85 protein-coding genes, 4 tRNA genes and 1 riboswitch (1 of these 90 cut by a window edge) are annotated in these 90,067 nt (G+C 71.2%); of the genes, 48 read left to right on the top strand and 41 right to left on the bottom strand.

What is annotated here, in order from left to right:
• Window positions 1–323 precede the first annotated feature (323 nt).
• The 3 genes from treZ to glgX are packed head-to-tail and all read right to left on the bottom strand — an operon-like array spanning window position 324 to window position 6,771.
• Entirely contained in the window at window positions 324–2,078 is a 1,755-nt protein-coding gene (gene treZ / locus BIV01_RS01940) for a malto-oligosyltrehalose trehalohydrolase (RefSeq protein WP_071301742.1), read from the bottom strand.
• On the bottom strand, window positions 2,075–4,537 hold the full coding sequence (gene treY, locus BIV01_RS01935; protein ID WP_071301741.1) for a malto-oligosyltrehalose synthase: 2,463 nt from the start codon (window positions 4,535–4,537) through the stop codon (window positions 2,075–2,077). Before treY ends, treZ begins: the two co-directional genes overlap by 4 nt.
• Complete coding sequence (glgX, locus tag BIV01_RS01930; protein WP_071301740.1) at window positions 4,534–6,771, bottom strand: glycogen debranching protein GlgX; 2,238 nt, start codon at window positions 6,769–6,771, stop codon at window positions 4,534–4,536. The genes treY and glgX overlap by 4 nt, the downstream gene beginning before the upstream one ends.
• A 129-nt stretch (window positions 6,772–6,900) precedes the next feature.
• On the opposite strand from glgX, the gene BIV01_RS01925 reads away from it, so the two are divergent.
• The 5 genes from BIV01_RS01925 (at window position 6,901) to BIV01_RS01905 (ending at window position 11,159) form a co-directional block, all read left to right on the top strand.
• A complete protein-coding gene (locus BIV01_RS01925; protein WP_070416624.1) occupies window positions 6,901–7,224 on the top strand; it encodes a hypothetical protein in 324 nt (107 codons plus the stop codon).
• Window positions 7,225–7,325: 101 nt separating this feature from the next.
• A riboswitch (TPP riboswitch) is annotated at window positions 7,326–7,435 on the top strand.
• Window positions 7,432–8,073, top strand: coding sequence for an ECF transporter S component (locus BIV01_RS01920; RefSeq protein ID WP_070416623.1), 642 nt, complete (start codon window positions 7,432–7,434; stop codon window positions 8,071–8,073). It overlaps the preceding riboswitch by 4 nt.
• Window positions 8,070–9,764 (top strand): ABC transporter ATP-binding protein, encoded by a 1,695-nt coding sequence (locus BIV01_RS01915; RefSeq protein WP_071301739.1) that lies wholly within the window; start codon window positions 8,070–8,072, stop codon window positions 9,762–9,764. Before BIV01_RS01920 ends, BIV01_RS01915 begins: the two co-directional genes overlap by 4 nt.
• Window positions 9,761–10,582, top strand: a complete 822-nt coding sequence (locus BIV01_RS01910; protein WP_254791759.1) for an energy-coupling factor transporter transmembrane component T family protein — start codon at window positions 9,761–9,763, stop codon at window positions 10,580–10,582. The genes BIV01_RS01915 and BIV01_RS01910 overlap by 4 nt, the downstream gene beginning before the upstream one ends.
• The gene (locus tag BIV01_RS01905; protein WP_254791758.1) at window positions 10,575–11,159 is read left to right on the top strand and encodes an AAA family ATPase; all 585 of its coding nucleotides are present in this window, start codon (window positions 10,575–10,577) and stop codon (window positions 11,157–11,159) included. The genes BIV01_RS01910 and BIV01_RS01905 overlap by 8 nt, the downstream gene beginning before the upstream one ends.
• 150 nt (window positions 11,160–11,309) lie before the next feature.
• Here the strand turns inward: BIV01_RS01905 and BIV01_RS01900 are convergent, their stop codons facing one another.
• Window positions 11,310–12,698, bottom strand: a complete 1,389-nt coding sequence (locus tag BIV01_RS01900) for an MFS transporter (protein ID WP_139199167.1) — start codon at window positions 12,696–12,698, stop codon at window positions 11,310–11,312.
• 89 nt (window positions 12,699–12,787) lie between these two features.
• Between BIV01_RS01900 and BIV01_RS01895 the strand changes: the two genes are divergently transcribed.
• On the top strand, window positions 12,788–14,215 hold the full coding sequence (locus BIV01_RS01895; protein ID WP_071301763.1) for an LLM class flavin-dependent oxidoreductase: 1,428 nt from the start codon (window positions 12,788–12,790) through the stop codon (window positions 14,213–14,215).
• Window positions 14,212–15,492, top strand: coding sequence for an acyl-CoA dehydrogenase family protein (locus tag BIV01_RS01890; protein WP_071301738.1), 1,281 nt, complete (start codon window positions 14,212–14,214; stop codon window positions 15,490–15,492). Before BIV01_RS01895 ends, BIV01_RS01890 begins: the two co-directional genes overlap by 4 nt.
• A 54-nt stretch (window positions 15,493–15,546) precedes the next feature.
• Here BIV01_RS01890 and BIV01_RS01885 read toward each other — a convergent pair whose 3' ends face one another.
• The 5 genes from BIV01_RS01885 to BIV01_RS01865 form a co-directional block, all read right to left on the bottom strand.
• Window positions 15,547–15,891 (bottom strand): metallopeptidase family protein, encoded by a 345-nt coding sequence (locus BIV01_RS01885; RefSeq protein WP_070416619.1) that lies wholly within the window; start codon window positions 15,889–15,891, stop codon window positions 15,547–15,549.
• Window positions 15,892–15,980: 89 nt separating this feature from the next.
• Window positions 15,981–16,056, bottom strand: a tRNA-His gene (locus BIV01_RS01880).
• 111 nt (window positions 16,057–16,167) lie between these two features.
• Window positions 16,168–16,794 (bottom strand): oligoribonuclease, encoded by a 627-nt coding sequence (orn, locus tag BIV01_RS01875; protein ID WP_071301737.1) that lies wholly within the window; start codon window positions 16,792–16,794, stop codon window positions 16,168–16,170.
• Window positions 16,795–17,538: 744 nt separating this feature from the next.
• Window positions 17,539–18,780 (bottom strand): MFS transporter, encoded by a 1,242-nt coding sequence (locus tag BIV01_RS01870; RefSeq protein WP_071301736.1) that lies wholly within the window; start codon window positions 18,778–18,780, stop codon window positions 17,539–17,541.
• Window positions 18,777–19,223 (bottom strand): MarR family winged helix-turn-helix transcriptional regulator, encoded by a 447-nt coding sequence (locus BIV01_RS01865; RefSeq protein ID WP_070416616.1) that lies wholly within the window; start codon window positions 19,221–19,223, stop codon window positions 18,777–18,779. Before BIV01_RS01865 ends, BIV01_RS01870 begins: the two co-directional genes overlap by 4 nt.
• Window positions 19,224–19,284: 61 nt before the next feature.
• On the opposite strand from BIV01_RS01865, the gene BIV01_RS01860 reads away from it, so the two are divergent.
• Window positions 19,285–19,575, top strand: coding sequence for a hypothetical protein (locus tag BIV01_RS01860; protein ID WP_071295918.1), 291 nt, complete (start codon window positions 19,285–19,287; stop codon window positions 19,573–19,575).
• Window positions 19,576–19,637: 62 nt separating this feature from the next.
• Entirely contained in the window at window positions 19,638–19,898 is a 261-nt protein-coding gene (locus BIV01_RS01855) for a thioredoxin family protein (RefSeq protein WP_022907438.1), read from the top strand.
• Here the strand turns inward: BIV01_RS01855 and BIV01_RS01850 are convergent.
• From BIV01_RS01850 to BIV01_RS01840, 3 genes are read right to left on the bottom strand one after another with little or no spacing between them, the layout of a single operon-like run.
• The gene (locus tag BIV01_RS01850; protein ID WP_071301735.1) at window positions 19,842–21,299 is read right to left on the bottom strand and encodes a DUF6716 putative glycosyltransferase; all 1,458 of its coding nucleotides are present in this window, start codon (window positions 21,297–21,299) and stop codon (window positions 19,842–19,844) included. The genes BIV01_RS01855 and BIV01_RS01850 overlap by 57 nt on opposite strands.
• Complete coding sequence (locus BIV01_RS01845) at window positions 21,296–22,168, bottom strand: N-acetylneuraminate synthase family protein (RefSeq protein ID WP_071295915.1); 873 nt, start codon at window positions 22,166–22,168, stop codon at window positions 21,296–21,298. The genes BIV01_RS01850 and BIV01_RS01845 overlap by 4 nt, the downstream gene beginning before the upstream one ends.
• A complete protein-coding gene (locus BIV01_RS01840) occupies window positions 22,165–22,938 on the bottom strand; it encodes an acylneuraminate cytidylyltransferase family protein (protein ID WP_071301734.1) in 774 nt (257 codons plus the stop codon). Before BIV01_RS01840 ends, BIV01_RS01845 begins: the two co-directional genes overlap by 4 nt.
• 160 nt (window positions 22,939–23,098) lie before the next feature.
• Here BIV01_RS01840 and BIV01_RS01835 point away from each other — a divergent pair, with 160 nt between their 5' ends.
• From BIV01_RS01835 to BIV01_RS01825, 3 genes are all read left to right on the top strand, one after another.
• Window positions 23,099–25,210: an ArnT family glycosyltransferase gene (locus BIV01_RS01835; protein WP_071301733.1), complete on the top strand. Its 2,112-nt coding sequence runs from the start codon at window positions 23,099–23,101 to the stop codon at window positions 25,208–25,210.
• 9 nt (window positions 25,211–25,219) lie between these two features.
• On the top strand, window positions 25,220–25,780 hold the full coding sequence (locus tag BIV01_RS01830) for an AAA family ATPase (protein ID WP_071301732.1): 561 nt from the start codon (window positions 25,220–25,222) through the stop codon (window positions 25,778–25,780).
• A gap of 14 nt (window positions 25,781–25,794) precedes the next feature.
• A tRNA-Arg gene (locus BIV01_RS01825) sits at window positions 25,795–25,867 on the top strand.
• Between the two features lie 58 nt (window positions 25,868–25,925).
• Here the strand turns inward: BIV01_RS01825 and BIV01_RS01820 are convergent.
• Complete coding sequence (locus BIV01_RS01820) at window positions 25,926–27,299, bottom strand: hypothetical protein (protein WP_071301731.1); 1,374 nt, start codon at window positions 27,297–27,299, stop codon at window positions 25,926–25,928.
• 112 nt (window positions 27,300–27,411) lie between these two features.
• A complete protein-coding gene (locus tag BIV01_RS01815; protein WP_070416608.1) occupies window positions 27,412–27,678 on the bottom strand; it encodes a hypothetical protein in 267 nt (88 codons plus the stop codon).
• Window positions 27,679–27,842: 164 nt separating this feature from the next.
• Here BIV01_RS01815 and msrA point away from each other — a divergent pair, with 164 nt between their 5' ends.
• The 3 genes from msrA to BIV01_RS01800 all read left to right on the top strand — a co-directional run bounded on the left by msrA (window position 27,843) and on the right by BIV01_RS01800 (window position 29,367).
• Window positions 27,843–28,370 carry a peptide-methionine (S)-S-oxide reductase MsrA gene (msrA, locus tag BIV01_RS01810; RefSeq protein ID WP_070416607.1) on the top strand — a complete coding sequence of 176 codons (528 nt, stop codon included), beginning with the start codon at window positions 27,843–27,845 and terminating at the stop codon, window positions 28,368–28,370.
• A 38-nt stretch (window positions 28,371–28,408) separates the two neighbouring features.
• Entirely contained in the window at window positions 28,409–28,612 is a 204-nt protein-coding gene (locus BIV01_RS01805) for a hypothetical protein (RefSeq protein WP_070416606.1), read from the top strand.
• Between the two features lie 131 nt (window positions 28,613–28,743).
• A complete protein-coding gene (locus BIV01_RS01800) occupies window positions 28,744–29,367 on the top strand; it encodes a single-stranded DNA-binding protein (RefSeq protein ID WP_071301730.1) in 624 nt (207 codons plus the stop codon).
• A gap of 28 nt (window positions 29,368–29,395) precedes the next feature.
• On the opposite strand, the gene BIV01_RS01795 is transcribed toward BIV01_RS01800, so the two are convergent.
• Window positions 29,396–30,118, bottom strand: coding sequence for a hypothetical protein (locus BIV01_RS01795; protein WP_070416604.1), 723 nt, complete (start codon window positions 30,116–30,118; stop codon window positions 29,396–29,398).
• Window positions 30,119–30,275: 157 nt separating this feature from the next.
• Here BIV01_RS01795 and ettA point away from each other — a divergent pair, with 157 nt between their 5' ends.
• Window positions 30,276–31,961: an energy-dependent translational throttle protein EttA gene (ettA, locus tag BIV01_RS01790; RefSeq protein WP_070416603.1), complete on the top strand. Its 1,686-nt coding sequence runs from the start codon at window positions 30,276–30,278 to the stop codon at window positions 31,959–31,961.
• A 29-nt stretch (window positions 31,962–31,990) separates the two neighbouring features.
• A complete protein-coding gene (locus BIV01_RS01785; protein ID WP_071301762.1) occupies window positions 31,991–32,446 on the top strand; it encodes an acyl-CoA thioesterase in 456 nt (151 codons plus the stop codon).
• A gap of 26 nt (window positions 32,447–32,472) precedes the next feature.
• Here the strand turns inward: BIV01_RS01785 and BIV01_RS01780 are convergent, their stop codons facing one another.
• Entirely contained in the window at window positions 32,473–33,330 is an 858-nt protein-coding gene (locus BIV01_RS01780) for an acyl-CoA thioesterase (protein WP_071295908.1), read from the bottom strand.
• A gap of 58 nt (window positions 33,331–33,388) precedes the next feature.
• On the opposite strand from BIV01_RS01780, the gene BIV01_RS01775 reads away from it, so the two are divergent.
• Together BIV01_RS01775 and BIV01_RS01770 are read left to right on the top strand one after the other, a co-directional pair.
• On the top strand, window positions 33,389–34,090 hold the full coding sequence (locus BIV01_RS01775) for a hypothetical protein (protein ID WP_071301729.1): 702 nt from the start codon (window positions 33,389–33,391) through the stop codon (window positions 34,088–34,090).
• Window positions 34,091–34,128: 38 nt separating this feature from the next.
• Window positions 34,129–34,971 carry an NAD(P)H-binding protein gene (locus BIV01_RS01770; protein ID WP_071301728.1) on the top strand — a complete coding sequence of 281 codons (843 nt, stop codon included), beginning with the start codon at window positions 34,129–34,131 and terminating at the stop codon, window positions 34,969–34,971.
• Between the two features lie 73 nt (window positions 34,972–35,044).
• Here the strand turns inward: BIV01_RS01770 and BIV01_RS01765 are convergent, their stop codons facing one another.
• From BIV01_RS01765 to pepN, 3 genes are all read right to left on the bottom strand, one after another.
• The gene (locus BIV01_RS01765; RefSeq protein WP_229085056.1) at window positions 35,045–35,485 is read right to left on the bottom strand and encodes a globin; all 441 of its coding nucleotides are present in this window, start codon (window positions 35,483–35,485) and stop codon (window positions 35,045–35,047) included.
• Window positions 35,482–36,558, bottom strand: a complete 1,077-nt coding sequence (locus BIV01_RS01760) for a mechanosensitive ion channel family protein (protein ID WP_071301727.1) — start codon at window positions 36,556–36,558, stop codon at window positions 35,482–35,484. Before BIV01_RS01760 ends, BIV01_RS01765 begins: the two co-directional genes overlap by 4 nt.
• Window positions 36,559–36,635: 77 nt before the next feature.
• On the bottom strand, window positions 36,636–39,215 hold the full coding sequence (gene pepN / locus BIV01_RS01755) for an aminopeptidase N (RefSeq protein WP_071301726.1): 2,580 nt from the start codon (window positions 39,213–39,215) through the stop codon (window positions 36,636–36,638).
• A 207-nt stretch (window positions 39,216–39,422) separates the two neighbouring features.
• Here pepN and BIV01_RS01750 point away from each other — a divergent pair, with 207 nt between their 5' ends.
• Window positions 39,423–39,983 (top strand): mycothiol-dependent nitroreductase Rv2466c family protein, encoded by a 561-nt coding sequence (locus BIV01_RS01750; RefSeq protein WP_217637385.1) that lies wholly within the window; start codon window positions 39,423–39,425, stop codon window positions 39,981–39,983.
• A gap of 265 nt (window positions 39,984–40,248) precedes the next feature.
• On the opposite strand, the gene BIV01_RS01745 is transcribed toward BIV01_RS01750, so the two are convergent.
• A complete protein-coding gene (locus BIV01_RS01745; RefSeq protein ID WP_071301725.1) occupies window positions 40,249–40,776 on the bottom strand; it encodes a GNAT family N-acetyltransferase in 528 nt (175 codons plus the stop codon).
• Here BIV01_RS01745 and BIV01_RS01740 point away from each other — a divergent pair.
• Genes BIV01_RS01740 through BIV01_RS01730 form a run of 3 tightly spaced genes read left to right on the top strand, consistent with a single transcriptional unit; the run spans window position 40,775 to window position 42,861 of the window.
• Complete coding sequence (locus BIV01_RS01740) at window positions 40,775–41,404, top strand: helix-turn-helix domain-containing protein (protein WP_083413707.1); 630 nt, start codon at window positions 40,775–40,777, stop codon at window positions 41,402–41,404. The genes BIV01_RS01745 and BIV01_RS01740 overlap by 2 nt on opposite strands.
• A gap of 22 nt (window positions 41,405–41,426) precedes the next feature.
• The gene (locus BIV01_RS01735) at window positions 41,427–41,915 is read left to right on the top strand and encodes a ribose-5-phosphate isomerase (RefSeq protein ID WP_070416594.1); all 489 of its coding nucleotides are present in this window, start codon (window positions 41,427–41,429) and stop codon (window positions 41,913–41,915) included.
• A 19-nt stretch (window positions 41,916–41,934) separates the two neighbouring features.
• Entirely contained in the window at window positions 41,935–42,861 is a 927-nt protein-coding gene (locus tag BIV01_RS01730) for an Fpg/Nei family DNA glycosylase (protein WP_070416593.1), read from the top strand.
• Window positions 42,862–42,867: 6 nt separating this feature from the next.
• On the opposite strand, the gene BIV01_RS01725 is transcribed toward BIV01_RS01730, so the two are convergent.
• Window positions 42,868–44,343, bottom strand: coding sequence for an amidohydrolase (locus BIV01_RS01725; RefSeq protein WP_071301724.1), 1,476 nt, complete (start codon window positions 44,341–44,343; stop codon window positions 42,868–42,870).
• Window positions 44,340–44,999, bottom strand: coding sequence for an FMN-binding negative transcriptional regulator (locus tag BIV01_RS01720; protein ID WP_071301723.1), 660 nt, complete (start codon window positions 44,997–44,999; stop codon window positions 44,340–44,342). The genes BIV01_RS01725 and BIV01_RS01720 overlap by 4 nt, the downstream gene beginning before the upstream one ends.
• A gap of 34 nt (window positions 45,000–45,033) precedes the next feature.
• On the opposite strand from BIV01_RS01720, the gene BIV01_RS01715 reads away from it, so the two are divergent.
• Window positions 45,034–46,437: a serine hydrolase domain-containing protein gene (locus BIV01_RS01715; RefSeq protein ID WP_071295900.1), complete on the top strand. Its 1,404-nt coding sequence runs from the start codon at window positions 45,034–45,036 to the stop codon at window positions 46,435–46,437.
• 18 nt (window positions 46,438–46,455) lie between these two features.
• Here the strand turns inward: BIV01_RS01715 and BIV01_RS01710 are convergent, their stop codons facing one another.
• Entirely contained in the window at window positions 46,456–47,034 is a 579-nt protein-coding gene (locus BIV01_RS01710; protein ID WP_071301722.1) for a hypothetical protein, read from the bottom strand.
• A 95-nt stretch (window positions 47,035–47,129) separates the two neighbouring features.
• Between BIV01_RS01710 and BIV01_RS01705 the strand changes: the two genes are divergently transcribed.
• The 3 genes from BIV01_RS01705 to BIV01_RS01695 are packed head-to-tail and all read left to right on the top strand — an operon-like array spanning window position 47,130 to window position 50,229.
• A complete protein-coding gene (locus BIV01_RS01705) occupies window positions 47,130–48,641 on the top strand; it encodes a sensor histidine kinase (protein WP_071301721.1) in 1,512 nt (503 codons plus the stop codon).
• Window positions 48,642–48,680: 39 nt separating this feature from the next.
• Window positions 48,681–49,343, top strand: coding sequence for a response regulator transcription factor (locus BIV01_RS01700; RefSeq protein ID WP_071301720.1), 663 nt, complete (start codon window positions 48,681–48,683; stop codon window positions 49,341–49,343).
• Window positions 49,344–49,353: 10 nt separating this feature from the next.
• Window positions 49,354–50,229: an EamA family transporter gene (locus BIV01_RS01695; protein WP_083413706.1), complete on the top strand. Its 876-nt coding sequence runs from the start codon at window positions 49,354–49,356 to the stop codon at window positions 50,227–50,229.
• A 35-nt stretch (window positions 50,230–50,264) separates the two neighbouring features.
• On the opposite strand, the gene BIV01_RS19595 is transcribed toward BIV01_RS01695, so the two are convergent.
• The 3 genes from BIV01_RS19595 to BIV01_RS01685 form a co-directional block, all read right to left on the bottom strand.
• Complete coding sequence (locus BIV01_RS19595; protein ID WP_156794738.1) at window positions 50,265–50,417, bottom strand: hypothetical protein; 153 nt, start codon at window positions 50,415–50,417, stop codon at window positions 50,265–50,267.
• A gap of 101 nt (window positions 50,418–50,518) precedes the next feature.
• Window positions 50,519–50,845, bottom strand: coding sequence for a hypothetical protein (locus BIV01_RS01690; protein ID WP_071301719.1), 327 nt, complete (start codon window positions 50,843–50,845; stop codon window positions 50,519–50,521).
• A 105-nt stretch (window positions 50,846–50,950) separates the two neighbouring features.
• Window positions 50,951–51,982: a LacI family DNA-binding transcriptional regulator gene (locus BIV01_RS01685; protein ID WP_083413705.1), complete on the bottom strand. Its 1,032-nt coding sequence runs from the start codon at window positions 51,980–51,982 to the stop codon at window positions 50,951–50,953.
• Window positions 51,983–52,093: 111 nt separating this feature from the next.
• Here BIV01_RS01685 and BIV01_RS01680 point away from each other — a divergent pair, with 111 nt between their 5' ends.
• The 9 genes from BIV01_RS01680 (at window position 52,094) to BIV01_RS01640 (ending at window position 62,465) form a co-directional block, all read left to right on the top strand.
• Window positions 52,094–53,389: an ABC transporter substrate-binding protein gene (locus tag BIV01_RS01680; protein WP_071301758.1), complete on the top strand. Its 1,296-nt coding sequence runs from the start codon at window positions 52,094–52,096 to the stop codon at window positions 53,387–53,389.
• Entirely contained in the window at window positions 53,389–54,267 is an 879-nt protein-coding gene (locus BIV01_RS01675; RefSeq protein ID WP_071295894.1) for a carbohydrate ABC transporter permease, read from the top strand. Before BIV01_RS01680 ends, BIV01_RS01675 begins: the two co-directional genes overlap by 1 nt.
• Complete coding sequence (locus BIV01_RS01670; RefSeq protein ID WP_139199164.1) at window positions 54,264–55,250, top strand: carbohydrate ABC transporter permease; 987 nt, start codon at window positions 54,264–54,266, stop codon at window positions 55,248–55,250. Before BIV01_RS01675 ends, BIV01_RS01670 begins: the two co-directional genes overlap by 4 nt.
• On the top strand, window positions 55,250–56,635 hold the full coding sequence (locus tag BIV01_RS01665; RefSeq protein ID WP_071301717.1) for a glycoside hydrolase 5 family protein: 1,386 nt from the start codon (window positions 55,250–55,252) through the stop codon (window positions 56,633–56,635). Before BIV01_RS01670 ends, BIV01_RS01665 begins: the two co-directional genes overlap by 1 nt.
• Window positions 56,636–56,701: 66 nt before the next feature.
• The gene (locus BIV01_RS01660) at window positions 56,702–59,710 is read left to right on the top strand and encodes an alpha-mannosidase (protein ID WP_071301716.1); all 3,009 of its coding nucleotides are present in this window, start codon (window positions 56,702–56,704) and stop codon (window positions 59,708–59,710) included.
• Window positions 59,711–59,738: 28 nt separating this feature from the next.
• Entirely contained in the window at window positions 59,739–60,653 is a 915-nt protein-coding gene (locus BIV01_RS01655) for an endo-beta-N-acetylglucosaminidase H (RefSeq protein WP_070416581.1), read from the top strand.
• Between the two features lie 209 nt (window positions 60,654–60,862).
• Window positions 60,863–61,342: a hypothetical protein gene (locus BIV01_RS01650; protein ID WP_071301715.1), complete on the top strand. Its 480-nt coding sequence runs from the start codon at window positions 60,863–60,865 to the stop codon at window positions 61,340–61,342.
• A 168-nt stretch (window positions 61,343–61,510) separates the two neighbouring features.
• Window positions 61,511–61,801 (top strand): DUF1905 domain-containing protein, encoded by a 291-nt coding sequence (locus tag BIV01_RS01645; RefSeq protein WP_070416579.1) that lies wholly within the window; start codon window positions 61,511–61,513, stop codon window positions 61,799–61,801.
• A gap of 331 nt (window positions 61,802–62,132) precedes the next feature.
• A complete protein-coding gene (locus tag BIV01_RS01640) occupies window positions 62,133–62,465 on the top strand; it encodes a hypothetical protein (RefSeq protein WP_083413703.1) in 333 nt (110 codons plus the stop codon).
• Between the two features lie 40 nt (window positions 62,466–62,505).
• On the opposite strand, the gene BIV01_RS20150 is transcribed toward BIV01_RS01640, so the two are convergent.
• A complete protein-coding gene (locus BIV01_RS20150) occupies window positions 62,506–62,892 on the bottom strand; it encodes a DUF3761 domain-containing protein (protein ID WP_254791760.1) in 387 nt (128 codons plus the stop codon).
• Here BIV01_RS20150 and BIV01_RS20145 point away from each other — a divergent pair.
• A complete protein-coding gene (locus BIV01_RS20145; protein WP_254791761.1) occupies window positions 62,807–63,205 on the top strand; it encodes a hypothetical protein in 399 nt (132 codons plus the stop codon). The genes BIV01_RS20150 and BIV01_RS20145 overlap by 86 nt on opposite strands.
• A gap of 270 nt (window positions 63,206–63,475) precedes the next feature.
• Here BIV01_RS20145 and BIV01_RS01630 read toward each other — a convergent pair whose 3' ends face one another.
• From BIV01_RS01630 to BIV01_RS01620, 3 genes are all read right to left on the bottom strand, one after another.
• Window positions 63,476–63,712, bottom strand: coding sequence for a hypothetical protein (locus BIV01_RS01630; protein WP_070416577.1), 237 nt, complete (start codon window positions 63,710–63,712; stop codon window positions 63,476–63,478).
• Window positions 63,709–64,299, bottom strand: coding sequence for an ArsR/SmtB family transcription factor (locus tag BIV01_RS01625; protein ID WP_071301712.1), 591 nt, complete (start codon window positions 64,297–64,299; stop codon window positions 63,709–63,711). The genes BIV01_RS01630 and BIV01_RS01625 overlap by 4 nt, the downstream gene beginning before the upstream one ends.
• 112 nt (window positions 64,300–64,411) lie before the next feature.
• Window positions 64,412–64,485: transfer RNA gene (locus BIV01_RS01620), tRNA-Gly, on the bottom strand.
• A gap of 54 nt (window positions 64,486–64,539) precedes the next feature.
• Between BIV01_RS01620 and BIV01_RS01615 the strand changes: the two genes are divergently transcribed.
• The 5 genes from BIV01_RS01615 (at window position 64,540) to BIV01_RS01595 (ending at window position 67,832) form a co-directional block, all read left to right on the top strand.
• Complete coding sequence (locus BIV01_RS01615; RefSeq protein WP_139199163.1) at window positions 64,540–64,866, top strand: hypothetical protein; 327 nt, start codon at window positions 64,540–64,542, stop codon at window positions 64,864–64,866.
• Between the two features lie 58 nt (window positions 64,867–64,924).
• Window positions 64,925–65,001: transfer RNA gene (locus BIV01_RS01610), tRNA-Pro, on the top strand.
• A 36-nt stretch (window positions 65,002–65,037) separates the two neighbouring features.
• Entirely contained in the window at window positions 65,038–66,345 is a 1,308-nt protein-coding gene (gene tig, locus BIV01_RS01605) for a trigger factor (RefSeq protein ID WP_071301710.1), read from the top strand.
• 168 nt (window positions 66,346–66,513) lie between these two features.
• Window positions 66,514–67,143: an ATP-dependent Clp protease proteolytic subunit gene (locus BIV01_RS01600; protein WP_070416573.1), complete on the top strand. Its 630-nt coding sequence runs from the start codon at window positions 66,514–66,516 to the stop codon at window positions 67,141–67,143.
• A 29-nt stretch (window positions 67,144–67,172) separates the two neighbouring features.
• Window positions 67,173–67,832 (top strand): ATP-dependent Clp protease proteolytic subunit, encoded by a 660-nt coding sequence (locus BIV01_RS01595; protein WP_070416572.1) that lies wholly within the window; start codon window positions 67,173–67,175, stop codon window positions 67,830–67,832.
• 76 nt (window positions 67,833–67,908) lie between these two features.
• Here BIV01_RS01595 and BIV01_RS01590 read toward each other — a convergent pair whose 3' ends face one another.
• Window positions 67,909–68,619, bottom strand: coding sequence for a copper resistance CopC family protein (locus BIV01_RS01590; protein ID WP_083413702.1), 711 nt, complete (start codon window positions 68,617–68,619; stop codon window positions 67,909–67,911).
• Window positions 68,616–69,341 carry a YcnI family copper-binding membrane protein gene (locus BIV01_RS01585; protein ID WP_071301709.1) on the bottom strand — a complete coding sequence of 242 codons (726 nt, stop codon included), beginning with the start codon at window positions 69,339–69,341 and terminating at the stop codon, window positions 68,616–68,618. The genes BIV01_RS01590 and BIV01_RS01585 overlap by 4 nt, the downstream gene beginning before the upstream one ends.
• Window positions 69,342–69,556: 215 nt before the next feature.
• Between BIV01_RS01585 and clpX the strand changes: the two genes are divergently transcribed.
• On the top strand, window positions 69,557–70,837 hold the full coding sequence (gene clpX, locus BIV01_RS01580; protein ID WP_022907244.1) for an ATP-dependent Clp protease ATP-binding subunit ClpX: 1,281 nt from the start codon (window positions 69,557–69,559) through the stop codon (window positions 70,835–70,837).
• A 287-nt stretch (window positions 70,838–71,124) separates the two neighbouring features.
• Here clpX and BIV01_RS01575 read toward each other — a convergent pair whose 3' ends face one another.
• A complete protein-coding gene (locus BIV01_RS01575) occupies window positions 71,125–73,152 on the bottom strand; it encodes a M3 family metallopeptidase (RefSeq protein WP_071301708.1) in 2,028 nt (675 codons plus the stop codon).
• An 88-nt stretch (window positions 73,153–73,240) separates the two neighbouring features.
• Window positions 73,241–73,834, bottom strand: a complete 594-nt coding sequence (locus BIV01_RS01570; RefSeq protein WP_070416569.1) for a TetR/AcrR family transcriptional regulator — start codon at window positions 73,832–73,834, stop codon at window positions 73,241–73,243.
• Window positions 73,835–73,955: 121 nt separating this feature from the next.
• Here BIV01_RS01570 and BIV01_RS01565 point away from each other — a divergent pair, with 121 nt between their 5' ends.
• Complete coding sequence (locus BIV01_RS01565; protein ID WP_071301707.1) at window positions 73,956–74,792, top strand: alpha/beta fold hydrolase; 837 nt, start codon at window positions 73,956–73,958, stop codon at window positions 74,790–74,792.
• Window positions 74,793–74,881: 89 nt separating this feature from the next.
• Here the strand turns inward: BIV01_RS01565 and BIV01_RS01560 are convergent, their stop codons facing one another.
• Together BIV01_RS01560 and valS are read right to left on the bottom strand one after the other, a co-directional pair.
• Complete coding sequence (locus BIV01_RS01560) at window positions 74,882–75,133, bottom strand: hypothetical protein (RefSeq protein WP_071301756.1); 252 nt, start codon at window positions 75,131–75,133, stop codon at window positions 74,882–74,884.
• Window positions 75,134–75,198: 65 nt separating this feature from the next.
• A complete protein-coding gene (gene valS, locus BIV01_RS01555; RefSeq protein WP_071301706.1) occupies window positions 75,199–77,793 on the bottom strand; it encodes a valine--tRNA ligase in 2,595 nt (864 codons plus the stop codon).
• Between the two features lie 274 nt (window positions 77,794–78,067).
• Between valS and proP the strand changes: the two genes are divergently transcribed.
• Window positions 78,068–79,648, top strand: coding sequence for a glycine betaine/L-proline transporter ProP (gene proP / locus BIV01_RS01550; protein ID WP_254790819.1), 1,581 nt, complete (start codon window positions 78,068–78,070; stop codon window positions 79,646–79,648).
• Between the two features lie 205 nt (window positions 79,649–79,853).
• Here proP and BIV01_RS01545 read toward each other — a convergent pair whose 3' ends face one another.
• Genes BIV01_RS01545 through BIV01_RS01530 form a run of 4 tightly spaced genes read right to left on the bottom strand, consistent with a single transcriptional unit; the run spans window position 79,854 to window position 85,064 of the window.
• A complete protein-coding gene (locus BIV01_RS01545; RefSeq protein ID WP_071301705.1) occupies window positions 79,854–81,494 on the bottom strand; it encodes an ATP-binding cassette domain-containing protein in 1,641 nt (546 codons plus the stop codon).
• Window positions 81,491–82,372 (bottom strand): ABC transporter permease, encoded by an 882-nt coding sequence (locus BIV01_RS01540; RefSeq protein ID WP_083413701.1) that lies wholly within the window; start codon window positions 82,370–82,372, stop codon window positions 81,491–81,493. The genes BIV01_RS01545 and BIV01_RS01540 overlap by 4 nt, the downstream gene beginning before the upstream one ends.
• Window positions 82,369–83,400 (bottom strand): ABC transporter permease, encoded by a 1,032-nt coding sequence (locus tag BIV01_RS01535; RefSeq protein WP_254791757.1) that lies wholly within the window; start codon window positions 83,398–83,400, stop codon window positions 82,369–82,371. Before BIV01_RS01535 ends, BIV01_RS01540 begins: the two co-directional genes overlap by 4 nt.
• Window positions 83,401–83,435: 35 nt before the next feature.
• Complete coding sequence (locus BIV01_RS01530; RefSeq protein ID WP_071301704.1) at window positions 83,436–85,064, bottom strand: ABC transporter substrate-binding protein; 1,629 nt, start codon at window positions 85,062–85,064, stop codon at window positions 83,436–83,438.
• 32 nt (window positions 85,065–85,096) lie between these two features.
• Between BIV01_RS01530 and BIV01_RS19590 the strand changes: the two genes are divergently transcribed.
• Together BIV01_RS19590 and BIV01_RS01520 are read left to right on the top strand one after the other, a co-directional pair.
• Entirely contained in the window at window positions 85,097–85,696 is a 600-nt protein-coding gene (locus tag BIV01_RS19590; protein ID WP_070416563.1) for a TetR/AcrR family transcriptional regulator, read from the top strand.
• A 26-nt stretch (window positions 85,697–85,722) separates the two neighbouring features.
• Complete coding sequence (locus BIV01_RS01520) at window positions 85,723–87,219, top strand: hypothetical protein (protein ID WP_139199162.1); 1,497 nt, start codon at window positions 85,723–85,725, stop codon at window positions 87,217–87,219.
• A 27-nt stretch (window positions 87,220–87,246) separates the two neighbouring features.
• Here BIV01_RS01520 and BIV01_RS01515 read toward each other — a convergent pair whose 3' ends face one another.
• On the bottom strand, window positions 87,247–88,290 hold the full coding sequence (locus BIV01_RS01515; RefSeq protein WP_071301702.1) for a cation diffusion facilitator family transporter: 1,044 nt from the start codon (window positions 88,288–88,290) through the stop codon (window positions 87,247–87,249).
• Between the two features lie 249 nt (window positions 88,291–88,539).
• Here BIV01_RS01515 and ileS point away from each other — a divergent pair, with 249 nt between their 5' ends.
• Window positions 88,540–90,067, top strand: the start of a protein-coding gene (gene ileS, locus BIV01_RS01510) for an isoleucine--tRNA ligase (RefSeq protein WP_071301701.1). The gene runs 1,724 nt beyond the window's last position; 1,528 of the gene's 3,252 nt are visible here — the first part of the coding sequence; it begins with the start codon at window positions 88,540–88,542; the stop codon falls past the right edge of the window.

Genomic DNA, 90,067 nt, shown 5'->3' with positions numbered 1-90,067 from the left:
GGAGGCGCGGTGCCGGCTGGCACCGCGCCTCCGGTCCGTCCGTGGTCGCGTCGCGTCCGTGGTCGCGGTCGCGTCGCGTCCGCGTGGCGCGTCCGCGTGGCGCGAAAGCGACTCCGTGCGGATCCGTCCGCGGTCCGTGGCGGCACAGCGACAGGTTCCCGGATGGCGACGGCGGGTGTCTGTCGCTTTCGCGGAGGCGCCCGTCGAGGGGCGAGGCGGGCCCGGGGAGGAGTGCGGGCGGGCAGACGAACGGCCCGTGGCGGAGTCGCCACGGGCCGTTCGGTTCGCGCTGGTCGGCTTCGGGCTGGTCTGCTTCGCGCTGGTCAGCGCAGGACGACGACACCCCGCCCCGTGAAGCGGACGCAGTCCGTCGCGACGTCGGCCTCGCCGAAGCGGTAGAGCTCCTCGCCGGTGGCGCCGGGGACGGGCACCTCGGCCGCGTCGTCGAGGAAGTTCACCACGACGTGCACCGGCCGGGCGTCCGGGCCGAGCAACCCGCGCGTGAGCACGAGCCAGCGCCGGTCCTCGCTGCAGCGCACGGCGTTCGCCTCGTACCGCTGGTCGACGAAGGCCTGGTCGGTCCGCCGCAGGGCGACGAGCACGCGGTAGGCCCGGAGGATCGCCGCACCCCGCTCGGAATCGACGTCCGACCAGTCGAGCTTCGAGTTCGTGAACGTCGTCGGGTCCTGTGGGTCCGGCACGGCCGACTCGTCCCAGCCGTGCTCGGCGAACTCCTTGATGCGACCCTCGGCCGTGGCCTTGCCGAGCTCCGGTTCGGGGTGCGACGTGAAGAACTGCCACGGGGTCGAGGCGGCGAACTCCTCGCCCATGAAGAGCATCGGCGTGAACGGGCCGAGCAGCGTCAGGGCCGCGGCGATCACGAGACCCTCGTCGCTCACGGTCGCCGCGAGACGGTCGCCCGCGGCACGGTTGCCGATCTGGTCGTGGTTCTGGTTCGCGACGACGAGGGCCGTCGTCGGCGAGGTCCCGCGGTCGATCGGTCGCCCGTGCCGCTTCCCCCGGAACGACGACCACGTGCCGTCGTGGAAGAACCCGTACTCGAGGACCTTCGCCAGCGCCGAGAGCGGTGCGAAGTCGGCGTAGTAGCCGTTCGTCTCACCCGTCAGCGCGACGTGGACCGCGTGGTGGAAGTCGTCCGACCACTGCCCGGCGAGGCCGTAGCCCGAGGCCTCCTGCGGGCGGAACATGATCGGGTCGTTGAGGTCGGACTCCGCGATGAGCGAGAGCGGCCGCCCGACGAATGCGGAGTAAGCGTCCGTCTCGGAGGCCATCGCCTGCAGCACGTGCGGGCGGGTGGTGTCCCGCAGGGCGTGCACGGCGTCGAGCCGGAGCCCGTCGACGTGGTGGTCGCGGAACCACATCCGGACGTTGTCGAGCACGTACCGACGGACCTCGGGGTGTTCGACGTTCACCGAGTCGCCCCAGGTGTTGCCGAGCCCCTGCAGCAGGTACGGCCCGTACAGCGGCAGGTAGTTGCCGCTCGGCCCGAGGTGGTTGTACACGACGTCCTGGATGACCCCGAGGCCGAGTGCGTGCGCACGGTCGACGAAGCGGTCGTACGCGTCCGGGCCGCCGTAGGGAGCGTGCACCGCGAACCAGCCGACGCCGTCGTAGCCCCAGTTCCACTCGCCGTTCACCGCGTTGACGGGCAGGAGCTCGACGAACTCCACGCCGAGCTCGACGAGGTGGTCGAGCTTCGCCGCCGCGGCGTCGAGCGTGCCCTCGGGCGTGTAAGTGCCGACGTGCATCTCGTAGATCACGCCGCCGCGTGCCGGACGCCCGGTCCACGCGTCGTCCGTCCACGAGAACCGTGCGGGGTCGACGACCTCGGACGGGCCGTGCACCCCCTCGGGCTGGAAGCGGCTGCGCGGATCGGGCCGCACCGCGTCGTCGTCGCCGATGCGGAAGCCGTAGCGGGCTCCGACGACGGGGACGATCGCGTCGGTCGTCCACCAGTCGTCGGTGCCGCGGGTCAGCGGGTACTCGGTGCCGTCGACCACGAGGCGCACGCGCTCCGGTGTCGGCGCCCAGACGGCGTAGCGGTCGGGTGCGGTCATGCGTGACCCTCCAGGATGTCGATCTCGGCCTGCGCATCGGACTCACCGGCAGAGCCGGAGCCGCTGTCGGCGGGCGCCCCGCTGTCGGCGTGGGTCTCCGTGCCGTGGTCCGTCGCCTCGGCCACGTGCGCCGGCACGAGCAGTGCGACGGGGTAGTCGGTGAGCAGTTCGGCGAGGGCGATGCCCCGGCCGGCCGGCACGCTGCGGCCGGTGAGCAGGTCGACGCGGTCCTGGGGCACGGCGTGCACGAGGGTGTCGCCCCATCCGCCGACCCGCTCGAGCCCGATCGGCAGGCGCGTCGCGATCGTGACCGCGCCCCCACGGTCGAACGCGATCACGTGGTCCGCCGCGCTGCCGGTCGCCTCGAGCGCGAGGTACCGGGTGAAGAGCTCCGGGTGGTCGCGCCGCACACGGAGCGCACGACTCGTCACCAGGAGCTTCGCCGCACCGTCGAGCCCGACGTCGGGGAGCCGTTCGGGGCCGTCGTCGTCCGGGCCGTCGAGTTCGGCCAGGACGTGCCGACGCTCGGTGTAGTCCACCGGGCGACGGTTGTCCGGGTCGACGAGCGAGCGGTCCCAGAACTCGGTGCCCTGGTAGACGTCCGGCACCCCGGGTGCGGTGAGCTGCACGAGCTTCTGTCCGAGCCCGTTCGACCACCCGGCGGCGTCGATCCGTTCGTCGAGCGCATCGAGCACGGCGACCACGGCCGGGTCGTCGAACGCGGCGTCGACGAGCGCGTGCATGCGGCGTTCGAAGTCCTCGTCCGGAGCCGTCCACGTGGTGCTGTCGCCGGCTTCGCGGGAGGCCTTCTCGGCGTAGGCGTGCAGGCGTTCTCGGCTTGCCGGGCGCGCGCCGACGATCGCCTGCCAGAGCAGGTCGGCCAGGACGGCGTCCTCGAGCGGGGCGAGGGACTGCAGGCGTTCGAGCGTCGACGCCCACTCGTGCCCGAGCTCGGCGAGCACGGCGATGCGCGCCCGGGTGTCCTCGCTGCGCTTGGTGTCGTGCGTCGTGAGGGTCGTCATCGTGTGCGGCCAGCTGCCGAGCCGGTCGCGCTGCGCCTGGTGGAAGGCACGGACTGACACCGAGAACACGCTCGGGTCGCCGCCGACCTCGCTCAGGGACGTCAGGCGGGAGGTCCGGTAGAACGCGGTGTCCTCGACGCCCTTCGCCATCACCATGCCGCTCGTCTGCTGCAGGCGGATCGCGGCGGCGTTCGCGGGGTCGACCAGCGCCGGGGCGATCCGGTCGATGACGTCGTCGAGGTCCGGCCGCGCCGAGGCCGCACCTTCGAGGGCGTCGATGAGGTGGTGCGCGCCCTCGGGCAGGTACGTCCGGTACACGTCGAACGAGGCGACGATCTCGGCGACCGCGTCGACGATCCGCTCGTGGGGGAGCGGTGCGGACGCAGCGCTGCCGGTGCCGGGGCCGAGCAGCCGCGCGAGCCGCTCGACCTCGCTGCCGAGGATGCCGTCCGCGATGCCGCGACGGGTGTCGTGCGTCAGCTGCTGCCAGTCGGTCGGTTCGGCCCCGGACGCCGCGGTCAGCGAGTCCTCGCCGGCGGGGTCGACGAACACCCGGTCGAGCACCCCGAGGGCGTCGTAGCCGGTGGTGCCGTCGACCGGCCAGCTCGCGGGGAGTTCCTCGCCCGGCTCGAGGATCTTCTCGACGAGCGTGTAGGCGCCGTCGGTGAGCGCCGCGAGGTCCTGCAGGTAGCCAGCGGGGTCGTACAGCCCGTCGGGGTGGTCGATGCGGAGTCCGTCGACGAGGCCGTCGCGGAACCACGCGCCGATCGTGCCGTGGGATGCCGCGAAGACCTCGGGTTCCTCGACCCGGATCGCCGCGAGCGTGTTCACCGCGAAGAACCGCCGGTAGTTCAGCTCGTGGTCGGCCCGCTTCCAGTGCACGAACTCGTAGTGCTGCCGGGCGTGGACGTCGGCCACCGAGTCGCCGTCGTGCACCGTGCCCGCAGCGGTCGGGTAGGCCGTGTCGCCCAGGTACAGCTTGCCGTCACGCAGGTCGACCGCGTCGAGCAGCCGGTCGTCGAGCACCGGGACGCGGAGCTTGCCGTCCCCGGCGTCCCAGTCGACGTCGAAGGCCCAGGCGACGGGGGACCCCTGGCCGTGCTCGAGCAGGGACCACCACCATGGGTTCACCTCGGGCGTGGCCACACCGACGTGGTTCGGCACGACGTCCACCAGGACGCCGAGGCCGACCGCGTGGGCGGCGTCGGCGAGCGCACGGAGCGCGTCGTCACCGCCGCGTTCGGTGTCGACGTGGCCGTGGTCGACGACGTCGTAGCCGTGCTGGGACCCGGGCTCGGCCTGCAGCACCGGGGAGAGGTAGAGCCAGTCCGCGCCGAGGTCGCGCACGTAGTCGACGACGTCGCGTGCGGCCGACAGGTCGAAGTCCGGCGTGACCTGCAGCCGGTACGTCGAGGTCGGGACGCGCCGGGCGGTCACTGCTGGCCGCCGCTCGTGGCGGAGGGAGCCGTGGCGCCGGCGGGGTTCACCGGTGTGACGGCGTCCTGCGGTGCTGCGGTGGCCGGTCGTGACGAGTCGGTGTCCACCGGGGTCACCGTGACCTCGTGGTCGGGCTCGGCCCGCAGCACGATCATCGAGCGTGCCGGGACGTCCAGCGGGGTGCCGGCGTCGAGGACCTCGTCACGCGCACCCGGTTCGGCGGTGTCGATCCGCACCGTCCAGCCCGGCGAGTACTCCTCGGGGGGCAGTGTGAACGTCACGGTGTCGTCGTGCGCGTTGAAGTACGTGATGAAGGCGACGTCGGTGACACGCTCGCCGCGGGAGTCGCGCCCGCGGATCCCGTTGCCGTTCAGGTACATGCCGACGCTCTTGCCGAAGCCGGAGTCCCAGTCCTCGGGTTCCATGGCGTCGCCGGAGGGCGTGAGCCACACGACGTCCGGCAGCGGCTCGTCCTGCCCGCGACGGACCGGACGCCCGTTGAAGTACCGCGTGCGGCGGAACGTCGGGTGGTCGTGCCGGAGCTTCACGACGTCGGCCGTGAACTGGATGAGGTCGTCGTCGGCGGCGTCCCAGTCGATCCAGCTCAGCGCGGAGTCCTGGGCGTACACGTTGTTGTTGCCGGACTGCGTGCGCCCGAGCTCGTCGCCGTGGGCGATCATCGGCACGCCCTGGCTGAGCAGCAGCGTCGCGAGGAAGTTCCGTCGGCGCTGCAGCCGCAGGGCGTTGATCGACTCGTCGTCGGTCGGGCCCTCGGCGCCGGAGTTCCACGACCGGTTGTGGCTCTCGCCGTCGTTGTTGTCCTCGCCGTTGGCCTCGTTGTGCTTCTCGTTGTAGGCGACGAGGTCGTACAGCGTGAAGCCGTCGTGCGCCGTGATGAAGTTGATGCTCGCCTTGGGCGTGCGGCCGTCGTGCTCGTAGAGGTCGGCCGAGCCGGAGATCCGCGAGGCGAACTCGCCGAGGGTGGACGGCTCTCCCCGCCAGAAGTCGCGGACGGTGTCGCGGTACTTGCCGTTCCACTCAGACCACTGCGGCGGGAAGTTGCCGACCTGGTAGCCACCGGGGCCGACGTCCCACGGCTCGGCGATCAGCTTCACCTGGGACACGATCGGGTCCTGCTGGACCAGTTCGAAGAACGCCGCCAGCCGGTCCACCTCGTAGAACTCACGCGCCAGGGCGGCCGCGAGGTCGAAGCGGAAGCCGTCGACGTGCATCTCGGTGACCCAGTACCGCAGCGAGTCCATGATGAGCTGCAGCGAGTGCGGGTGCCCGACGTTGAGCGAGTTGCCCGTGCCCGTGGTGTCCATGTAGTACCGCTTGTCGTCCTCGACGAGGCGGTAGTAGGCGGCGTTGTCGATCCCGCGGAAGGACAGCGTCGGTCCGAGGTGGTTGCCCTCGGCCGTGTGGTTGTACACCACGTCGAGGACGACCTCGATGCCGGCACGGTGCAGTTCGCGGACCATCGCCTTGAACTCCTGCACCTGCTGTCCGTGGTCGCCCGAGGACGAGTAGTGCGAGTGCGGCGCGAAGAACCCGATCGTGTTGTAGCCCCAGTAGTTCGACAGCCCCTTGTCCTGCAGGGTCGAGTCGTTGACGAACTGGTGCACGGGCATGAGTTCGAGCGTGGTGACGCCGAGTCGCTGCAGGTGCGCGATCACGGCCGGGTGCGCGACCCCCGCGTACGTCCCGCGCTGTTCCTCGGGCACGTCGGGGTGCGTCTCGGTGAGGCCCTTGACGTGTGCCTCGTAGATCACCGTCTCGCCGTAGGGGATCCGAGGAGCCCGGTCGCCCTGCCAGTCGAAGAACGGGTTGATGACGACGCCCTTCATCATGTGCGGCGCCGAGTCCTGGTCGTCGGTCGAGTCCGGGTCGCCGAACGTGTACGAGAAGAGTGCCTGGTCCCAGTCGATGTCGCCGCTGGTCGCCTTGGCGTACGGGTCGAGGAGCAGCTTGTTCGCGTTGGCGCGGAGCCCTTTCTCGGGGGCGTACTCGCCGTGCACCCGGAAGCCGTACTGCTGCCCGGGGCCGACGTTCGGGAGGTAGGCGTGCCAGACGTACGCGTCGACCTCGACGAGGTCGATGCGCTGTTCGTTCCCGTCGTCGTCGAAGAGACAGAGTTCCACGCGTTCGGCGACCTCGCTGAAGAGGGCGAAGTTCGTGCCGCTCCCGTCGTAGGTCGCCCCGAGCGGGTACGGGTTGCCGGGCCAGGTGTGCAAACGGTCCTCCAGGTGTGGGTCCCGCCAACATATCGGCGGGAGCCGACCGCGTCCGCAGACAAGCGCCGGCCGTGGACGGATGCGCGGGCAGCTCTGCCTGTGGAGGAACGGGCGAGTAGCGTCGCGCGCATGGCCAACATCGTCACGCAGATCGCAGAGAAGGTACGCCCCGTCGGCGTGTCCACGAACTACGGGGAGCCGGTCGAGGTCGGCGACCAGACCCTCATCCCGGTGTCCCTCGGCTGGTTCGGCTTCGGTGGGGGCGGGGACGGCGACGACAACGGTGGCGGAGGCGGCGGTGCCGTCTCCATCCCGATCGGCGCCTACGTCCGACGCCCCGGCAAGGACCTCGAGTTCGAGCCGAACCTGATCTCCCTCCTCGCGGTGAGCGTCCCGGTCATCTGGGTGACCGGCACCGTCCTGCGCAAGCTGGTCCGCGTCCTGAAGAAGTGACCCACTGACGGACCTGGAGGCGCGGTGCGGGCGCGCCCCGCGCCTCCAGGACGTCCTGTGGTCGCGATCCGTCACCGGGTCGCGACCACGTCTACAATGGCGGGACACACACGGGAGTCCGGGATCGCCGGGCTGAGAGGGAGCGAGTGGCGCTCCGACCGTCGAACCTGATCCGGATCATGCCGGCGCAGGGAGGAGTCCAGGGCCATGTCCACGAGCACGCACACTGCTGTTCCGTCCACCCCCGTCAGGCGCTCGCTGCGCTGGCGGGTCGTCGACATCGTCGTCGCGAGCGTGCTCGCCGTCGCGATCGGTGTCGTCTTCAAGCTCTGGGAGTTCGGCTACGAGCCGATCAGCGCCGTCGCCGCGCTCGTGCTCCCCGGCACGCAGGCGCTCTTCGGCGGGGTGTGGCTGCTCGCCGGGCCCGTCGTCGCGATCATCGTCCGGAAGCCCGGAGCGGCCCTCTACGCCGAGATGGTGGCCGCCTCGGTCGAGGCGCTCCTCGGCACGCAGTGGGGCTGGCTGACGCTCGAGGCCGGCCTCGTGCAGGGCCTCGGAGCCGAGCTGGTGCTCGCGCTCTTCCTGTACCGCGTGTACCGCCTGCCGGTGGTCGTGCTCGCCGGTGCCGCGGCCGGGCTGGCGCTCGGGCTGAACGACACGGTGCTGTGGTACCCCGGACTCGACCTGGCGTTCAAGGTCGTCTACGTCGTCTCGGCGATCGTCTCCGGTGCGCTGATCGCGGGCGTCGGCTCGTGGTTCCTCGTCCGAGCGCTCGCTGCGACCGGCGTCCTGTCGTCGTTCGCGGCGGGCCGTGAGCACTCCAGACGCGGTCCTCGCACCGTCGCGTGACCGTGCCAGCCGCGCGGATCACCTTCTCCGACTGGGGCTGGCGGTACGCGGAACGTGACGCCTGGGCCGTCCGGGGCGTCGACCTGACCGTCGAGCCGGGGGAGCGGGTCGCGATCGTCGGTCCCTCGGGCGCCGGCAAGTCGACGCTGCTGCGGGCGGTCGCGGGCGTGCTCCCGGACGAGCCGGACGCCACCGACGACACCGCGGCCTCCGTCCAGGGTTCGGTCCTCGTCGACGGTGCCGAACCGCGCGCGGTCCGCGGGCGCGTCGGCCTCGTCATGCAGGACCCCGAGGCGCACACGGTGATGTCCCGCGTCGGCGACGACGTGGCGTTCGGCTGCGAGAACGCCGGCGTCCCGCGGGGCGAGATCTGGCAGCGCGTCCGGTCGGCCCTCGACGTCGTCGGGCTCGACCTGCCGCTCGACCGGTCCACCACGATGCTCTCCGGCGGGCAGCGGCAGCGGTTGGCGCTCGCGGGCGTGCTCGCCATGCGCCCGGGTGTCCTCGTGCTCGACGAGCCCTGCGCGAACCTCGACCCCTCCGGCGTGGTGCAGGTGCACGACGCCGTGCGGGCGCTGCTCGACGAGACCGGGTGTTCACTGCTCGTCGTCGAGCACCGCATCGGGACCTGGCTGGACCTGGTCGACCGACTCGTGCTGCTGGAGCCGGCCGGGGGTGTCGTCGCGGACGGTGCGCCTGCGGACGTGCTCGCCGAGCACGGTCCGGCGTTGACCGCCGCCGGCGTCTGGGTGCCGGGGTCCGAGCCCGAGCGGGGTTCGGCGCGTCGGGGTACCCGCACGTCTCCGCGAGCGGGCGAAATGCGCGGAGTTGCGGGCGGGGGACCGGACGGAATCCGCCCGCTCGGCGACGCGGGACCGCGAGTGGGCGGAATGCACAGGGCCGACAACGGGGGACCGGACGGAATCAGCCCGCTCGGCGATCGGGACCCGGTGCTGCTCGCGGCGCGGGGGCTCGGGACCGCCCGGGGCAGGCGGCAGCCAGTCGGGAGCGGGATCGACCTCGACGTCCGGGCCGGACGGGTCCTCGCGGTCACCGGGCCGAACGGCATCGGCAAGTCGACGCTCGGCCTCACGCTCGCCGGGCTCCTGCACCCCGCCGCAGGGTCGCTCCGCGCGGGCACGGCACTCGCCGACGGCATCGGTGACGCCCCCGCCGCGTGGACGAGCAGGCAGCTGGCCGGTCGGATCGGCACGGTCTTCCAGGACCCGGAGCACCAGTTCGTCGCCCGCACCGTGCGTGAGGAGCTGGCCGTCGGCCCCCGCGCCCTCGGAGCGGCGGACGTCGATGCCCGGGTCGACGAGCTCCTCGACGCGTTCGGCCTCGCGCACCTCGCCGACGCCAACCCCTTCACGCTGTCCGGCGGTGAGCAGCGGCGGTTGGCGATCGGGACGGTCATCGCCTCCCGGCCGCCCGTCGTCGTGCTCGACGAGCCGACCTCCGGTCAGGACCGGGCGACCTGGCAGGCCGTGGTGGACCGGCTCGGCGAACTCGCCGACTCCGGCACGGCGATCGTCGCCGTGACGCACGACCAGGACCTCGTCCGCGCGCTCGACGCGGACGAGATCGTGCTCGGGGCGACAGGGACGACGAGGGCGACAGGGGCGACGGGGGCGACCGCCGTCGGGCCGGCCGCCGACCTGCGCGACCCGGCCACGGAGGTGCAACCGTGACCGCGCACCAGGCCGCGGCCGGTCTGCCCGGACGAGCCGCGCCTCCTGGACCACCCGACGGCACCACGCGTGCACGCGGCGTCCGCGGCGTCCAGCCGGTGGCCTCGCTGCTGGGCGTCCTCGCGCTCGGCGTGTGCCTCGTGCTCAGCCTCGACGTCGTGTCCGCGGCGGTCGCGCTCGGTCTCGAACTCCTGCTCCTGCCGCTCCTGCGGATCCCGCCCCGAACGCTGCTGCTGCGGACCTCGCCGGTCCTGGTCGCGGTGCCGCTGACCGCGCTGAGCATCGCGTTGTACGGGCGGCCGTCCGGGCGGTCCTGGTTCGACCTCGGGTTCGCGCACGTCACCGACGGGTCGCTCGCACTCGCGCTGGCGACGGCGCTCCGTGTCCTGGCGATCGGGCTGCCGGCGGTGGCGTTGTTCGTGCGGGTGGACCCGACCGACCTCGCGGACGGGCTCGCGCAGCTCCTGCGGCTGCCGGCACGGTTCGTGCTCGGGGCGCTCGCGGCGATCCGGATGATGACGCTCCTCGGGGACGACTGGCGACAGCTCGGCATGGCTCGTCGGGCCCGCGGCGTCGCGGACACCGGACGGCTGCGGCGCGGCGCGTCGATGGCGTTCGCGCTGCTCGTGCTGGCGCTGCGGCGGGCGACGACGCTGGCGGTGGCGATGGAGTCGCGGGGGTTCGGCGCTCCCGGGCGGCGGACGTGGGCGCGGAGTGTGCGGTTCGCGGGGCCGGAGTGGGCGATGGTCGGCGTGCTCGTCGCTATCGGTGTCGTGTCGATCGCGGTGGCCGTGGGTGCGGGGACGTGGCGTGCCTGAGGGGGAACCCGACGTGGGTGGCGCGGGCGGCGCCGACGGCACGGCCGGTCCCGGGGACTCGCTCGTCGAGGGCCTCGCCGCCGCGGCCGCCGGGGTCGCGGCCGCCTCCGGAGCGCGACTCGTCGTGCTCGTCGACGGCAGGTCGGGCACGGGCAAGACGACGCTCGGCGATTCCCTGGCGGAGCGGCTCGGCGCGCAGGTCGTCCACCTCGACGACGTCTACCCGGGATGGGACGGGTTGCGGGCCGCCGCGGAGGCCGTGGTGACCGACGTCCTCGGGGGACGCTCCGGCTACCGACGGTGGGACTGGGCGACGTCGTGCCCGGCAGAGTGGGCCGCCGTCGACCCCGGGCGGCCGATCGTGGTCGAGGGGTGCGGTGCGCTGTCCCGGGGCTCGGCGCCGCTCGCGTCGTTGCGGGTGTGGCTCGAGGCCGACGACGACACCCGGTGGGAGCGGGCGATCGGGCGTGACGGCGAGTCCTTCGCGCGGGAGTGGGACCGGTGGGCGGCGCAGGAGGCGGCGTTCATCGCTGCCGAGCGGCCGGCGGAGCTGGCGGACGTGGTGCTGCGGACGTAGGGCGCTCCGCGTGCTGGGCGGCGCGCGCGGGGCGTGCGGCGCGGCGCGGCGCGGGCGCGCGGCCCGCCGCGGCGGGCGGAGGCCGAGTTCACGCGCTGGGCGACACTTCACGCCCGATCGCGCCCGTGATGTGTCGCTCAGCGCGAAACCTCAGCCCGAAACCTCAGCGCGCACCCGACCCGCCGCACCCCGCGCACCCCGCCGGGCCGCCGCCACCGGGTCCACCGCGAACACCGCCGCGACGATCGAGAGCACCGCGTACACCCCGAGGTACCCGCACAGGATCCACGGCGAGCCCCCACCGAGCTCGACGAACACGGCCGCGAGCAACGGCGTGAGCCCCACCGAGAAGATCGACCCGATCTGGTACCCGAGCGACATCCCCGAGTAGCGCCGACCGGTCGGGAACTGCTCCGCGAACCACGCCGCCTGGGGCCCGTAGATGCTGTCGTGGAACACGCACATCCCGATCAGCGCCACGAGCGGCAGCAGCACGAGCGGCCCCGCGTCGAGGAACGCGAAGAACGGCCAGATGAGCACCGCGATCCCCACCGCCGACCAGATCGTCAGCACCCGTCGGCCGACCCGGTCGGACAGCCAGCCCCAGAACGGCGTCGACACGAGCGACACCGCCGAGATGACGAGCACGGCCTGGAGCCCGGCCGAAGCGCCGGACGGGCCCCGCACCGACCCGAGGTACGTCAGCGAGTAGGTCGTGAGGATCGAGTACAGCGCCGGCTGCACGAGCCGCAGCCCCGCGGTGACGAGGATCGCCCGCGGGTGCCGCCGGATCGCCTGCCACACCGGGAACCGCTCGACGTTCCCGGAGGCGCGCAGCTCCTGGAAGACCGGCGCGTCCTGCACGCCGAGCCGGATGACGAGCCCGACGGCCACGATCACCGCCGAGAACAGGAACGGCAGCCGCCAGCCCCACGCCAGGAACGCCTCGGTGCCGAGCAACCCCCGGACCAGCGTGAAGACACCGGTCGCGAGGAGCATGCCGCCCGCCGACCCCATCTGCGTGAACGCCCCGAACAGTCCGCGGTGCCGCTCGGGTGCGTGCTCGACGGACAGCAGCGCCGACCCGCCCCACTCGGCCCCGGCCGCGACACCCTGCAGCAGCCGCAGGACCACGAGCGCGACGACGGCACCGACGCCGATGGTCGCGGCGGAGGGGATGACCCCGATCAGCGTCGACGCGATCCCCATCAGCACGAGCGACGCGACGAGCAGCTTCTTCCGCCCGATCCGGTCGCCGAGGTGGCCGGCGATGATCCCGCCGAGCGGACGGGCGACGAACCCGACACCGTAGGTCGCGAACGACGCGATGACGCCGACCGCGGGGGTCACGGAGGGGAAGAACGTGGGCGCGAACACGAGCGCGGACGCGGTCGCGTACAGGTAGAAGTCGTAGTACTCCACGGTCGTCCCGACGAAGGACGCCAGGGCGACGCGACGGCGGGTCGCGGTGGTCGACGGTGCGGTGGAACGGACTGGAGGCGCGGCTGCGGTGGTCGAGTTCGGCACCCTCAGGAGCATGGTCGCGTCGCGCACCTCGGGGAACACCCCGCGTAACGCGAGGTCACGTCACGCCCTCCCGCGACACCCCGGCGGGGAACATGGACCGCATGAGCGATGCACCGAACCGCCCGCTGCGCTTCGCGGCCTTCGTCATGAACACGACGTCGCACATCCAGCACGGCCTCTGGCGGCACCCGGACGCCCGCCAGGCCGACTTCGACGACGTGACGCTGTGGACCGACCTCGCGAAGACCCTCGAGCGCGGGAAGTTCGACGCGATGTTCTTCGCGGACGTCGTCGGGACGTACGGCCCCGGACGCGGCGACTACTCGACGAACCTGCGCGAGGGGCTGCAGATCCCCTCGAACGACCCGTCCGTCCTGCTCTCGGCGCTCGCCGTGTCGACGGAGCACCTCGGGCTCGCGTTCACCTCGAGCGTCATCCAGTCGCACCCGTTCGACTTCGCCCGCAAGGTCTCCACCCTCGACCACATCACCCGGGGCCGGATCGGCTGGAACGTCGTCACGAGCGCCCTCGACAGCGCCGCGCGGAACTTCGGCGCCGAACGGCTCGAGGAGCACGACGAGCGCTACGTGTGGGCCGAGGAGTACCTCGAGGTCTGCGCGAAGCTCTGGGAGGGGTCGTGGGAGGACGGCGCCGTGCTCAAGGACCCGGTGCGCGGCTACGCCGACCCCGACAGGGTGCACCGCATCGACCACCACGGGAAGCGCTACGACGTGCAGGGCCCGCACCTGTCGGCACCGTCGCCGCAGCGGACGCCCGTGCTCTTCCAGGCGGGGTCCTCGCCGGCCGGCCGTGCCTTCGCCGCGCGCAACGCCGAGGCCCAGTTCATCCTGACGTCGAACCGCGACGCCACCGAGCAGCTCATCCGCGAGACCCGTGACCTCGCTTCGGCAGCGGGGCGGCAGCGGGACGACATCGCCTTCTTCCTCGGGCTGACGTTCGTCACCGGGGCCACCGAGGCCGAGGCGAAGGCGAAGGAAGCGGAGATCGACGAGTACCTCGCGGCCAACGGCTTCCTCGTGCACTCGAACCTCGGGTTCGACCCCGACACCGGCGAGGCCCTCGACCCCGAGACGCCGCTGTCCGAGGTCCGCACGCACGCCGGCCAGTCCCACCTGCAGTGGCTCCGGGAGGCCGCCGGCGACCGGGAGCCGACGATCGCCGACCTCGCCCGACTCTCCGCGAAGCTCCGTGCCCGCGTGGTCGGGACGCCCGAGCAGATCGCCGACGAGCTCGCCGACTGGCAGCGCGCCGGGGTCGACGGGGTGAACGTCATCAACTGGACGCTGCCCGGCTCCTACGAGGAGTTCGTGGACCACATCGCCCCGACCCTGCAGGAGCGCGGACTGATGCAGTCCGAGTACCGCGAGGGGACGTTGCGCGAGAAGCTCTTCGGCCACCCGCAGCTGCCCGAGAGCCACCCGGCGCGGCGGTGGCGCGGAGCGTTCACCGGCGGTGCTGCCGGAACCGGCGCGGACGCCGCGCGCGACGCCGTGGAGGTGACCGCATGACCGACGCGACGACGACCACCGGGGGCGAGCGGTCCCTCCAGGGCGGTACCGCGACCAGCCGTCTGACGGAGCTGCGCGCTCGGTTCCAGCCGCTGTTCGACCGCATCCGCGAGGGGGCCGTCGACCGCGAGCTGGCGTCCGGGACGCCGGGGGACCGACCGCTGCCGCACGACGAGGTCCGTGCGCTCGCCGACGCGGGGTTCGGACGGCTCCGCGTACCGGAGGACCGTGGTGGGTTCGGCGTGACGCTCGTCGAACTCGTGCACCTCGTCGCCGACCTCGCCGCTGCCGACTCGAACATCGCGCACCTGTGGCGCGGGCACTTCGGGTACACCGAACTCGTGCTCCTCCGGCCGTCGTCGGCCGGGCGGGACGAGTGGCTGCAGCGGATCGTCGACGGCGCGATCATCGGGAACGCGACGTCGGAGCGGACCGGGACGACGCTCGCCGACATCTCCACCACGGTGCGCCCCGCTGAGGACGGGTCCGTCCGTCTCGACGGCCGGAAGTTCTACTCGACCGGGACGCTCTACTCGGACTGGATCTACCTCGCGGCGGACCGGGACGGCGACCGGGTCACGTTCGCGATCCCGACCGATGCGGTCGGTGTGACCTCGGTCGACGACTGGGACGGGTTCGGGCAGCGGTTGACCGCGTCCGGCACGACCGTCTTCGATGGTGTGCCGGTGGACCCCTCAGTGGTCTCGGCGTACAAGGACGCCCCGCTGTCGCACATCCAGGCCTTCTACCAGCTGTACCTGCTGGCGGTCCTCGCCGGGATCGGGCAGGCGGTGTCCGACGACGCCGTCGCGTTCGTGCGACCGCGGACCCGGACGTACATCCACGCGAACGCCGCGCGGCCCGGGGACGACCCGCAGGTGCTGGCCGTGCTCGGTCGGTTGTCGGCCGGGGCGTTCACGGCCCGGTCGCTCGTCGTCGCCGCGGCCGGGCTGCTCGACGGGGTCGTGGGGACGAACGAGCCCGGGGCCGGCGTCGACCGTGCCCTGCTGGACGCCGCCGAGAACGCGGTCTACCAGGCGCAGATCGAGGTCGGGCCGCGGGTGCTCCGGGCGGCGTCGGAGCTGTTCGAGGTCGGTGGGGCCTCGGCGACCGATCGCACGCGGGCGTTGGACCGGCACTGGCGGAACGCCCGGGTCGTGGCGTCGCACAACCCGGCGGTCTACAAGGAGCGGCTCGTGGGGGAGTACGCGTTGCACGGGCGGGGGCCGGTGGACGCGTGGGAGAAGTACCACGAGGTGGGGCCGACGCGGTTCTGAGGCGCTGGCGCGGGCGCCGGGGCCTCGGCACCCGCGCGGGTGCCGAGGCCCCGGCTACGCCCAGCCGAGCTCGTGGAGGCGCTCGTCGTCGATCCCGTAGAAGTGCCCGATCTCGTGCACGAGCGTGGTGTGGACCTCGTCCTTGAGCTCCTCGAGCGTGTCGCACTCGGCGAGGTGCTGCTTCCGGAACACCACGATGCGGTCCGGGAGCTCGCCGAAGCCGTACTGCCCACGCTCGGTCGCCGCGATGCCGTCGTACACGCCGAAGAGCTCTTCGCCGTTCTCCGGTTCGTCCTCGACGACGAACACCACGTTGTCGAGGCCGTCGACCATCTCGTCCGGCAGCAGGTCGAGTTCGTCGGTCACGAGCTGTTCGAACGCGTCGGCGGACATCTCCATCACGTCGCCGATCGTTGCAGGACAACCTGATCGAACGACGAAGGCCCCGGTCCGAGGGACCGGGGCCTTCCGCTGATCTGCATCAGCACTGGGGTGAATAACGGGTCTCGAACCCGCGACCTCCTAGACCACAACCAGGCGCTCTACCAACTGAGCTATATCCACCATGTGCACACCGGGCGACCGGCGCGACCACTCAATAGTAGTACATGCCGGAGGCGGGTCAGAACACGAGGGGTGAGCCGCGCCTCCTGGCCGCGCCGCAGGCGGTGTGTCCTACTGCGCGAGCCGCGGCTCCCACTTGGCGACGACCTCGCTCGCGACGGCCTTGACGTCGTCCGAGGTGGGGCCGGGTTCGGCCACGAAGCCCGCCCGGCGGTAGTACTCGAGCTCGCGGATGGACTCGAGGATGTCCGCGAGGGCACGGTGCCCACCGTGCTTCTCCGGCGCGTTGAAGTACACGCGCGGGAACCAGCGGCGGCAGAGCTCCTTGATGCTCGACACGTCGACGCTGCGGTAGTGCAGGTGCCCGTCGACGCGGGGCATGTACTTCGACAGGAACGATCGGTCGGTGCCGATGGTGTTGCCCGCGAGGGGAGCGGAGCCCTCGGCGGGGACGTGCTCGAGGATGTACTCGAGCACCTGGTACTCGGCGTCCGCGAGGCTCACACCGTTCGGGATCTCCTCGAGCAGCCCCGAGGCGGTGTGCATGTTCGTGACGAACTCGTTCATGTTGTCGAGTGCCGACTGGTCGGGCTTGATCACGATGTCGAAGCCGGGGTGCACGGGGACGAGGTCGAAGTCGGTGACGACCACGGCCACCTCGACGAGTTCGTCGACCTCGAGGTCGAGGCCCGTCATCTCGCAGTCGATCCAGACGAGGCGGTCGTTCGCAGTTGCCATGGTGTCGATCCTATTCCGCGGCGGGGCGGGGGCGCTTTCCGCTCGCTCGCCCGCTCGCGGCCCGCCCGGCCCGCGAGCGGGCGGTATGTGCGCGTTGATGGGCGCGGCTGGGACGTATTCGCCCGCTCGTGGCGCGGGGCGAGCGCGAGCGGGCGGTATGCGCGCCCTGCGGGGTGCGGTCGGGACCTTTTCTGCCCGCTCGTGGCGCGGGGTGCGTGCGAGTGCCTGGAGGCGCGGCGCCGGTCTCGGGGGCGACCCGCGCCTCCAGGCGGCGCCCGTGCCACCTGCGCGAGCGGGCGGAATGAGCGGGGTGCGGGGCGTGGGCCGCGCAGGATTCGCCCGCTCGCGTGTGCGGCGCGGCGAGCGGGCGGTATGTGACGGCTGCGGGGCGCGACCCAGCCCGATTTCGCTCGCTCGCGGGGCCGGTGAGGCGAGCGGGCGAAAGGTGCGGGGAGGGCTTGGGGGCGGGGGCGTGTTTCGCCCGCTCGCGGGGTGGGCGCGAGGGTCTGGAGGCGCGGTGCCGGTCTCCGGGTCGACCCGCGCCTCCAGGCGGTCACCCCGGGATCCGCGAGCGGGCGGAATGCGCAGGGTGCGGGGTGCGCGCGGGACGGAAAACGCCCGCTCGCGCGGGTGAGCGCGCGAGCGGGCGGAAGGTGCTGGGTGCGGCGGGTGAGCGGGACGTACTTCGCCCGCTCGCGGAGCGCGGAGCGCGGAGCCCGGCCAGCGCCGGGCCGGGGGCCGGGGCTACGCCATCTCGCCGGCGGCGATGGCCTCGGCCTCGACGGGCTCGGGCTCGGCGCCGTCGTCGACCCGGCGCAGCACGCGCGTGGTGCACACCACGACGACGAACGCGACGGCGACGGACAGCCCGGCGAACACGTACGCGGCCGACGGGGCGAACTGGTCGGCGAGCAGGGTGGCCACGGGTGGGGCGATCGCACCGCCGATGAAGCGCACCGCGGAGTACGCGCTCGAGGCGACGGAGCGGGGGAGGTCGGTGGCCTCCATGACGCACTCGGTGAGCACGGTGTTGAGGACGCCGAGCACGAGGCCGCCGATGATGACGCAGATGATCAGGCCCACCTGCGACTGCACGACCACGGCGGCGGCGAACAGGTCGAGCGCGAGCAGCGGGAGCGCGATCTTCAGCACGGTGGTGCGGCGGAGTCGTGCGGTGAGCATCGGGGCGACCCACACCGAGGTGATCGCGAGGCCGACGCCCCAGCCGAAGAAGGTGAAGCCGATGCCGAGTGCGCCGAAGCCGAGTGGGAAGGGCGTGTAGGCGAGCAGGACGAAGAAGCCGATGTTGTAGAACAGCGCGGTGACGGCGAGGGCGGCGAGTGCCGGGCGACCGAGTGCGCGGAACGGCGCGGAGAGCTTGGTCGGCGTGGGCTTCTCGAGGTTCTTCGTCTTGAGGAGCGTGACGATGGCGATGAACGCGATGGCCATGAGCGTCGTGACGCCGAAGAACGGGCCGCGCCAGCTGACGGAGCCGAGCAGGCCGCCGACGAGCGGCCCGACGGCGATGCCGAGCCCGAGCGCCGCCTCGTACAGGATGATCGCGGACGCGGTGCCACCGGAGGCTGCCCCGACGATCGTCGCGAGTGCGGTGGAGATGAAGAGCGCGTTGCCGAGGCCCCAGCCCGCGCGGAAGTCGATGATCGTCCACACGCTGTTCGACGTCGCCGCCAGCACCGAGAACAGCACGATGAGGGCGAGGCCGATGAGCAGGGTGTTCTTCGCGCCGATTCGGCTGGACACCCAGCTGGTGAAGAACATCGCGACACCGGTGACGGCGAGGTAGCTCGTGAAGAGGAGCTCGGTCTGCGCCGCGGTGGCCTTGAGGGACGAGGCGATCGCGGGGAGGATCGGGTCGACGAGGCCGATGCCCATGAAGGCGACGACACAGGCGAAGGCGATCGCCCAGACCGCCGATGACTGCTTGAGGATGCTGCCGGACTGTGCGGCGGATGCGTGGGCGTTCACGCGTGGGTCTCCGTTCTGGTGGCGGTGGAGGTTCGGGCGGCGATGACCTCGACGGCGTCGTGCAGGGTGTCCCACTCGTCGTCGGACAGGTCGGCGAAGAGCGGGCCCACCGTCCGGGTGAGGGTGACCCGCCAGGACGCCAGGCGTTCACGGCCGGCGTCGGTGAGCTCGATGAGCTGCCCGCGGGAGTCGTCGGGGTCGACGCTTCGGGACACGAGCCCGTCGGCGAGCATGCCCGCGACGAGTCGGGTCATCGTGGGCTGCGCGACGCGGGAGGCGGCAGCGAGCTCGCCGAGGCGGAGCGGCTGGTCGGTCTCGAGGATGCCGAGCGTGCGCCAGACGGCGGAGGACGTGGTGTTCCCCGTCGCCTGCGCTGCGGTGCGGATCAGGCGGTTGACGGAGACGAGGAGCGTCTCGATCGTCTGTTCACGCGGTGATTCCATAGCGAAACTATATAGCGAGGCTATGAATGTGTCAACAGGTGGTGCCTGGTAGAAGGGATGCATGAGCGACATCACCATCCACGAAGGCGACGAGTACACCGCGATCTTCCACGGCGGACCCTTCGACGGCACGACCGACACCCGCACGGCCACGAGCGACGCGCTGGACGACGAGGTCACGGTGTTCGCCGACGTCGAGGGACTCCAGACCGCGTTCACCTACCGCATGACGAAGTCCCGCCAGGTGCTCGACCAGACCTCGGCCGAGTTCGAGTACGTGCCGGGGGAGTCCGACCCGGTGGACGACCTCGCGGACCGCGGGGACCGCAGCGGCGAGTTCGACCGCGAGTAAGCAACAGCGCCGCACCACACGCACCGGGAGTAGATCCGGCCGCGCCCGCGTTGCGGGACCACATGCAGCTCGACCTCTGGACGTCCTCGTTCTGCGCCCCGTGCGCCGCCGCCCGCCGGGTGTCGGCCGAGGCGTCCGAGCTCGTCCCCGGGCTGCACGTGACCGAGCGCGACGTGGCGAACCACCCCGACCAGGCGGAGGACCTCGGCATCCGGTCGACCCCCACGATCATCGTGCGGCGGGACGACGGTGCCGAGGTCTTCCGGTCACCCGGCGTCCCGACCCGGGACCAACTGCTCCTCGCGATCGCCAAGGCGATCTGACGGGCCACCACCGGACGCAGCACGCTGACTCGTCGGCGCGAGCAACACCGGCACCTCCGCCGGTCGCACCACCCGCCGCACCTGCCGGACGACCCGCTTCAGCGCCCGCACCGGCGCCCCGATCACCAGCGCGAAAGCCCCGAGGACACTGCGATCGTCCGGCCCGAGTGCGTTCTTCCGCTCCCAGGCCCGACGGAGCACGCCCCCGCGACTCCGGCGTGCCGCCGGTCGGTCGCGCAGGACGCCGGCGTCGCGTGACGCCATGAGCTGCTCGGTCCGCTCGGCCCAGTCGTCCTCGGACTCCGGGTGGAAGTGGTTGTCGTGCATCCACTCCTCCCGGACCGTCCCGAACCGGCCGTCCACCAGGTCGACGGCGTCGCCCTCGAGCCCGCTGCCCACGAACACCTCGTTGATGAGGTGACGCCCGATGCCGAAGTCGGTCAGGGTGAGCGCGGGGATGCCCCGGGCCGCCGCTTCGAGCACGGCCGTCGAGCTGATCGTGACGAGGGCGACCGCCCGGTCGAGGTGCGCGGACATCGGCCCGCTCTCTACCACGAGGTTCGCCGGCGCGTCCGCCGGCACGAGGTCCGGGTACGGGTCCTGTTCGCGGTGCGTCTGGTGCTCTCCGGCGGCGGCACGGACCTTGATCACCACGCGCCACTCCGGGTGCCGACGGGCGGTCTCGGCGAGCCACCCGACGACGCGCTCCCGCTCGGCACGTTCCGCGGGGACGCTCGGCTGTGCGGCGAAGACGACGGAGTCGCGCGGTGAGACCCCGTCACGGCTCGCAGCGGCTCCGGACGGCCGCGCGAACGGCAGGGTCGCGAGCGCGAAGTGCGGCTCGACGCCGCCCTCGGTCGCGAGCTCCTCGTAGGCGCGGACCTCGCGGTGGCTGTGCAGCACGAACAGGTCGGCGCGCGCCCGGAAGAACACGCCCTTCCACTTCGCCGGGTAGGAGATCCCGGGCAGCCCCGTCACGAGGACGGGTCGCCGCGGCACACGACGGTGGACCTCCTCGATGACGAGCTCCGCCACCGGTCCGATCAGGGACACCAGCACGGCGTCCGGCGGGTCCTGCCGGAGTCGTTCGACGATGGCGTCGACCTCGAGTGCCTCCGGCGGCGCCGCGGCCAGGTGCGCGAGCCGGTCGTCGAGCCCGCGGAACGCGGACCGCAGCTGCGCGCGGCTCGCGGATCGCGGCGTCGCCACCGTGAGCAGTTCGAGGTCCCAGCGCGCGGGTGCCGTGGCGAGCAGGTGAGCGCCCCACTTGGCGAACGAGTCGGTGTCGACCAGGCCGACCACGCGTCGGACGCGTGGCAGGGCGTCGGACGGGAGGCGCGCCTCCCGTCCGTCCCTCAGCTCGCCCCCGTCGCCGGTCGCGTCCAGGTCGCCGCCCGTCACGCTCCGACGCGACGCAGCTTCGCGAGCGGTGCCCGCTCGCCGGGCATGACCCGCTTCACGCCGTCGCCGAGCGCGGTCTCGATGATCCGGACGTCGCGCGCGAGCGTCTGCAGCCCGTGCGGTTCGAGCGACGCGGCGTGGTCGGAGCCCCACATCGTGCGGTCGAGCGTGATGTGGCGCTCGACGGCCGTCGCGCCGAGCGCCACGGCGGCGATGGAGATCTGCAGCCCGGGCTCATGGCCGGAGTACCCGACCGGGACGCCTGCGTAGCGGTTCGCGAGGGTGTCGATCATCCGCAGGTTCGCCTCCTCGGCGGGGAGCGGGTACGTCGACGTGGCGTGCATGAGCACGAGTCGCTCGGTGCCGAGGGCCTCCACGGCACGGTCGATCTGCTCGAGCGTCGACATCCCCGTCGAGAGGATCACGGGCTTGCCGGTCGCGGCGACCTCGGCCAGGAGTCCGAGGTCCGTCACCGACGCCGAGGCGATCTTGTACGCCACCACGTTGAGGTCCTCGAGGAAGGCGACCGACGGCTCGTCCCACGGCGAGGCGAACCAGTCGAGCCCACGGAGCGTCGCGTGGTCGCCGATCTCGATGTACTGGTCGCGGTCGAACTCGACGCGGTACCGGTACTCGAGGTAGGTCATCTCGCCCCACGGCGTGCTGCGCGGCGTCTGCTTCATGTGCTCCGGCGTGGAGATCTCCGGCGTGCGCTTCTGGAACTTCACGGCCTGCAGCCCAGCGTCGGCCGCGACGTCGATGAGTCGCTTGGCGATGTCGACGTCGCCGTTGTGGTTCAGGCCGATCTCGCCGATGAGGTACGCGGGGTGGCCCGCGCCGATCGTGGACGTGCCGATGGTGACGGTCATGGTGCTCCGTTCGGTGCGGGGACGTGCGGCTCGGCGGCCGGACGGTGGTCTGGTGCGTGTTCGTCGGACCGGTGCGCGGGACGGTCGAGCCGTGGTGCGAGGGCGGACGCGAGCGCGAGGTCGGCCGGGTCGTCGACGTCGATCGCTCCGGCACCGTCGACGACGACGAGTTCGACGCGGCCGTGGAACCGGTGGCGGTGCTCGCGGAAGGCGGCGGCCCGGAAGGCGTAGAACGCGCCCGTCTCGCGGAACTCCGGCTCGCGGTCCTGCCGCCGGGGGCGGACGGCCTGGTCGTGGTTCACGGCGCGGGCGGAGCCGTCGTCGCCGATGCGCCAGAGGAACGCGTGCGAGGGCGCCGCGGCGAACACCGAGTCGGCGTGGCCGTCGCGGACCCGGGTGACGGCGGCGTCGAGGTCGGCCGGGTCGATGAACGGCGAGGTCGCCTGAAGGAACACGACGACCTCGGGCTCCTCGCCCGCGGCCGCGAGCGTGTCGAGGACGTGCAGCAGCGCGGACTCCGACGAGGCCTCGTCCCCGGCGAGCGCTGCCGGACGCCGGACGACCCGGGCGCCGGCGGACACGGCCTCGGCGGCGATGGCGTCGCCGTCAGTCGAGACCACGACGGTGTCGATCGTCGTCGCTGCTCGGGCGGACTCGACCGCGCGACGGACCAGGGAGCGCCCGGCGACGGGGCTGAGGTTCTTGCCCGGGATGCCCTTCGACCCCGCACGGGCCGGGACGACCGCGACGACGGAACCGGTGGGGCGCATGCTCGGGACGCTACGAAGCCGCGGTGTCGCGGAGGCGAACACCAGGCAGACGCGCGCCGAACCGTTCCGGAACCCGACCCGGCGGACGCACGCCGCGCCTCCCGGCGCTTCCACAGCGCTGCCAACGGATGCCGAAAGCCGACCCGGTGACGCTGGGACCATGCGCATCAGCTCCCGCACACCCGCCGTCCAGCGAACACGGTGGGAACGTCCTGCCTTCTTCGGCCTGCTGGTCGCGACGGCCGTCCTGTACCTGGTGAACCTCGGGGTGAACGGGTACGCGAACGCGTTCTACTCGGCGGCCGTGCAGGCGGGGAGCCAGAGCTGGGAGGCGTTCTTCTACGGCTCCTCGGACGCGGGCAACTCGATCACGGTCGACAAGCCGCCGGCGTTCCTCTGGGTGATGGAGCTGTCCGTGCGCCTGTTCGGCCTCAACTCGTGGGCGATCCTCGTGCCGGAGGCCCTGATGGGCGTCGGGACCGTGGCCCTGCTGTACGTCATCGTCCGGCGGCGGTTCTCCGCCGGGGCCGCGCTCGTCGCGGGTGCCGCACTCGCGACGACCCCGGTCGCGACCCTGATGTTCCGCTTCAACAACCCGGATGCACTGCTCACCCTGCTCATGGTGCTGTCGCTCTGGCTCGTCCTGCGTGGCGTCGAGAGCGGACGTCTGCGGTGGGTCGTCCTGGCCGGCGTGGCCGTCGGGATCGCGTTCCTGACGAAGCAGCTGCAGGGGTTCCTCATCCTGCCCGTGCTCGTCGGCGTGTACCTGTCCTGCTCGTCGCTGCCGTTCGTGAAGCGCGTCGTGCACCTGCTGTGGGCAGCCCTCGCCGTGGTCGTCGCCGGCGGGTGGTGGGTCGCCGTGGTGGAACTCGTGCCCTCGTCGACCCGTCCGTACATCGGCGGGTCGCAGACGAACTCGTTCCTCGAGCTCACCTTCGGCTACAACGGCCTCGGGCGGGTCACCGGCGACGAGACCGGCAGCGTGACCGGGGGCGGCGGAACTGCCGGAGCCGGCTCCTGGGGCGCCACCGGGCTGCTGCGGCTGTTCGGGTCGGAGTTCGCCGGGCAGATCACTTGGCTCCTGCCCACCGCACTGGTCCTGCTCGTGGCGGCGCTCGTCGCGATCGGGTTCCGGCAGCGGACGCCGTCCGCTCGCTCCCGCCTCGCCACGGTCATCGCGCTGGGTGGGTCGCTGCTCGTGACCGGGCTGGTGTTCAGCTTCATGGGCGGGATCTTCCACCCGTACTACACGGTCGCGCTCGCGCCGTACATCGCCGGGCTCGTGGGCATCGGCGCCGGGGTGCTGTGGGAGCGGCGCGCGTCGTGGTGGTGGCGAGGGACGGCGGCGTTCGCGGTGGTCGTCACGGTGGTGTGGCAGTGGCACCTGCTGACGGCGGCGTCGGGGTGGCAGCCGTGGATCCGGTGGGTGGTGCTCGTGGTCGGGGTGGTGACGGCGGCGGCGGTGCTGGTGCCGGTGCACGGCGGCGGGCTCGCGAGGTGGTCTCGTCCGGTCGGCAGCGTCGCGGTCGTCGGTGCGGTCGTCGGCGCGGTCGTCACGGCGCTGCTCGGACCGGCGGCGTACTCGATCGACACGGTGACGACCGCCCACACCGGGGCGCTGCCTTCGGCCGGACCGACCGTCGCCGGCGGCGGGATCGGTGGCGGCGGGTTTGGTGGCGGGGCCCGCGGTGGCGGTGGCGGCGGGTTCGGCGGTCCTGGAGGCGCGGGTGGCGTCGGCGGGACCGGCGGACCGGGTGGGACGGGCGCGGCCGGCGGGACCGGGACCGGGACCGGTGGGGCGGGCGCGGCCGGCGGGACCGGTGGGACCGGTGGCGGGACCGGGACCGGGACCGGGACCGGTGGCGGGACCGGGACGGGTCGTGCGGGTGGCGGCGGGTTCGGTGGTGCCGGGAGCCTGCTCGGCGGATCGACCGAGATCTCCTCGACGCTGCGGAAGGCGCTCCTGGAGGACGCCGACGACTACACCTGGGTCGCCGCCACCATCGGGTCGAACAGCGCCGCGACCTACCAGCTCGCCACGGGCGCCTCGGTGATGCCCATCGGCGGCTTCAACGGCTCGGACCCGTCGCCGACCCTCGCGGAGTTCCAGGCAGACGTCGCTGCCGGGAAGATCCACTACTTCATCGCCGGCAGCGTCGGGCAGTCGAACGGCGGCAGCGATGCGGCGTCGGCGATCTCCGAGTGGGTCGAGTCGACCTTCACCTCGTCGACGATCGGAGGCGTCACGGTCTACGACCTCACCGCGGGCTAGGGTCGACGAGTGCTCGGAGCCGACGACCCCCTGGACCCGGTGCCCCGTCGCGTCCTCGTCGCCGGCACCACGGGCGTCGGGAAGACCACCACGGCAGGGCGGATCGGCCGGGTCCTCGGGATCCCGCACACCGAGATCGACGCGCTCTACCACGGGCCCGGCTGGGTCCCGCGGGACACCTTCGTCGCCGACGTCGAGCGGTACACGAGCGAACCCGCGTGGGTGACGGAGTGGCAGTACACCTCCGTCCGGGCGATGCTGGCGAACCGTGCAGACACGCTCGTGTGGATCGACCTGCCGACTGCCCAGGCGCTCTGGCGGCTGCTGCGTCGGACGCTCCACCGTCGGTTCGGGCGCATCGAGATGTGGAACGGCAACGTCGAACCGTCGCTGTGGACGTTCTTCACCGATCGCGGCCACATCCTCCGCTGGGGCATCAGCACCCGGAACGTGACGCGTCGTCGGGTGCCCGAGCTCGTCGAGACCGCGCCGCACCTGCGCATCGTCCACCTCCAGTCGCAGCGGGATGTCGACCGGTTCGTGCAGCACCTCGGTGAGCGTCGCGGATAGAATCGGGGCCGTCCGCCTCCGTAGCTCAGTGGATAGAGCAGGTGGTTTCTACCCACCGTGCCGCGGGTTCGATTCCTGCCGGGGGCACACACGACGAAGGCCGCCGTCCATCGGGACGGCGGCCTTCGTGTCGTTCGGCGACTGCCTACTCGTCGTCGTCGGCAGCGCGGCGACGGAGCTCGCTCGCGCTGATCGGCTGCGTGTAGGGCGCTTCCGAGGTCTCGTTCGCATCGGCCGGCTCGGCGGGGCCGTCCGCGATGCGGGTCGGGATCGACCGGGTGTGTGCGGTGGTCGAGGCGTCGACACCGCGGGCGTCGGACTCCGTGGTGCGGTTGACGTGCGCGTCCGCCGAGGTCGGCTTGGCGACCGGCGGCGTCGCGCTCGCGTCGGGACCGGTCGTGTCCGCCCCGCGGGGCCCGCTGCTCCGGGGGTCCGTGGTGGGACGGTCGGTGCCGCGAGGGCTGCTCGGTCGGACGTCGTCGACCGCGTCGGCGTTGTCGGTGTCCCCGCCGGACGCGGTCGACTCGGTCGCCGAGCCGCGGGTGCCGGCGGGCGATGCCGGCGAACCCAGGGGCGCCCGGGTCGGGGTGGCGGCGCCGTCGCCGTACGCGCGGGTCGCGCCCTCGCCGTACGCGCGGGTCGCGCCGTCGCCGTACGCGCGCGTGGCGTTCGTGGCGTTCGTGTCGGAGATCGGGGTCGTCCGGTTCGTGCTGGAGGTGTCCGAGATCGGCGTCGTCGCGTTCGGGTCGACCGGTGCGGCGCCGCCGCGGGTGACCGAGAAGCCTGCGCCCGCGGACGGGGCAGCAGTGGTGCCTGCCGCGGCGGCGCCGGTGCCGGGGGCTGCGGCGGCCGTGCTCGCCGGGGCGGGCGCGTTCGCCGGGGCGGGCCGGAGGGAGGTCGTCGTCGGCGTCGGGCGCTCGGCAGGGACCGCGGTGGTCGTACCGGCGTCCGTGGGTCGCGCGGGGGCGGCCTGGTCGGCGTTCCAGTCCTGCTGCCGCGTGATCAGCTCGGCGTCGGGGTCGGGCGAATCGAACTTCCAGCGCTCGAGGTCGCTCTTGAAGAGCTTGCGCGCCCGGTTCGGTCGTGCCTGCCACTCGAGGATGCGGTCACGGAACTCGGCGAGCGACTGCTCCGCCTGGAAGCTGAAGGTCGAGGAGTTCTTCTTGATGTCCGCGATCTCGTGCTGCGTCCAGTTCGCCGCGAGGGGCGCACCGGCAACGGGGAGCAGACGGAGTCGGATGTCGGCGTCCTCGGCGAGGTGGTCGGCGTACGCGCGCTCGTCGTGCCCGAGGGAACCCCAGGTCGCGGCCTTGCGTGCAGCCGAGACGATGCCCGCGACGGCGGCGTTCCGCGCTTCGCGTTCCTGCATCGCCACGACCCGCTTCGTCGCCCCGCGGCCGATGAGCGCCGCGATGACGCCCGCCACGACGATCGCGACGAACGGGATGAGCGCGCCGGAGATCACGCGCCAGCCGTTGTCGGACGAGATCCAGTCGGTCAGGTCGTTCCACCAGTCCATGCGCGCACCCTACTCACGAAACGGTCAGGCATCGGGGAGGCCGGGCGGCGTTCCGCGCATCCGACCGGACATGATTCCAATGTGGAACATCATGTCGTCCAGTGAGGCCGGATCAGCCCCAGCGCAGGCAGTCCACGGCGTCGTCGGCCGACCAGACGTTCGGGAGCTCGACGAAGCGTCGCTCGGTCGACACGTACCGACGGGCGCGGTAGGCGGTGCCCCCGGCGACGTCGACGCGGTCCACGTACCCGACGATCTCGCCGTTCGCCCGGGTCACGCGGCTGAGGTCGTCGCGGACGTCGAGGATCCGGAGGTCGCCGCGCGAGCGGGCCACGGGCGCGGTACGGATCCGGAAGACCGGTTCGTTCGTCGTCTGCATCGTGGTGCCTCCTGCTCGTCGGTGTGTCCCCGACGGTACGGCCCACCACCGACACGCCGAGTGCGCTCGGACGATCCGGGGAGCGTTGCCGGGGACGTGCGCGTTGTGGAGGAGGCGTGCCCCGGTCGCGGCTCGCTCCGAGCGGGGAGCGGTAGGTTGCGGCCATGACGACCTTCGTGCTCGCAGGTGGATGTTTCTGGTGTCTCGACGCCGTGTACCGCACGCTCCAGGGCGTGCAGGACGTGGTGTCCGGCTACGTCGGCGGCGAGGTCGAGAACCCCTCGTACGAGTCGGTGTGCACGGGGACGACCGGTCACGCCGAGGCCGTGGCGGTCACCTTCGACGAGACGGTCATCCCGGCCGACGTCATCCTCGACGTGTTCTTCACGCTGCACGACCCGCGGCAGCTGAACCGCCAGGGAGCCGACGTCGGCACGCAGTACCGATCGGCGATGTTCCCGGCCGACGACGACCAGAAGGCCCTGTTCGAGCGGGCGATCGCGCGCGCCTCGGACATCTGGGACGGCGGCATCGTGACGACGATCGAACCGCTCGGTACCTTCTACCGTGCGGAGGAGTACCACCAGGACTTCTTCGCGAAGAACCCCGGTCAGGGCTACTGCCTCGCGGTGGCACTGCCCAAGGTGAACAAGGTCCGCAAGGCCTACAGTCAGTACATCCTGGCGTCCTGAGACTCCGGACGTCGGGGCCACGAGGAGGTGGTCGAACGATGACGAACAACACCGGGACCTGGGTCGCGGTCGGACCAGCGGGAGCGGTCGGCAGCATCCACCGAGCAGACGGCGGGTTCCGCGTCGAGCTCTACGGTCGGAGCGCGGGCGGTGGGACGTACCCGTCGCTCGAGTCGGCGAAGGGTGCTGTGCACGCAGCGCTCGGCCCGTTGGCGGACCGACCCGAGTTCCGCGCGCACTGAACGCGCGGTGCCCACGTCTCGACCAGGAGGCGCGGGGGACTCGTCCTCCACAACGCACCTGATCGAGTCATCCAGTCACAGATCGAGCCCCGGGTCGCTTCCGCGACCCGGGGCTCGATGACGATCGACGCATGAACGACACCATCACCGTCTGCGGGATCATCGCCACCGAGCCACGTCACCTCGTGACCGACACCGGCATCGCCATCACGAGCATGCGCCTCGCCTCACCGTCCCGACGCTGGGACCGAGCGACCTCGACCTGGACCAACGGCGCCACGAACTGGTACACCGTCACGGCCTTCCGATCGCTCGCGGCCAACGTGCACCGTTCCCTGAAGAAGGGCGACCGCATCGTCGTCACCGGGCGCATCCGCATCCGGACGTGGGAGCGGGACGGTCGCGGCGGCACCTCCGTCGAGATCGACGCAGAGGCACTCGGGCACGACCTCGCCTGGGGCATCAGCAACTGGGTGCGCGTCCCGCGGCACACGGGTGAGGGGACCGCGCCTCCGGGGAGCACCTCGGGCGTCCTGCCGAACGTCGACCCGGTCACCGGCGAGGTCGGCACGGCGGGCACGGACCGCACCCCCGTGCCGGGTGTCGACCCCGACCCGACAGAGCCGGACGTCCGCGAGGAGCTGCCCGACGGCGCCGAGGCCGCCCGCCACGCCGCGGCGGCGATCGGTCACGAGTTCGACGTCGTCGTGGGCGTCGACCCGGTGGTGGACGGGGACGAGCGTGCCGCGGCCTGAGCCGGTCCCCGTCCCCGCTCCCGGGCGCCTACCGCCAGTTCTGGGCGATCATCGCGATGCCCGCGACCTCGGTGGTGTCCCAGTTGCCGCCGCGGGGAAGCCCCGAGACCCGTCCGTCGATCGAGAAGCTCGCACCCTGGACCTTCGGGCTGTTCGTCTGCTTCGCCTTGAGCCCGTGGAACGAGAAGCTCGTGTTCCACGTGCCGGCGAGCCCCGTCCGACCGGACGAGTCGCCGACCTTGATCGAGATGTCGTTCACCTGCGAGTGCACGACGTCACCGTTGAGTCGGGCGTTCGCCTCGGCGTTGAAGAAGAGCCGACCGTCGAGGTTCAGGGCGATCGTGCCGACCGTGCGGTTGTTGAGGATGACCGACGCGACGTCGTTCTTGTACCAGCGCAGCCCGACCGACGTCTTGCTGTGCGAGGCGCCGCCCATGTAGCCGTACGTGAACTTGCCGTTCTGCACCCGCTCCCAGATGAACCGGGGCTGCCCCTTGCTCACGGACGAGGCGGTGTCGGACTGGATCCCCACGGCGAACGCGTTGTTGTGGGCGTCGTGGACGTTGATGTACGACGAGTACCCGGTGCCCGAGCCGCTCTCGATGAGGTGCGCGGTGTACTGGACGTAGGGGTTGCCGCGCGGGACGGGCGACGCTGCCGAGGCAGCCGTCGCCGGGGCGAGCAGCGCGACGGTGAGCGCGGTGGCTCCCGCGAGGGGGAGCGCGAGACGGCGCAGACGCTTGGTGAACATGTCCTGATCCTCTCCGGTGGTCGATCGACCGTGCTCCCGGTGCGGAGCGGGGAAACGGTACGTCGAAGTCGGCGAGCGCAACAGCCCCCGTGCGTGATCCGGCGAACCGGCGACCGGGCAGGCGGACGCCCCGCACTGTCAGTACACTTGGCGCGATATGGCTGAGTACATCTACCAGATGGTCCGCGCCCGCAAGGCGGTCGGCGACAAGCTGATCCTCGACGACGTCACGATGTCGTTCCTCCCCGGCGCCAAGATCGGCGTCGTCGGGCCGAACGGTGCGGGCAAGTCGACGATCCTGAAGATCATGGCGGGTCTCGACCAGCCGTCCAACGGCGAGGCGAAGCTCACCCCGGGCTTCACCGTCGGCATCCTCATGCAGGAGCCCGAGCTCGACGAGTCGAAGACGGTGCTCGAGAACGTGCAGGAAGGCGTCGGCGAGATCCACGCGAAGATCACGCGCTTCAACGAGATCTCCGCGCAGATGGCCGAGCCGGACGCCGACTTCGACGCGCTCCTCGCCGAGATGGGCACCCTGCAGGAGGACATCGACGCGGCGGACGCGTGGGACCTCGACTCGCAGCTCGAGCAGGCCATGGCCGCGCTCCAGTGCCCCCCGGGGGACGAGCTCGTCACGCACCTGTCCGGTGGTGAGAAGCGTCGTGTGGCGCTCTGCAAGCTGCTGCTCCAGAAGCCGGACCTGCTCCTCCTCGACGAGCCCACCAACCACCTCGACGCCGAGTCCGTCCTCTGGCTCGAGCAGCACCTGCAGCAGTACCACGGTGCAGTCCTGGCCGTGACCCACGACCGGTACTTCCTCGACCACGTCGCACAGTGGATCGCCGAGGTCGACCGCGGTCGTCTCTACCCGTACGAGGGCAACTACTCGACCTACCTCGAGAAGAAGCGTGCCCGGCTCGAGGTCCAGGGCAAGAAGGACGCCAAGCTCGCGAAGCGCCTCTCCTCGGAGCTCGACTGGGTCCGCAGCAACACGAAGGGCCGCCAGGCGAAGTCCAAGGCGCGTCTCGCCCGCTACGAGGAGATGGTCACCGAGGCCGAGCGCACGCGCAAGCTCGACTTCGAGGAGATCGTGATCCCCGTCGGCCCGCGCCTGGGCTCGCAGGTCATCGACGCCGAGAAGCTGCACAAGCAGTTCGGCGAGCGCATCATCATCGACGACCTGTCCTTCACGCTGCCCCGCAACGGCATCGTCGGCGTGATCGGCCCGAACGGCGTCGGCAAGACCACGCTGTTCAAGACGATCGTCGGGCTCGAGCCCCTCGACGGCGGAACGCTGAAGATCGGCGAGACGGTCGACATCTCGTACGTCGACCAGAGCCGCGGTGGCATCGACCCGAACAAGAACCTGTGGGAGGTCGTGTCCGACGGACTCGACTACATCCAGGTCGGCAAGACCGAGATCCCGTCGCGTGCGTACGTGTCGCAGTTCGGGTTCAAGGGTCCGGACCAGCAGAAGAAGGCCGGGGTGCTCTCCGGTGGTGAGCGCAACCGTCTGAACCTGGCGCTGACGCTCAAGCAGGGCGGCAACCTGCTGCTCCTCGACGAGCCGACGAACGACCTCGACGTCGAGACCCTCGGCAGCCTCGAGAACGCGCTGCTCGAGTACCCGGGTTGTGCCGTGGTCATCACGCACGACCGGTGGTTCCTCGACCGCATCGCGACGCACATCCTCGCGTGGGAAGGCCTGAACGAGGACGGCACGCCGAACTGGTACTGGTTCGAGGGCAACTTCGAGGCGTACGAGGAGAACAAGATCGAGCGGCTCGGCGCCGACGCGGCCAAGCCGGGTCGGGCGACGTACCGCAAGCTCACCCGCGACTGACCGTGGCGCGGTTGCACGCTCCGGTCCGCATGCGGTGGAGCGACATCGACGCCTACGGTCACGTCAACAACTCCGCGATGCTGCGCCTCCTGGAAGAGGCGCGCATCGTGGGGTTCTGGGGACCCGACCCCGAGGAGCGCGCTCCGGACGGGTCGGTCCCGGAGCCGATCATCGACGGGCGGCCGGGTTCCGGCACCATGACCGTGATCGCGGCGCAGCGCCTCGAGTACCTCGCGTCGATCCCGTACCTGCGGCAGCCGCTCGACATCCAGATGTGGATCGGGCGGCTCGGCGGCGCGAGCATCGACGTCTCGTACGAGGTCTGGTCGCCGGCCGGGCACGAGCCCGCGGTGCTGTACACCCGGGCGACGACCGCGCTCGTGATGGTCGACGCCGTCAGCAACCGTCCGCGTCGGCTGACCGAGGCCGAGCGGGACGCGTGCGCCGCCTACGTCGAAGCCCCGGTGGAGTTCTCCCGCCCGTAGGACGGACTGCAGCACCGTCGGCCGGGTCAGCGCGGGACGCGCATCATCCCCTCCTGCGCGACCGAAGCCAGCAGCCGTCCGTCCGGCGAGAACATCCGCCCGAACGCGAGTCCCCGACCGCCCTGCGCGCTCGGGGACTCCTGCGTGTAGAGCACCCACTCGTCGGCCCGGCCGTCACGGTGCCACCACATCGCGTGGTCGAGGCTCGCGCTCTTCACACCGGGGGTGCCCCAGGCCACCCCGTGACGCCGCATGATCGGCTCGAGGATGGACAGGTCGCTCGCGTAGGCGAGGACGGCACGGTGCAGCGCCGGGTCGGCGGGGAGGTCGCCGTCGACCCGGAACCACACCGCCTGGTGGGCGATGTGCTCGCCCTGGACGTCGACGAACACCGGGCCCTCGACGTGCCGCAGGTCGATGGAGCGTTCGGCCCACGCCCGAGCGACCGGGTGGTCGATGGCCGACAGGATCGACGCGGCCGAGGGCAGGGACTCCGGTTCGGGCACGTCGACGGGGAACGGGTCCTGGTGCTCGACGCCGACGTCCGGGCGCTGGAACGAGGCGATCATCGAGAAGATCGGCACACCGCGCTGGTAGGCCTGCACCCGCCGCGCGGCGAACGATCGCCCGTCGTGGATGCGTTCCACACCGAAGGTGATCGGGACGTCGATGTCGCCGGGGCGGAGGAAGTAGCCGTGCATCGAGTGGATGTCGCGGTCCTCGATGGTGGCTTGCGCGGCGACGATGCACTGCGCGAGCACCTGCCCGCCGAACACCCGGCCGCCGGGGGACCAGTGGCTCGCGCCGGTGAGGATCGTCTCGCCGGTGCTCGCGCCGGTGTCCTCGAGTCTGAGGGTCCGCAGGAAGTCCGGTTCGCCGTTCACACCGAGCAGTCTACGAACGCCCCGGCGCCGAGCCGTGCCCGGTAGGCTGCTGGGTGACATGGGCACCTCGTTCACGCTTCCCGACGCAGCCTCCCTCGGGGACCTGCGCACCTACCTCGGACGGGCCGCCCGCATCGAGGACGGCTCCGTCCGACTCATCGCGGACTCCGGCGTCCTCGCGGTCTACACCGCGATCCTCTACCCGCTCGGGCTGCTCGACGAACTGCCGACGGTCCTCGGGCTGCGGACGTTCTCGCTCGCGCAGCCGGCGACCGTCGACGCGGTCGTCCCGCTGGCCTCGCTGCAGGAACGTCTGCGGCTGCTCGCCGAGGCGCACGACGCCGAGCACGCCGACGGTGCCGACCCCACCCGGGCGACCCCGATCGAGGTGGAGCTCCCGCTCGAGGTCCACACCGTCACCTGGGCAGCGATCTCGCCGCCCCGCGGTGGCTGGGTCCCGCTGCCCGACGTCTCGCCGGAGCTCCTCCGCCGTGCCGCGCGCGACGGGATCGCCGAGGTCGCCGACGCCGTCCCGACGAACGCCGGCGAGGCCATCGTCCGCAAGGTCCGATCAGAGGTCTGGGGCCGTCCGGTCGCGGGCATCGAGCACGTCCCCGCCGGCGCCGGCTTCGCGGGGGAGAGCCTCGGCTTCCTCGGCCACGACCCGGTGCGGCTCTTCGAGACCGGCCCGTGGAGCCGCCTGACCACCTCGCGCGGGCACGTGCTCGTCAAGCGTCGCGCCTGGACCCTCAACTCGTAGGCAGCCGGTTCCCGGACCGGGCGTGGTTGGCTGGCTCCATGCACGTCTTCCTCACCGGCGCGTCCGGGTACATCGGTTCCTCGGTCCTCCGCGCACTCGTCGCCCACGAGCACGAGGTCACCGCCCTCGTCCGCACGGACGAGAAGGCACAGGCGGTCCGCGACGCGGGCGGCCGCGCCCTCGTCGGTGACGTCACCGACACCGACGTCGTCCGCCGGCTCGCACACGAGGCGGACGCCGTCGTGCACACGGCCTCGGCCCAGGGCATCGACGCGGACTTCATCGCGACCGTGCTCGCCGCGCTCGAGGGCACCCCGAAGCCGTTCGTGCACACCGGCGGGATCTTCACCTTCGGCGACTCGACCGACATCTCCGAGCAGTCGCCGCTGTCGCCGCCGGCACTCACCGCCTGGCGCGCGCCGAACGAGGCGACGGTGCGGGCGAGCAGCGTCCGGACGACGATCATCGCCCCCGGCATCGTGTACGGCCGCGGCGCCGGCATCCCCGCGATGTTCGTCGGGGACGGCGAGCACGAGGTCCGACTCGTCGGTGACGGTTCGCAGCGCTGGACGACGGTGCACACCGACGACCTCGGCGAGCTCTACGTCCTCGCCCTGCACCGCGGTGAGCAGGACGGCTACGTCGTCGCGGCCACCGGGGACAATCCGACGGTCCGCGAGATCGCGGAGGCGGGAGCGCACGGTTCGCCGATCGTGGCCGAGAGCGTCGACGCCAGCCGCGAGCGCCTCGGCACCGAGTACGCCGACGCGCTGCTGCTCCACCAGGAGGCCTCGGGTGCCCATGCGCGCAGCGCGTTCGGGTGGAACCCGACCCGGCCCCCGCTCGTCGAGGACCTCGCCGACGGCTCCTACGTCCGCTGACGCGACCGGTGACGGACTGGAGGGACGGCGCCAGCTGGCACCGCGCCTCCAGTCCGTCATCCGCGCACGTCCGTCAGTCGAACGTGTTCGTCATGGCGTGTGCCGCCCGGTCGAGGTAGGCCCAGAGCTCTGCCTCGTCGAGGGGCGCGAGCTGGAGGGACTCGACCGCCTCGCGCATGTGGTGGAGCCAGCGCTCGCGGGCCTCGGACGTGATCCGGAACGGCATGTGCCGCATCCGCAGGCGGGGGTGGCCGCGTTCCTCGCTGTAGGTCCCCGGGCCGCCCCAGTACTGCTGCAGGAAGGCCGAGAGACGCCAGATCGCCCCCTCGAGGTCGTCCGCCGGGTACATCGGCCAGATGACGTCGTCCTGCTGCACGCCCTCGTAGAAGCGCCGGACGAGCCGGTCGAAGGTGGGTGCGCCGCCGATGCGCTCGTAGAGGGAGCCGGTGGCCGAGGCGCCGTGCTCGCCGACCCGCAGCGTGATCGGTTGTGCGGGCGGGGTGGGGTCGGTCATCGCGGGTCCTTCCCGGCGTCGGGGTCGTCGGTCTGGATCGGCTGACCGAGGACGTTCTTGCGGCCGCGCCGGGGCTTGGTCGGCGCCGGCGTCGGCTGGGTCCGCACGGTGCGCAGACCGTTGATCGAGGTCGCGTTCTCCCACCCGGCGGGCATGATCATCGCCATCGCGGGCAGGGTCACGCCGAGTTCGTCGACGGCGTGCTTCAGTCGGACGCGGAGCTCGCGGCCGACGACGTCGAGCTCGGACGCCCGCGTCTTCACGACGAGCCGGAACACCATGCCGGCGTCCGTGATCGACTGCAGGCCCCAGATCTCCGGCTTCTCGACGATGCGCTGGCGCCACCGGGGCTCCTGCGACATCGTGACCGCGGCCTTGAGGAGGGCGTCCTGCACGGCGTCGATGTCGGTGTCGTACGGGACCGTGATGTCGACGAGGACGCGCGACCAGCCCTGGGAAAGGTTGCCGACGCGCAGGATCTGCCCGTTCGGCACGAACCAGAGGATGCCGTTCACGTCGCGGATCTGCATGACCCGCAGCCCGACGTTCTCGACGACGCCGGTGGCCTGGCCGGTGTCGACGACGTCGCCGACGCCGGCCTGGTCCTCGAGGATCATGAACACGCCGGAGAGCAGGTCGCGCACGATGCTCTGTGCGCCGACCGCGAGCCCGGCGGCGACGAGCGAGGCGCCACCGACGATCCCGACGGCCGCGTTCGGGATGACGAGCGGGATGATGACGACGAGTGCGAGCACGACGACGATCACCGTCGCGAGGTTCTCGAGCACGCTGCCGAGGGTGCGGGTGCGCTGGACGACGCGGGCGGTCTGGATCGGCGACGCGATGAGTGCCTGCGTGTCGGTCGCGCCCTGACGCTTCTTCACGCCGTTCACGACGCGGTCGACGACGCCCTTGATCGAGTGCCGCAGGATGATCCGCAGGACCAGCGCGGCGAGGATCGTGATGACGATCGTGATCGGGACGTGCCAGGTGTCGACGAACTCGCCGAACGTCTGCGAGACGGCCTCTGCCGGGCCTGACGGGGTCGGGGAGGGAACTGCAGCCAAGATCATGATCCGGTCGATGCTAGAGGGCGGGGCCCTGGTGTCCGCTGGGGAACGCCAGGACCCCGCCGATCCTCATCCGAGACTCAGGCGTCCGCCGCCTGGACCCGCAGGGCACGCTCGGTCCCCGCCAGGCTCTCGGACACGATGCGACGCAGCGCCGGGGTCTCCGGGTGCGCCTCGAGCCACGCGACCGCGGCGTCCCGCAGCTCGGCCGACGCGAGCGGCGCCGGGTAGAGCCCCGAGACGATGGTGTCAGCCATGTGGTAGCTGCGCTCGGCCCAGATGCGCGTGAGCACGTCGAAGTACTTCGGGACGAGCCCCTCGAGCACGACCGGGCTGTTCACGTGCTGGTACCCGACCGTGGTCTGGCGCACGATCGCGTTGGGCAGCTCGGACGAGTCCACGAGCGACGAGAACGCGGCGAGCTTGCCCTCGGCCGTGGGGATCGTCGCACGGGCACGCGCGGCGGCCTGCTCGCCCGACGCGGTCTTGTCCGCAGCGAGCTCGGCGTCGACCTCGGCGCCGGAGGCGGCACCCGCGAGCACGAGGCCCTCGAGCAGCTCCCAGCGCAGGTCGGTGTCGATCTCGAGCCCGTTCAGCGTCACCGAGCCGTCGCGCAGGCCGCTCAGGGTGGCCACGTGCTCGGGCGTGGAGGCGATCTGCGCGAAGAACTTCACGAACTGGAACTGCGCGTCGGAACCGGCCTCGGCGCTCGACGCGAGGTTCCAGAGCGTGTCGCCGACGGTGCGCACGGTCTGGTCGACCTTCGCCGGCGCGACGTAGTTGCGCGCGGTCAGGAGCAGCTGCGAGAGCGTCGTGCGGATCGTGGTCGACTCGGTCTCGGTGGCGATGTTGCCGAGCACCAGGCGGACGTAGTCGCTGGCGGGCGACTCGGCGTCACGCGTGGCGTCCCACATCGCGCCCCACACGATCGAGCGGGCGAGCGGGTTCGCGATCGAGGCGAGGTGCTCGATGGCGGTCCGGCGCGAGTGCTCGTCGAGACGGATCTTGGCGTAGGCGAGGTCGTCGTCGTTGAGGAGCACGAGGTCGCCGCGCTGCACGCCGACGAGCTCCGGGACCTCGGTGCGGGCACCGTCGACGTCGATCTCGACGCGGTGCACGCGCTCGAGCTTGCCGCCGGAGGACGCGGTGTCGGCGCCGAACGGTGCGTCCGCGTCCTGCGTGACGGCGTAGACGCCGATCGCCAGGCGGTGCGGACGGAGCGTCGGGTAGTCGGCCGGCGCTTCCTGCAGCACGGCGAACGACGTGATCGCGCCGGACTCGTCGACCTCGATCTCGGGGCGGAGCGTGTTCACCCCGGCGGTCTCGAGCCAGGCCTTCGACCACTCGGAGAGGTCACGGCCGCTGGTGGCCTCGAGCTCGACGAGCAGGTCGCGCAGCTCGGTGTTCGAGTGGTGGTGCTTCTTGAAGTACGCCGAGACGCCCGCGAAGAACGCGTCGATGCCGACCCACGCCACGAGCTGCTTCAGGACGGAGCCGCCCTTGGCGTACGTGATGCCGTCGAAGTTGACCTGGACGTCCTCGAGGTCGTTGATCGTCGCGACGATCGGGTGCGTCGAGGGGAGCTGGTCCTGGCGGTAGGCCCAGGACTTCTCCATCGCCTGGAACGTGGTCCACGCCTCGGTCCACTCGGTGGCCTCGGCCGTGGCGATCGTCGAGGCCCACTCGGCGAAGGACTCGTTGAGCCACAGGTCGTTCCACCACTTCATGGTGACGAGGTCGCCGAACCACATGTGGGCGAGCTCGTGCAGGATCGTGACGACCCGGCGCTCCTTGATGGCGTCGGTCACCTTCGACCGGAAGACGTAGGTCTCCGTGAAGGTGACGGCCCCGGCGTTCTCCATCGCGCCGGCGTTGAACTCCGGCACGAACAGCTGGTCGTACTTCTCGAAGGGGTACGGGACGTCGAACTTCTCCTCGTAGTAGGCGAAGCCCTTCTTCGTGGTCTCGAAGACGTACTCGGGGTCGAGGTACTCGGCCAGCGACTTCCGCGCGAAGACGCCCAGCGGGATGGTCCGACCGTCGCGGCTCGTCAGTTCGTCGCGAACGACCTCGTACGGGCCGGCGACGAGCGCGGTGATGTAGCTCGAGATCTTCGCCGTCGGGGGGAAGGCCCACGTGGCGATGTCGCCGTCGACGTGCGGCTCGGGCGTGGGGGAGTTCGAGACGACCTGCCACCGGGACGGCGCCGTCACGGTGAAGGTGAACTCGGCCTTGAGGTCGGGCTGCTCGAACACGGCGAACATGCGACGCGAGTCGGGCACCTCGAACTGGGAGTACAGGTACACCTCGTCGTCGACCGGGTCGACGAAGCGGTGCAGGCCCTCGCCCGTGTTCGTGTAGAGCGCGTCGCTGACGACCACGAGCTCGTTCTGCTCCTGCAGGCCGTCGAGCTGGATACGGACCCCGTCGTTCACGGCGGCGACGTAGAGCGCCGTGCCGTTCAGCGTGATCGAGTGCACCGACTTCGTGATGGCGTCGATGAACGTGGACGCACCGGCGGTGGCGGTGAAGCGCACCCGCGTGGTGCTGCCGAACGTCTCGGCACCGCGGGTCAGGTCGAGCTCGACGTCGTACGTCTGCACGTCGACGATCGCGGCACGTTCCTGGGCTTCGATTCGGGTGAGGTTCTCTCCGGGCACGGACGCTCCATCTTCGCGGTTGCACACGGACGGTCCTTGTCCGCGTGAGGGGGTCCCGGCACGGCGTCGTGCACCGGCGGGACGGTCGCCTCCAGCCTAGCGAGCACGCGTACGCTCGCATCCGTGACCGACACGACTGTGGACAAGACGACCGCCGACCGCACCGCTGTGGAGTTCTGGTTCGACCCGAACTGCCCCTGGGCCTGGATGACGAGCCGCTGGGTCGGCGAGGTCGCCCGGCACCGCGACCTCGACGTCACCTGGAACGTGATGAGCCTGTTCGTCCTCAACGAGGACCAGGACGTCCCGGACACCTACCGCGAGCGGCTCGTGGCCGGGCAGGTCTACCCGCGCATCGTGACCGCGGCACGGCTCCGCCTCGGGCAGGAGATCGTCAAGCCGCTCTATGACGCGCTCGGCGAGCACATCCACCACCGCCAGGAGCAGGACCCGGAGCAGGTCGTGCCGGCGGTGCTCGCGGAGCTCGGCCTCGACGCCGACCTGCTCGAGTACGCCTGGACGGACGAGGTCGACCAGGCCGTCCGCGCCAGCCACCAGGACGGCATCGACCGGGTCGGCCAGGACGTCGGCACGCCGGTCATCGCCGTCGAGGGCACCGCCTTCTTCGGCCCGGTCATCTCGCCGGCGCCGAAGGGCCAGGAGGCGCTCGACCTGTGGGACGGCGTCGTCGCGGTCGCCAAGTACCCGGGCTTCTTCGAGCTCAAGCGCTCGCGGACCGTCGGACCGATCTTCGACACCACCGACTGACGTCGGCCCGGCGGGGGCGTCACCCGGCGCGGATGGTCGCCGCACAACCGGAGTGCACCCGAACCACGACAACGTCCGGTTCGGATGCACTTTCGTTGTGCGCCGTCACGCGCCACGACCACGGGGACCGTCCGGTCGGCACCCGGCGCGGATGGTCGCCGCACGACCGGAGTGCACCCGAACCGCGGGAACGTCCGGTTCGGATGCGCTTTGGTTGCGCGCGGGGGCCAGGAGGCGCGGCGCGCGTCCGCCCCGCCGGCCCGGCTCAGGCGAGCGGCAGCCGCATGAGCGTCAGGTCGAGCCAGCGGTCGAACTTGCGTCCGACCTCGGGCACGACGGCCACCGTGTCGAACCCGAGCTTGGTGTGCAGCGCGATCGACCCGGCGTTCTCGCTGCAGATCCCCGCCATCAGGACGTGCCGCCCCTCCGCCCGTGCCCGTGCGACGAGGGCGTCCATGAGCACGGTCGCGATGCCCCGCCCGCGGAACGCCTCGACGACGTACACGCTGTGCTCCACCGTCAGCCGGTACCCCTGGTGCGGCCGCCACTGCGAGTACGTCGCGTAGCCGGCGACCTGCCCGCCGACCTCGGCGACGAGGACCGGCCAGCCGTCGGCGCGACGCTCGGCGAGCCAGCCGTCGAAGTACGAGCGCGGGTGCGGCTCCTCCTGCCAGATGGCGGTGGAGTGCAGGACGGCGTCGACGTGCAGCGCGTGGACGACGTCGAGGTCGCGCGGCTCGCACTCCCGGACGGTGACCGGACCCGACCCGTTCGTCGCATATGCTGTCGTCATGTCTCACATCGTAGACGCACCAGAGTCGGAACCGGAAACGGCGGACGACGCCGACCAGCGACGGCTCGGCGAGCGCCTGCAGCGCCTGCGCACGGAGCGGAAGTGGAGCCTCACCGAGCTCGCCGAGGAGTCCGGGGTCTCCCGTGCCATGATCAACCGCGTCGAACGCGGGGTGTCGAGCCCCACGGCGACCATCCTCGGGCGGCTGTCGGGAGCGTTCGGACTCACGGTCTCACAGCTCCTCGACGAGTCCCTCGACCACGAGGTGCCCCGGGCGACCGATCCCGACGACGCGCGGGGCGTCCAGCGCGGCGCGACCGCCGACTCCTGGACCGATCCCGAGACCGGGTACCGGCGTCGACCGATCTCGAGTGCGGCCTTCCCCGCGGACGTCACCGAGGTGCGCCTCCCGTCCGGCCGCGAAGTGGCCTACCCGGCGTCCGCCTACGCGTTCCTGCGCCACTGCATCTGGGTGGTCGACGGCGTGCTCGAACTCGTCGTCGGCGGCGAGCCGACGCGGCTCGCCGCGGGGGACCGCATCGAGCTCGGGGACCCCGCCGACGTCGTCTACCGGAACCCGGGCGAGGAGCCCACGCGGTACGTCGTGGTCGTGGTCCGGGGGCAGTAGCCGCAGGAATAGGATCGATCCCATGCGCATCCACCTCGGAACGGACCACGCCGGCCTCGAGTTCAACAAGACCCTCGCCACGCACCTGACGGAGGCCGGGCACGAGGTGGTGGACCACGGTCCGACCGAGTACGACGCGCTCGACGACTACCCCTCGTTCTGCATCAACGCCGCGCACGCCGTGGTGCAGGACCAGCGTGCGGGCGTCCAGGCGCTCGGTGTCGTGTTCGGGGGGTCCGGCAACGGCGAGCAGATCGCCGCGAACAAGGTCGAGGGCGTCCGCGCCGCGCTCGTGTGGAACGAGTCCACCGCGCTCCTCGCCCGCCAGCACAACGACGCCAACGTCATCTCGATCGGCGCCCGCCAGCACACCGAGGACGAAGCGATCCGGTTCGTCGACCTGTTCATCGCCGAGCCGTTCTCGGGCGAGGAGCGTCACGCCCGCCGCATCGCGCAGCTCGCCGAGTACGAGACCACCGGCCTGATCGCCGGCAAGCAGATCGACCAGTAAGGCCGAGTAGACAAGAGCAATGCCCGAGGGTCACTCCGTCCACCGCATCGCCAACCAGTTCACCCGGCACTTCGTCGGCAAACGCTGCGAGGTGTCGAGTCCGCAGGGACGGTTCGCCGCCGGTGCCGCCCAGCTCGACGGCACGCGCATGGTCGCTGCCCGGGCCGTCGGCAAGCAGATGTTCCTCGAGTTCGAGGGCGACCGGTTCCTGCGCGTCCACCTCGGCCTCTACGGGGCGTGGGACTTCGCGGGGGACCTCTCCACCGCCGGGGCGCTGTCGGACGACGACGGCGAGGAGTCCCTGACGTCGATCGGCGCTCCCCGTCTCGCCCGCTACCGGATGGCCGAGCAGGAGAAGGTCGAGGACCCGATCGAGGCGTTCCCGCCGGACCCCGTCGGGCAGGTTCGCGTGCGGCTGCTCACCGAGGACACGGTCGCCGACCTCCGCGGTCCGACGGCGTGCGTCGTCGAGGACCCGGCCGGCGTGCAGAAGGCGCTCGACAAGCTCGGCCCGGACCCGATCAACGACGACGGCCCCGAGGCCGAGAAGACCTTCGTCGACAACGTCCGGAAGCGGAACGTCGCGATCGGCCAGCTGCTCATGGACCAGGCCGTCGTGAGCGGCATCGGCAACATCTACCGCGCCGAGCTGCTGTTCCGGCAGCGCATCGACCCCTACAAGCCGGGCAAGCAGCTCACCGTCAAGCAGGCGAAGGCGCTCTGGCACGACTGGTCGAAGCTCCTGCACGAGGGCGTCCGCGACGGCCTCATGCTCACCATGGACGGCCTGTCGAAGAGCGAGCACGCGAAGGCCGTCCGGTCCCGGAAGGACCGGCACTGGGTCTACCACCGCCAGGGCGAACCCTGCCGGGTGTGCGGCACCGAGATCCGGATGGCCGACATGGCCGGCCGGAAGCTCTACTGGTGCCCGAAGGACCAGAAGTAGCGCGGGTCACACGTCGCGGTACGTGAACCGTCCGGCGATCGCGGTCGCCAGCACCCGGGCTCGCCGGAGCGGCCCGGACCCGGTCGCCGCGAGCGGATCCGCCTCGAGCAGCACGAGGTCCGCGACGTCGCCGACGGCCACCCCGACCCGACCGCCCTCGGTCGACCCGCGCCAGGCCGTCAGCACGCCGAGGCGTTCGGCCGGGTGCCACGGCTCGCGGCCGTCCCGGTCGCGTCCGACGGCCGCGGCCATCGACACCCATGGGTCGAGCGGCGCGACCGGCGCGTCCGAGCCGAGCAGCAGCCGGGCACCAGCACGGTCGAGGGACGCGAACGGGAACGCCCGGTCGGTCATCCCGGCCCAGTAGCGGTCGGCGATGTCGCGGTCGTCCATCGCGTGCTCGGGCTGCACGGACGCGGCCACCCCGAGCCGCGCGAACCGCTCCAGGTCGGTGTCCGCCAGCAACTGCGCGTGCTCGATCGTGCCGCGTGCGCCCACCGCCTCGAAGACGTCGAGCGCGAGGGTGTTCGCCCGGTCGCCGATCGCGTGCACCGCGGGGACGAGTCCGGCGTCGACCGCCCGACGGACCATCGCCACGAGGTCGTCGAACGACCACACGAGCACGCCGTCGCCGGAGGCCGTCGCCGCCGTCCGGGTGCCGAGCGAGCCGTCGGTGATCACCTTGAACGGGCCCGTCCGGACGAGCCCGCGAGTGCCCTCGACGACGTCGCCGGTGCGGAGTCCCCGTCGGATCGCAGCGTCGAGGTCGGCCGGGTAGACCCCCGAGTCGACGCGGAGGCCGTCCGTGCCGGCCTGCACACGACGGGTCCAGCGGTCGAGTCCGAACGTCATCTCGAGGTCGGTCACCCGGGTCACGCCGCGGGCGGCGGCCGCCTCGACGGCGTCGGCGACGAAGCCGTCGAGCACCTCGTCCGGCACGCGGGAGAGCGCGCCGGTCACGTCGAACGCGTCCTGCTCGCGGAGCACCCCGTCGTCGCCGGCGACGAGCGGGCGGCCGACGATGCCGGAGAAGTGCTCCAGCGCGGCGGCGTTGCACCAGACGGCGTGCAGGTCACCGCTGATGACGACGATCGGGAGGCGCGGCTCGATCCGGTCGAGCAGCGCACGTCGTGCAGGGCGGGGCCACATCCCGTCGCGGTAGCCGTGGCCGATCAGGACGCGGTCCGCCACACCGGTGCGTGCCACCTCCGCCAGCAGGTCGGCGGTCGCCTCCGCCGAGTCGCAGGCCGACACGTCGACGCGACGGCGGACGAGGGCCCACTGGTCGAAGTGCACGTGGTGGTCGACGAGCCCGGGGCCGAGCCAGGCGCCGGCCGTCTCGACGACGTCGGTGTCGGCGTCCGTGGGGTCGAGCGTGCCGGCCGGCGCGATCTCGGTGACCAGCCCGTCGACGATCCGGACGTCGGACGGGGCGCCGGACGTGCCCACCCGTCGGACGGTGCGGAGCAGGACCTCGTTCACCGCGCCTCCGGGGCTGCCGCGCGTGCCGCGTGGGCGCGCTCCATCTCGTCGGCGAGTGCCGGCGAGGCGTACGGACCGTCGCCGCGCAGCCCCGCGACGATCCGGTCCACCACCTCCGGTGCCTTGTTCTGGGAGAGCTTCGCGCGGGCGTCGAACCGGGTGACGCGGATGCGGATCCCCACGGCGCCCTTCGCCATCCAGCGTGCCGTCTCCTCGTCGACCTCGAGGGAGACCGGCTCGGGCATCACCCGCTCGAAGTGGTCGACGAGTTCGCCGAGGACGCGGAAGTTCTCCTCGTCGGACAGGATCTCCGGCGTGCCCCAGCAGTGCGCCGTCACGTGGTTCCAGGTCGGCACGAACTGCTCCGGCGGGTACCAGGCGGGCGAGACGTAGCCGTGCGGGCCCTGGAACACGACGAGCACCTCGTGTCGACCGAGTTCGTGGGCCACCTCGTCCGGGCGGCCGACGTGCGACACCAGGACGAGCTCGTCGGGGTCGGCAGCGCCGCCCGGTGCGGGCGTCTCGAGCAGGAACGGGTAGTGCGACGCGACCAGCCAGGCCTCGGTGTGCGAGACGATCGTCGCCCACGGGTTGCCCCCGATCAGGCGTCGCACCTCGTCGACGTCGGTCATCAGGAAGTGCGGTGTGTGTCGCATGCCCGCCAGCGTGGCACATGCGAGGGTGGAGGGCATGTCGAACCGCGCTGCGTACGAGACCGTCCTGCCCTACGTCCGCGAGTGGATCGCGTACAAGGTGTGGCAACTCCGGATCCCCGGCGTGCAGGTCGCGATCGGCTACGACGACGAGGTCCTCCTCGACGAGGCCTGGGGCTACGCCGACGTCGAGGCCGGCCGGCGCCTCAGGACGACGGACCTGTTCCGCATCGCCTCGCACTCGAAGACCTTCACCGCGACCGCGCTCCTGCAGCTCGCCGAGCGGGGCTCACTCCGGCTCGACGACACGGTCGGCACGTACGTCCCCGCACTCGTCGACGGCGGCTCGCCCCTCGCCGACGCGACCCTCCGCGAGCTCATGGAGATGGGCGCCGGGGTCATCCGGGACGGCCACGACGGCGACTACTGGTCGCAGCTGCGCCCCTTCCCGGACGAACAGGAGCTCCTCGCGCTCGTCCTCGACCGGGGCCAGAAGGTCCCCGCAGGCTCGTCGTTCAACTACTCGAACCTCGGGTACTCGCTGCTCGGACTCGTCATCGCGGCGGTCTCCGGGCAGTCCTACGGCGACTTCGTCCGCGAGTCGATCACCGAGCCGTTGGGGCTGCGGAACACCGGTCCCGACTGGGACCCCGCCCGCGCGGACGACTTCGTGGTCGGCTACTCCGGGTTCCACACCGCGCGCACCCGGCACCGCCTCGACCACGTCGACACGCGAGCGATGGCTGCGGCGACGGGGTTCCACGGCACGGCGTCCGACCTCGTCCGGTACTTCTCGCAGCACGTCATCGGCCACGGCACCCTGCTCGACGACCACTCGAAGCGGCTCGCCCAGCGGAAGGCGTGGAGCGCCACGGAGGACCCGGCAGCACGCGGGTACGGCGCCGGGTTCATCGTCGACCGGATCGGCGGGCGAGAGGTCCGCGGCCACTCCGGCGGGTTCCCCGGGCACATCACGCAGTCGCTGTTCGACCCCGCGTCCGGGCTCGTCGTCTCCGTGCTGACGAGCGCGGCGGCCGGCCCCGCGACGCTCATCGCCACCGCCATCGTGCAGTTCCTCGACGCAGCGGCCGACGCGGACGCCCCGGGCACCCCGGTGCCGGCCGATGTCGACACGAGCACGTTCACCGGCCGCTTCGCGAACCCCTGGGGTGTGAGCGACATCGCCCGGATCGGTGACCGGCTCGTCGAGGTCGACCCGTCCGCACCCGAGCCGCTCGTCACCCCGACGCGGCTCGAGGTCGTCGACGCGGACACGCTCCGGATGACCCACGGCAACCGGTTCGGGTCGATCGACGAGGACGTGACGTACCGCCGCGACGCCGACGGCTCCGTGCTGTCGATCCGGGCCGGCGGCGGCATGACGTCGGAGCCGTGGACGATCCCGGTGGAGACGCCGGAGGTCGCCGCGGGTCTGGTCTGAGCGGGGGACCGGTCCGGGTCAGCGGACCTCGCCGGAGGACCAGAGCGACCCCGCGCCGGTGCCGACCGGGCGGAGCAGGGGCACGGCGACGAGGACGGCCGCCGCGAGGAACGCGACCGCCTGCAGCACACCGGGGACCGCGTACACGACGGTGAGGACCTCCTGCGCGGTGGAGGGCGGCGGGACCGTCTGCGACAGCAGGGACACGACGAACCACAGCGCCGCGGCGATCGTCACGACCCAGCCGAGCACGCGCTGCGGTCCACGCAGACCACGGATGGTCAGCACGCCGAACGCGACCATTGCCGCGCGGGCGACCCAGTAGAGGGCCGCGGCGACCGGCCCCGGGACGGCCCATGCGAGGGCGAACGCGAGCACGGCGACGGCGAACGCGAGGGCGCGGCGGTCCCGGGAGCGCAGCGCGGCCACGAGCACGACCGCTCCGCAGACACCCGCCACCACCGTGGCGACGAGCCGCAGTGCCGGTGGGCCGAAGGCGAGGACCGCCGACGCGTCGCTGAGCCCCTCGACCCCGAAGACGAGTGCTGCGACCGTGGCAGCCGCCGAGACGACCCGGACCCCCGTGGTGTTCCCCATGGCCACACGGTACGCCGGTGCGGGGGATAACCCCACCTCCGGTTCGGGAGGGGGCAGGATGGGGGATCGAGCCGGTGATCGCGAGGCTTGGTGTCATGACCGACACCGCCCGCCTCGACCAGGCCGAGACCGTCCCGCTGCACGACTCCGTCCCGCCAGGAGCCACCGAACCGATGCCCGCACAGCCGAACCAGACGCCCCCGACGTGGTCCTCGACGCCGCCCGCGAGCGGCCAGGGCCCGAGCGTCCCGCCGGCACACCCGACCTCGCCCGGTGGGTCCGGATCGGGCACGGGCATGACCGCCGGTGCGTTCTACCGCGAGGCGTGGAAGCGCCTGCCGCGCGACTTCGGCTACATGGCACTGACGGCGGTGCTGCTCTGCACGCTCTACGCCGCGTTCCCCGCGGCGATCTTCGGCGGCGGCTTCCGCGACCTCTTCAACCCGTTCGTCCTGCTGATGTTCTTCATCGCGCTGTTCGTCGCGCGGTGGCTCGGCCAGTTCGAGAAGCTCCGCATCGGGTGGGCCGACGACCGCCCGATCCGACCGGTCGACTGGACGCCCCGGTGGCAGCAGAACTGGTGGACGCGCACGGGCTCGGCCGTCGCCAACCCGCACTACTGGCTGTACCTGCTGCACGCGGCGGTCGTGTACCCGATCGCTGCGCTCTGCACGGTGGGCGCCGGCGCACTGCTCCTCGCCGGCTTCCTCTGGCCGATCGGGCTCGCCGGGGTCGCGTTCGTGAACGGCATGAGCGCGCAGTACTTCGGGTGGGACATGACGTCCGTCGTGGGCTTCGGGTTCCTCGGACTCCTGTCGATGGCCGCCTCGGTGGTGCTCTTCCCGCTGTGGGCCCGCGGTTCCGTGATCGCGCACTTCTGGATCGACTTCGGTCTGCTCGGCGGGTTCCGTGCGGAGCAGCTCGAGCGTCGGGTCGCCGGGCTCCAGGCCTCCCGTGCCGGCGCCGTCACCGCCGAGGGCCAGGCACTCCGCCAGATCGAGCGCGACCTGCACGACGGCCCGCAGCAGCGACTCGTCCGCCTGCGCATGGACCTGTCCGCGGCCGAGCGTGCCTTCGACAAGGACCCGGCGAAGGCGAAGCAGCTCATCGGCGAGGCGTCGGAGCACGCCCAGGACGCCCTCGACGAACTGCGTGCACTCTCCCGCGGGTTCGCACCGCCCATCCTGCTCGACCGCGGGCTCGTCGCCGCGCTCGAGGCCCTCGTCGCCCGGACCCCGATCCCCGTCGGCCTCGACGTCCGCCTGCCCGACGGGCTCGAGCTCGCGACCGAGATCCAGCGCAACGTGTACTTCACGGTGAGCGAGCTGCTGACGAACACCACGAAGCACGCCGGTGCCTCGACCGCCGGGGTGTACCTCGGACTCGTGGTCGACGCCTCCGGACTCTGGTACCTCACGGTCAGCGTCACCGACGACGGCCGCGGTGGGGCCCGCCCGCAGGAGGGACACGGCATCGAGGGGCTGATGGGTCGGATGCGCGCCCTCGACGGCGAGCTGACGGTCTCGAGCCCCGAGGGCGGTCCGACCGAGGCGACGGCACGGATCCCGCTCGGCGCCCTGAACGGCGTGCCCACGACGCGTTCGTGAGCCCCCGGGAGCGTCCGCGCTCCCACTAGGCTGGTCGGCATGAGCGACGGCCTGGATGCAGCACGCATCCGGGCCGTCGTCGTCGACGACGCCGTGCTCCTGCGCGAAGGACTCTCGCGCGTGCTCGACGAAGCGGGCATCGACGTCATCGGGCAGTACGCCGACGCCGACTCCTTCCTCGCCACGCTCCCCGACGGTGCCCCCGACGTCGTGGTGATGGACGTGCGGATGCCGCCGACCTTCACCGACGAGGGCGTCCGCGCAGCCGTCGAGACCCGGCGCCGGGCTCCGCGCACCGGCGTGCTCCTGCTGTCCCAGTACGTCGAGGCCACCTACGCCGAGGACGTCCTCGCGGCGGGCGCGACCGGCATCGGCTACCTGCTCAAGGACCGCGTCACCCGGCTCGAGGAGATCGACGACGCCGTCCGCCGCATCGCCGCCGGCGGCACCGTCCTCGACCCCGAGGTCGTCACCCAGCTCATGAGCCGCCGCCGTGACCCGCTCGCAGCGCTCACGCCGCGCGAGCGCGACGTCCTCGGGCTGATGGCCGAGGGTCGCACCAACGCCGCGATCGCCCGCGCGCTCGTGATCGGCACCGGCGCGGTCGAGAAGCACGTCTCGAGCATCTTCGGCAAGCTCGCGCTCGAGGACACGGGCGAGGACCACCGTCGGGTCCTCGCCGTGCTCGCCTACCTCGGGTGACGGCGCACCGGTGAACCGCGTCCCGGCGCCGCTCCTCGCCCTCGCGGCGATGGTGTCCGTGCAGCTCGGCGCCGCGATCGCGAAGACCCGGTTCGACGACGTCGGCTCGGTCGGTGCCGCCACACTGCGGCTCGTCATCGGGGCCGTCGTCCTCGCGCTCGTCGTCCGGCCGCGCGTCCGGCACTGGACCCGGCAGCAGTGGCTCGGTGCGATCGGCCTCGGGCTGGCGCTCGGCGGCATGAACGTCTTCATCTACGTGGCGTTCGCGAGCATCCCGATCGGGGTCGCGGTGACGATCGAGTTCCTCGGCCCGCTCGCCCTCTCCCTCGTGCACACCCGACGGTGGCGCGACGTGCTCTGGGCGGTGCTGGCGCTCGCCGGGGTCGTGCTGCTCGGGGTCGGTCCGGCGGCGGTGACCGCGGTCGGCGGAGTCGTGTTCGCTGTCCTCGCCGCGGTGTGCTGGGCGGGCTACATCGTCATGAACCGGCACGTGGGCGCCGCGATCCCCGGCGTGGACGGGCTCGCCGTGTCGATGCTCGTCGCGATGCTCGTGTCGCTGCCGTTCGGGCTCCGGTCGGCGGTCGACGGGGTCGTCCGTGAACCGGTGCTCCTCCTCGTGTTCGGCGGCGTCGCCGTGCTGTCGAGCGTCCTGCCCTACGCGCTCGAGATGCTCGCGCTCCGGCGGATGCCGACCCGTGTCTTCGGGGTGCTGCAGAGCCTCGGGCCGGCGATCGCGGCCCTCGCGGGCCTGCTGATCCTGCACGAAGCGCTCGCGCTGCTCGAGGTCGTCGCCCTCGCGTGCGTCACCGCCGCGAGCGTGGGCGTGACGCTGTCTGCGCGTCGTGGTCGGGGCGGTCGAACGGGAGGCGCGGATCCCGTTCCGTGAGTCAAGAACGTGTGCCGCGCCTCCGGAAAGACCGTCTACTCGTCGCGCAGGAAGTCCGCGTACGTGGGCTCCGTGTGTTCACCCGTCAGCAACGCCGGGTCGTTGACCCGTCGTTCGACGTAGGCCGCGATGACCTCGGGTGGGGTGAGCACGTGGGCGACCCAGGACGGCACCTCGCTCTTCTTCATGGTGCCTCCTCCCAGTGTCAGCACTCGGACCGAATGTCTCGATCAGTGAGTTACTTGCTGTACCGGTGTTCCGTAAACGATCCTCGCCATGTCCGGGCAAGTCAATGCGGCGGTGCGTTCTGCGGACTGCGCCGCGTCGCATCCGCGCGCAGGGTGCGGTGCTTCACCGCGGACCGCCACACCCACGCGTTCGCCTGCTGCCCGAACTGCGCCCACTCGACGAGGACGGCGTCGCGGGTCCAGCTCTTCGCGAAGGCCTTCACGCGGACGTGGAACGTGGGGAACTGGACCCACGCCCAGACCGGCACGGGGGTGACGGCGTGGCAGACGTCCGGACCGCGGGCGTCCTCGGAGAGGGAGTAGGCGCGCGGACGCTCGACCTCCGGGTGTTCCGGGGGCTGCCACCGGTTCTCGCGACGCCGTCCCACGAGAGTATTCGAACGTGTGTTCGAACCGGCGTCAAGTCGGCCGCGCTGCCCGTGCGCACGCGGCGCCCGGGATCGGCGTGTCGACGTGCCTGCGCCGCAGGCGGGTCAGGGGCGCACGCGGCCGGTCGACTCGCGCACGCTCAGCGTCAGCGACGGCCCCGGGCGCGACGGCAGCGGCGAGCCGGCGTCGATCTGCTCGCGCAGGAGCGTCGCCGCCCGCTGCCCGAGCTCGACCGTGTCACGCGTGAGCGAGGTGATCGACGGCCGCACGAGCCGGACCATCGCCGAGTCGTCGAACGACACGATCGAGACATCGCCCGGCACGCGCACGCCCATCTCGCTCGCCACGCCCAGCCCGGCGACCGCGAGCACGTCGTTGTCGTACACGATCGCGGTGGGGCGGACGCTCCGGGAGAGCAGGGATCTGGTCGCGCTCGCCCCGGCCTCGGCGGAGTAGTCGGTCGGGATCGACACGGCGTCCTCGAGCCCCTCGGCCGCGGTGAACTCGCGGAGGCGATCGATCCGCATCGCCGTGTGCTCGAACTCCGGTCGTCCGGCGACGTGCGCGATCCGCCGGTGCCCGAGCGCGTGCAGGTACCGCAGCACGGTGTCGGTCGCGTCGGAGTCGTCGATCCAGACCGTCGGTGCCGCGGGCTCGGCCGAGGGGTGCGACCCGACGACGACGGTGGGCATCCCGAGCTCGGTGAGCAGCGTGAGCCGGTCGTCGTCGCGGCGGGGGTCGATCACGATCACGCCGTCGACCCGGTGTCCGCGCCACCAGTCCCGGTAGGTCTGGAGCTCCTCGGCGGCGTCCCGCGCGACGAGGAGGTTCATGCCGACGTGACTGCCGGCGAGCCCGAGCTGGATGCCCGAGATGAGGTCGCCGAAGAACGACTCGGTGCCGAGCGTCCGGGCCGGCCGGTTCAGCACGAAGCCGATCGACCCGGCTTTCGCACCGCCCAGGGCGCGTGCGGCGGTGTGCGGCTGCCAGTCGAGTTCGCGGGCGATGGCCTGCACCCGCGCGCGGGTCTCGTCGGACACGCCGGGGCGGTCGTTGAGCGCGAACGAGACGGCGCTGATGGACACGCCGGCTCGTGCGGCGATGTCGGCGATCGTCGTACGACGGTTCTGGGCCACGGGGTTGACTATAACGCTTTAGTCGGAAATCATCGCTCCATTCACACGGATCGGTGACGGGGACTGAACCGGTTCAGCATGACGCGCACCACGACGAAGGAGTCACGAGCGATGAAGAACACCACACGCAGGACGACGGGACGCGCCCTCGCGATCCTCGCCGGAGCGGCCGTCACGGCCCTCGCGCTGACCGCCTGCTCGAGCGGCAGCAGCGCCGGCAGCGGCGGCGGGAGCGGCAAGGTCGACGGATCGATCACCCTGCAGACCTGGGCGCTGACCCCGACCTACACGGACTACCTCAACGGCGTGATCAAGGACTTCGAGGCGAAGTACCCGGACGCGAAGGTGAAGCTCGTCGACCAGCCCGGCGACGGCTACGCCGACAAGGTCCTGAGCCAGGCGTCGTCGAACTCCCTGCCCGACGTGATCAACCTGCCGCCGGACATCGCCCTGCCCCTCGCCAAGCGCGGCTTCCTGCAGGACGTCGCGAAGGACGACTCGAAGCTCTCGAGCACCTACGTCAAGGGCGCGCTCGCTGCGTACAACTACAAGGGCGTCGACGGCACCTTCGGGTACCCGTGGTACCTCAACACGGACGTCGACTACTGGAACAAGACGATGTTCGAGCAGTGCGGCCTCGACCCGGCCAACCCGCCGAAGACCACCGACGAGCTCTTCGCGCAGGCCGAGACCATGCACCAGAAGTGCCCGGACGACTACCTGATGAGCCGCAAGCCCGGCCTGTCGGACTTCTCGCTCGCCGGCGTCAAGATCATCAACGACCAGGGCACGAAGTTCACCTTCGCGAACTCGTCGAAGGCGGCCGACCTCATCGCGAAGTACGCGAAGGCCTACAAGGAGGGCCTGATGCCCTCGTCCGTCCTGAACACCGACTACCTCGGCAACTCCACGCTGTTCACGCAGGGCAAGGTCGCCTGGACCACCGGTGGCGCCACCGCGATCAGTGACTTCGAGAAGAACAACCCGTCGCTCAAGGGCAACATCGTCGTGTCGTCGGCCCTCGACAACCCGCCGCTCTACGTGCAGGGCCTCAGCGTCAGCGCGAAGAGCAAGCACATCGCCACGGCCGAGGCGCTCGCCGCCTTCATGACGAACGCGAAGAACCAGGAGGCCTTCGCGCACCTGGTCAACATCTTCCCGTCGACCACCTCGTCGCAGTCCGACCCGTACTTCTCGAAGGACGACGGCACCGTCGAGGCCAAGGCCCGCGTGCTCGCCAACAACGCCCTGAAGACGGCGAAGAACCTCAACCCGGTCGAGGCGAACTCGGCGATGACCGACTTCCTCGACCAGCAGATCGCGCTGGCGATGAAGGGCGGCACGACGCCGAAGCAGGCGCTGCAGACCGCGCAGACCAAGATGAACAGCCTGCTGGCGAACAGCTGATGCGCGCCAACCGCTGGTTCACGCCCTGGCTGCTCGTCCTGCCGGCGCTCGTCTGGTTGCTCGCGTTCAGTCTCTGGCCGTCGATCAACACCGTCCGGCTGTCGTTCACGAACGCCAGCCCGCTCGGGGGCGTGAGCCAGTGGGTGGGCCTCGAGAACTTCGAGACGCTGCTCGCCGACCCGCAGGTGTGGGAGGCGCTCCTCAACAGCGTCATCTACATGGCGGTGTGCCTGCCGCTGCTGACGGTGCTCCCGCTGCTCATGGCGGTGCTCGTCGAGCGGAAGCTCCCCGGCATCGCGTTCTTCCGGACCGCGTACTACACGCCGGTGATCGCCAGCGCCGTGGTCGTCGGACTCATCTGGAACTGGATCCTCGACGACCGCGGGGTCATCAACGAGATGGCGCAGTCCCTCGGGATCGTGCAGAGCTCCATCCCGTTCCTCACCGACCGGTGGCTGCTCGTCTTCAGCGCGATCAGCCTGACGGTCTGGAAGGGCCTCGGGTACTACATGATCATCTTCCTGGCGGCCCTCGGGAACGTCGGCAAGGACCTGCACGAAGCCGCGGCCCTCGACGGCGCCGGCTCCGTCCGCCGGTTCTGGTCCGTGACCATGCCCGGCGTCCGGGGGACCATGACCCTCGTCGGCATCCTCGTGTGCGTGAGCGCGCTCCGGGTGTTCAGCGAGCTCTACATCCTCACCAACGGCACCGGCGGACCGGGCGGGCAGGACAACTCGCTCGTCATGCTCATCCAGCAGTACGCCCGCGGCTTCACCGGCAACCTCGGCTACGCGTCCGCCCTGAGCCTCCTGCTCTTCGTCGTGACGCTCATCCCGATGCTCGCCCTCGCCCGGATGAACAGCAAGGCGGACAAGTGACCAACACGACCTCGACCACCGAACCCGTCCTCGGGGGCGCCGCCGGCGCGGCCGCACCCGCGCCGGACGTGACCGGCGCGACCGACGGGAGCCGCGCCTCCCGGCCGAACGGACGCAACGGACGCAACGGACGCAAGCGGCGCCGCGCCGCGTGGGGCGTCATGTCCACCCGCGAGAAGGTGCTCCGCTACGTCCTGCTCGTCGTGGTCCTCTTCATCACGATCGGGCCGTTCCTCTGGCAGCTGTCGACCTCGCTCAAGGGCACGGGGGAGGACATCTACACGGCGAACCCGTCCTTCATCCCGACGCAGCCGACCTTCGGCAACTACCTGCGGGTGGGCGAAGCGATCCCCGTGTTCGGGTACATCGGCAACTCCCTCGTCGTCGCCGCGATCGACGTGCTCGGCAACATCGTGTTCGCGACCCTCGCGGGCTTCGCGCTCGCCCGGCTGCAGTGGCGCTTCCGCAAGGCCGTGCTCGGGCTCTTCCTGGCCACCCTGGTGCTCCCGGGCGAGGCGACGATCATCTCCCAGTTCGTCACCGTGAAGGACCTCGGCCTCGCCGACTCCCTCGTGGGCGTCGCCCTGCCCGGCATGATCGCGGCGCTCAACGTCCTGCTCATGTTCAACGCGTTCCGGCAGATCCCCGAGGAGATCGACCAGGCAGCCGTGATGGACGGCGCGAACGCCCTGCAGCGGCTCCGGTACATCTCGCTGCCCGCCGTGCAGGGGACCATCGCCGTCATCGCGATCTTCTCGTTCATCGGCGCGTGGGACGACTTCCTCTGGCCGCTCATCGTGCTGCAGTCGCCGGACAAGCTGACGCTGACCGTCGGGCTGCAGTACCTGCAGGGCACGTTCGCGACCGACCAGCGCATGATCGCGGCCGGCACGATGATCGCGTTCATCCCGATCGCGGTGATCTTCGCGATCCTGCAGCGGTTCTTCTTCAAGGGCGTCGAAGAGGGCGGGGTGAAGGGCTGATGCGCTTCGGCGTCAACCACACCCCCTCGGTCGGCTGGTTCCACTCGTGGCTCGACTTCTCGCCGTCGGACACGGCGCGGGACATGGAGCAGATCGCGTCGCTCGGCGCGGACCACGTGCGGATCTTCCCGCTCTGGCCGGTCGTGCAGCCGAACCGGACGCTCATCCGGCAGTCGGCGCTCCGGGACGTCGCGACGGTCGTCGACATCGCGGGCTCGTTCGGGCTCGACGTCAACGTCGATGCGCTGCAGGGGCACCTGTCGAGCTTCGACTTCGTGCCCTCGTGGCTCGAGAGCTGGCACCGCCGGAACATGTTCACCGACCCGGACGTGGTCGCGTCGACGGCGGCCTACGTCGAGGCGCTCGCCGCGTCCGTCGCCGACAAGCCGAACCTGCTCGGGATCACCATCGGCAACGAGGTGAACCAGTTCGCGCACGCGCCGCACCCGACGCCGCACGACATCACGGCGGAGCAGGGGCACGCGTGGGCGGCAGCGATGGTCGCGGCAGCGCGGGCCGGGCTGTCGAGTCCGGTCGGCCTGGAGGCGCGGCTCGGCTCGGCACCGCCCGCCCGCCCCGGCACCGGGTCGCGTCCACGGCCCCTGGTCACCGTCGCGCAGTACGACGCGGCCTGGTACGACGACGCCCAGCCGTTCGGCCCCGAACACGCGGCCGACCACGGCGACGCGACCGTCACGCACTCGTGGGTGTTCAACGGCTCGGCGACCCTGCACGGCGCACTCGGGGCCGGCTCGGTCCGCCACGGCGAGTACCTGCTGCAGCTCGCGAGCGCGTGGAACCGTGACCCCGAGCGCCCGAACTGGCTGCAGGAGGTGGGTGCGCCGACGAACGTGGTCGACCCCGCCGACGCCGCCGCGTTCACCGAGCAGACGATCCGGCACGTGCTCGACGCGCAGCACGTGCTCGGCGTCACGTGGTGGTGCTCGCACGACGTCTCGCGGTCGCTCGCGGACTTCCCGGAGCTCGAGTACGACCTCGGCCTCTTCACGAACGACGGTCGGCTGAAGCCGGCGGGGGAGGCCTTCGCCGCCCTCGCCCGCGAGCACGGCACCCGCGGCCGGGCCGACACGACCGGTGCCGTGTCCGGGCCGCCGGCCACCGCCCTCGTGCTGGACGACGTGCTCGCGGACGGCACCGCACGTGGCGGGCTCCGGGCCGACTGCGCGCCGGGAGGCCGGTTCGCCGCCGCCTGGCTCGACCTCGCCGAGGCCGCCCCGGACGGACGCGGTCCCCAGGTGGTCCTGCGTTCGCGGGTCGACGACCACGCGCTGCTCGCCGCCCGGGGCATCACCCGGTGCGTCGACGTCCCCGAGGACACCGCCACCGAGCTCCTGTCGGTGGCCCACCCGGCCACGATGGCCTGAGCCGCACACCCCACACGCCCCGCACACCCCGCACGTCCAGCACCACCGCACGACAGGAAGGTCTCCATGCACGACGACATCCCGCTCACCACCGGCCGGGCGCGACGCGTCCTCGACGAACGCATCCTGCCGGCGGTGCACGCCACCGCGACGCCGCTCGAGACCGCGTGGCACGAGCTGCCGGGGGAGCCGATCGCGCCCGCGGCCGGGCTCGCGCTCGACTTCACGCCGTACGAGGTGGGGACGACGTGGGGTGCCGCGTGGGGGACGACGTGGTTCCGGCTGACCGGGACCGTGCCGGACGAGTGGGCCGGCCGCCGTGTGGAGGCCGTCGTCGACCTCGGCTTCGACAAGAACATGCCGGGGTTCCAGTGCGAGGGACTCGTCTACCGCGCGGACGGCACGCCCGTGAAGTCGATCAACCCCCGGAACCAGTGGGTGCTCGTCGCGGAGGAGGCCGTCGGCGGCGAGACCGTCGAGCTCTTCGTCGAGGCGGCGTCGAACCCCGTCCTGCTCGACTACCACCCCTTCCTCCCGACGCAGGAGGGCGACGTCCAGACCTCGTCGTCGACGCGCCTCTACACGAGTCGCCGGATGGACCTCGCCGTCTTCGAGTCCGAGGTGCACGAACTCGCGCTCGACATCGACGTCCTGCTCGAACTGCAGGCCGAGCTCCCGGAGGGGCCGCGGCGGATGCGGATCCTGCAGGCGCTCGACGATGCCCTCGACCGGCTCGACCTGCAGCACATCGCCGCGACCGCCCCCGAGGCCCGGGCGGCCCTCGCGGACGTCCTCGCCGCGCCCGCCGAGGTCTCCGCCCACACGATCTCCGCCGTCGGGCACGCGCACATCGACTCCGCCTGGCTCTGGCCGGTCCGCGAGACGATCCGGAAGGTCGCCCGCACCACCTCGACGATGACCGAGCTCATCGACCAGACCGACGACTTCCTGTACGGCATGTCGAGTGCGCAGCAGTACGCGTGGATCAAGGAGCACCGGCCCGAGGTCTACGCCCGGGTCAAGGCCGCCGTGGCGGCCGGACGCTTCCTGCCGATCGGCGGCATGTGGGTGGAATCCGACACCGTGATGCCGACGGGCGAGAGCATCGTCCGTCAGTTCTCGCAGGGGCAGCGGTTCTTCGAGCGCGAGTTCGGGATCCGGCCGAAGGGGGTCTGGCTGCCGGACAGCTTCGGGTACTCCCCGGCGCTGCCGCAGCTCATGCGTCGCGCGGGCTTCGAGTGGTTCTTCACGCAGAAGATCTCGTGGAACCAGGTCAACAAGTTCCCGCACCACACCTTCCTCTGGGAGGGCATCGACGGCTCGCGGGTGTTCTCGCACTTCCCGTCGATGGACACCTACAACTCGCGGTTGTCCGGCAGCGAGGTCGCGAAGGCCTCCCGGCAGTTCCGCGAGAACCGGCTCGCCTCGGGGTCGATCGCGCCGGTCGGCTGGGGCGACGGCGGCGGTGGCACGACCCGCGAGATGACCGGCACGGCGAAGCGCCTTGCCGACCTCGAGGGGAGTGCGAAGGTCCGCTGGGAGCACCCGGACACGTTCTTCGACCGGGCGAAGTCCGAGCTGCCCGACCCGCCGGTGTGGGTGGGGGAGCTCTACCTCGAGCTGCACCGTGCGACCCTGACCAGCCAGCACGGCACGAAGCAGGGCAACCGCCGTTCCGAGCAGCTCCTCATCGAGGCCGAGCTCTGGGCCACGACCGCCGCATCCCGGACCGAGTTCGAGTACCCGTACGACGAGCTCGACGCGCTCTGGCAGCAGGTCCTGCTCCAGCAGTTCCACGACATCCTGCCGGGGACCTCGATCGCGTGGGTGCACCGTGAAGCGGTCGCGAAGTACGCCGAGACGGACCGCGCCCTGACCGCGATCATCGACCAGGCGCTGTCGGCGCTCGCCGGTACCGGGGACGCGGCCGTCGTCGTGAACCCGGCCCCGTTCCTCCAGGCCGGCGCACCCGCGCAGGGCGCGGTCCTGGCGACCGACGTGCCGGAGCCGACCGCCGTGGCACTGACCGAGGAGGACGGCGGGTACGTGCTCGCCAACGACCTCGTCCGGGTCGTCGTCGACGCGCAGGGGCTCGTGACGAGCGCCGTCGACCGGGCGACCGGGCGTGAGTCGATCACTCCCGGACAGGCGGCGAACCTGCTGCAGCTGCACCAGGACTTCCCGAACATGTGGGACGCGTGGGACGTCGACCGCTACTACCGGAACCGGGTCGAGGACCTCGTGTCGGTCACCGGGCTGCACGGTTCGGTCGACGCGGACGGCGTCGCGCGCGTCGTCGTCGAGCGGGCGTTCGGCGACTCGACGGTCCGGCAGGAGCTCGTGCTCGCGCCGGACTCCCGCACGCTGGAGTTCGACCAGACGACCGACTGGCACGAGACCGAGAAGTTCCTCAAGGTCGCGTTCCCGCTCGACGTCCGCGCCGAGCACACCGTCGCCGAGACGCAGTTCGGGGCGCAGAAGCGGGTGACGCACACGAACACCTCGTGGGAGGCCGCGAAGTTCGAGACCTCGATGCACCGCTACGTGCTCGTGTCCGAGCCGGGCTTCGGCGTCGCCCTCGTGAACGACTCGATCCACGGGTTCGACACCACGCGCGACGCCGTCGACGGGCACGTGACCACCACCGTGCGGCTCTCACTGCTGCGGGCACCGCGGTTCCCCGACCCCGAGACCGACCAGGGCGTGCAGACGCACCGGTACGGGATCGTCATCGGCACCGACCAGCTCGGGGCGACGGCGGCCGGCGTGGTCATGAACGCCGCTGCACGGGTGACCACCGGTGGGCACGGGTTCGACCCGCTCGTGCAGGTCTCCGGGGACGTCGTGGTGTCGAGCGTCAAGCTCGCCGACGACCGGTCCGGCGACCTGGTCGTGCGGGTGTACGAGCCGTCCGGGCAGCGGGGGACCGGCGGGATCGTGGTCGACGCGCCGTTCGGTCCGGGGGCGGAGGTCACCTTGCTCGAGGAGCCACTGGCCTCGGCCGGGACCGTCGACGCGTCCTCGTTCGCCGTCGACGCCTACGAGGTCCGCACCTTCCGCTTCCCACACAACTGAACGACCGACCCATTCAAGGAGGAATGTGATGAAGAAGAGGATGACGTTCGGGATCGTGGCGGCCATCGCCGCGATGGTGGCGGCACCACTCGTGCCGTCCGCAGCGTCGGCTGACCCGGCGCGAGCGACCGCGTCTGCGACCAGCGCGACGAAGTCCGGGCCCACGAGCATTGCGTACGTGGAGGTCAACAACGACCAGCTCGCGAACGTCGGCCGTTACCAGCTGGCGAACGGGGCGAACGCGTTCGACGTGGCGATCATCTTCGCCGCGAACATCAACTGGAACGGCTCGAAGGCCGTCCTGTACAACAACGACAAGGTGCAGGCGACGCTCGACGCCGCGGCGACGCAGATCAAGCCGCTGCAGGCCAAGGGCATCAAGGTCTCGCTGTCGATCCTCGGCAACCACCAGGGCGCCGGGATCGCCAACTTCCCGACCCAGGCAGCCGCCGCGGACTTCGCGTCCCAGGTCACCGCCACGGTCACGAAGTACGGCCTCGACGGGGTCGACCTCGACGACGAGTACTCCGACTACGGCACGAACGGCACGCCGCAGCCGAACCAGCAGTCGATCGGCTGGCTCATCACCGCGCTCCGTGCCCAGATGCCCGGCAAGCTCATCTCGTTCTACGACATCGGCCCGGCGTCCTCGTCGCTCTCGTCGTCGAGCAGCACCATCGGCTCGAAGCTCGACTACGCCTGGAACCCGTACTACGGCACCTACTCGGCGCCGTCGATCCCGGGCCTCGGGAAGGCGAAGCTGTCCGCCGCCGCGGTCGACATCCAGAACACGGCGCAGTCCACCGCGGTGTCGCTCGCACAGCGCACGAAGGCCGACGGGTACGGCGTCTTCATGACGTACAACCTGCCGGACGGTGACGTCTCGTCGTACGTGTCGTCGATGACGCAGGTGCTCTACGGGCAGGCCGCGACGTACCACTGACGTCGCGTCCGGTGCGGCGGCTCGCGCCCCGCGTCTCCTCGGCACGGTCCAGGAGGCGCGGGGCGCGTCCGTCCCGTCCCGCACCTTGCGGATCACCGCATCTCTCGCCCCCAGAAGGGGAGGTTCGGTCGGGTTTGGACGCGCGGCGTCGCTATCGTGAGCGAACCCGAAGCTTCGACAGAGGCTCACCAACGAGAGACCGCATCACCATGATCCCGAAGAAGGCGCTCGTCGCCGTCGCGGCTGCAGGAGCCATCGTCGTCCTCCTGGCCGGCTGTTCGACCCTCTCGACGTCCGAGAAGACCCCCGAGGCGGTCCGCGCGACAGGCACGTCCTCCCCGACGCCAGAGGCGGTCAAACCTCCCGAGCTCGCCGGGGAGTGGAAGCAGAACAACTCCGCAAGTGCTGACGGTTGGATGACGGCCACGATCACCGCGAACACGATCACGGCGAACTTCGTGACCAACGGGGGCGACACGACGTCCCTGTTCTGGGCAGGCAGCTTCACCCCGCCATCGGACGACTCGTCGCCCTACGTCTGGACCTCATCCCGCGACGAGGCCGCCACCGAGTCGGCCCTGCTCGCATCGACCGATGCCACGAAGGACTTCTCCTACGAGGACAGCGAGATCAGTTTCCCGGTCACGATCGCCGGGAGTACCGCGACGGTCCGGATGTCACGGGAGTGAGCTGAAGAGAGCCCCGCACCACGGTGGTCCTGGCCGCAGTCGCTGCAACGGTCTCCACGCGTGCGCGTTGACCGTCCTGGTTCGCGGAACCCGGGAATCGTGAACCGGAACGGTCACGAACGCGGCAGAACCCGCCCGTCCGCGTGCGGCGCGCCGTACGATCGCGACGTGGAGCTCCAGTTCACCGGCGAGGTCATCGAGTGGCGCGGTCCGGCGCCGTTCTTCTACGCCGTCGTGCCTCCGGACGCCGCCGAGGTGATCCACGACCTCGCTCCGATGCTCACCTACGGCTGGGGCGTGATCCCCGCCCGCGTGACGATCGGGTCGGTGACCTGGACGACCTCGCTCTTCCCGAAGGACGGCGGGTACCTCGTGCCCCTCCGGGCCGCGGAACGTCGCCGCGCGGGTGTCGAGCTGGGCGACGAACCGGCGATCACCCTCGAGCTCGCAGGTCCCTGACACTCCTCCACAGCGTGGGCTGTCTCGGACCAGTTCCACAACGTCTCCCGCCGACCTTCGGCACCTCCCCGTCGCTCCCTACCGTCGCAGGCAGTGGAGGGGAGGTGCCGATGGTCGAACGGCCACGACATCCCAAGAAGGAGATCGAGCACGTGATGCGCACCGCCGAAGCGCGCGGGTGGCGCTTCGTGAAGGGGCGGAAGTACTACAAGGCCTATTGCCCGTGTGGTGTGCACCTGCACACGGTCCACATGACGCCGTCGAACCCCTGGTACGTTGTGCATCTGAAGTATCGGCTCGCGCGAACAGACTGCTGGGACAGGAGAACGTCATGACGAACTACCTCGTACGCGTCGAGTGCGCAGCATTGCTCGGAGCATCGGACGACTTCCGGGCAGAGCTCCCGACGGACTTCGACGTCATCGCCGAAGCGCTCTTCGATCTCGAGGACGTCCACGATCAGGACCTGACCGCCGACCTCGCGACCGGCACCCTCACCTTCTCGATCGGTGTCGTCGCCGACGACGAGTTCGGTGCGCTCGATCGGGCGCTCGGCGCCGTCAGGACGGCGCTGCACGCCGCCGGCCGAGGTACGCCCGGATGGGAGCGGCACTACCGGATGCTGCGGCAGGAAGTCGAAGAGGAGCCGGTGGCTGCGCTCTAGGCGTTGTGCGGCATGGGGTAGCCCTGTCAGCCGTACTGCCTCACAGCCAGACGGCGACGCCGCCGTGGGATGAGCACGTTCCTCGTCGGGACTGGCTGAAGCTGTACGTGCCGTCACCACACTTGGCTGTGGCGCCGGCAGGCGCGCTCGAAGCGGCTTCGGGGCGACAGACCGTTGTTCCTGTGGTGTTGACGTAGCTACCGTTCGTGCATGTCGGTGCTTCGGGTGCGGCCGGCGCGACGGGGGCGACGTAGGTTCCGACCGTGGTGACCTGTGTCACCGGTGGGGTGGTGACCCGATCGCTCCTCAGGACTCGTCCGGTCTCCACACCGTCGGAGTAGGTGACGACGTACGTCTTCGTATTGACACCGCGCACCCCTGGAGTCGTGATCGATGTCGTGCCTCGAGCCAGGGTCGAGCTCTCCACCGTGGTGGAGTCAAATGAGATCCGTGAGGTCTCGGTCACCGTCTCCGTCGTCACCACCGGCGTGGGCGCGGGGGTGGGTGTGTGCGTCACCGTGGACGTCGGCGTAGCGGAGCTCGTCGGCTTCGTGTGCGCCGTTGAGCTCGGGGCCGTCACAGAGGCGAGCTGCGCCGGTGCTTCCGGCAACGGGTGGGTCGCGCCGTACGCAGAGGTCGACCCGATCAGCGCCGCCAAGGCGATGCCCGCACCGATCGCAGCAGTCGCGCGCTTCCGTGGCATCCGCAGCCACGTCGAGCGTCGGAAGGCGACGCCGTAGAGCATCGTGGGGAGCACGATGAGGGCGACCATCATCAGCATCCCCCAGACCCCTGTCGATGCCAAGCCGGCGAAGGCGAGGATGGCGGTACCCACGATGCCGAGCCACGTGATGATCGGTACTTGACGCCGAGCGCGTCGGGCGATCGGACTTGTGGACGGGCGGGTGTTCGACACTGAGCTCCTTGGTGCGGCGAGGGACGCTCAAGTATGCAAGAGGTGACTCAGGCGTCCCATCCCCAGTTCTGGGTGGTTTCCCGAGACGGGCGGGTCACCAGCGGCGTCGGAGCTCGGCCGCGACCAGGTCGGTCGTCGTGCTCGTGATCGCCGGGGCCTGCTCGCCGAGCGCGCGACGGAGAGCGCGTTCGCGGGCCGTGACGGCTCGGAGGGCACGGCGTTCGGCGTGCCGGAGGCTCCAGCGGACGAGCGCGGTGCCGAGTCGGTTGGTCAGGACCTCGACCGGCGAGATCGGCGGGACCGGGAGCGTGCGGGGCTGGTAGGTGGTCACGGTGTCGGCTCCTCGTCGATGATCGGGACGCTGCGGACCTGGGCGAACACACGACGGACGCCCTCGGGCAGATCGGCGGCCTGCCCGCGGATGGCGCGGTACCGCTCGATGACGGCCTCGAACTCCCGCCACATCGCGCCGTACTCGTCGGGAGTGAGCGCGACGTAGGTCGACGACCCCGAGACGCCACGCCAGTCGGCCGGGACGGTGTCGGGGTCACGGGTGGTCCACTCGCGCACCAGGTCGTTCTCGGCGTCCATCACGGCGAGGCTCGCGAGCTGCGTCGCCGTCTGCTGCGCGGGGGAGGCCGGGCCCTCGTCGGGGCCGCCGATGCTGATCCGACCGGCGGTGCGTTCCCACCAGCGCTCGCGGGCGTTGCCGCGGAGGGGGAGCTCGTGGACGAACCCGTGGCGCTCGAGCTGCCGGAGGTGGTAGCTCGTCGAGCCGCTCGACTCGCCCAGCTTCGCGCCGAGCGACGTCGCGGTCGAGGGGCCGTTCTGGGAGAGCAGGTCGAGCAGGCGCGCCCGGAGCGGGTGCGCCAGCGCCTTGAGGGCGGCGACGTCGAGGATGCGGGTCTCGTCGGTCATGGCTCGACCGTACACCGCAAAGAGATGTTTGCAAACAGTTCTTTGCAAACACTTCCTTGCAGTCGGTCCACCGCACACCGATCGACGGCCCGGAAGGGCCGAGAGCGAGGAGTGGAGGGGATGACGGGAATCGAACCCGCGTGGCCAGTTTGGAAGACTGGGGCTCTACCATTGAGCTACATCCCCGCGCCTGCGCACCAGGCGCAGCCTGACCATCGTAGCGGACGAACGAGCACCGACATGTCACCACGTACCGTGTCGTCCCGGGTCGTGCTCCCGCCGAGCGACCGGGATGCCCGGCGGATCAAGCGCTCGCGCGTGCTCTCCTACGTGCTGGTCGTCCTCGCCGCGATCGTCCTCTCGTTGCGACCGGAGCTGTTCGGGGACCCGCAGACCCAACCCGCGCACGCGCTCCTGCACGCCTGGCGCATCGTCGCCGGCATCCTGCTCGCGGTGGCCGCGCTCGGCGTGCAGGTCGTCGTCGGCGTGCGGTGGCGGACGGACCTGCGACGCGCCGCCGACGACGGCTCCGAACCTGCCGGGAACCGCGCGCCCGGGGACCGCTAGACTCATCGGCGTCGCATGCGCCCCACCGGCGTGCGCGGACACCCCTGGCCCAGTCAAACGGGGCGTAGCTCAGCTTGGTAGAGCGCCCGCTTTGGGAGCGGGAGGTCGCAGGTTCAAATCCTGTCGCCCCGACCAGGACCACACGAACGTCAACCAACAGGAGAACATCCCTTGGCCACCAGCACCGTCGACAAGGTGAGCGACACCCGCGTCAAGCTCACCGTGAACGTGACGCCGGAAGATCTCAAGCCGAGCATCGACCACGCGTACAAGCACATCGCCGAGCAGATCAACATCCCCGGCTTCCGCAAGGGCAAGGTCCCGCCGGCGATCGTCGACCAGCGCGTCGGCCGCGGCGAGGTCCTGAACCACGCCGTCGGCGACGCCATCGACAACTTCTACCGCCAGGCGGTGGAGGAGCAGGAGCTGCGCATCCTCGGTCGTGCCGAGGCCGACGTCGCCGAGCTCCCGAACGTCAAGGACTTCACGGGCGACCTCGTCCTCACCTTCGAGGTGGACGTCCGCCCCGAGTTCGACCTGCCGGAGTACGACAAGTACGAGCTCACCGTCGACGCGGTCGAGGTCTCGGACGACGAGATCGAAGAGGAGCTGCAGAACCTGCGCACCCGCTTCGGCACGCTCGTCACGGTCGACCGCCCGGCGACCTCGGGTGACTTCGCCCAGATCGACCTCACCGCCACCATCGGCGACGACGAGGTCGACTCGGCCACCGGCGTCTCCTACGAGATCGGCTCCGGCGACCTGCTCGAGGGCATCGACGAGGCGCTCGAGTCCCTCACCGCCGGCGAGTCCACCACCTTCGAGTCGAAGCTCGTCGGTGGCGACCGCGAAGGCGAGATCGCCCAGATCGCCGTGACCGTCACCGCCGTCAAGGAGCGCGAGCTCCCCGAGGCCGACGACGAGTTCGCTCAGATCGCCAGCCAGTTCGACACGATCGACGAGCTCAGGGCGGACCTCAAGGAGCAGATCGCGAAGTCCAAGACCTTCGGGCAGGGCGCCGCGGCTCGCGACAAGCTCGTCGAGAAGCTCATCGAGGACGTCAACATCCCGATCTCGGAGCAGCTCATCGAGGACGAGGTGCATCGCCACCTCGAGCAGGAGAACCGCCTCGAGGACGACGAGCACCGCAAGGAGGTCTCCGAGTCCAGCGAGAAGGCCTTCCGCTCGCAGATCCTCCTCGACTCGATCGCCGAGAAGGAAGAGATCCAGGTCTCGCAGGAAGAGCTCACGCAGTACCTCATCCAGGCCGCTGCGCAGTACGGCATGGAGCCGGGCGAGTTCATCAAGGTCATCGACCAGAACGGGCAGATCCCGGGCATGGTCGGCGAGGTCGCGCGCTCCAAGGCCGTCGCGACCGTCCTCTCCAAGGTGACCGTCAAGGACACCAACGGTGACGACGTCGACCTCTCCGCCTTCACGGCGGGGGTCGCGCAGACGCCTGCGGAGGATGCCGAGTAACGATCTCGACGCCACCAGCACGACGGACGGGAGGCGCGGTGCCAGCTGGCACCGCGCCTCCCGTCCCGTATTTCGGCACCACCGCATTGCCGACAGCGAACAGACGAGAAGTGGTGCGTTGCACCCGATAAGTTCGACAACAAGCGACAACTGAACGGGAGCTTTTCCATGGCCGAAGCGACACTGAACCCCAGTGTTTTTGACCGCCTTCTGAGAGACCGGATCGTGTGGCTCGGCTCCGAGGTCCGCGACGACAACTCGAACGAGATCGCAGCCAAGCTGCTGATGCTCGCCGCCGAGGACCCTGAGAAGGACATCTACCTCTACATCAACTCGCCCGGTGGCTCGATCACCGCCGGTATGGCGATCTACGACACGATGCAGTTCGTGCCGAACGACATCGTCACGGTGGGCATCGGCCTCGCCGCCTCGATGGGGCAGTTCCTGCTCTCGTCGGGCACCCCGGGCAAGCGCTACATCACCCCGAACGCGCGTGTGCTCCTGCACCAGCCGTCGGGTGGGTTCGGTGGCACGGCCGCCGACATCCAGACGCAGGCGAAGGTCATCCTCGACATGAAGCAGCGGATGGCCGAGCTCACGGCGGAGCAGACCGGCAAGTCGATCGAGCAGATCCTCAAGGACAACGACCGCGACAACTGGTTCACGGCGCAGGAAGCCCTCGAGTACGGCTTCGTCGACCACCTCCGTGCATCGTCGACCGAGGTCATCGGCGGTGGTGGCACCGTCGGCGACGGCGAGACCCCCACCGACGCGGCCGAGCCCGACGCCCAGTCCTGACCCCACCCACCGAAGAAAAGGAAACGAGAATGCATCTCCCCATGCTCGGTGGCGCGCAGAACGTCCCGGCCCCCACTGATCGGTACATCCTGCCGAGCTTCGAAGAGCGCACGGCCTACGGCTACAAGCGGCAGGACCCGTACGCGAAGCTGTTCGAGGACCGCATCGTGTTCCTCGGCGTCCAGGTCGACGACGCGTCGGCCGACGACGTCATGGCCCAGCTGCTCGTGCTCGAGTCGATGGACCCGGACCGCGACATCGTGATGTACATCAACTCGCCCGGTGGCTCGTTCACCGCGATGACGGCGATCTACGACACGATGCAGTACATCCGTCCGCAGATCCAGACGGTCTGCCTCGGTCAGGCTGCCTCGGCGGCGTCGGTGCTCCTCGCTGCCGGTACCCCCGGCAAGCGTCTGGCGCTCCCGAACGCCCGCGTGCTCATCCACCAGCCGGCGGTCCAGCAGGGCGGCGGTCAGGCCTCCGACATCGAGATCCAGGCAGCGGAGATCCTCCGCATGCGCACCTGGCTCGAGGAGACCCTGTCGAAGCACTCGAACCGCACGCCGGAGCAGGTCAACAACGACATCGAGCGCGACAAGATCATGTCCGCCGAAGAGGCGCTCGAGTACGGCCTGATCGACCAGGTCCTGACGAGCCGCAAGAACCTGCCGGCGCTCGTCAAGTAGTACCGGCGACCCGCACGACGAAGGCCCCGCACCGATCGGTGCGGGGCCTTCGTCGTGCGGTGGTGCCGTGGCGCCGTCAGTCGTCGGTGGGGTCGTCGTCGGCCGCGGGGGCGGGGCGACGACGCAGGAGCAGCAGGAGCGCGACGACGAGCCCGACGAGCACGACGCCGCCGGCACCGATCCAGAGGGCGTCGGACGTCGTGGAGTCGGTGTCGCCCGAGGCGGTGCCCGTGGTGTCGGCACTGGCACTCGCCGCGCTGCCGGCCGTGGCGCAGACGGGCGGGGTGGACGAGCCCTTCGACGGGGTGAACCCGGCGGGGGCGTCCCACGTGAAGCGGTACTCGTCGGACACGGTGTGCCCGTCGGCGGAGACGATCTGCCACTCGACGGTGTACTTCCCCGAGGCGCCGAGTGCGGCCGTCGTGGTCATCGAGGGGCCGTCCACGTCGAGGCAGCCGTCCTCGTAGTACTTCCCGTCGGGGCCGACGATCCGGTAGGCGAAGCCCGAGTTCGTGTCGTCGATGTCGAGCAGCTTGTCGTTCGTCGTGATCTCGAAGGCCTTCGGCAGCGCGGTCAGCGTGCCGTCGACCTTCGGGGTCGAGGCGATCATGTAGTTGTGCGCGCTGGCGGGGCCGGCCAGGCCGAGGACCGCACCGCCTGCGATGGCGAGGGTGGCGGCGACACCGGCACCGCGCCTCCAGGCCCGCCGGAGGCGCGGTGACCGCTCCGTCGACGTGACGCGGTCCGTCGTCGTGACGCGCCTCGTCGAGGTGTCGCGCTCCGTCACTTGGAGGCGCTCCGACGGCGGGTGCCGGCGACGGCGACGACCAGGGCGGCTGCGCCGAGCACCAGGCCGCCGAGGCCGAGGAAGCGTCCGACGAGGTCGGGGTCGGCGGGCGTGGACTCCGCTGCCGCTGCGGCCGTGGGGGTGGCGGCGACGGGGTCACCGTCGTCGTCGGTGGCCTCGGCCGCGGTCAGCGTGATCGAGGGCGCGGGGTGCTCGGGCTCGGCTTCTCCGGCCTTCTGCTCCTGGTTCCACTCGACGGAGCCCTTCTCGCAGATCTGCAGGACGGGGAACTCGACGAGGTCGCCGGGCTTGCCGTCCGGCAGGGAGAAGGACAGCGCGAAGGTGTCCCGCTCATCGGCGGGGAGCGGGGTCTTCGCCGTGTAGGTGATGCTCGTGACGCGTTCGCCCGCGTCCTCGGCGGACTCGTCGTCCGCGGAGGCCGACGGGCTCGTGTACGGCGCCGTGGCCTTCGTGATCGTCCAGTTCGGGTTGACGGTCGGCGTGACCTCGATGACGGACTCCGGCACCTGGAACTCGATCTTCGTCGTGGGGGAGCCGTCGCAGCCGTGCGGGACCGAGAAGGTCGCCGTCGTGTACGAGTTCGCCGCGGTCGAGGTGGCCGTCGCCGAGACGTGGGCGCTGGCGACACCCGCGGTGCCGAGGACGATCGCAGCGGTGACGCCGAGGGTCGCGGTGCCGACGACGGCGAGGCGCTTGGACATGGGGTTCCTTCCGGGACTGCGGGTCCTCCGACCCGCGACTGGGGTTCTACAACTTGTAGAGAAGTCGTGGACACGGTAGCAGGATCGAACGCCCTGGGCGAACGCGCCGGGCGAAACCGGCTCGGCGTCGCGGTCGGTGTCACCGGTTGCGATTAGGCTCGGTACGAGTCGGGCAGGTCGTCGACCTGCATCGGTCTACCAAGGAGGGCACCGACATGGCACGCATCGGAGAGAGCGCTGACCTGCTCAAGTGCTCCTTCTGCGGCAAGAGCCAGAAGCAGGTCCAGCAGCTGATCGCCGGTCCCGGGGTGTACATCTGCGACGAGTGCGTCGAGTTGTGCAACGAGATCATCGAAGAGCGACTGGCCGAAGCCGGCGAGGACACCGCCAGCGGTGACTTCGAGCTCCCCAAGCCGCGCGAGATCTTCGACTTCCTGCAGGAGTACGTCATCGGGCAGGACCCGGCGAAGCGCTCCCTCGCAGTGGCGGTCTACAACCACTACAAGCGCATCCGCGCGCAGGGACAGATCACGGCAGCGGAAGACCGCGACGACATCGAGATCGCGAAGTCGAACATCCTGCTCATCGGGCCGACGGGCTGCGGCAAGACCTACCTCGCCCAGACCCTGGCGAAGCGGCTCAACGTGCCCTTCGCCGTCGCGGACGCCACTGCCCTGACCGAGGCCGGGTACGTCGGCGAAGACGTCGAGAACATCCTGCTCAAGCTCATCCAGGCAGCCGACTACGACGTGAAGCGTGCCGAGACCGGCATCATCTACATCGACGAGGTCGACAAGATCGCGCGCAAGGCCGAGAACCCGTCGATCACGCGTGACGTCTCGGGCGAAGGCGTGCAGCAGGCGCTGCTCAAGATCCTCGAGGGCACGGTCGCCTCCGTCCCGCCGCAGGGCGGTCGGAAGCACCCGCACCAGGAGTTCATCCAGATCGACACGACGAACGTGCTGTTCATCGTGGCGGGGGCGTTCGCCGGGCTCGAGGACATCGTCTCGTCGCGCGTCGGCAAGCGGGGCATCGGCTTCGGTGCACCCCTGCACAGCCCGCTCGACCAGCAGGACCTCTACGCCGACGTCCTGCCGGAAGACCTGCACAAGTTCGGGCTGATCCCGGAGTTCATCGGGCGTCTCCCCGTCGTGACCACGGTGTCGCAGCTCGACCAGTCGGCGCTCATGCAGATCCTGACCGAGCCGAAGAACGCGCTCGTGAAGCAGTACCAGCGGATGTTCCAGATCGACGGGGTGGAGCTCGAGTTCGATCGGGGTGCGCTCGAGGCGATCGCGGACCTCGCGGTACTGCGGCAGACGGGTGCTCGTGGGCTCCGGGCGATCCTCGAAGAGGTGCTCGGGCCGGTGATGTTCGACGTGCCGTCGGACGACGACGTCGCACGTGTCGTGATCACCCGCGAGTCGGTGCTCGAGAACGCTGCGCCGACGATCGTCCCGCGGCCGAGGGCGAAGCGCGTCGAGAAGTCCGCGTAGCGGGGGCGCGCGGCGCGCGCTTGCGCGCCGCTGCGCTCCGCGTTGTGCGCCGGCTGCGGCGGCGGGCCGGGCGCACGTTCGAACCACGTTTCCGACGTCGAACCGGCTTTCGGTGGCGGTTCGACGTCGGAAACGTGGTTCGACGCTGCGCGTCGGCGCGCGGCGCACAACGCAAGTCACCCCGAGCCGCGTATGCGCGCGGTTCGGGGTGACTTTGATTGTGCGCCGGCAGCTTGCGCCGCAGCGCCGCGCGCGCGACAGCCCGCCGCGCGCGCCGCGCGCCCCCCCTACTCCAGCCCGCGGCGCCGCAACAGCGGCCCCACCTCGGCATCGCGCCCGCGGAAGTCCCGGTACGCCTCGAGCGGGTCCTTCGCCCCACCGACCCCGAGCAACTTCGACGCGAACCGCTCACCCGCTGCGCGCGAGAGCCCACCGTTCGAGCGGAACCACTCCACGGTGTCGGCATCGAGCACCTCGGACCAGATGTACCCGTAGTACCCGGCGTCGTACCCGCCCGAGAACGTGTGCGCGAAGTACGTCGACGAGTACCGCGGCGGGACGGCCTCGACCGCGATGCCCGCGGATTCCAGAGCCGCCCGCTCGAAGTCCTCGACCGAGATCACGGAAGCCGCCGAGGCAGCGGAGAGCCGGTGCCACGCCTGGTCGAGCAGCGCCGCGGCGAGGTACTCCGTCGTCGCGAACCCCTCGTTGAACCCCGCGGAGTCGCTGAGCCCCAGGACGAGCTCCGGCGGCAGCGGCGCCCCGGTCTCGTGGTGCTTGGCGTAGTTCGCCAGGACGGACGGCCACGACACCCACATCTCGTTCACCTGCGACGGGAACTCGACGAAGTCCCGCTCCACGTTCGTGCCCGAGAAGCGGGGGTAGGTGGTGCGGGCGATGAGGCCGTGCAGTGCGTGCCCGAATTCGTGGAAGAGCGTCTCGACCTCGTCCTGGATCAGGAGCGTCGGCGATCCGGCGGCCGGCTTCGCGACGTTGAGGTTGTTCACGACGACGGGCAGCGTGCCGAGCAGCGCGGACTGCTCCACGACGGGGTTCATCCACGCGCCGCCGCGCTTGCCGTCCCGCGTGTAGAGGTCGAGCAGGTAGAGCCCGACCTCCTCACCGGAGGCGCCGCGCACCTCGAACACCCGCACCTCGTCGTTGTACCCGTGCAGGTCGGGGCGCTCGGTGAACGTCAGGCCGTAGAGCTCGCCGGCAGCGTGGAAGACGCCGTCGTGCAGCACCCGGTCGGCCTCGAAGTAGGGGCGGAGCGCCGAGCTGTCCGCCGCGAACTGCTCACCGCGCAGGAGCTCGGTCGCGTACGCCCAGTCCCACGACTCGACCTCGTGACCGAGCACCCGGGCGCGGACGTCCCGTTCGTCGTCGGCGTTGCGGGCGGCCGCGCCGACGAGTGACGACAGCAGACCGTCGACGGCTTCGGGCGTCCCGGCGGTCTCGTCGGCCGTGACGACCGCGGCGTGGTTCGGGAAGCCGAGGAGTTCGGCGCGCTCGGCCCGGAGCCGGACGATGCGCAGGAGGACGTCACGGTTGTCGTGGTCGTTGCCCCGACGGCCACGGGAGAGCGACGCCTCCATGATCCGCCGACGCAGCCCGCGGTCGGCCAGCGACGACAGCCACGGATGCCCGGTGTAGAGCGGCAGTGTGATGAGCCAGCCGTCGAGCCCCCGGTCGGCAGCGGCTGCGGCGGCGGCGGACTTCGCGCCGTCGTCGAGGCCGGACAGTTCCGAAGCATCCGACACGTGCACGGCGAGGTCGTTCGTGTCTTCGAGCAGGTTCCGCTCGAAGGTCGTCGTGAGCGTCGAGAGCTCCTGGTTGATCGCGGTGAGCCGTTCCTTGCCGGCGTCGTCGAGCCCGGCGCCCGCGAGGGTCATCTCGGTGTGCGTCCGCTCGACCAGCCGACGGTCCTCGTCGGTGAGGTCGGCCCGGTCGTCGAGCGAATCACGGACCGCCGCCACCCGCGCGTACAGGCGTCCGTCGAGCGTGATCGCGTCGCGGTGTGCAGCGAGGAGCGGGGAGACCTCGGCCTCGAGGTCGTGCAGCTCCGGCGTCGAGTCCGCCGACGACAGCGTGAAGAACACGTGGCTCACGCGGGCGAGCAGCTGCCCGGTGCGCTCGAGCGCCACGAGCGTGTTCTCGAAGGTGGGTTCGTCGGGGGAGGCGGCGATCGCCTCGACCTCGGTGCGCTGCTCGGCCATGCCGGCGTCGAACGCGGGGCGGTAGTGCTCGAGCCGTACCTCGCGGAACGGCGGGAGGGCGTACGGAAGGGTGCTCGGTCCATCGAACGGGGTTGCCATCGCTCCACCCTACGGACCGGTGACGCTGTCGGACGGGAGGCGCGGTGCGGACCCGACCCGCGCCTCCTGTCCGACGGTCGGTCGCGTCTCAGGCGCGCGTCGCCGCGTCGATGAGGGTCTCGGCCGCCCGCCGCGCGTGCCGCGCCGGCGTCGTCGACCCGGCGATGGCGGCCGTGGTCTGCGCCCCCTCGGCGAGGAGGGCGAGCTGGGCGGCGAGTTCCTCGGCGGTGGCGGGGTCGCGGACGACCGAGGCCGCGAGGTCCTGCACGAAGCGCTGGAACGAGTCCTTGTGGGCACGGGCGATCTCGGCGACGGCGGGGGAGGTGGCTCCGAGCTCGCCGAACGCGTTGATGAACCCGCAGCCGCGGAAGGTGTCGTCGCCGAACCACGACTCGAGGAAGTCGTAGACCGCGAGCAGCTTGTCACGCGGGGTGGTGGCGGTGTCGACCGCGCCGTGGACCCCGTGTTCCCAGACGTCGTGGCGTCCGGCGAGGACCGCGGCGATCAGCTGCTCCTTGCCGGGGAACGCGGCGTAGAGCTTCTTGAGCGACACCCCGGCGCCGGTGCGGATCTCGTCCATGCCGACGGACTGGATGCCGCGCGCGTAGAAGAGCTGGTCGGCGACGTCGACGATGTGTGCCCGGACGTCGGGGTCGACGGTCGGGAGCGTACTGGTTGCCATGGCGTACCCCGTTCGCTGCGTGTTCACCGTTCTCGACTTGCGCCGGGAACGACCGTTCTCTAGTGTAAGCCACATTGACGGAGAACGACCGTTCTCCGCGAGGTTCAGGGAAGGAACGACCATGGGTGCCATCACCGTCGGGACCGAGAACAGCGTCGACATCGAACTCCACTACGAGGACAAGGGCACCGGCCAGCCGATCGTGCTGATCCACGGCTTCCCGCTCGACGGCAACTCGTGGGAGGGCCAGGTCCCGGCACTGCTCGACGCCGGCTACCGCGTCATCACGTACGACCGCCGTGGCTTCGGGCAGTCCTCGCAGCCGTCGACCGGGTACGACTACGACACCTTCGCTGACGACCTGCACACGGTCCTGACGACCCTCGACCTGCACGACGTGATCCTCGTCGGCTTCTCGATGGGCACCGGCGAGATCGCCCGGTACATCGGCCGTCACGGCGAGGACCGGATCGCGAAGGTCGCGTTCCTGGCCTCGCTCGAGCCCTTCCTGGCGATCACCGACGACAACCCCGACGGCGCCGGCCCGATGTCGTTCTTCGAGGGCATCGCCGCCGACGTGAAGAAGGACCGGTACGCGTACTTCACGAACTTCTACCAGGACTTCTTCAACCTGTCGGACAACCTCGGCTCCCGCATCTCGGAAGAGGCCGTCCGGAACGCGTGGAACGTCGCTGCCGGGTCGGGTGCGATCGCGTCCGCCGCAGCACCGTTGACGTGGCCGACCGACTTCCGTCAGGACATCCCGAAGGTCACCGTCCCGGCGCTCATCGTGCACGGCACGGCGGACAACATCCTGCCGATCGACGCCACCGGCCGACGCTTCAGCAAGGCCCTGCCCGCGGCGGAGTACGTCGAGATCGAGGGCGCGCCGCACGGCCTGCTCACCACGCACACCGCCGAGGTGAACGAGGTGCTCCTGGGGTGGCTCGCGAAGTAGCGCGCGTGCTCGCATCGTGAGCGGAAATGGTCGGGTTCCCCAGCGGGACCCGACCATTTCTGCTCACCAAGCGATGCGGCGCGGCGCCCTCAGTCCTCCTCGGGGGCGTCGTCGGGGTTCGTGACCTGGGCGTGCCCGGCGTCGTCGAGGTGGATCGAGGTGCCGTCGTCGAGCGCGACCATCGGCTTGCCCTCGAGGAACGTCAGGGTCCAGCCCCACCCCGCCGTGTCGACCGACTCCGACGCGAGCTCGTCCTCGACGCCCCGCACGGCGACGACCATCGCCTCGGGGAGTTGCCCGGGTGCCTCGGCACCCACGTTCCAGCGTCTGCCCAACTGCATCCGTGCCTCCAGTCCGGTGGTGGACGGGCCGGATCGCACACGCGACCCGGCCCGGACGACCGACGTTACGCCTGCTGTTCCGCCAGCTCGATCTCGGTGACGGCCAGTTCCGCGCCGTCCTCGAACGACAGGTTCTCGATGCGGCCGACGGCCGCCAGGTCGACCGCAGCGCGCTCGATGAGCGCCCGCGTCTCGGCCGGGGCCTGCACGACGGCGCGCGTCACGGGCGTCTTCTGGGACGCCTTGGCGGCCGTCTTCGCCCCGCGGATGCCGATGAGCGCCTGGCCCACCGCCCCGAGGAGCCCCGTCGGCTCGGCCTGCGTGGGCAGCTCGGCCACGGTCGGCCAGGAGGCGCGGTGCACGCTGGTCTCGTGGGTCCAGGCCCACACTTCCTCCGTCGCGAACGGGAGGAACGGTGCCAGCAGGCGCAGCAGCGCGTCGATCGCGGCGCGGAGCGCGAGGACCGCGCTCGCCTGCGTCTCGTGCGTCCCGTCCGAGGCGGTGCCGTACGCGCGCTCCTTGACGAGCTCGAGGTAGTCGTCGCAGAAGGTCCAGAAGAAGCGCTCGATCACCTCGAGGGCACGGGCGTGGTCGAACGCGTCGAACGCCGTGGTGGCCTGGTCGATGACCGATCCGAGCTCGGCGAGCACGTCGACGTCGAGCGGCTCGGTGACGCTCGTGGCGCCCTCGGGCAGCGGGAAGCCGTAGACGAACTTCGCGGCGTTGAGGACCTTGATCGCCAGACGACGACCGACCTTGATCTGCTTCGGGTTCTGCGGGTCGAAGGCCGCGTCGGTGCCGAGCTTCGACGAGGCCGCCCAGTAGCGGACCGCGTCGGCGCCGTGCTGCTCGAGGATGGAGAGCGGCGTGACGACGTTGCCCTTCGACTTCGACATCTTCTTGCGGTCGGGGTCCACGATGAAGCCGGAGATGCTCGCGTGCTTCCACGGCACGGTGTCCGCTTCGAGCTGGCTGCGGAGCACCGTCGTGAACAGCCACGTGCGGATGATGTCCTGCGCCTGCGGGCGGACGTCGTACGGGTAGACGAGGTCGTAGAGCGCCGGGTCGGTCTCCCACTTGCCCGCGAGCTGCGGGGTGAGCGACGAGGTGGCCCAGGTGTCCATCACGTCGAGCTCGCCCTGGAACCCGCCGGCGACACCACGCTGGTCCTCGGTGTAGCCCGGGGCCGGCTCGGACGCCGGGTCGACGGGGAGCTGGGCCTCGGTCGGGACGATCGGCTGGTCGAAGACCGGGTTGCCGTCGGCGTCGAGCGGGTACCAGACCGGCAGCGGCACGCCGAAGAAGCGCTGGCGCGAGATGAGCCAGTCGCCGGAGAGGCCGCCGACCCAGTTGTCGTACCGGACGCGCATGAAGTCCGGGTGGAACGCGATCTCGTCGCCGCGCTGCCGGAGGGCCGCCTTGAGCTGCTCGTCGCGGGCACCGTTCACGATGTACCACTGGCGGGTCGAGACGATCTCGAGCGGCTTGTCGCCCTTCTCGAAGAACTTCACGGGGTGGTTGATCGTCTTCACGTCGCCGATCAGCTCGCCGGACTCGGTCAGGGCGTCCACGACGACCTTCTTCGCCGAGAACACGGTCTTGCCGGCCATCTCGGCGTAGAGCGCCTTGCCGCCGTCGGACTCGATCCAGGCCGGCTCGTCGGAGCGGACGCGGCCGTCGAACCCGATGATCGCGCGGTTCGGCAGCTGCAGCTCGCGCCACCACACGACGTCGGTGGTGTCGCCGAAGGTGCAGACCATCGCGATGCCGGCGCCCTTGTCCTGCTGCGCGAGGTGGTGCGCGAGCACCGGGACCTCGACGTCGAACAGGGGGGAGCGGACCGTCGTGCCGAAGAGGTCCTGGAAGCGCTCGTCGTCGGGGTGCGCGACGAGGGCGACGCACGCGGGGAGCAGCTCGGGGCGGGTGGTCTGGATGACGACGTCGTCGCCGCCGTCCGTGCGGTGGAAGGCGATGCCGTGGTAGGCACCCGGCATCTCCTTGTCCTCGAGCTCGGCCTGGGCCACGGCCGTGCGGAACGTGACGTCCCAGAGCGTCGGGGCGTCGGCCTGGTAGGCCTCACCACGCTCGAGGTTGCGGAGGAAGGCACGCTGGGCGCTCGCCCGCGAGGTGTCGTCGATCGTCCGGTACGACTGCGTCCAGTCCACGGAGAGGCCGAGCGTGCGGAAGAGGTGCTCGAACTGCTGCTCGTCCTGCACGGTCAGGCGCTCGCACAGCTCGATGAAGTTGCGGCGCGACACCGGGATCTGGTCGGCCGCCTTCGAGGACTTGTTGTCGCCGCCCTCGAACGGCGGCACGAAGGTGGCGTCGTAGGGGAGCTGCGGGTCGCAGCGCACGCCGTAGTAGTTCTGCACACGGCGCTCGGTGGGGAGACCGTTGTCGTCCCAGCCCATCGGGTAGAAGACGTGCTTGCCGCGCATGCGCTCGTACCGGGCCTTGAGGTCGGTGTGCGTGTACGAGAACACGTGCCCGATGTGGAGCGAACCCGAGGCGGTCGGCGGCGGGGTGTCGATCGAGTAGACGTTGCTGCGGTCGCCGGCGGCGTCGCGGTCGAACCGGTAGGTGCCGTCCTGCTCCCAGACCGGGCCCCAGACGTCTTCGAGTCCGTCCACCGTGGGCTTCTCGGGCATGGGCTTCGACATGGCGGGCCTTCCGTTCGGTGCGGTGCTGCGACCGCTGTGTGCGGCACCGAGTCCGTGATGAGGTGCCTGAGTGTGTGCGCGTGCTGCGCAGTCCCACGATCGTAGCGGCTCCCACCGACCCTCCGGTGGCCAATAGCACACGGATCCGGCAGACACGCCGGGCAGCTGATAGTCTGTCGGAGTTTGTCCGGCGGACGCGGGGTTCGCAGGGACTGCAGCGTCGCCGTCCGCCGGGCGCCCGAAGGCAAGACACAGCACTACCGGAGGAACTCACTTGGCACCGAACGAAGCAGGAAACGCACGGGGCGACCGCCCCCTGCGCACCAAGGGCGCCGCGAAGCGCGCACGCCGCAAGCTGACCGAGGACGACGTCACCGTCGTCGAGGAGTCGCTGCTCAAGCGTGCCGTCGCGGCCGCCGCGCTCGGCAACGCCATGGAGTGGTTCGACTTCGGCATCTTCGCCTACCTCACGGTGACGATCTCGAAGGTGTTCCTCCCCGAGGGCGACCCCGCCGCGAACATCGTCGCGACCTTCGGCTTCTTCGCCGCCGCGTTCATCGTGCGCCCCATCGGCGGTGCGGTCTTCGGCCCGATCGGCGACCGGATCGGCCGGCAGAAGGTCCTCGCCCTCACGATGATCCTGATGGCCGCGGGCACGCTCATGATCGGCCTGATCCCGTCGTACAACTCGATCGGCTTCTGGGCGCCCGTGCTGCTGCTGGTGGCGCGGTTCGTGCAGGGCTTCTCGACCGGTGGTGAGTACGGCGGGGCGGCGACGTTCATCGCCGAGTACTCGCCGGACAAGCGCCGCGGGTTCATGGGTTCGTGGCTCGAGTTCGGCACCCTCGCCGGCTACGTGCTCGGCGCATCGATCGTCACGGGCCTGCAGTTCGGCCTCTCCGAGGACGCCCTGCTCAGCTGGGGCTGGCGCATCCCGTTCATCATCGCCGGTCCGCTCGGCCTGATCGGCCTCTACCTGCGCCTCAAGCTGGAGGAGACCCCGGCGTTCCAGAAGCAGCAGGAGCAGGCCGCGGAGCGCGAGGGGCAGAAGACCCCGTTCCTCAAGCTCTTCGCCGAGAACTGGCGCTCGCTGATCATCTGCATCGGTCTGGTCCTCGTGTTCAACGTGACCGACTACATGCTCCTGTCGTACATGCCGACGTACCTCGAGCAGAACCTCGGCCAGAACGCCACGTTCGGCCTGATCCTCATCGTGATCGTGATGATCCTCATGATGGTCGTCATCACGTTCGGCGGTCGCCTGTCCGACAAGTTCGGCCGACGTCCGGTGCTCGCCGCGGGCTGCGTCGGGTTCATCCTGCTCTCGTGGCCGGCGCTCAAGCTGGTGCAGACCGGTACCGGCGTGGGGGTCTTCGCGGGACTCCTGATCCTCGGCGTCGTGCTCGTGACGTTCACCTCGACCATGCCGTCGACCCTGCCGGCGCTGTTCCCGACGATCATCCGCTACGGCGCGCTCGCCATCGCGTTCAACGTGTCGGTGTCGCTCTTCGGCGGGACGACCCCGCTCGCGACCTCGGCGCTCATCAACGCCGCGAAGGACGCCGGCTACGGCTGGGCCGAGGACATCCCGGCGTTCTACCTGATGCTGGCCGCCCTGATCGGGCTCGTCGCCGTCTACTTCACCAAGGAGACGGCCGCGACGCCGCTGATGGGGTCCGGCCCCACGGTGGCGCACGAGGACGAGATCGCCGGCGTCATCAAGGACTACAACGACCCGGAGTCCGAGCTGGCGCAGTCCGACTGGGCGAAGGACTTCTCGACGAGCGAGATCCCGATCATCTCGGGCGACGTGCCGTCGTCCGGTGACGGTTCGAAGGAGCCCGCGGGCTCGTAGGAGCTGGCTGCCTGGAGGCACGGTGCGCGTCCGTCTCGGACGTCGCGCCGTGCCTCCGCTCGTCCGGGCGCGGTGCGCGGCGTCGCGGCGGCGGCGCGGTTCGCGACGTTTCGCGCTGCGCGACACTTCACGGCTCCTCGCGCCCGTGAGGTGTCGCTGAGCGCGTGAGAACGCAGGCGCCGCGCGGCGCGCGGCCGCGACCGCGCTACGCGGCGCCGGCCTCGGGCCGCGGGCCCGCGGCGAGCCGCTCGGCGGCCCGCAGCAAGCGCGCGGTCACGGCGTGCGTCGGGCGGTCGAACACCGTCGCGGCGGGACCGTGCTCGACGACCCGGCCCTCGTGCACGACCAGCACGTCGTCGGCCATCCGCCGGACGGCCCGGAGATCGTGCGACACGAAGACCATAGCCACGCCCGTGCTGTCCCGGAGCCGCTCGAGGAGCGTCAGCACCGCGTCCTGCACCGTGGCGTCGAGTGCCGTGACCGGTTCGTCGAGCACGATGACCTCGGGCGACGTCGCGAGTGCGCGGGCGATCGCGAGGCGCTGCCGTTGCCCGCCGGACAGTGTCAGCGGCGAGCGCCGGCGGAAGGCCGGGTCGAGCCCCACCTGGTCGAGCGCCGCGTCGATGCGGGGACCGAGCGCACCACGGGCCGACCGCTCGGCGCCGCCGGTGAACGCGTCCGCGAGGACCCGCTCCACGTTCCACCGCTCGTCGAACGTCGCCCCGGGGTCCTGCACCACCGCGGACACCCGGTGCCGCAGGGGCCGGCGGGTGCGTTCGTCGAGCGGCACCCACGGCGACGAGTCGAGCGTGACGGTGCCGGCGTCGGGGAGCTCGAGGCCGAGGAGCATCCTCGCGAGCGTGGTCTTGCCGGACCCCGACGCACCGATCACCCCGAGGACGCGCCCGCGCTCGAGCCCGAACGACACGTCGCGCACGGCGGGCACGCCGTCGAACGCCCGCGCGAGCCCCTCGGCCGCGAGCACCACGCCCGCACTGTGCGAGGTTCCGCGCTCCGTGCGAGGCTCCGGCCCCCGCACCGTGTCCGGCACCTCGCACACTGCAGACGCGCCGGGCCCCGCCCCCGCGCCCGCGGCCCGCACCAGCGCCCGCGTCGCCTCGTGCTGCGGCGCCGCGAACACCGACGCCACCGGCCCCTGCTCCACCACGCGTCCCTCGTGCACGACGACCACCCGGTCCGCCCACCCCGCGACGAGCCCGAGGTCGTGCGTGATGACGAGCAGCCCGGCGCCGCGCGACTGGGCCGCACGCAGCTGCTCCATCACGGTGACCGCGACCCCGGCGTCGAGCGCCGTCGTCGGTTCGTCGGCGACCACGAGCGCCGGCGACCCGACCGTGGCCGCGGCGATGAGGGCGCGCTGGCGCATCCCTCCGGACAGGGTGCCCGCGAGCCGACCGTCCGTGGCGAGCGCCGGGTCGAGGCCGACCGCGACGAGCGCGTCCCGCACGGCCCCCACCCGCTGCGCCGCCGTCATGTCCGTGTGCAGCCGGAGGGCGTCCGCGACCTCTCGCCCGACGGGACGCAGCGGGTCCAGGGCGTCGAGGGCCTCCTGGCCGACGTAGCCGACCCGCGAGCCGCGCACGCTCCGCCACCTGCGGTCCGAGAACGCCCGGACGTCGAGCCCGGCCACGGTCAGCCGGTCGACCCGGACCGAGGAACCGGGCGCCGACAGGCCGAGCGCCGCCCGTGCGGTGACGGTCTTGCCGGAGCCGGAGGCGCCGACGAGCGCGACGCACTCGCCGGCATCGACGTGCAGCGCGACGTCCTGCACGACCACTGCCGCGCCGATGCTGACGGTCAGCCCCTGCACGTCGAGCACGGTCATCGGATCGCTCCTGTTCGTCGGATCGCCCGGCCGAGCACGGTCACCGCGGTCGCCAGGACCACGATCGCGAGGCCGGGGAAGGTGCTCATCCACGGTGCCGTCAGCAGGTACGTGCGTCCGTCGGCCAGCATCGCGCCCCACTCCGGCGCGGGTGGCGGGGTGCCGACGCCGAGGTAGCTCAGCGCCGAGGCCCACACGATCGCCTGCCCGACACCGAGCGTCCCGACCGCCACGACCGGCCAGAGCGCCGCGGGGAGCACGTGCCGCACGGTGATCACGGCGGGGGAGCGGCCCATCAGCACGGCGGTCTCGACGACCTGCGAGCGGCGCGCCCGGAGCACGAGCCCGCGGACGATCCGGGCGTACCCGGGCGCCGTCGCGAACCCGACCGCGAGCATCGCCGGGACGGGCCCGGGGCCGGTCACCGCGATGACGACGAGCGCCACGAGGAGCAGGGGGAGCGCGAACGCGACCTCGGTCAGTCGGCCGACGACCCCGTCGACGACGCGCCCGCCGAGTCCCGCGACCACGCCGAGCACGACCCCGACCCCGCCGCCGACGAGCGTCGCGACCACACCGACCACGAGCGACGCCCGCGTGCCGGCGACGACCCGGGCGAGGACGTCCCGCCCGGACTCGTCGGTGCCGAACGGACTCGACCACGACGGCGCCTGGAGCGCCTGCGCCGGGTGCACGGCGAGCGGGTCGCCACCGCCGAGCAGCGACGGCCACACCGCCGCGACCACGGCCAGCGCCACGACGGCGGCAGCGGTCCATCCGGCCGGGCCGAGCGTCCCCCCACGGACTCGCTCGGACCGCCCGGCGGACGCGTCACCCTGGGCACCGGACTGGAGGCGCGGTTCGGCGATCCCGCTCACCGTGCGCCCGCCCCGTGCCGGGTGACGCGCGGAGCGCGTCGCCGGGTCCGCCCCGCCCCGGCCGTCCCGCCGGCACGCGGGTCCACCACACGCTCGACGAGGTCCGCGACGGCGAGCACGACCACGTACGCGGCGGCCGACACCAGCGCGATGCCCGCGACGAGCGGCATGTCCCGCTGCGTCACCGCGGTCACGAGTGCGCGCCCGATGCCCGGGAGCGCGAACACCGACTCGACGACGACCGCACCGGACACGAGCGAACCGAACGCCCAGGCGGACAGGGCGATCCCCGGGAGTGCGGCGTGCCGGAGCAGGTGCCGGCCGAACAGTCCCGCGCGGGTCTCGCCACGACTGCGGGCCGCGAGTGCGAAGGCCGACAGCTGGGCGTCGACCACGCCGTCCCGGACGGTCTCGGCGAGGTACCCGGCGACCGGCAGGGCCACCGTGACGACCGGCAGCACCCAGCCCCGGGCCGAGCCGTCGCTGACCGCCGGCACCCAGCCGAGGGCGCTGGCGAACACCACGATGAGGACGCTGCCGAGCCAGAAGTGCGGGGTGACGCTCGCGGTGACGCTCAGGGCGCTCGTGAGTCCCGCGGCGAACCGGCCGCGCTGCGTCGACCACCACGCGGCGACGATCGCGAGCACCCAGGCGACGACGAGCCCGGCCACGGCCAGGGTCAGCGTGACCGGGAGCTGCTGCCCGAGGAGCGTCGACACCGGCGTCCGGAACGCGTACGAGTCACCGAGGTGCCCGGTCGCCAGACGCCCGAGGAACACCGCGTACTGCACGAGCACCGGTCGGTCGAGGCCGTACTCCTGTCGGACCTGCGCGACCGCCTCGGCCGAGGCCTGGGAGCCCGGTCCGCCGAGGATCGCGAGCGCGGGGTCGCCCGGGATGAGCCGGATCGCGACGAACACGATCGTGGCGACCGCCCAGAGCACCCCGATGCCGCCGGCCAGGCGGCGCAGTCCCCACAGGGTCCACGCCGACCACGCGGCGGGCGTGCCTCGACGTCCGCGACGCAATCCGTGCCTCCCGTCCGACGATCGCGAGGTCGCGATCAGCGGTCGATCCAGGCCGTGCCGAACCACGGCGTCGACACCGCGGTGGTCTGCACACCGTGCACGCTCGACCGCAGCAGGAAGTGGTTCTGCTGGTCGTAGAGCGGGAGGACGGTGCCGCTGGACAGGATGATCTCCTGCGCCTGCTCGTAGAGGTCGCCGCGCTCGGACGTGTCCGAGGTCTGCGCTGCCCGCTGGAGCAGGTCGTCGAGCTCCGGGTCGTCGAGCTGGGCGAGGTTCGCGAAGTACCCGGACGGTGCCGGCGTGATGCTGGCGGAGTCGTACAGGATGCGGAGGACGTCCGCGCCCACCTTCGTGTACGGCGCGCTGACGACGTCGTACTCGTTCGCCGCGAGGGCCGCGTACCAGCTGGAGAGGTCGAGCTCCTGCAGCACGACCTTGAAGCCGACGGCCTTCTCGGAGGCCTGGATCTGCTGGAACAGGCTGCGCTCGGCGGGGACGGACTGGTTCGTCGACACCGGGAACGTGACGGTCAGCTGCTCGCCGTCCTTCTCGCGGATGCCGTCGCTGCCCACCTTCCAGCCGGCGTCGTCGAGGAGCCGCTTCGCCGCCGTCGGGGAGTACTCGAACAGGCTCTTGTCGGAGTACCCGTACGGCTCGACGCTGGAGAGCACCGAGTACGAGCGCTTCGCCGTCCCGAGGAAGAGCGACCGGATGCCGGGGTCGATCTCGGCGCCGGCGATGAAGGCCTTGCGGACGGCCTCGTCACGGAAGACCCCGTGGCCGGAGTTCAGCTCGAGGCGGTTCGACGCACCGGGGCGCGGAGCGTCGAGGTCGCGGATGGACCCCTTCGACGAGGCCGCCTTGAGCTGGTCGGGCTGGGCGTTGTCGATGACGTCGACCTGGCCGGACTGCAGTGCCGCGTACCGCGAGGTCGAGTCGGGCAGGAAGCGCCACGTGATGCCGTCGAGGCGGGGCTCCGTGCTGCCGCGGAGCGGCGTGTAGTCGGCGTTCTTGCGGAGCGTCACCCGGTCGCCGTGCTTCCAGCCGGTGACCTCGAACGGGCCGGTGCCGACCGGCGACTCGCAGTTCACCGCCTGCGACCGCTCCAGCGCCTTCGGGGACTCCATGCCGACCCACGGCTGCGAGAACGACTCGAGCAGCGCGCTGTCCGGCCGGCTCAGCGTCAGGGTGACCGTGTGGTCGTCGGTGGCCGTCGCCTTCGTGATCGACTGCAGCGCGAGGTACCCCGTGCTCGACGCGGTCGCCGGGTCCTGCACGTGCTCGATGTTCGCCACGACCGCGGCGGCGTCGAAGGGCGTGCCGTCGGTGAAGGTCACGTCGTCGCGCAGCGTGAAGGTGAGCGTCCTGCCGTCGTCGCTCGTCGTCCACGACTTCGCCAGCGCCGGGACCGGCTTGCCGTCGTCGAGCGCGGTGAGCTCCTCGATGTACTGGGTGGACAGGAGCGCCTGCGGGTAGTTGCCGCCGACGTGCGGGTCGAGGCAGGTCGGTTCGGCGTCACCCGAGGCGTACGTGAGCGTGCCGCCGTCGACCGGTGTGCTGTTCGACGTCGCGGTGCCGCCACCGGTGCAGCCGGCGAGCACGAGGAGGAGTGCGGCGGCGCCGGCGACCACTGCGGTGGTTTTCTGTACTGAGTCCAAGATCATGGCTGGACGAGTCTAGCGGTTTACTGGGGCCCATGGACGAACCGATGCGCCGCGGTGGCCGCCCCCGACGCTCGAGCGCTGAGGTGCTCGCCGACGCCGCGGCCGAGCTGTTCCTCGAACAGGGCTACGGCCGGACCACGGTCGACCAGATCGCCGCACGGGCCGGGGTCAGCCGCGCGACCTTCTTCAACTACTTCACGGCGAAGTCCGACGTCCTCTGGCTCGACCTCGACGCCGCGGTCGCGACGCTCCCGGCGTGCCTCGCCGCCTCGACCGAGGAGTCCGCGGTGCGGGCCGTCGAGGCCGCGCTGCTCGCCACCGCCCGAGCCCACGACCCCGACCGGGTCCCCTGGGCGATCGCACAGGCCGAGGTGATGGGCATCGGTGCCGAGCTCGTGGCGAGCGTCGCGGCACGGGTGACGGCCCAGCACGCGGCGGTGGCGGCCTTCGTCGCCCGCCGGACGGGGGAGCACCCGGCGGCGCTCTGGCCCCAGACGGTGTCCGGCGCCATGCTCGGGGCGGCCGCAGCGGCCTTCGGCGTCTGGGTCTCGGACGGGGTCGGGCGCCGACCGCTCGTCGAGTACGTCGGGGCGGCGCTCACCCCGGTCGCAGCGGGTCTCGACTCCCACTGAGGTCCGGCCCAATAGGCTCTCTCCCCATGACCCGCGCGCGATGGACACGAACCGCGGTCTTCGCCGTGGTCGCCCTCGCGGGGGTGTTCGTCGCGTACTGGCACATCGGCCGCCAGAGCACCTACGTCGACGAGTTCACCTACACGCGGGCCGGGTGGGACTACGTGCACGGGGTGCTCACCTCGAACCTGCAGCACCCGCCGACCGGCAAGTACCTGTTCGGCGTCGCGCAGCTCGTGTTCGGCGAGGGCGTGCTCGGGCCCCGTCTCGTCGCCGCGACGGCCTCGTTCGGCACCGGCATCGTCCTGTTCGCCTGGCTCCGGCGTCCGATCGGGTACTGGGGCGCCGTGCTCGCCGCCGGGCTCTGGTGGCTCACGCCGCGTGCCGACTCGCCGACGTGGGCAGACGTCGCGTCCGGCACGGCCGCACGGATCGACCGGCTCGCCCTCCTCGAACCGCTGATGACCTTCTTCGCCGTGGCGGCGCTCGCCGCGGCCTGGCAGTGGGCGACCCGACCCCGACGCCCCGCCGACCGGACCACGGCCTGGGACGGCTGGTGGTGGATGGCGCTCGCCGGTGCCCTGCTGGCGCTGTCGGTCACGTCGAAGGTCACCACCACCGTCCTCGTGCTCGCGCTGGTCGCGGTCCCGCTGTTGTTCCGGCGCTGGTCCGGGCTGCTGACCGGGGGCGTCGCGGCCGCCGCGGCGTTCGCCGTGGTGTTCGTCGTCGCGTACGTGCCCGTCGGCGGGGTCCGGGCGATCACCTTCATGATCGAGTTCCAGGGCAAGCACGACACCCGCGGGCACATCATCTCGGTCCTCGGGAAGACGTACATGATCGCGCCGTGGTGGACGAACTTCGTGCGGGTCGTCGAGGGGGTCGGGTGGCCGACGGTCGTCGTGCTGCTGATCGGGACGGCCGCGGCGTTCGCGATCCGCCCGGACCGGCTCGTCGCGCTCCTCGGGATCGCGCTCGGGATCCTCGTCGTCTTCTACTCGACGGCCAACGTCGCACTGCCGCACTACTACCAGGCGTGGATGCCCTGGATCATCGCGCTCGCCGCGGTCGGGTACACCCGGCTCGCCCGGCTGCGGCCGCCGCTCACGACCGTGGTGGCGCTCCTCGCCGTCGTCGTGACGATCGTCCCCGCGGTCGTCGTGGTGCGGACCGTCGCCGAGACGCGCACCACCGGGTTCGCCCGGCTCGAGGGGGTCCTCGAGGAACGCGGGGTGCCGGACGACGTCCGCGTCCTCGTGTCGGGGTCGGCGCAGCAGTCGTTCGCCGTGTTCATCGGCCGCCGTGGCGCGACCCAGGGGGTGACGCACGGGGACTACGGCGTGCTCGTCGCCGGGATCGACCCGCGGTTCCCGATGGACGACGACCTGCGGGCCTTGCTGCGGGAGCACCCGGAGCGGTTCGAGGAGTTCCGGCTCGACGCGCTGCGGGTGTGGGTCGTGCGGGACGGCCTGGTGATCGAGCGCCGCGGGGACACCGCGACCCTGGTGCCCGCCGACCGCGGCTGACCCGACCGCGCAGCAGCCGCGTGCGGCTCAGTCGGTCCGGAGCGTGCCGGCCCCACCCGCGGCGACGTCCTCGGCCGTCCCGTCCCGCACCACCTCCGGCACGTCGTCGCCCGTCGGCACGAGCGACTCGTCGCCGGGGTAGCTCAGGGTGAGCACGGCCTCCTCGATGTACTGGCTCTCCTCGAGGGACTTCTCGACGTCACGCAACCGCACCGCCACGTGCTCCTCGTTCTCGTTGCCGGTCAGGTCGACCGCGGCGACGAGGTAGACCCGCGAGGGCCCGACGAACTCGAGGTGCAGGTAGGTGACGCGCTCGACCTGCGACCGCCCGAGCAGCTCGACGAGCACCGCGTTCTCGAGCTCCGGGGACGTGCTCTCCCCGAGCAGGAACCGGCGGTTGCGGTCGATCAGGACGATCGCGACGACCCCGAGCAGGATGCCGATCGCGATCGAGCCGACGGCGTCGAAGACCGCGAGGCCGGTGACCTGGTGGAGGAACACCCCGAGGAACGCGACCACGAGGCCGATGAGCGCCGCGGCGTCCTCGGCGAAGACGGCACGGAGGGTCGGGTTCGACGACTGCAGGACGTGCCGGAGCACCGGCACCCGCCGCTTCGTCGCCGCGCCGTGCGCCTGCCGGTACGCCTGCAGGAAGCTCGTGCCCTCGAGGCAGAACGACAGCCCGAGGACGATGTAGTTCAGCAGCACGTCCTCGGCCGGCCCGGTGTCCCCGAGCTCGGTGATGCCGTGGTAGATCGAGACGATGGCGCCTGCGGTGAAGAGGCCGAACGCGGCGAACATCGACCAGATGTACGTCTCACGGCCGTAGCCGAGCGGGTGCGCGGTGTCGCGCTTCCTCGAGCCACGCCGTTCGGCGACGAGCAGGAAGATCTCGTTGCCGGTGTCGGCCCACGAGTGTGCGGCCTCGGCGACCATGGACGCCGATCCGGAGATCAGGGAGGCGATCGTCTTGGCGATCGCGACGAGCAGGTTCGCGCCGAACGCGATGACGACGGTGAGCAGGGAATCGGGACGCTCCTGCTGCGCGGGGGCAGCATCTGACGAGGGCATCGCTCCAGCATGCTCTCGTCCGCTAAACTCGTGCACACAGGCGTCGATCCGGCCATCACCGGGGAGCCTCCGGAAGAACCCGGCCGTCAGCACCATCGACCGCCGGCAGTAGAACCGGGCGGACCGGGCCGCGCACGCCCCGGCAACGAGCGGTCGCCCCGGGTCACCCGGAGCGGCAAGCGAGGTGGTACCGCGGAGCCTGCTCCGTCCTCGTGGTCCTGAGAACCGGCAACCCACAGGAGCCCCGCGGTGCGCTACCCACTTGATTCCGACGCAGACGGCGTCGTCCCGTCGCCGTCCTTCCCCGCCGTCGAGCAGGGGATCCTCGCCTTCTGGAAGGGCGACGGCACGTTCCAGGCGTCGATCGACCAGCGCGAGGGCTGCGACGAGTGGACGTTCTACGACGGCCCGCCGTTCGCCAACGGCCTGCCGCACTACGGCCACCTCCTGACCGGGTACGCGAAGGACGTCTTCCCGCGCTACCAGACCATGCGCGGCAAGCAGGTGCACCGTCGCTTCGGCTGGGACACGCACGGCCTGCCCGCCGAGCTCGAGGCGATGCGCCAGCTCGGCATCACCGAGAAGCACGAGATCGACGAGATGGGCGTCGACGTCTTCAACGCCGCCGCCAAGAAGTCCGTCCTGCAGTACACCGACGAGTGGCAGCAGTACGTCACCCGCCAGGCGCGCTGGGTCGACTTCGAGAACGACTACAAGACCCTCGACGTGACGTTCATGGAGAGCGTGCTGTGGGCGTGGAAGCAGCTCTGGGACAAGGGGCTCGCGTACGAGGGCTTCCGGGTCCTGCCGTACTGCTGGAACGACCAGACGCCGCTGTCGAACCACGAGCTGCGCATGGACGACGACGTCTACAAGATGCGCCAGGACCAGTCCGTCACGGTGTCGTTCCCGCTGCGGGGTGCGCGCGCCGAGTCGCTCGGGCTGGCCGGCGTGCGTGCGCTCGCCTGGACGACGACCCCCTGGACCCTGCCCACGAACGCCGCGCTGGCCGTCGGGCCTGCGGTTTCGTACGTGGTGCTGCCCGCCGGCCCAGGAGGCGCGGCTGACGGTGGCACCGCCGGTTCCGCCCGGTACATGCTGGCGTCGGACACCGTGGCCGCGTACGCGAAGGACCTCGGCTACGAGAGCGCCGAGGACGCCGCTGCCGCGGTCGTCCGCACCCTGACGGGTGCGGAGCTCGACGGCGTCGAGTACGAGCGCCTCTTCGACTTCCTCGCGGAGACCGAGGGCATGGAGAACGCCTGGAAGATCCTCGTCGCCGACTACGTCGAGACGGGCGAGGGCACCGGGATCGTGCACCAGGCCCCGGCCTACGGTGCCGACGACCAGGTGGTCTGCGCCGCCGCGGGGATCCCCGTGGTGCTGTCGCTCGACGAGGGCGGTGTCTTCACGTCGCAGTTCGGCGAGGTCGCCGGCATGCTCTGGTCGGACGCGAACAAGCCCCTCACGAAGGCCGTCCGCGACGCCGGTCGACTGCTCCGCCAGGCGTCCTACGAGCACAGCTACCCGCACTGCTGGCGCTGCCGGAAGCCCCTCATCTACAAGGCCGTGTCGAGCTGGTTCGTCCGCGTGACCGAGTTCCGCGACCGCATGGGCGAGCTCAACCAGGACATCAACTGGGTGCCGGACAACGTCAAGGACGGTCAGTTCGGCAAGTGGGTCGGCAACGCCATCGACTGGTCGGTGTCCCGCAACCGGTACTTCGGCACGCCGATCCCGGTGTGGCAGTCCGACGACCCCGAACACCCGCGCACCG

Origin of the sequence: Curtobacterium sp. MCBA15_013, assembly GCF_001865095.1 — a bacterium.
Taxonomy (GTDB): Bacteria; Actinomycetota; Actinomycetes; order Actinomycetales; family Microbacteriaceae; genus Curtobacterium.
The sequence above is the reverse complement of the archived record's forward strand: the minus strand, read 5'-3'. Positions and strand labels throughout refer to the sequence as shown.

Bases quoted from the DNA above. Each gene is read 5' to 3' on its own strand.
- treZ (WP_071301742.1), bottom strand. From the start codon at position 2,078: ATGACCGCACCCGACCGCTACGCCGTCTGGGCGCCGACACCGGAGCGC.
- BIV01_RS01925 (WP_070416624.1), top strand. From the start codon at position 6,901: ATGGCCAACATCGTCACGCAGATCGCAGAGAAGGTACGCCCCGTCGGC.
- BIV01_RS01920 (WP_070416623.1), top strand. From the start codon at position 7,432: ATGTCCACGAGCACGCACACTGCTGTTCCGTCCACCCCCGTCAGGCGC.
- BIV01_RS01900 (WP_139199167.1), bottom strand. From the start codon at position 12,698: ATGCTCCTGAGGGTGCCGAACTCGACCACCGCAGCCGCGCCTCCAGTC.
- BIV01_RS01895 (WP_071301763.1), top strand. From the start codon at position 12,788: ATGAGCGATGCACCGAACCGCCCGCTGCGCTTCGCGGCCTTCGTCATG.
- BIV01_RS01890 (WP_071301738.1), top strand. From the start codon at position 14,212: ATGACCGACGCGACGACGACCACCGGGGGCGAGCGGTCCCTCCAGGGC.
- BIV01_RS01885 (WP_070416619.1), bottom strand. From the start codon at position 15,891: ATGGAGATGTCCGCCGACGCGTTCGAACAGCTCGTGACCGACGAACTC.
- orn (WP_071301737.1), bottom strand. From the start codon at position 16,794: ATGGCAACTGCGAACGACCGCCTCGTCTGGATCGACTGCGAGATGACG.
- BIV01_RS01865 (WP_070416616.1), bottom strand. From the start codon at position 19,223: ATGGAATCACCGCGTGAACAGACGATCGAGACGCTCCTCGTCTCCGTC.
- BIV01_RS01860 (WP_071295918.1), top strand. From the start codon at position 19,285: ATGAGCGACATCACCATCCACGAAGGCGACGAGTACACCGCGATCTTC.
- BIV01_RS01855 (WP_022907438.1), top strand. From the start codon at position 19,638: ATGCAGCTCGACCTCTGGACGTCCTCGTTCTGCGCCCCGTGCGCCGCC.
- BIV01_RS01845 (WP_071295915.1), bottom strand. From the start codon at position 22,168: ATGACCGTCACCATCGGCACGTCCACGATCGGCGCGGGCCACCCCGCG.
- BIV01_RS01840 (WP_071301734.1), bottom strand. From the start codon at position 22,938: ATGCGCCCCACCGGTTCCGTCGTCGCGGTCGTCCCGGCCCGTGCGGGG.
- BIV01_RS01835 (WP_071301733.1), top strand. From the start codon at position 23,099: ATGCGCATCAGCTCCCGCACACCCGCCGTCCAGCGAACACGGTGGGAA.
- BIV01_RS01820 (WP_071301731.1), bottom strand. From the start codon at position 27,299: ATGGACTGGTGGAACGACCTGACCGACTGGATCTCGTCCGACAACGGC.
- BIV01_RS01815 (WP_070416608.1), bottom strand. From the start codon at position 27,678: ATGCAGACGACGAACGAACCGGTCTTCCGGATCCGTACCGCGCCCGTG.
- msrA (WP_070416607.1), top strand. From the start codon at position 27,843: ATGACGACCTTCGTGCTCGCAGGTGGATGTTTCTGGTGTCTCGACGCC.
- BIV01_RS01805 (WP_070416606.1), top strand. From the start codon at position 28,409: ATGACGAACAACACCGGGACCTGGGTCGCGGTCGGACCAGCGGGAGCG.
- BIV01_RS01800 (WP_071301730.1), top strand. From the start codon at position 28,744: ATGAACGACACCATCACCGTCTGCGGGATCATCGCCACCGAGCCACGT.
- BIV01_RS01795 (WP_070416604.1), bottom strand. From the start codon at position 30,118: ATGTTCACCAAGCGTCTGCGCCGTCTCGCGCTCCCCCTCGCGGGAGCC.
- ettA (WP_070416603.1), top strand. From the start codon at position 30,276: ATGGCTGAGTACATCTACCAGATGGTCCGCGCCCGCAAGGCGGTCGGC.
- BIV01_RS01785 (WP_071301762.1), top strand. From the start codon at position 31,991: ATGCGGTGGAGCGACATCGACGCCTACGGTCACGTCAACAACTCCGCG.
- BIV01_RS01775 (WP_071301729.1), top strand. From the start codon at position 33,389: ATGGGCACCTCGTTCACGCTTCCCGACGCAGCCTCCCTCGGGGACCTG.
- BIV01_RS01770 (WP_071301728.1), top strand. From the start codon at position 34,129: ATGCACGTCTTCCTCACCGGCGCGTCCGGGTACATCGGTTCCTCGGTC.
- BIV01_RS01765 (WP_229085056.1), bottom strand. From the start codon at position 35,485: ATGACCGACCCCACCCCGCCCGCACAACCGATCACGCTGCGGGTCGGC.
- BIV01_RS01760 (WP_071301727.1), bottom strand. From the start codon at position 36,558: ATGATCTTGGCTGCAGTTCCCTCCCCGACCCCGTCAGGCCCGGCAGAG.
- BIV01_RS01750 (WP_217637385.1), top strand. From the start codon at position 39,423: ATGACGAGCCGCTGGGTCGGCGAGGTCGCCCGGCACCGCGACCTCGAC.
- BIV01_RS01740 (WP_083413707.1), top strand. From the start codon at position 40,775: ATGTCTCACATCGTAGACGCACCAGAGTCGGAACCGGAAACGGCGGAC.
- BIV01_RS01745 (WP_071301725.1), bottom strand. From the start codon at position 40,776: ATGACGACAGCATATGCGACGAACGGGTCGGGTCCGGTCACCGTCCGG.
- BIV01_RS01735 (WP_070416594.1), top strand. From the start codon at position 41,427: ATGCGCATCCACCTCGGAACGGACCACGCCGGCCTCGAGTTCAACAAG.
- BIV01_RS01730 (WP_070416593.1), top strand. From the start codon at position 41,935: ATGCCCGAGGGTCACTCCGTCCACCGCATCGCCAACCAGTTCACCCGG.
- BIV01_RS01720 (WP_071301723.1), bottom strand. From the start codon at position 44,999: ATGCGACACACACCGCACTTCCTGATGACCGACGTCGACGAGGTGCGA.
- BIV01_RS01715 (WP_071295900.1), top strand. From the start codon at position 45,034: ATGTCGAACCGCGCTGCGTACGAGACCGTCCTGCCCTACGTCCGCGAG.
- BIV01_RS01710 (WP_071301722.1), bottom strand. From the start codon at position 47,034: ATGGGGAACACCACGGGGGTCCGGGTCGTCTCGGCGGCTGCCACGGTC.
- BIV01_RS01705 (WP_071301721.1), top strand. From the start codon at position 47,130: ATGACCGACACCGCCCGCCTCGACCAGGCCGAGACCGTCCCGCTGCAC.
- BIV01_RS01700 (WP_071301720.1), top strand. From the start codon at position 48,681: ATGAGCGACGGCCTGGATGCAGCACGCATCCGGGCCGTCGTCGTCGAC.
- BIV01_RS19595 (WP_156794738.1), bottom strand. From the start codon at position 50,417: ATGAAGAAGAGCGAGGTGCCGTCCTGGGTCGCCCACGTGCTCACCCCA.
- BIV01_RS01680 (WP_071301758.1), top strand. From the start codon at position 52,094: ATGAAGAACACCACACGCAGGACGACGGGACGCGCCCTCGCGATCCTC.
- BIV01_RS01675 (WP_071295894.1), top strand. From the start codon at position 53,389: ATGCGCGCCAACCGCTGGTTCACGCCCTGGCTGCTCGTCCTGCCGGCG.
- BIV01_RS01665 (WP_071301717.1), top strand. From the start codon at position 55,250: ATGCGCTTCGGCGTCAACCACACCCCCTCGGTCGGCTGGTTCCACTCG.
- BIV01_RS01660 (WP_071301716.1), top strand. From the start codon at position 56,702: ATGCACGACGACATCCCGCTCACCACCGGCCGGGCGCGACGCGTCCTC.
- BIV01_RS01655 (WP_070416581.1), top strand. From the start codon at position 59,739: ATGAAGAAGAGGATGACGTTCGGGATCGTGGCGGCCATCGCCGCGATG.
- BIV01_RS01650 (WP_071301715.1), top strand. From the start codon at position 60,863: ATGATCCCGAAGAAGGCGCTCGTCGCCGTCGCGGCTGCAGGAGCCATC.
- BIV01_RS01640 (WP_083413703.1), top strand. From the start codon at position 62,133: ATGACGAACTACCTCGTACGCGTCGAGTGCGCAGCATTGCTCGGAGCA.
- BIV01_RS01625 (WP_071301712.1), bottom strand. From the start codon at position 64,299: ATGACCGACGAGACCCGCATCCTCGACGTCGCCGCCCTCAAGGCGCTG.
- BIV01_RS01615 (WP_139199163.1), top strand. From the start codon at position 64,540: ATGTCACCACGTACCGTGTCGTCCCGGGTCGTGCTCCCGCCGAGCGAC.
- BIV01_RS01600 (WP_070416573.1), top strand. From the start codon at position 66,514: ATGGCCGAAGCGACACTGAACCCCAGTGTTTTTGACCGCCTTCTGAGA.
- BIV01_RS01595 (WP_070416572.1), top strand. From the start codon at position 67,173: ATGCATCTCCCCATGCTCGGTGGCGCGCAGAACGTCCCGGCCCCCACT.
- BIV01_RS01585 (WP_071301709.1), bottom strand. From the start codon at position 69,341: ATGTCCAAGCGCCTCGCCGTCGTCGGCACCGCGACCCTCGGCGTCACC.
- clpX (WP_022907244.1), top strand. From the start codon at position 69,557: ATGGCACGCATCGGAGAGAGCGCTGACCTGCTCAAGTGCTCCTTCTGC.
- BIV01_RS01575 (WP_071301708.1), bottom strand. From the start codon at position 73,152: ATGGCAACCCCGTTCGATGGACCGAGCACCCTTCCGTACGCCCTCCCG.
- BIV01_RS01570 (WP_070416569.1), bottom strand. From the start codon at position 73,834: ATGGCAACCAGTACGCTCCCGACCGTCGACCCCGACGTCCGGGCACAC.
- BIV01_RS01565 (WP_071301707.1), top strand. From the start codon at position 73,956: ATGGGTGCCATCACCGTCGGGACCGAGAACAGCGTCGACATCGAACTC.
- BIV01_RS01560 (WP_071301756.1), bottom strand. From the start codon at position 75,133: ATGCAGTTGGGCAGACGCTGGAACGTGGGTGCCGAGGCACCCGGGCAA.
- valS (WP_071301706.1), bottom strand. From the start codon at position 77,793: ATGTCGAAGCCCATGCCCGAGAAGCCCACGGTGGACGGACTCGAAGAC.
- BIV01_RS01545 (WP_071301705.1), bottom strand. From the start codon at position 81,494: ATGACCGTGCTCGACGTGCAGGGGCTGACCGTCAGCATCGGCGCGGCA.
- BIV01_RS01530 (WP_071301704.1), bottom strand. From the start codon at position 85,064: ATGATCTTGGACTCAGTACAGAAAACCACCGCAGTGGTCGCCGGCGCC.
- BIV01_RS19590 (WP_070416563.1), top strand. From the start codon at position 85,097: ATGGACGAACCGATGCGCCGCGGTGGCCGCCCCCGACGCTCGAGCGCT.
- BIV01_RS01520 (WP_139199162.1), top strand. From the start codon at position 85,723: ATGACCCGCGCGCGATGGACACGAACCGCGGTCTTCGCCGTGGTCGCC.
- BIV01_RS01515 (WP_071301702.1), bottom strand. From the start codon at position 88,290: ATGCCCTCGTCAGATGCTGCCCCCGCGCAGCAGGAGCGTCCCGATTCC.